We start from the raw sequence: 112,067 nt of genomic DNA, 5'->3' as shown, positions 1-112,067 counted from the left end.
TCGCACACGAAGTACGTCGAAGGCCGCAAGGAGCACTGGTTCAAGGCCTTCGCGGCCGAGCGCGGCGGCACGTTCCACAGCGGGGTCGCCGGCGAGCCCGCCCCGGCGCCGACGTTCGGGGTGATCCACTCGACCGGCCGCCCGCTGGCGGAAAGCACCCACACGTCCTGGGTCGAGTTCCGCCACCGCGACCGGCCGGTGATCGCCGTCGACACCCAGGAGCCGTACCGGCACTTCGACGACCACACGTACTTCCGCGACGTCCACATCACGCAGGTGCGGGTGCCGCCGTGCCCGGAGCTGCGGATCGCGCCGGGGAAGGCGCCGTCGATGCCGACGCTGCCTCCGGACTCTCCGCTCGAGGGCGAGCTGACCCGGTGGCTGGCCGCGAACCCCCACTTCGCCCAGCGAGACGTCGTCGTGGCGCACGGCTCGGCGCGGACTTGGGCGCAGGGGTGCGCGACCCGGCAGAACATCGTCGCCGAGGCGGGCTACCTCGCCGACCTGGCCGATCGGTTGCCTGCCGCGCTGTGGAGCGTCAACGACGGCGCGTCGTGAGGTGCGTCAAGCCCGCCGACAGCGCGAACACCAGGCCCAGGCCCACGATGTAGGGCCCGGCCAGCAGGGCGAACCCCGCGCCGATGTTGGCGTCGGCCTGCTCGTCGGACCGGAAGCCGATCGCCCCCACCGACAGCAGGATCGCTCCCACCGTGATCAGCAGGACGGCCACCACTGTCAGGCGCTTCGTGATCGTCGTCATACCTTCATGGTGCCCGGGGCCCGGCCAATTCGCTGGACAGCGGCCCCAGGATGAGGACGTGAACTGGAAGATCACCCAGATCGACGTCGCTCACGCGGACGCCGTCGCGATCATGCGCGAGTACATGGACGAAGTCGCTTCGCGCTACTACGGGCGCCCGATCACCGAGGCCGAACTCACGCAGTACGTCGCCGAGGAACCCGGGATCGACCTGGTGCCGCCCACCGGGGCGTTCCTCGTCGGCTACCGCGACGGCGACGTCGCGGGCTGCGCCGGCACCCGCGTCGTCGCGCCGGGGGTCAGCGAGCTGACGAAGGTGTTCGTCAAGCCGGCCCACCGCGGCTCGGGGATCGCGCCCGAGCTGGTGGCGGCCGCCGAGGACGCCGCCCGGCAGCTCGGGTCGGACCTCATGCGGCTCGACACCCGCCACGACCTCGTCGAGGCACGCGCTCTCTACGCGAAGATCGGTTACGCCGAAGTAGAGCCCTTCAACGACGGGCAGTTCGCCGAGCACTGGTTCGCGAAGACCCTCAGCTGACGCAAGCGGCGACCTCGCCCGGCGCCGAATGCTGCGTCTTCACCACCCGGCCGCCTACGGAGACGCGGCATTCGACCGCGCCACTCCCCTGCCCGAGCAGCTGGATCGACCCGGCCGCCGGCCACGAGAGCACTTTCCGCCACGGCAAGGCGACATCGAGCTCCTCGTGGACCAGGCCGAGACCGTTCGAGTCGTAGACGACCGTCGCGGTGCCGGTGCCGGCCAGCTCGTACGTCACCTGGTACCCGGACGGCGCCGGCGGGGTCGAGGTGTACGTCGCCGTCGCCATGATCGTGCGCGGCGGCACCGACGACAGCGACGGCTCCCCCACCACCGCGACCGACGGCGAAGGAGGCGGCGAACCGTTGTCGCCCAGGATGAAGATGCCGGCGGTGACCGCCGCGATGGCGATCACCGCGATGCCGAGCCTGCCGACGAGCTGCCGGTTCATGGGGACTCCCGAGGAAACGGCGGCCCGTCGGGCGAGGGGCCGCCGGAGGGTCAGAAGGAGGGCAGGAGCTTGCCCGGAACGCCGTTGACCGACTGGATCAGGCCGAGCACCGGGACGCCGAGCGGCGCGAACGTCCAGATGTTGTCGAGGCCGCTGGTGTCCGGCTCGTCGACCACGACGACACCGGGGGCGTCGGCCGCGAGAGCCGGCGCGGCCGCGCCGAACAGGGCGGCGCCGGCGAGGACCGCGGCACCGGCCGTGCGAGCGAGGTTCTTCTTCATCGTTTCTCTGCCTTTCAGGAAACCGCGGTGATCAGGTCGAAGACGGGGGCGAGCAGGTCGACCGGCTGGCCGAGCGGGCCGAGGACACTGCCGAGGTCGACGCCGGGCACGAGCCAGACGGAACCGTCGGTCGGGTCGGCGGACGCCACACCGGCGGCCAGGCCAGTGAACGCCGTCGCCGCGACGAGCGGCAGCAGCACGCGGGCAGCAAGACGCTTCATGCTTTTCCTTTCGTAGCCGGGGGTTTCAGCGGAGAACCGACGTGATGGGCACGATGGTTCCGTCGGGGACCCACTGGCCCGCGTAGTCGCGGTCCATCACCATTCCGGTGGCGTGGGGTTCGGTGGGGTACATCGGCATGGCGTTGACCTGGGCGGCGGCGAAGATCTGCACATCGCCCGCCGAGCGGTCGGCGCCCAGCCAGCTCCGGAAACCGCCGAGTGTCGGGCTTTCGCCGCCGAAGCGGTCGCCGACCGCGACGGCGTACCCGACCGCGGTCGCTTCCCGCGGGTCGAACCGCAGCGGCAGCGACGCGCTCGCGACCGCGTTGACGATCGGCCCGTTCAGCAGCCACGGCGCCAGGTAGAGCCCGTACTGGTGGGTGGGCTCGAGGCGCTGCAGCTCGGCGGCCCGCGTCATCGCCGTGTACCCGGCCGCCCAGCCGGAGACGACGACGAGCGCGGTGTCGGGCCCGGGATCCGGCCGCACGGCCAATCCGGCGCGCGCGGCGGTGTCCCGCACCAGTCTCGCGGCCGCGACCCCGCGCGGGGAGTCGTCCTCGACCAGCGTGATCGCGGACGGCTTCCGCCCGGCGAGGAACTCGACGAGCTTGACCAGCGCCCCGGCGTCCTCCGGTGTCAGGGCGTCGGACGGGCACGCCGTCAGGACGTCGGAGCGGCCCGCGACCAGCCCGCCGAGGGCCGCCGACGCGCATTCCGGCGCATCGGCTTCGGTGATCGACGGGCCGGGTGCGCTGCCCGCGTCGACCTCGACGACCGTCGTCGTGCCGCCGCGGCGGATCTCCAGGTCGCTGCGGCCGGGCGGCAGGTCGACGTCGGCCCAGGTGCCCTCGGCGCCGGGCCGGGCGACGGCCTTCGTGATGATCCCGCCACGGACGTCGGCGGAGAGGTCGTCGCCCGCGCTCGGCGGGAAGTGGACGATGTTGTGCCCCGGCCGTTGGGGGCTGACCAGCACCGGGAACCCCGGCGCGTCGGCCAGCAGCGGCACGCCGGGAACGGGCAGCGGCGGCGGTGCCGGGATCGCGCCCAGCGCGCTCCAGGCGAGGAACGCGACGGCGACTCCGGCCGCGCCGAAGCGGTAGGCGCGGGCCCGCAGCACCGCCGCGAGCCCGCTGACCAAGAGCGGGACCACCACGACCGCCAGCACCGCGAGGCCGCCGAGCGTGCCGACGAGCCGCCGGTCGAACCCCAGGCCGGAGAGGCCGAACCGCACCGCACCGGCCAGGACCAGCAGGCCCCCGAGGGTGATCGCCAGCGGTCCGGGCCGCACCGCTGCCGTCTCCGGCACCGCCGGGCCGAGCAGCGCGAAGCCGAACCACACCGCGGCGCCGGCGACGAACACCGTGCCGACCGCGAACTCGGCCCCGGCACCACCGATCGCGGTCTCCAGCACCAGCAGCGCCAGCAGCGCGACCGACGCCCAGCGAGCGGCCGACGGCCACCGCAGCAGCACCGGCACGGCCACCGCGAGCACGACGTGCGCGGCCAACGCGACGACGTCGACGTCGGCCGCGAACGCCGAAACCACGGCGAGCAGGGCGGAACACCCGCCGAGGGCGGACAGGGTGAGCTTCGTCCGGCGCGGCACCTCGGTCACCAGCGGGAGCAGCAGGCCGCCGCCCGCGAGCAACGCCGTGGCGAGGAGCAGCGCCAGCCGGATGCCCAGGGCCAGCGCGTCCATTGTGGACGAACCGGTGGATGGCGTGTCGTGGTGGTCCATCGGCCCTACCTGATGTCCGCGTCCGCGACCACGAACAGCTCGGAGTGCGGCTTGGCGTTGCCGAAGTCCCCGTGCGGCCACGACTTGCGGTTGAAGTTGATGCCGACCTGCCCGGTGAACTCGTCCCGGAAGTTCTGGTCGACCGCGACCTTCCCGTCCGGCCCGAGGTTCAGCAGGTTGACCTTGTGGTCACCGTCCAAACCGGACCGCGCGACGAAGTAGTTCGACACCGCGAGGTGCTGCGGCGACGTCGTTTCGTGGTAGAAGCCGTCGCTGCCGAGCGCCCAGTTGTCGTAGGCGCCCCAGTGCGGGCCCGCGCCCGGCGTGCCGGGGTTGATCGGGGCCGCGCCGACGACGGCCGGCAGGTCGCCGCCCCCGCCCTGCTGCGCCTTCGCCTTGGTGTCGACCCGGCCCTGGATGTCCTCGATCCGGTCGCCGGCGTTGACGAGCTTCTGGATGTCGAGGACGTAGACGCCGCCGGTGGTGCCGGGGTCGTCGGCCGAGAGGGTGCCCTTCTGCCGCCCGACGATCGCGCGGTAGAGGTACTTGTCGTCCGGGCTGGTCTGGATCCAGCCGCCGTTGGAGCTGGCACCGTTCGAGTCGTTGTTGGCGTAGATGGACTTGTTGGCGGCGCCGTCGTCGAACACCTCGATCCAGTGCGGCTCGGCCGCGGTGATGTCCGGCGTGTAGAACACCGCGCCGCCCTGCATGGTCTGGGCGAACGCGCCCTTGTGACCGGGCAGGTTCGTCACCGTGGTCTCCATGACCGCGCGGCTCTCGGCGTGCAGCGGGTCGGCGGGATCGGCGCGCGGGCCGTCCTGCAGGTACGACACCGACTTCAGCTTCGGGTGGTTGCGGTCGGAGATGTCCCAGGTCCGCACGGTCGGCCGCCGCAGGTACGGCGACGGCTGCTTCACCGGGTCGAGGATGATGTTGCGCGGCTCGGCGTAGTCGCTGGTGACGAGCGTGTCGAGGTCCTCGCGGGCCTGGATGCCGTGCGGGTTGGCGCAGGTCGGCTTGCCCAGCTGCGGCAGGTTGTCGCAGAGCTTCTGGTTGTCGCCCTGCGGGGTGGCCGCCGGGGACTCCGACAGGACTTCGGCGTTCTGTCCGAAGTGGACGACCTCGCCGGGGCTGCCCGCGAAGCCGTTGCCGATCTGGGTGGAGCCGTCGGCGTAGGAGTGCGGGCCGGGCACGACCGGGCCGCCCATGTACGTGCCGTACGCGGTGCCGTCCTTCAGGACCCAGTAGGCATCCGGGACGCTCCCGCCCAGCGTGTTCGTCGGCAGGCTGACGCCCTTGAGCTTCAGCTGCGGCAGCGCGCTGACGTCGAAGGCGTACGTCGCCGCGGCGAACAGCGCGCCCGCGTAGATGGTGTCGCCCCGGTGCCACACGTACTGCATGTGGTGCGGCTCGTTCTCGACCAGCGGGCCGACGGTGGCGGTGTTGACGACCTTGCCGTAGGCCGGCGAACCCTGCGTCGCGTCGATCACGGCGAGGAAGTCCGGGCCCGGCAAGGCGTTCTTGATCTTGTTGAGCCCACCGCCGAGGGTGCCCGGCAGGTTCTTGACGTCCTTGACGAGCGTGTCGGCGATGTTCTCGTCACCGGCCCAGACGAGCAGCCACTTCTTCGGCGTGCCGCTCACGGAACGGGCGAGATCCTTGGACACCAGGTGGTTCTGCACCCAGTACTGCTTGCCGTCGGACGCCGTCTTCGCGTCGGTGACGGTCTGGACGTCGGCGTAGGCGCCGGTGGACGAGCCGGTGTACGTGACGGCGCCGGCCGCGAGAGCGAGCGCGGCGGCGCCGGTCACCACCTTTCGCCACCGGCCTGGGCGCGACGGGGTTGAGCGCATGGTTCTCCCTGTTCTTTCTCACAGACGAAACCGTTGGCGTGCAACGGAAAGAGGACGTCAGCTGACTCGAACGGGATATTCGCGCCAAGCGGGCAAAGGGTCCAGCCGTGATCAAAGAATGAGAACCGACCCGAACGGGTCAATCTCTCACCAAGTGGGCCGATTTGACGTGGCCCGTTGCGCCGAATGGGTGAGTACTATTGCTAGACCAACCGGCGGTGTCACGGTTGGTCATAATGACGCAGCCCCGGCGCCTGAACGCCGGGGCTGCGAGTTACGTATTCGTTATGAAGTGGCGGGAACTCCGGTCAGAGTTTGCTGCCGCAGTCCGAGCAGAACAGCGCGCCGGGCTTGTTGCTCTCGCTTCCGCAGCCGCCGCAGCGGACCTTGAGCGCCAGCGACGTCCCGCACGAGGAGCAGAACTTCCCGCCCTCGGCCTTCAGGCCGCAGCCCGGGCAGGTGACCTTGGCGCGGGTGCCGAGGTCCAGGTCGGACGTCCAGTCCTTCTCGCGGGCCTTGTCCCAGATCTGGTCGCGCTGCGCCGACGCCTGCGCGCGCGAGATCTCCTCGGCGACGCTCGGCGAGCAGCGCAGGCACTGGCCGATCTCCTCGTTCCAGCACTGGTCGTGGCACATCCAGTCGCCGCAGCCGCGGCACTGGCGGAAGCTCGGGGTGATCTCCTTGACCGCCGCCGTCAGCGCGCGGTCCTTCGCGGGCGAGTTGGTCGCGCGGTCGTAGCGCCACTGGTCGGCCGAGTTGCTCAGGTCCCGCAGCGTCCCGCCGAAGAACGAGCCGACCGTGCGAAGCACGCTTCGCCCGGTTTCCATGGTGTCGCGCTGGAACGCGGAGCGGAAACCGTTCCCGCAGCGTTCGCAGCGGAACTCGAACTGGTACCCCTGCGTGTTGGAGAGGTCCGAGAAGTTGTCCGTGAAGGGCACAGAGTCAGCCACGGCCCATCTTCGCCAGCGCACCGCCGCCGTGGCGACGAGAGATTTGCCGACAACGACGCGGCTACCGGCCGTCACGGGATGCCAGCAGGGCCAACGGAAGCAGCGCCAGCACGCCGCCGACGACCGCGACGAGCGCGTAGCCGCCGCCGGCAAACAGCTGTCCTGACCCCAAACCGGCCAAAGCGGACGCGGACCAGACCACGGCGTCCACGGTGCCCTGCACCCGGCTGCGCGTCTCCGGCGCGAGGTCACGGCTCAGCTGCGCGCTGCCGCCGACGAACACCAGGTTCCAGCCGTACCCCAGCAGGAACAACGCGACCGGCAGGCCGGACGTGTGCGCGGTCGGCGCCGCGAGCGCGGTCGCCGACGCCAGCGCCAGGACCCCGAGCCCCGCGTTGATCGTGACGCGCGGGCCCCAGCGGTCGGCGATCCGGCCGGATAGCGGCGCCAGCGCGAACATGCCGAACAGGTGCGCGCTCAGCACCCACCCGACGACGTCGAGACCGTGGCCGTGGTTCTCCAGCTGCAGCGGCGTCATGGTCATCACCGCGACCATCGTCAGCTGGGCGGCGACCATCGCGACCAGCGGCCGCACGACGCCGGCCGCCCGCACCGGGGCGACCGCGGTCACCGGCTTTTCCCGCGGCAGCGGGACGTGCCGCGGGAGGAACGCGGCCGCGAGCGCGGCACCCGCCGTGGCCAGTACCGCGACCGCGACCGGCCCGGACAGCGACGGCCAGCCGAACCCGGTGGCGACGTCCGCCGCCGGGGCCATCAGCGCCGGCCCGGCGAGCGCGCCGACCGTCCCGGCCCACACGACGTTCGACAGCGCGCGGCCCCGGCGTTCCTCCGGGTAGAGGTCCGCGGCCAGGTAGCGCGACAGCTGCGCGCCGCCGTTGCCGAGGCCGACCAGCAGGATGCCGAGCAGGAGCGGCACCAGCGACGTCGTCAGCGCGCCGGCGAACGCGATCAGCGCACCCGCCGCGGCGACGCCGTAGCCGACGGCCAGCACCCGGCGGCGGCCGTGCGCCGGCAGCAGCAGCCCCGCGCCGAACGCGCCGGCGGCGGTGCCGAGCACGTTCGCGACGCTCGGCAACCCGCTCCAGCCCGGCCCGCTGCCCGCGGCGACGATCAGCGTCGCCGCGGTGCTCAGGCCGACCGTGGCCGTGTTGAGCAGTGCCACGCCGGCGAACAGCGCACCCATCGACCGAGCCCGGCCGGTCACCGTCAAAGTCCCCATGACCAGCAACTTTAGGAACTCTCGGCGCACTTTCGAAGGGACGATCAACGGCAAATCCGTCGCCACGCCCGCTCTTCGGAAGGAAGATGGGGGTCATGACCTTCCGTTCGGAAAAGCCCCTGGACGACGTCGACTGGCGGCTGCTGGAGCTGCTGCAGGCCGACGGGAGACTGTCGTTCAAGGAGCTGGGCCGGCGCATCAACCTCTCGGCGCCGGCGGTGGCCGAGCGGGTGCGGCGGCTGGAGGAGACCGGGGTGATCACCGGCTACCGCGCGCAGGTCGACGCGCGGCGCGCGGGCCAGCCGCTGCAGGCGTTCGTCGAGATGCGGTGCGCGCTGAGCAGCTGCCTGCTGAAGACGTCGAAGGCCGAGGACTACCCGGAGGTCGTCGAGATCCATCGCCTGTCCGGCGACCACTGCACGATGCTGAAGATCCGCGCGGCCTCGCTCGAGCACTTCGAGGGTCTGCTGGAGCGGCTCGGCAAGCACGGTGAGCTGCGGTCGACGGTGGTGCTGTCGACGCAGTTCGAGGGACGGCCGGTGCGGCCGCCGACGGAGGACTTCCTGCGCGCGACGACGTCGGAAGGCTGGGTTTCCCCCTGAGCGGCGGCTGATCGCGCAGCGGTTACCTGCTAGAGGAAAGGGATGCCGATTCTCCGTCGCGCGCTCGCCGTCCTCCTCGCCGTCTTCGTCGGGGTCACCGTGCCCGGCACGGCCCAGGCGACCGCCGCACCCCGTGACTTCGTGGCGCTGTCCGACGTCGCGCCGTCGATTCTCCAAGACATCCGCTACGCCACCCGGCACAACTTCGTCGGCCGGCGCATCGACGGCTACCTCGAGCCGACCTGCATCCTGACCCGGCAGGCCGCCGAAGGCTTGCGCCAGGTTCAGGCCCGGTTGCGGAAGCAGGGCTACACCCTCAAGGTCTACGACTGCTACCGCCCGCAGCGCGCGGTCGACCACTTCGTGCGGTGGGCGAAGGACCTCGCCGACGAGAAGATGAAGGCCGAGTTCTACCCGAACGTCGCCAAGGACCGGCTGTTCGCGGAGGGGTACATCGCCGAGAAGTCCGGCCACAGCCGCGGCAGCACCATGGACCTGACCGTCGTGAAGCTCCCGCCGCGGTTCCAGCGCCCGTACTTCCCCGGCGAGCCGCTCGAGCCGTGCTTCGCGCCGCGGAACCAGCGCTTCCCCGACAACACGGTCGATATGGGCACCGGCTACGACTGCTTCGAACCGCTCGCCCACACCGACAACCCGGCGATCACCGGCGTCGCGCGGCAGAACCGCGACCTGCTGCGGGACACCATGATCGCGGCGGGTTTCCACAACCTGCCCGAGGAGTGGTGGCACTACACCCTCGACAACGAGCCGTTCCCGGACACCTACTTCGACTTCCCGGTGTCGCGCCGCAGCCTCCGCTGACCCGAAAGCGCCCCGGTCCACTGTGGACCGGGGCGCTGCCCGTCACCGCGCGCAGTCCGCGGGGTCGACCGGCACCTCAGGCTGCGGCGCGACCCCCTCTTCGGCGGCGATCTGGTACGCGTAGTGGTTCTCCGGCGGACCCTGGACCTCGATCCCGGTCGGGTTCCCGTACTTCGTCTTCCAGCCTGACGGCGTCAGGAAGTACAGCTGGTAGGCGGGCCCGGGAGCCACGTCCTCGAAGAGGAAGTGCCCGTTCTCGTCACTGGTGCGCCGGCCGGTGACCGGGCAGTGGCGGTCGGACACCAGCACGACCTCGGTTCCGGCCAGCCCCCGCGTCACCTCGCCCCGGTCGTCGATGACTCCGATGCTGCCTTCGACGACAGCCTTGGCGCCCGGCACCGCGGCTTCGACGCGAACTTCCGCATGGTGCTCGATGTCCACTTCGCTGTACCCGAAGTCGCAGGCGGCCACGACCTTGCCGCGGTTGAGGGACGCCTGCGGCACCGTCTCGGACACGTCGAAGGTGCGCGTTTCGCCCGCGGCGATCGTCACGCCACGGTTCCACACGAGATCGCCCCAGCCGGGGCCGATCCCGTCCAGCAGGTAGCCGTCACCGATGCGGTTGCACGCGGCCACGATGCCGGTGAGCGGGGTGGAGCCCGAGTTGGCCAGCGTCACCGTGAGGTGCGCCAGGTCGCCCGGCTGGTAGCTGTCCTGCGTGAACGCCACCTGCGCGGTCAGCGCGCCGTTCAACGGCGGCGCGCCGCGGATGAGCAGGTCCGGGGTGTCCGGGTCGATCCGGACGGCCTGCCAGCGAACCAGCCAGCCGTCGACGACCTCGCCACCGAGGGTGTAGTCGCCCGCCGGGACGTCGAAGGTGAACTTGCCTTCGGCGTCGCTCGTGGCCGTGTACGTCCTGCTGCCGTGGACGTACCGCAGGGTGAACTCGGCGCCGGCGAGCGGTTCACCGCCGTCGAGGACACCGTCGCCGTTCCGGTCCGCGTAAAAGACACCCGTCGCGCGGCCGGGCACCCGCGTGATCGGCACCCGGGAGTCGAACGACCCGACTCCGAACCCGGTCTCGTCGAACACCCGGCCCCGCACCGCGGCGGTCGTCTGCTCGGGATCGCGAACGTGCCCGGAAACGGCCAGCTCGACGGTCTCACCGGGCTCGACCGTCAGCCCCGGCCGGTTCTGGAGCGCGCCCCACCCGCCGTAGGGAACGGACAGGTCGATCGGGTCGAAGTCCTGGAAGACCGTGAGCCCGGCCGCCCGCCCCGAGCCGTTGTTCGTCAGCTTGAACGTGAAGTGCACTTCGTCGCCGGTCCCGTAGGACGGCTTGTCGAAGGTGACCGAAACGCCGATCCGGTCCGAGGCCGCCCCCGCCGGAGCGGCGAACACGCCGGTCAACGCCGCCATCGCCGTGACGAGCACGGCGAGCAAGACCGCCGCTCTTCGCCCGGCCGAACGCATGACAAATGAAGTGGCCAAAGCAGTTCTCCCCCTGCTACCCGCTGGAACGCGCAAAGCCCCCGAATCGCGCAGAACCGCCTCACTGTAACCAGAGCGGGTAAAAGAGGAACAGCCTCCGCGGCCGATTGGCCGCTTCCGGACAGACGGGAAAGGCCCCCGCCGGAAACCCGGCAGGGGCCTTTCTCGTGACTCAGCTTCAGCGGAAGTCGCGGCCGAAGTCGTAGTCGTCCAGCGGAACCGCGGCACCGGTGCCCGTACCGAACACGTCCGGGGTGTAGTAGCCGTCGTCGTAGGACGGGATCGCGTACGCCGCGACCCGGGCCTCTTCCGTCGGCTGCACCTGGATGTTGCGGTACTTGTTGATGCCCGTACCGGCCGGGATCAGCTTACCGATGATCACGTTCTCCTTGAGGCCCACGAGCCGGTCCGAGCGGCCGTTGATGGCCGCGTCGGTCAGTACGCGCGTGGTCTCCTGGAACGACGCCGCCGACAGCCACGAGTCCGTGGTGAGCGACGCCTTCGTGATCCCCATCAGCACCGGACGACCCGAAGCCGGCTCGCCGCCCTCGGCGACCGACGCGCGGTTCGTCGCCTCGAACTTCGTCCGCTCGGGCAGCTCGCCCGGCAGGAAGTCCGTGCCACCGGAGTCGATGACCGTCACCCGGCGCAGCATCTGCCGGACGATGACCTCGATGTGCTTGTCGTGGATCGACACACCCTGCGCCCGGTACACCTTCTGGACCTCGTCCGTCAGGTGCATCTGCGCCTCGCGCGGCCCCATGACCCGCAGGACCTCGTGCGGGTCCGGCGTGCCCTCGAGCAGCTGCTGGCCGACGTTGACGTGGTCGCCGTCGCCCAGCGGGCCGTTCGGGGTGTTCGCGAGCCGCTGACGCTTGGACAGCTTGTCGAAGACGATCTCTTCGCCGCCGTCGTCCGGGATCAGCGTGATCTTCCAGAACCGCTCGCTCTCCTCGATGCGCACGCGGCCATCGACGTCGGCGATCGGCGCCTTGCCCTTCGGGACACGAGCTTCGAAGAGCTCCTGCACACGGGGCAGACCGGTCGTGATGTCGTCACCGGCGACACCACCCTGGTGGAACGTACGCATCGTCAGCTGGGTACCCGGCTCACCGATCGACTGGGCCGCGACGATACCCACGGCCTCGCCGACGTCGACGAGCTGACCGGTCGCCATCGAGCGGCCGTAGCAGGTCGCGCAGATGCCGACGGCCGACTCGCAGGTCAGCACCGAGCGGACCTTGACCTTCGAGATGCCGCTCGAGAGCAGCTTGTCGATGGCCGGGTCGCCGATGTCGTCGCCCGCGTTCAGCACGACGTTGCCCTTGGCGTCCACCGCGTCCGTCGCGAGGTTCCGCGCGTACACGGAGGTCTCGACGTGCTGGTCGCGCAGGACCTTGCCGTCGCCGATGTCCTCGCCGATCGGCATCATGATGCCGCGGGTGGTGCCGCAGTCGACCTCGCGGACGATGACGTCCTGCGAGACGTCCACCAGACGCCGGGTCAGGTAACCCGAGTCGGCGGTCCGCAGCGCCGTGTCCGCCAGGCCCTTCCGGGCGCCGTGCGTCGCGATGAAGTACTCCGCCACCGACAGGCCCTCACGGAAGTTGGCCTTGATCGGACGCGGGATGTACTCACCCTTCGGGTTCGACACCAGGCCACGCATCCCGGCCAGCGACCGGACCTGCGTCATGTTGCCCGCCGCGCCCGACTTCACGATCATGGCGATCGGGTTGTCGTCCGGCAGCGCCGTCTCCATGATCTTGTGGACCTCTTCGGTGGCCTGCGTCCACACCTTGACGAGCTCGTTGTTGCGCTCGGTGTGCGACAGCTGACCACGCTGGTAGCGCTTCTCCACCTGGGAGGCCTTGCCCTCGTACTCGTCGAGGATGGCGGCCTTGCCCACCGGGGTGAGCACGTCCGAGATGGCGACGGTGACGCCCGAGCGGGTCGCCCAGTAGAACCCGGCGTCCTTCAGGCGGTCCAGGGTCTGCGCGACCTGGGTCATCGAGTACCGCTCGGCGAGGTCGTTCACGATCGCGGCCTGACGCTTCTTCGGCATCGGCTCGTTGATGAACGGGTAGTCCGCCGGCAGCAGCTCGTTGAACAGCACGCGGCCCAGGGTCGTCTCGGCCAGCCACGCCTTGCCCGGCTCCCAGCCCTTCTCCGCGAGCGCCGCTTCGTCGGCCTTGGCCGGCTGGCGGTCGGTGATGCGGATCTTGACCGGGGCGTGCAGGCTCAGCGCCTTGAGGTCGAAGGCCATGATGGCCTCGGCCGTCGACGAGTACGCGTTGCCCGCGCCCGCGGCGTTTTCGGTGAGGCGGGTCAGGTGGAACAGACCCGTCACCATGTCCAGCCGCGGCATGGCGAGCGGACGGCCCGACGCCGGCGACAGGATGTTGTTCGCCGACAGCATCAGGATCCGGGCCTCGGCCTGCGCCTCGGCCGACAGCGGCAGGTGCACCGCCATCTGGTCACCGTCGAAGTCCGCGTTGAACGCCTCGCAGACCAGCGGGTGCAGCTGGATGGCCTTGCCCTCGACCAGCTGCGGCTCGAAGGCCTGGATGCCGAGGCGGTGCAGCGTCGGCGCGCGGTTCAGCATCACCGGGTGACCGGTGATGACCTCTTCCAGCACGTCCCACACCTGCGGCCGCGAGCGCTCCACCATCCGCTTGGCGGACTTGATGTTCTGCGCGTGGTTCAGGTCGACCAGCCGCTTCATGACGAACGGCTTGAACAGCTCGAGCGCCATGTCCTTCGGCAGGCCGCACTGGTGCAGCTTCAGCTGCGGGCCGACGATGATGACCGAACGGCCCGAGTAGTCGACGCGCTTGCCGAGCAGGTTCTGGCGGAACCGGCCCTGCTTGCCCTTGAGGAGGTCGGACAGCGACTTCAGCGGCCGGTTGCCCGGGCCGGTGACCGGACGCCCGCGGCGGCCGTTGTCGAACAGCGCGTCGACGGCCTCCTGCAGCATCCGCTTCTCGTTGTTGACGATGATCTCGGGCGCGCCGAGGTCGATCAGCCGCTTGAGGCGGTTGTTCCGGTTGATCACCCGGCGGTACAGGTCGTTCAGGTCGGAGGTCGCGAAGCGGCCACCGTCCAGCTGCACCATCGGGCGCAGGTCCGGCGGGATGACCGGGACGGCGTCCAGCACCATGCCGCGCGGGTCGTTGCCGGTGGCCTGGAACGCCGCGACGACCTTGAGCCGCTTCAGCGCGCGGAGCTTCTTCTGCCCCTTGCCGTTGCGGATCGTGTCGCGCAGGTTGTCGGCCTCGGCCGCGACGTCGAACTCGGTGGCCAGCTTCTGGATGGCCTCCGCGCCCATGCCGCCGGTGAAGTACTCGCCGTAGCGGTCGACCAGCTCGCGGTAGAGCAGCTCGTCGGCGATCAGCTGGCGGGTGTCGAGCTTCGTGAAGGTCGTCCAGACCTCCTCGAGGCGGTCCAGCTCGCGACCGGCGCGGTCACGCAGCTGGCGCATCTCGCGCTCGCCGCCCTCCTTGACCTTGCGGCGGACGTCGGACTTGGCGCCCTCCGCCTCCAGCTCGGCCAGGTCGGCTTCCAGCTTCTGCGCGCGAGCCTCGATGTCCGCGTCACGCTTGGTCTCGAGGTTCTTGCGCTCGACGCCGATCTCGTTCTCGAGGGTCGGCAGGTCGTTGTGGCGCAGCTCCGTGTTCACGCCCGTGATGACGTAAGCAGCGAAGTAGATGATCTTCTCGAGGTCCTTCGGCGCCAGGTCCAGCAGGTAGCCGAGGCGCGAGGGAACACCCTTGAAGTACCAGATGTGGGTGACCGGGGCGGCCAGCTCGATGTGGCCCATCCGCTCGCGGCGCACCTTCGCGCGGGTCACCTCGACGCCGCAGCGCTCACAGATGATGCCCTTGAAGCGAACGCGCTTGTACTTGCCGCAGTAGCACTCCCAGTCCCGGGTCGGACCGAAGATCTTCTCGCAGAAGAGGCCGTCCTTCTCGGGCTTGAGCGTCCGGTAGTTGATGGTCTCCGGCTTCTTGACCTCGCCGTACGACCACTGACGGATGTCGTCGGCCGTGGCGAGACCAATGCGGAGCTCATCGAAGAAGTTGACGTCCAGCACGTCTAGATCCCCTTGGGGTTGTTTCGGCTAGAGGGGTTGGCGGGCGAGCGAGGGGGGCCCTGCGGGAGGCCGGTCCCCCCTCGCTCAGCTCGCGATCAGTGCACGACGTCGTCCACCGAGGGCGACTCGTTGCGGGACAGGTTGATGCCGAGGTTCGCCGCGGCGCGCTCGAGGTCCTCGTCGTCGGAGTCGCGCATCTCGATCGAGGAGCCGTCGCTGGAGAGCACCTCGACGTTGAGGCACAGCGACTGGAGCTCCTTGAGGAGCACCTTGAACGACTCCGGGATGCCCGGCTCGGGGATGTTCTCCCCCTTGACGATGGCCTCGTACACCTTGACGCGGCCGACCACGTCGTCCGACTTGATCGTCAGCAGCTCCTGCAGCGTGTAGGCAGCGCCGTACGCCTGCATCGCCCAGCACTCCATCTCACCGAAGCGCTGGCCACCGAACTGCGCCTTACCACCCAGCGGCTGCTGCGTGATCATCGAGTACGGGCCGGTGGAGCGGGCGTGGATCTTGTCGTCGACCAGGTGGTGCAGCTTCAGGATGTACATGTAGCCGACGGCGACCGGGTACGGGTACGGCTCGCCGGAGCGGCCGTCGAGCAGCGTGGCCTTGCCGTTCTCCTTGACCATGCGCTCGCCGTCGCGGTTCGGCTTGGTCGCCCCGAGCAGCCCGGTGAGCTCCTCTTCCTTCGCGCCGTCGAACACCGGGGTCGCGGTGTTCGTGCCGGGCGCGACGTCGTAGAGCTCCTCGTTGAGGTTCTTCGCCCAGTCCGGGTTGCCTTCGATCGTCCAGCCCTGCGACGCCAGCCAGCCCAGGTGCAGCTCGAGGATCTGGCCGATGTTCATCCGTCGCGGCACACCGTGCGTGTTCAGGATGATGTCGACGGGCGTGCCGTCCTCCATGAACGGCATGTCCTCGACCGGCAGGATCTTGCCGATGACACCCTTGTTGCCGTGCCGGCCGGCGAGCTTGTCGCCCGGCTGGATCTTGCGCTTCTGGGCCACGTAGACGCGGACCAGCTCGTTGACGCCCGGGGGCAGCTCGTCGTCGTCCTCGCGCGAGAACACGCGGATGCCGATGACCTTGCCGGTCTCGCCGTGCGGCACCTTCAGCGAGGTGTCGCGGACTTCGCGGGCCTTCTCGCCGAAGATCGCGCGGAGCAGGCGCTCTTCCGGCGTCAGCTCGGTCTCGCCCTTCGGCGTGACCTTGCCGACCAGGATGTCGCCGTCGCGGACCTCGGCACCGATGCGGATGATGCCTCGTTCGTCCAGGTCCGCCAGCACTTCTTCGGAGACGTTCGGGATGTCCCTGGTGATCTCCTCGGCGCCCAGCTTCGTGTCGCGGGCGTCGATCTCGTGCTCCTCGATGTGGATCGACGTCAAGACGTCGTCCTGCACCAGGCGCTCCGAGAGGATGATCGCGTCCTCGTAGTTGTGGCCCTCCCACGGCATGACCGCGACGAGCAGGTTCTTGCCGAGCGCCATCTCACCGTTCTCGGTGGACGGGCCGTCGGCGATGACCTGGCCCTGCTCGACCCGGTCGCCCTCGTTGACGATCGGGCGGTGGTTGAAGCAGGTGCCGTGGTTCGAGCGGCGGAACTTGTACAGTCCGTAGCTCTTCCGCGTGCCGTCGTCGTGCATGATCGTGATCAGGTCGGCCGAGAGCTCCTCGACGACACCGGCCTGCTCGGCGACGAGCACGTCACCGGCGTCGACCGCGGCGCGCAGCTCCACACCCGTGCCCACGTACGGGGCCTGGTTGCGCAGCAGCGGCACGGCCTGGCGCTGCATGTTCGCACCCATCAGGGCGCGGTTCGCGTCGTCGTGCTCGAGGAACGGGATCATCGCCGTCGCGACCGAGACCATCTGCCGCGGCGAGACGTCCATGTAGTCGATGTCGAGCGGGTCGATCAGCTCGACCTCGCCGCCCTTGCGGCGGGCCATGACCCGGTCTTCGACGAAGGTGCCGTCGTCCGAGATCGGCGCGTTGGCCTGGGCCTTGACGTACCGGTCCTCTTCGTCCGCGGTCAGGTAGTCGACCTGGTCGGTGACCCGGCCTTCGACGACCTTGCGGTACGGCGTCTCGATGAAGCCGAACGGGTTGACCCGCGCGTAGGAGCAGAGCGAGCCGATCAGGCCGATGTTCGGGCCTTCCGGCGTCTCGATCGGGCACATCCGGCCGTAGTGCGACGGGTGGACGTCCCGGACCTCCATGCCGGCGCGCTCACGGGACAGACCACCCGGGCCGAGGGCCGACAGACGACGCTTGTGCGTCAGGCCCGACAGCGGGTTGTTCTGGTCCATGAACTGCGACAGCTGCGAGGTGCCGAAGAACTCCTTGATCGCCGCGCCGATCGGGCGGATGTTGATCAGGGTCTGCGGCGTGATCGCCTCGACGTCCTGCGTGGTCATGCGCTCACGCACGACGCGCTCGGTGCGGGACAGGCCGACCCGGATCTGGTTCTGGATCAGCTCGCCGACCGTGCGCAGGCGCCGGTTGCCGAAGTGGTCGATGTCGTCGGTCTCGACCGGGATCTCGGTGCCGTTCGCCGCGACCACCTTGTCCTCGCCGGCGTGCAGCCGGACCAGGTACTCGATGGTGGTGACGATGTCCTCTTCGGTCAGCGTCCCGGTGTCGTACGGCGTGTCGAGGCCCAGCTTCTTGTTGACCTTGTACCGGCCGACCTTGGCCAGGTCGTAGCGCTTCGCCTTGAAGAACAGGTTCTCCAGCAGGGTCTGCGCGCTCTCCTTCGTGGGCGGCTCGCCCGGGCGCAGCTTGCGGTAGATGTCGAGCAGCGCCTCGTCGGTGCCGGCCGTGTGGTCCTTCTCGAGGGTCGCCAGCAGCGTCTCCGAGAAGGAGAAGCGCTCGCGGATCGCCTCGGTGGTCCAGCCCAGGGCCTTCAGCAGCACGGTGACCGGCTGGCGGCGCTTGCGGTCGATGCGGACGCCGACGGTGTCGCGCTTGTCGACGTCGAACTCGAGCCACGCGCCGCGGCTCGGGATCACGCGGACGCTGAAGACGTCCTTGTCGGTCGTCTTGTCGACGTCCTTCGAGTAGTAGACGCCGGGCGAGCGGACCAGCTGGGACACGACGACACGCTCGGTGCCGTTGATGATGAACGTGCCCTTGTCGGTCATGACCGGGAAGTCGCCCAGGAAGACCGTCTGGCTCTTGATCTCGCCGGTGTTGTTGTTGACGAACTCGGCCGTGACGAACAGCGGCGCGGCGTACGTCATGTCCTTGTCCTTGCACTCCTCGATCGAGGCCTTGACCTCGTCGAAGCGCGGAGCGGAGAAGGACAGGGACATCGAACCGGAGAAGTCCTCGATCGGGGAGATCTCGTTCAGGACCTCTTCGAGGCCGCCGACCGGGTTTTCTTCACCTTCTTCGACACGGCGTTCGAACCACGCTTCGTCCCCGGTGAACCACTGGAACGACTGGATCTGGACGTCGAGCAGGTTGGGAGTGTTGAGCGGTTCGCGAATCTTTGCGAAGGAAACCCGCTTGGGCGCGCCGGGGATTCCCGTGGACTCCGAGCGAGATTCAGCCGAGGTGGTCGCAGCAGTGGCCTGGTTCGCGGGAGAGACTGCCAAGATGCGTCCTTCCGGGGACAATGAGCGGTGACGGCCGCCATAGCAACAGCTATGAGCGACTGTCAAGGGTGCCGTGTGCCCACTATCCTAACTACCGGCTCCGGGCAGCCTGAAAGAGGGCAGCGCAAAGAGGCAGTCTAGCCCGAACGGCGCGGTCTGTCCAGGGGGCGCTCCCGATGGGGCCCAGCCTGCCTCGCGACGTCTTCAGGTATGCCTCCAGGCGAGCCGGTTGTCCCTCCCGCAAGGGCCGCCGGTTTCGCCGTTCGGGAGTAAGCGTGAACCCACCGGGCCCGAGAGTCAAGATGCCACACGGGGGTCCCGCCGGTTGGCGCAGCGTTGAAGAAGGTCAGCGGAGCGTGAGCGGCCGAATAGTGTTCCAGCTACTGGCCGGTAGCGCCAGTAGCAGGGGGTGGACCTGGGTGTTTACCCTGTTTCGACCCCGCCGGGAGGTGTGCTCCAGGCCACTTCGGACGGCACCGGTTCGGCCGTTGGCGGCGTGTCGCGGAGGTTTTCGGTAACCGGCCAGGGCGGGCTTCGGGGGTGTCACACGGGCATCAGGCGTCGCAGGCGTACCGCGCCCGGTAGGGCCGCCGCTGGCGCTGGGCGGGCCCGCTGGAGGGAGCTGCCGGGCCACGCCGCTCGCGCGGGCGCGAGAGGGGGCTTGGGTCCCGCGGAGGAGCCCGTCCGCGGGGCGATGCCGGCGTACCTCCGCCGGACGCGGAGCGCCGATGGGGATCCGTCGGGCCTCCGCCGGACGTGGAGCGCTGCGGGCCCGCGTGAGCGGACCGGACGAACCGGTCAGGCGAGGTCGCCACTCACGCTCCGAACGCAGTGAATGACCCATTCATGTCCTGCAACGCCGTGAATGACTCATTCACGGCATCGCCGCCGGACGCGATCGTGGCCCGCGACCCCGGATCGAGGGCGGCGGGCCACGGTCGGCAGAGCTTTACTTCGTCGGCGAGGGGGACGCCGGCGGGGCCGAGGACGCCGGTGCCTGGGTGGCCGCCGGGACCTTGGGCGCGTTGTACGTGTCCATGTCCGTGATCTTCCACTTGTCGCCCTGGAGCTGGGCGTTCAGGTGGAGCTGGGCGGTGCCCGCGGTCGTCTTCTTCGTGTCCGTGCGGGTCGAGGTCTGGTCGACGAAGACCATCACCTTCGCCAGGTCGCCGTTGAGCATGATGACCGCCGCGCGCGTCACCTTGCACGTCACGATCATCTTCTGCGCCGGCGCGAGCCGCTTCACCTCGCCCATCAGCGAGTTGTACTTGTTCTTGACGTCGTCGTTGGCGAGCAGGTCGTTCGCCGCGTCCTCGGTCTTCTTGATGTTGTTGAAGTCGTAGGAGAACAGCGCCTCGGCCGCCTTCGAGACGGCGTCCTTGACCTGGGCCGTCTTCGCGACGTCCAGCAGCGCGGTGTTGCTGGTCGCCTGCGACACGGCGACCTCCTCGGACTTGAACCAGAACGCCAGGCCGCCCAGGACCAGCGCGACGAGCACCAGCGCGCCCGCGACCACGTACGGCTTCTGGACCTGCGCGACAGCGGGCTTCGACGGTTCCGCCGAAGCCACCGGGACCTCGGACTCGTCCGTCGGCTTCGCGATGCCCGTGTCGCGCTTCTTCCGTCGCGGGGCCGGCTTCGCCGGGGCCTCTTCGTCGACCGGCTCGGCTTCGGGCTCCCCGGTGAGCGCGTCGACCTTCGGCTCGTCCTCGACCGCTGCGAACACCTGAGTGTCCTCGGCGGACGACGCGGACGACCCGGACGACCCGGACGGCGCCGTGTCGAGCTGCCCGCTCGCGGCTTCGAACGACTCGGCGGGCTTGGCGACCGGCCGCGGCATCGGACGCGGTGCCGGGCGGGGCCGCGGCTTGGCCGGGACCGCGGGGAGCCGGCCGGTCCGCTCGGCGGCGGACTCGTCCGCCGGAGGCTTGCGCAGACCGGCCACGCGGGGCCGGCGCGACGGCGGAGTGGGCGGCTGGCGGCGGGAGGGGGGCACTACGAGCTCCTTCTCGGTGACGCTACTGGCCGGCCGCGACGAGCGGGACGCTGTCGATGCCGGACAGCTTCCAGTCTTCGCCCACGCGGGTCATCGACACCTCGAGGCGCAGCGGCTTCGCGCTGCTCTTGTCCCCCTGGGTGACGGTCGTGGCGATGGCGGCGAGGAAGCTGGCCTTGCCTTCGTGGTCGTCCAGCTCCTCGACGGCGATGTCCTGGACGTCCGTGGCGACCTTCGTCTTGGCGTCGGCGAGCGCCTTGCGGAACGTCGGCGCCGACTGGTCGATCTGCTGCGACATCTTGTCGTCGGACACGGACTTCTGCCGGGCGAAGAAGCCGTCGAGGTCGGTGTAGTCGACCTCGGTGTAGGCCTTCAGCGCGTTCGTGCCCGCCTTGACCACGGCCTCGCGCGACGCCGCCAGGTCGGCGTTGTCGTCGTTCGCCGCCATCCACCACTGGACGCCGAAGATCGCCGCCGCGATCAGCGCGGCCAGGGCCAGCGCCGCGGCGCCGAGCACCAGGATCCGCGAGGACGGCTCCTTCGGCAGCGTCCCGCCGGCCGCAGGCGCCGCTTCGGGCTCCTTGACCGCCACGTCGGCCGGCTCGTCCGAACTCATAGCACTCCAGGGTAGGTAACGGTCATCAAATTCACGTCAGGCCAGGCCGAGCAGCGAACCCAGGCTGGTCAGGCTGACGCCCGGGCTGCCGACGATGCCCGGCACACCCCGGGTGTCGCGCTCCTCGGCCAGCTCCTCCGCCGGCCGGTTCGCGTTGGCCGACACGTCGGCGCCGGACGGCGCGACCGGCACCCCGCCGTACGGCGCGTTCTGCGCGCCGCGGACGCTGATCGGGCTGCCCTTCGGTTCGGCACAGTACGCGTCCTCCTTCGCCGGCCTCGGCGAAGTCTCGGCCCCGGTGCGGAACTGCGAGTACGGGATGTAGCCCTTCGTGCAGGACGGCGGGTTGAACAGGTTGAGCACCAGGCCGAGGTGCGCGGTGCCGTCGCCCGGCGCGACGCTGCTGACCGCGCCGGCCAGCGCCGGGTAGGTCACCAGGCCCTGCTCGATGCCGTCCAGCCGGGTCACGGTCAGGTTGGCCGTGGTGAGCAGGTTCGCCGTCAGCGCGCCGAGGCCCGGGCCGGACTCCCGCAGCACCTGGCTGATCTGCGTCGCCACCTGCGGCGTGATGCCGATGAGCTTGCGCAGGTCGCCGTCGGAGTTCTTCAGGGTGCCGGTGAGCTCGTTGAGGCTCTTGCTGAACGACGCGAAGTTCGCCGCCTGGTCGTTCTGCGTGTCCAGCACCATGCCGCCCTGCTCCAGCAGCTGGATGGTCTGCGGCAGGTACTCCTGCGCGGTCGTGGTGAAGCTGCGCGCGGTGTCGAGCAGCTTCTGCAGGTCGCCGCCGGTCCCGCGGAAAGCGTCGTAGGACTCGTCGACGACCGTGCGCAGCGAGTCGACCGGGACCGACGCGGCGAGCGAGTCGAGGTCGCCGATCAGCCGGTCGGTGCTGACCGGGGTGGTCGTCTTCGCCGCCGGGATGACCGAGCCGCCCGCCAGGTACGGGCCCTTGTCGGCCTTCGGCTTGAGGTCGACGTACTGCTCGCCGACCGCCGACCGGTTGGCGACGACCGCGTCGAGGTCCGCGGGCACCTGCGGCGCCGACGGGTCGATGTTCAGGTCGGCTTCGAGCCCGGTCGGGGTCAGCCGCATCTCCCCCACCCGGCCGATGTTGTAGCCGCGGTAGGTGACTTCGGCGTTGGTGAAGATGCCGCCCGACTCGTTGAGCTGCAGCTTCACCGTGTAGCCGTCGTTGCCGAACACGGTGCCGAGCCCGGCGAACCGGATCAGCGCGTAGACGATCGCGACGACGGAAATGATCGCGAAGGCGATCAACTGGATCTTCGTCCGGCGAACCAGCATCAGCCCGCACCTCCCGACAGGAGCCCGAAGAGGTTACCGAGCCCCGGCTTCGACTGCCCGGACCGCGGCTGGCCGCTCTCCCCGGGGATCGGCAGCGGCGGGTTGCCCGCCGCGCCCTCGGTGCCGCCGGTCAGCCCGGCCAGCGGCAGCTGCCCGGACAGGATGTTCTGGCGGCTGTTGCCCAGGTTCTCGACGACGGTCTTCAGGTTCAGGTCCACCTTCGCGTACAGGTTGAAGTAGTCGCCCTTGACGCCGTTGACGGCCTGGTCGCTGAACGGGAACGTCAGCAGGAGCTGCAGGGCCTTCGGCAGGTCGTTGCCCGCCTCGCCCAGTTTCTGCAGCGTCGGGGTCAGCGCCTTCAGGTCGGCGACGAGGTCCTTCTGCGACCGGTTGACCGTGTCGGTGGCGACGCCGGAGAGGTTGTCCAGCGCCTGCAGCATGGTGACCAGCTGGCCGCGCTGCTGTTCGAGCACGCCGAGGCCGGGCCCGAGGTTGTCGACCGCGCCGACCAGCTTGTCCTTCTGGCCGTTCAGCGTCGAGGACAGCCGGTTGAGCCCGTCGATGGCCCGGGTGATGTTCCGCGACTGCTGGTCGAGGTTCGTGACCAGCTGGTTCGCGTTGTCCAGCAGCGCCTTGATGTCCGGCTCGCGGCCGGACGTGGCGTTGTTGAGCTCCTTGGTGATGGTGTTGAGCTGGTCGACCCCACCGCCGTTGAGCAGCAGCGACAGCGCGCCCAGCAGCTCTTCGACCTCGACGCTGCGGTTGGTCCGGGCCAGCGGGATGGTCGCGTTGTCGGCGAGCTTGCCCTGGGCCTGGTCGTCGCCGGGCGAGGCCAGCTCGACGTACTTCTCGCCGAGCAGGCTCGACTGCTTCACGTTGGCGATCGCGTTGGCCGGCAGCTTGATGTCGCCGTTGACCCGCAGCGTGACCAGCGCGTGCCAGCCGTCCTTGGTGAGCCCGACGTTCTCGACGCGGCCGACCGGCACCTCGTCGACCTTCACCCCGGCCTGCGGGGTCAGGTCGAGCACGTCGCGGAACTCGACGTTCACCGTGTACGGGTGGTCGCCGAGGTCGGCGCCACCGGGCAGCGGCAGGTCGTAGATGCCGTTGAAGGCGCAGCCGGACAGTGTCAGCGCGGACACCGTCACGAGCGCTCCCACGCTCAGCAGCTTCCTCACCGGCCACCTCCGTAGAGCTGCCCGGCGATGGGCAGCGGCAGCGGCGGCAGCTGGCCCGCCTGCAGCGCCTGGACCGTCTGCGCCAGGGACGGCAGCGGGACGATCCCGTCGACGACACCGGCGATGCCCTCACAGGCGTTGCCGAGCACGTCCGGGATGCCCTTGCCGGCCTGCTTGAGCAGCCGGCAGATCATCACCAGCGGCGGCTGGGTCAGCTCGTTGAGGTTCGGCCGGGCGTCGAGCGTGCCGGCCGAGCCGTTGTAGGTGTTGACCAGGTTGCTCAGGCCGACCGGCGCGACGTCGAGGATCTCGGCGAGCGAGCTGCGCTGGTCGACGAGCACCTTGGTGATGCCGGCCAGCTTGTCCACGTTGGACTTGAGCCGGTCGTGGTTCTGGTCGATGAACGCCTGCACCGAGGTGAGCGTGGTGCCCAGCTGCTGCACGGTCGCGGCGAGGTTGTCCTTTTCGGACGCCAGGTAGCCGCTGACGTCGGCGAGCTGGCTCTCGAAGCTGCGGACCTGCTTGTCGCTGTCGGCCAGCGTCTGCGAGAACTTGCCGAGGTTCTCCACGGTGGAGAACAGATCGTCCTTGTTGCCCGACAGCGTCCCGGCCGCCTGGCCGAGCTTGGTGATCGTGTCGTGCAGGGCCTGGCCGTTGCCGTCGACGTTGGCCGCCGCGGTGGTCAGCAGGTTCGACAGCGACCCGTTCTTGTTGGCGCCGTTCGGGCCGAGGGTCTCGCTGACCCGGGTCAGGCTGGCCGCCAGCTGGTCGACCTCGAGGGGCACCTCGGTGCGGTCGAGGCCGATGACCGCGCCGTCGGAGATCCGCGGGCCGCCGGTGTAGGCGGGGGCGAGCTGGACGTAGCGGTCCGACACCAGCGACGGCGCCACGATGAGCGCCTTGGCGTCGGCCGGGACGGCGACCGAGCGGTCGTACTCGACCTCGACCTTCACCTGGTTGCCCATGGGCTGGATCTTGGTGACCGTGCCCATGTCGACGCCGAGCATCCGCACGCTGTTGCCCTCGTACAGGCCGACAGCGCCGGCGAAGTACGCGGTGAGGTGGTTGCGGCCGGCGTCCTTGAGGGTCCACCAGATCCCGCCGGCGACGACGAGCGCGAGGACGATCGCGATGGTGAAGCCCCGGGTCAGGGCCGTTCCGAAGCGGGTGTCACTCATTTCGTGTAGCACCCCTCTTCGTTGATCGGGCCGAACGACGGCAGCACCAGGCCGCAGATGTAGTTGTCGAACCAGCGGCCGTTGCCGATGGTGTTGGTGAAGACGCGGATGAACGGCGCGAACTTCGCGATGCCCTGGGCGAGCGAGTCCTGGTTGCGCTGCAGCATCGACGTCAGCTGGTCCAGGGACGTGAGCACCGGGTCGAGCTGCTTGCCGTTGTCGTCGATCAGGCCCTGCAGCTGCGTCGCCAGCTCGCGGGAGCCGTTCAGCAGCGACGTGATCGCGTCTTCGCGCTTCGAGAGCTCGTCGAGCAGCTTGTTGCCGTCGGTGAGCAGCTTCTGCACCTCGGCGTCGCGGTCGACCAGCGTCTGCGACACCTCGCGCGTGTTGGCCAGCAGGTTCGACAGCTGCGTGTCACGCGAAGCGATCGTGTCCGACAGCTTCGACAGCCCGGACAGCGCGCCCCGCACGTCTTCGGGCGTGTTGGCGAAGGTCTGCGAGATCGTGTCGAAGCTCTGCGCCAGCTGCTTGGTGTCGATGTCGTCGACAGTCTGCGACAGCCCGCGGAACGCGTCGAGCACGTCGTAGGGGGCCATCGTGCGGTCCCGGGGGATCGCGTTCCCCGGGTTCAGCGAGCCCTGGCCCTGCGGGTCCAGCGCCAGGTACTTCTGGCCGAGCAGCGTCTTGATCTTGATCGCGGCGCTGGTCCGGTCGCCCAGCCAGGCGTCCTTGACCCTGAATGACACCTTGACCGACGCGCCGTCGAGCTCGATGTCGCTGACCTTGCCGACCTTGACGCCGGCGACCCGGACGTCGTTGTCCACCTGCAGGCCGGAGGCCTCGCTGAACTCGGCGGAGTAGGTCGTGCCGCCGCCGATCACCGGCAGGTCCTCGGAGTTCAGCGCGGCGATGAACCCGAGGGCCAGGACGGCGATGCCGACCAGCGCGATCGGGACGGGGTTGCGCTTCTGGAAGGACTTCATCCCGTGCACCTCTCCCGGTTGACCGGGATCAACGGGAGCGCGACGTCGTTGATCAGTGGCGGCAAGCTGACGCTCCCGGAGAACTCGCAGGCGTAGAAGTTGAACCAGGAGCCGTAGTCCGCGGTGCGGGTCAGCGTGCTCACCTTGGTCGGCAGGAACTGGATGAAGTGCTCCAGCTCCGGTTCGTTCTTGTTGAGCTGGTTCGTGAGGTTCCCGAGGGCGCTGATGTCGTTCTTGAGCGGCTCCCGGACGTCACCCAGCAGGCCGGACGTCGTCTCGGCCAGGTTGCCGAGGCTCTCGATCGCGTCGCCGATCGGCTTGCGGTCGGCGGCCAGCCCGGACACCAGCTGCTGCAGCTTGACGATCAGGTCGTTGAGCTGCGGGGTGTGCGCGTTGACCGTGTCGAGCACCGAGTTGAGGTTGTCGATGACCTGGCCGATCACCTGGTCCTTGGCGGCGATCGTGGTGGCCAGCGATGCCGTGTGCGACAGCAGGCTCTCGACGGTGCCGCCCTCGCCCTGCAGGACCTGAATGACCTCGTAGGACAGCTTGTTGACGTCGTCCGGGTTGAGCGCGGTGAACAGCGGCTTGAAGCCGTTGAACAGCTCGGTCAGGTCCAGCGCCGGGGTGGTGCGGTCCAGCGGGATCGTGCCGCCGGGCTGCAGGGTCTTGCCGGTGCTGTCGTCGCCTTCGCCGAGCGAGACGTAGCGCTGGCCGACCAGGTTGCGGAACTTGATCTGCGCGGTCACCCCGGCGGGCAGCGTCCGCCCGGCGTCGACCTCGAACTCGACCTCGGCCTGGCGCTTGTCGACGATCTTGACGTCCTTGACCTGCCCGACGCGGACGCCGGCGATGCGGACGTCGTCGTTGGGCAGCAGCAGCGTCGCGTCGGTGAAGCGCGCCTTGTAGGCGTTGGTGCTGGTGGTGTTGATGTTGGCGATGCTGATCCCGAGGATCGTCGTGAACAGCACGGTGACGACCACGAAGATGCCGAGCTTGATCAGCGGTGCGAGCAGTCCCCTCACTTCACCGTCACCTCCGCCCCGCGGTAGAGCGGTCCGACGAGCAGCGAGCTCCAGCCCGGGACGTCGGCGGAGTTCATGCCCAGCTGCGGGCCGAGGAGGTCGGCCAGGAAGCCCTGCTCCGCGGGCGAGTAAGCCAGTTGATCAGCGCTGTCGCCGCCTCCGCTGCCACCACCGGCCGCGTCGGCCTTGAACTTGGCCGGGTTGAGGCCGTCGCCGACGGTCTTCGGCGCGGTCTGGTGCTTCGTGCCGTCCTGGAACGCGCCGTCCGGCGGCTCCGACGGGAACGGCTTCGGGAGGTCCTTCATGTCGTAGCACCGCGGGCCGCGCTTGTCGTCGAACCGCGGCTCTTCCTTGCCCGCCTGGTACGGCGCCCGCGGCACGATGATCTCGATCGTGGCGTGCAGGCCGGGCTGGTTGGTGCCCTTGCCCAGCGCCTGGTCGATCAGCGGCACGTTGTCGGCCATCTGGGAGATCACGCAGGGGTACTCCGGCGCGTACTTCGCCAGCAGCTCGGCCGTCGGCCGGGCGGTGTCGGCGAGGGAGATGATGTTCTCCTTGTTGTTCTGCAGGAACGTCTGCAGGTCCACCGAGGCCTGGGTCAGGCTGCCGTAGAGGTTCGACAGGTTCTGCTGCTGGTCGACGACGGTCCGGGTCGTCGTGCTCAGGTTGTCGAGGCTCTGCACCAGGTCCGGCGCGGCGTCCTTCAGGTGGTCGGAGAACTCCGCGAGCGCCTTGAGGTTGTGCTGCAGCTCCGGCTCGTGCGGGTTCAGCTCGCCGATGTAGGTGCCCAGCTGCGTCAGCGTGTCGCCGAGCTGGTCGCCGCGGCCCTGCAGCGCGGTCGAGATCGCGGTGAGCGTCGCCGACAGCTTCTGCGGCTGCACCGCCTGCAGCACCGGCATCAGGTGCTCGAACGCCTGGTCCAGCTCGATGGCGCTCGACGTGCGGTCCTGCGGGATGACGTCGCCGCTGGCCAGCGTCTTCGCCGATGGGTCCTTCGGGATCTCCAGCGAGACGAACCGCTCGCCGAAGAGGGTCTTCGGCAGGAACCGCGCCGAGACGTTCGCCGGGATCAGCTTCGCCGACTCCGGCTTGAGCGCGAGGGTCAGCTCCGCGCCGTGGTCGGTGGCGACGATGTCCTGCACCGAGCCGACGATCAGCCCGCGCACCTTGACGTCGGACTGCTTGATCAGCTGGTTGCCGATCTTGTCGGCCTGGAGCTTGACCGTGACGACGGGCGTGAAGGCCTTGTCGTAGAGCGCGATGGACAGCGCCACCCCGCCGACCATCACGGCGATGAGCAGCAGGCCGAGCAGCCTGCGTCGGAGCGTCCTCATCCCGCGATCCTTACCGTGACGTCGGTTCCCCAGATGGCGAACCCGATGAAGAAGTTCATGATCGACACCGTGACGATGGACAGGCGCACGGCCTTGCCGACCGCGACGCCGACGCCGGCCGGGCCGCCGGTCGCCCGGTACCCGAAGTAGCAGTGCGACAGGATGATCAAGACGCTGAAGATCAGCACCTTGATGAACGAATAGAGCACGTCCTGCGGTGGTAAGAACAGGTCGAAGTAGTGGTCGTAGGTACCGGCCGACTGGTTGTAGATGTAGATCACGACCAGTCGTGACGCGAGGTACGAGCTCAGCAGGCCGATGATGTAGAGCGGGATGACCGCGACGAACCCGGCGATGATCCGCGTGGTCACCAGGTACGGCAGGCTCGGCACGCCCATGACTTCCAGCGCGTCGATCTCCTCGGAGATCCGCATCGCGCCGAGCTGCGCGGTGAACCCGGCGCCGACGGTGGCGCTCAGGGCGAGGCCGGCGACCAGCGGGGCGATCTCGCGCGTGTTGAAGAACGCCGTCAGGAAGCCGGTGAAGGCCGACGTCCCGATCGAGTTCAGCGCCGAGTAGCCCTGGAGGCCGACGAGGACACCGGTGAACAGCGTCAGGCCGACCATCACCCCGACCGTGCCGCCGATGACGGCGAGCGAGCCGGACCCGAAGCTCACCTCGGCCAGCAGCCGGAGGACTTCCTTCGTGTAGCGGCGCAGCGTCCGCGGCGTCCACAGCAGAGCGCGGCCGTAGAACGACATCTGGTCGCCCAGCGTGTCCAGCGTCTGGAGGGGTCGGTTGGCGACGCGCTTGGCGCCCTGGAGGAACGTCATGGCGCTAGTCCAGCTTTCCGGGCACGATCTGCAGGTAGATCAGGGTGATCACGAAGTTCACGACGAACAGCATGAGGAACGTGATGACCACCGACTGGTTCACCGCGTCCCCGACGCCCTTCGGGCCGCCGGAGGGGTTGAGCCCCCGGTAGGACGCGACGACGGCGGCGATGAACCCGAAGATCAGCGCCTTGAGCTCACCGACCCACAGGTCGGGCAGCTGCGCGAGGGCGGAGAAGCTCGCCAGGTACGCCCCCGGCGTCCCGCCCTGCAGCACGACGTTGAAGAAGTAGCCGCCCAGCACGCCGATGACGCTGACCATGCCGTTGAGCAGCAGCGCGACCAGCATCATCGCGAGCGTGCGCGGCACGATCAGCCGCTGCACCGCGGAGACGCCGAGCACCTCCATCGCGGCGATCTCCTCGCGGATGGTCCGCGCGCCGATGTCGGCGCAGACGGCGGAGCCGCCCGCGCCCGCCACCAGCAGCGCGGTGACCAGCGGGCTGGCCTGCTGCACGGTGGCGAGCACGGAGCCCGCGCCGGTGTAGGACTGCGCGCCCAGCTGACGGGCGAGCGAGCCGAACTGCAGCGAGATGACCGCGCCGAACGGGATCGCCACGAGGGCCGTCGGCAGGATGGTCACGCTCGCGATGAACCACGACTGCTGGATGAACTCCCGCAGCTGGAACGGGCGCTGGAAGATGCCACGAACGATGTCGAGGCCGAGGGCGAACAGGTTCCCGGTTTCGCGGAGCATGCCGATCCCGGGGATCTTCGCCTGTGAAGCGGGAGAGCTCACCGGCCACCTGGCCCGTTGTTCGGCGGCGGTGGCATCCGGTGCGCGCCCGGTCTCGGCGGCTGGCCGCCGGGGATGCGCGCGACCTGGTCGGCGGGCAGCTGGCCGTGGTGCTGGTTCGGGACGCCGTCACCCTGCCGGGCGCCCGCCGGGACCTGCTGCTGTTGCTGCTGCTGGGCCTGCGCGACCAGCCGCGGGCTGACGCCGTAGTGGCGCTGCTCTTCCGGGCTCAGCGAAGCGATGATGCTCTCCTGCGCGGCCTGCGGCAGCCGGTGCATGATCTCCATGACGCGGTCCTTGCGGCGGACCGCGCCCATCCGCGTCGGCACTCCCGGCGTCGTCTGCATCTGCGGCGGCACCCCGGTGACGTCCTCGACCCCGCCCGCGTGGTGGCCGGCGTCGAACATCGCCTGCTCGGCGGCCATCTGGGCGTGGTCCTTCTCCTCGGACATGCCGATCGGGCCCTGCATCTTGCCGTTGAGGAACTGCTTGACGACCGGCTCCTCGCTGGTCAGCAGCACCTCGCGCGGGCCGAACATGACCAGTTCCTTGCGGAAGAGCATGCCCAGGTTGTCCGGCACCGTGCGGGCCAGGTTGATGTTGTGCGTGACGATCAGGAACGTCGCGTCGATCTGCGCGTTGACGTCGAGGAACAGCTGCGAGATGTAGGTGGTGCGGACGGGGTCGAGGCCCGAGTCCGGCTCGTCGACCAGGATGATCTCCGGGTCCAGCACCAGGGCGCGGGCGAGGCCGGCGCGCTTGCGCATACCGCCGGAGATCTCGCCCGGCAGCTTCTTGTCGGCGCCGTTCAGACCGGTCATGTCGAGCTTCTCGAGGACGATCCGGCGGATTTCCGTCTCGGACTTCTTCGTGTGCTCGCGCAGCGGGAAGGCGACGTTGTCGTAGAGGTTCATCGAGCCGAACAGCGCGCCGTCCTGGAAGAGGACGCCGAAGAGCTTCCGGATCTCGTACAGCTTGTGCTCGGAGCAGGTGACGATGTCCACCCCGTTGATCACGCAGCGGCCGCGGTCGGGCTTGAGCAGGCCGATCATCGACTTGAGGAACACCGACTTGCCGGTTCCGGACGGACCGAGCATCGCCGACACTTCGCCCGGGGGCAGCGTCAGCGTGACGTCCCGCCAGATGGCCTGCTTACCGAAGGACTTCGTCAGACCTTCGATGACCACCTCGGCACCCATCGCACCTCCAGGAGCTGTTCCGCGTCATTGCGCCCGCTGCCACACCCATGCCACCCACGTCGGCGGCGGGTGCGGGTTCGGCGCCCCGAGAACCCGCGTCAACCAGGTGCAACGAGCTGAGTGCGAACAGGTTACTCACCAGTTTTCTTTTCTGGCCAGCCCTGGTTCCATCGTCACCCCGCCGTGATCGGCAACTGCAGGCACGGTAGTCCATTCGGGGCAACGACGCAGAACTCCCGAGCCCCGAAACCGCGATTTAGGGACCCGGGGCCAATCGGACACCGCTCCTAGGGGATCACCGCGAAAAGCGGCGTTGACCAGCGGAGACGCATCGAGTGCTCCGACACAACGGAAGGGGCGGGCATCCGCGTGGATGCCCGCCCCTTCTCGAGGTGGTGCACAGGCGCTCACGCGCCCGGAATCACTTGATGGAGATCTTGGCGCCCGCAGCCTCGAGCTTCTCCTTGGCGGCCTCGGCGGCCTCCTTGTCGACCTTCTCCAGGAGGGCCTTGGGAGCGGCCTCGACCAGCTCCTTGGCCTCCTTCAGGCCCAGACCGGAGACGACCTCGCGGACGACCTTGATGACCTGGATCTTCTTGTCGCCGGCGCCCTCGAGGACGACGTCGAACTCGTCCTGCTCCTCGGCGACCGGGGCAGCGGCGCCGGCCGGGCCGGCGGCGGCGACGGCGACCGGCGCGGCGGCGGTCACGTCGAAGACCTCTTCGAACTCCTTCACGAACTCGGACAGCTCGAGGAGGGTCAGCTCCTTGAAGGCGTCGATTAGCTCGGCGGTGCTCAGCTTCGCCATGATGGCTTCCTCTCAGAAAAACGAACTAGACGTTCGGGGTGGGGGGTGTTCAGCTCTCGGCGGGTGCTTCGGCTGCTTCGGTACCGGTGGCGTTGCGCTGCTTCTCCTCCAGCGCGGCAGCCAGGCGGGCGACCTGGGACGCCGGCGCCTGGAACAGCGCGGCGGCCTGGGACAGCTTCGCCTTGAACGCGCCCGCCGCCTTGGCGAGCAGGACCTCACGGCTGTCGAGATCGGCGATCCGGTTGATCTCGTCCACGGACAGCGCTTTGCCGTCCATGTAGCCGCCCTTGATCACAAGCGCGTTGTTGTCCTTCGCGAAGTCGCGAAGCGCCTTGGCGGCGTCGACAGCCTCACCCTCGACGAAGGCGATGGCGGTCGCGCCGACGAACAGGTCCTCGAGCCCCGTGACGCCCGCGTCTTCGGCGGCGCGCTTGACGAGGGTGTTCTTCGCGACCCGGTACTTGGCACTGGTGCCGAGAGCGCGGCGCAGCTGGGACAGCTGGGACACGGAGAGGCCGGTGTACTGGGTAACGACGGTGGCCGAGCTGGTGCGGAAGCTCTCCGCGATCTCGGCGACGGCCGCCACCTTGTCGGGCTTCGCCATGGTCGCCTCCTCTCTTGGCTAGTGTTTCCACTGGCACCGAGGGGCCCCCGAAACGACGAAACGCCCTCGCGCAAGCAGGCGCGGGGCGTCATCCCGGCACACATGCCGGGGCCTCGTTCCTCCTGCGCGGGCCGCCCGGCGAGTGCGGGACCTTCGTTCCCCGTTGAGGCGGGGAAAACCAGCGGTCTTCGGTAGAACGAGGACAACTATACCCGGCTGGTTCTCGAGGCTTCCCCGGGCCCCCGTCCTGACCTGCGTTTAGGGCAGCTGGGGGTTCCGCGGTGAGCCCGGGAGGGCATCATGGTCACGTGGCGGAGCAGCGCGATGACGGAAAGCCGGGCTCGGACATCGAACCGGCGGGCTCGAACCCGCCCGCTGCACAGCCGCCGGTGGATCCGGCGCAGCTGGAGCAGTTCAGGCAGTTCCAGCAGTTCCAGGACTACTTGAAGTTCACACAGTCCCAGCAGGGCAACCAGCCGGCTCCCCCACCGGACGCCGGGATGGTCCAGGCTCCGCCGTCCCAACCGGCCACGCAGAACTCCGGCGCGGGCCAGCCGCCGGTCGTTCCCCCGGGTTACCAGCTGGTCCCGACCGAGCGCCGCCGGGCGCCGAAGTGGCTCAGCTGGCTGGGCAAGAAGGTGATCGCGTGGGCGCTGGCGATCGTGATCCTCGGCTTGGCGGGTACCTGGCTGTACAACCACTTCTTCCCGAACGACGCCGGCAAGACGTCGGCTCAGCTGGCACAGGAGGGCGGCGGGAAGTACCAGACCAACCACATCCTCTCGACCAGCCCGTACGAGGCCGTGCGCGAGGTCTACGACGCCGTCGCGCAGAACCTGGTCCCGCAGGCCTGCGGGCGGATGGACGAGCCGATCCAGCAGAAGTTCGCCCAGGACCTCGGGTACGCCGACTGCCAGGTCGCGGTGCACGAGCTGAACCGCAAGGTCACCAGCAAGAACGACTACGCCGAGTCGATGCCGTCGTACGTGTCGGAGCCGCTCCCGGGTGACCGGTTCACGATCAGCTCGTGCCGGTTCGGGATCAAGGGCGGCCCCGCGCTCGGCGCGTTCACCGTGCAGAAGGTCGAGAAGAGCCAGTGGCTGATCGTCGCGCACACGAACGAATCGACGCCGTGTCCGGCGGCACCGCCGACCAGCTGACTCAGCGGGGCTGCGGAGCCGTCAAGAAGGTCACCAGCGCCTCCGAGAACGACGGTGACATCACCGCTGTCATGTGGTCGCCCGGGATGCGCACCAACCGCGCCCCCGCGATGGCTGCCGCCAGGCGCTCCGGCTCGGCCGCCAGCAGGTCCTGATCTCCCGCCAGGACCAGCGTCGGCACGCCGATCGACGACAGGTCGAGGTGGCCCTCCTGGGAGGCCAGCGCCACCGCCGCCAGTGCCTGGCGGTCGCCGCCGGTCGCGTCGGCCAGCAACCTGAACGGCACCCCGGACGGCGGGACCGTCGACGGGTCCTCGGCCAGCAAGGCCGCGGCGATCTCCGACGGCTTCACCACCCGCAGATCGACGCCGCCGAAGTCGACGATGCCCGAACCCACGCCGCCCGTGGCCAGGCAGCGGATGCGCTTGTCCGTCGCCGTGGCCGCCAGGGCGATGATCGCGCCCATCGAATAGCCGACCAGGGAGACCTCGTCCAGGCGCAGCTCGTCGAGCAGGGCCGAAATGTCCCGGGCCATGCTGTCGCCCGTGTAGCGGCACTCGTCGTGGGGCTTCTCCGAACGGCCGTGGCCGCGGGCGTCCAGCGAGATCACCGTCAGGCCGGCTGCGCGCAGCGCCGCGACCACGCCGGTCGAGATCCAGTTCGCGTTCGTGTCGGCCGCGAAGCCGTGTTGGAGCAGCACCGGGTGGTGGGCGGCGGCGCCCTCCCACACGGTGTAGTTCAACCGGAGCCCGTCGAACGACGCGAAAGTCGGCATGACTCCCATGAGACACGAAGAAAGGGCGCCCCCGCAGCAAGCGGGGACGCCCTTTCTGGTGATGTCCGACTCAGGCGTTCGCGTCCTCGGAAAGGAGGTTGCGGGTGCGCAGCGGGTCGACCGGGATGCCCGGGCCCATCGTCGTGGTGAAGGTGACCTTCTTGAGGTAGCGGCCCTTCGCCGAGGACGGCTTGGCGCGGAGGATCTCGTCCAGCGCGGCGGCGTAGTTCTCGACCAGCTTCTCCGTGTCGAAGGAAGCCTTGCCGATCACCAGGTGCAGGTTGGCCTGCTTGTCGACGCGGAAGTTGATCTTGCCGCCCTTGATGTCCTTCACGGCCTTCTCGACCGCGGGGGTCACCGTGCCGGTCTTCGGGTTCGGCATCAGGCCACGCGGGCCGAGGATGCGGGCGATGCGGCCCACCTTGGCCATCTGGTCCGGCGTCGCGATCGCGGCGTCGAAGTCGAGCCAGCCACCCTGGATGCGCTCGATCAGTTCGTCGGTGCCGACCGCGTCCGCGCCGGCGGCTTCGGCCTCGGCGGCCTTGTCGCCGACGGCGAAGACGATGACGCGGGCGGTCTTACCGGTGCCGTGCGGCAGGTTCACGGTGCCGCGGACCATCTGGTCGGCCTTGCGGGGGTCCACACCGAGACGCATCGCGACCTCGACGGTCGCGTCCATCTTGGTCTTGGAGGTCTCCTTCGCCAGCTTCGCGGCATCGAGCGGCGCGTAGAGGCGCTCCTTGTCGATGAGCTCCGCAGCCTGGCGGTAAGCCTTGCTGTGCTTGGTCATGCTTCTGTCCTCAATTCAGTGGATCAGTGTGGTCGGAGCCAGCACTGGCTCTCCCACGTACTTCTGGTGCTGCAGACGTCAGGCGTCGACGACCGTGATGCCCATCGACCGAGCAGTGCCGGCGATGATCTTCGCCGCCTGGTCGATGTCGTGCGCGTTGAGGTCGGTCTCCTTGGTCTTGGCGATCTCGCGGACCTGGTCCCAGGTGACCTTGGCGACCTTGGTCTTGTGCGGCTCGCCGGAGCCCTTCTCGACACCAGCGGCCTTGAGCAGCAGGCGCGCGGCCGGCGGCGTCTTCAGCTTGAAGTCGAACGACCGGTCCTCGTACACGGAGATCTCGACCGGGACGACGTCCCCACGCTGCGACTCGGTCGCGGCGTTGTAGGCCTTGCAGAACTCCATGATGTTGACGCCGTGCTGACCCAGAGCCGGGCCGACCGGCGGCGCGGGGTTGGCCGCACCCGCCTTGATCTGCAGCTTGATGATCGCCGCAAGCTTCTTCTTCTTGGGTGGCATTTCTTTTCCTGTCCTGTACTACGTTCCCCGCGTACCTGCCGTGGACGCGGGGACTGCGGCCGAACGGGCGGCCGTCAGATCTTGGAGACCTGGTTGAACGACAGCTCGACCGGGGTCTCCCGGCCGAAGATCGACACCAGGACCTTCAGCTTCTGCCCGTCGACGTTGACCTCGGAGATCGTCGCCGGCAGCGTGGCGAACGGGCCGTCCATGACCGTGACCGACTCGCCGATTTCGAAGTCGACCTCGACGGCCGGGCCGCCGAGCGGGGCCGCGGTCGCGGTGGACTCGCCCTTGCCGCCCTTCGCCGGGGCTTCGTTCTCGACCTTCGGGGCGAGGAACTTCAGCACCTCGTCCACGGTCAGCGGCGACGGCCGCGAGGTGGCGCCGACGAACCCGGTCACGCCCGGCGTGTTGCGCACCGCGCTCCACGAGGCGTCGTTCAGGTCCATCCGGACCAGGATGTAGCCGGGCAGCACCTTGCGCTGCACCTGCTTGCGCTGGCCGTTCTTGATCTCGGTGACCTCTTCGGTCGGGACCTCGATCTGGAAGATGTAGTCCTCGACGTCCAGGGTCGTGGTCCGGGTCTCGAGGTTGGTCTTCACCTTGTTCTCGTACCCGGCGTAGGAGTGCACGACGTACCACTCGCCGGGCGCGGCGACCAGCTCGGCGCGCAGCTTGGCGACCGGGTCCTCGTCGTCCGCTTCGGGCTCGGCTTCGTCGGACGCGGCCTCGGCCACATCGTCGGTGCTGTCCTCGGCGCCATCTTCGTCGGAAGCGGCTTCGTCGACCTCGTCGGACACCTCGACGGGCTCGAGGTGCGCGGATTCCTCGTCACCGAGTGCCGCGTGCACCTGCTCGTCGGAAAGCTCGGTCAGGTCGTGACCGGCTGATGTGCCGTTGTCGGAGGTCACGTTCCGTCCTCTCAGTTGATCATTGCCGGGGTCAGGCCGGGACCTGAGCCCCAATCGGCGCGCGCCGAGGCGCGTCAGCCGAAGATCTTGCCGATGCCCCACTTGAATGCCAGATCGAGCACGCTGACGAGGGCCACCATGAACACCACGAAGGCCAGCACGACGGCGGTGTAGGTGACCATCTGCTTGCGGTTCGGCCAGATGACCTTGCGCAGCTCCGCCCACACCTCGCGGATGAAGCGCACCAGCCGCGCGAACACCGACGCCTTCTTCGGCTTCTGGTCCCGCTTGGGAGTCGGAGCGCCCTTCGCGTCGGGGGCGGCCTTCTCCCCCGACTTCCCGGCTGGCCGGGACTTGTCGTCCGCACGTGCCGCGGACTTGCCCGCCGGGCGAGCGGTCGCACGGCGCTCACGCCTGGCAGCGGCTGTGACGGGACGGGACGGGCTGTCGGGCTTCCGCCCGGTGCCGTCCTGCTCCTGCTCGCCGCCGCTGGCGTCGCTGTCGCTCACGACCACTCCTCTGCTCCACCAGTTCCGTTACGCAGGGGTGACAGGACTTGAACCTGCAACCTGCGGTTTTGGAGACCGCTGCTCTGCCAATTGAGCTACACCCCTGTGGAGCCCCGATCGCTCGGAGCCCCGGAGGACGCATTCCATCATCCCCACCATCCAGGCGGGGATGACCGTAGTGCGTTCCAAGTCCCGAAGTCTACGGCAAGCCTCACGAGAGCCCGCAACCGCGCCCCCCGATCGACCGCCGCACCCCGGCCGGCCAGCGGAAAACTCCCCGCCGACCACCTGATCATGCCAGGATGTCCGCCATGACGAGCAACCCGGAGTCCCGCTCACCGGCGAGCGGGACTCGGCTCGGCCTGGCGCTGCCCCAGTACGGCGCCCTCGCCGACCCCGCCGCCGTCGCGCGCTTCGCGACCGCCGCGGAGGACCTCGGCTTCGGCTCGCTGTGGGTCGGCGACCGGATCCTGACGCCGCGCGAGCCGTCCGACCTGTACCCGGGCGGCGGAACGCCGGAGCACCCGTACCCCCGCGAGTTCGAGACGTTCGCGGACCCGTTCACGACGCTCGCGACCGCGGCCGCCGTGACCCGCACGGCCCGCCTCGGGATGAGCGCGCTGACCGGCCCGGTCTATTCCCCGGTGCTGCTCGCCCGGGCCCTGACCTCGCTCGACCTCGCCAGCGGCGGCCGGCTGGACGTCGGCCTCGGGCTCGGCTGGCTGCGCGAGGAGTACTTCGCGACCGGGGTGCCGTGGGAGCACCGCGGCAAGCGGCTCGACGCGGTGCTCGACGCGCTCGAAGCGATCTGGACCGGCGACCCGGTGGCGCACGAGGGCCCGCAGTGGCGGATCGCGCCGTCGACGGTCGGCCTCCGCCCGGCGCAGGACCCGCGGCCGCCGGTGCTGCTCGGCGGGTTCTCCCCGCCGGCGCTGGCCCGCATCGGGCGGCGGGCCGACGGCTGGCTGGCCGGCTGGATGCCGAAGCAGTACCTGAACGGCCTCTGGTCGGTGGCGCTCGAGGCGGCGGAGAAGGCCGGGCGCGACCCCGGCGCCCTGCGGCGCGTGCTGCGGATCAACCCGCGCGCGGGCACCGGGGTCGAAACGGTCGCTGACGTGGCGCCGTGCCTGGACGTGGCCCGCGAAGAGGGCATCACGGAGGTGCTGGTCGACCTGCACTACGTCGCCAAGGACGTCGACCACGCCCTGGAGCTCGCGGCCGAGCTCGTCAACTCCCGGTAGCGATCCTGGAGTTTTCCCCAATCACCCGGATCGCCGCAGTAATCAAGGGCCTACTTTCGGTACAAACGAAGGGTGGCGAAGAACAGCGGGGGCGGCTGCCTCGTCGTGGTGCTCGTGGTCGGGCTCCTGGCGTTCGGGTACTACAAGTGGGACCACGGCTCGTCGTCCGCACCGCCCGCCGGCGCCGCCACCGGGGACGGCACCGGCCGCTACGTCGCGCTGGGTGACTCCTACACGGCCTCGCCGCGCACCGGGAAGAACGTCGGGACCCCGCCCGGCTGCGACCGGTCCGACGACAACTACCCCCGGCTCGTCTCCGCGGACCTGAAACCGGCCGAGTTCGACGACGTCAGCTGCAGCGGCGCGACGACCGCCAATTTGACCGCGGCGCAGAAGACGGGGAACGGTTCCAATCCGCCGCAGCTGGACGCGGTGACCGCGAAGACGACGTTGGTGACCCTCGGGATCGGGGGCAATGACGTCGGGTTCCTGTCGCTCGCGTCGTCCTGTGCGACTGCGCACCGGTCCTCGTCGCCGTGCAAGGACCGGCTGACCGCCGGCGGGCGTGATCAGCTGGCTGAACGGATCGACGCCACCGCTCCGAAGGTGGGGGCCGTGCTGGATCGGATCCACAAGCAGGCTCCGAAGGCGAAGGTCGTCGTTGTCGGGTATCCGTCCGTGCTGCCTGATGGGGATGGGTGCTGGCCGGTGCTTCCGCTTGGCGCGGGGGATGTTGCTTACTTTCGCGGGGCTTTGGGGAAGCTGAACAAGATGCTCGAGGACCAGGCGGATGCTCATTCGGCGGGGTATGCCGATACCGCTACGCCCGGGAAGGGGCATGACGTTTGCACTGGTTCGGAGACTCGGTGGGTGGAGGGTGTTGTTGCCGGCCTGCACTCCACTCCGCTGCATCCCAATGCTCGGGGGGAGCAGGGGATGGCTGATGCCGTGCTGGGGGTTCTGAAGCTGTTCTAGACGTGGTGTCGATCGTGCTTGCTGCCGGCACCCCGAAGCTTGATCGTGACTACGGCCGACGTCACCGCGTCAAGGCGGGAAAGATGCCTTGACCCGGTGGCGTCGGCCGTGTTCTGGCTTCGGATCGGGGTGCGGGGGGGCGGGCTGGGTCCGCGGTGCCCCGCTTTCGATGCCGTCCTGCGTTCAGACGCGCACAAGCGCCTGGGGCTTGCCCAGGACCGTCTTGCCGTCGAACTTGACCACCAGGTCGATGCGCGCCGTGCCTTCGTCGTTCACGTTGGCGACCTTGCCGGTGATCTCCACCAGGGCGCCCTCCGGTGTGTTGGGGACCACCACCGGGCGGGTGAAGCGGGCGCTGAAGTCGATCAGGCGGCCCGGGTCGCCCAGCCAGTCCGTCACCACTCGGCCCGCCACCGCCATCGTGAGCATGCCGTGCGCGATCACGTCGGGGAGGCCGACCTCCTTGGCGAACTGCTCGTTCCAGTGGATCGGGTTGAAGTCCAGTGCCGCGCCCGCGTAGCGGACCAGCTGGTCGCGGGTGATGCGGACCTCGAGGGCGGGGAGTTCGTCTCCGGTGTTCACGCGTCCTCCCCCCGCACCACGAGCTGGGCCTTCGTGGTGGCGATGTGCGCGCCGTCGGCGTCGGTGATCTCGGCGCGCAAGTTGATGAAGTCGTTGCCCGCCCGGGCCATGATGCGGTCGATGTGCGTCGTCAGCAGCAGTTCGTCGCCCGCGTGGGCCGGGCGGCTGTACGTGAACTGCTGGTCGCCGTGGACCATGCGGGAGTAGTCGAGGCCCAGCTCGGGGTCGGACACGATCGAGTTGATCGATGCCAGGTTGATGATCGTGAGGAACGTCGGGGGCGCGATCACGTCCGGGTAGCCGGCCGCGCGGGCCGCCTCCGGGTCGCGGTAGAGCGGGTTCTGGTCGCCGATCGCGTCGGCGAACTCCCGGATCTTCTCCCGGCTCACTTCGTAGCTGGTCTGCGGCGGGTACACCCGCCCGGTGAACGACTCGTCCAAGGGCACCGGGAGAGGCTACCAACAGCAAAGAGCCGCCCTGGTGGTCCAGGGCGGCTCTTCGAAGCTGATGAGAACGCGCTACGTCAGCGGGTTTCCTTGTGCGTCCGGTGCGTACCGCAGTTCGGGCAGAACTTCTTCATCTCCAGGCGATCCGGGTTGTTGCGCCGGTTCTTCTTGGTGATGTAGTTGCGGTGCTTGCACTCTTCGCACGCCAGCGTGATCTTGGGTCGCACGTCGGTGGCAGCCACAGCGTTTCCTTCTCTCTCAGGTCCCGGGGGCCAGCCCCAGTCGTTACCGCGTAGCGGTGGCCGGACTTGAACCGGCGACACAGCGATTATGAGCCGCTTGCTCTGCCAACTGAGCTACACCGCCCTTACATGACCCAAGCCGCGACACGCAGGCGTGACGCGGCTGAGGTCGTGAGCCCCTTTACGGAATCGAACCGTAGACCTTCTCCTTACCATGGAGACGCTCTGCCGACTGAGCTAAAGGGGCCTGGCCTCTCGCGAGGACTTCGAAAGATTACCAACCCCCGTCACCCGGCCGTGCAACCGGGGTCCTCAAAGAGCAAAACCTCAGGTCAGCAGGGTCAGCACGGTCTCGGAGTGGCGTCCCGGCGAGCGCGCCGTGCGGGCCTGCAGCCACGCCTCCAGGCGGTCCTCCGGCAGCGGCCGCGAGATCAGGTAGCCCTGGGCGACGTCACAGCCCATCGCCTCGAGCTGGTCGCGCGCCACGTCCTCCTCGACGCCCTCGGCGACCACCGTCAGCCCCAGGGAATGCCCCAGCTCGACGATCGACCGCACCACCGCGAGGTCGCCGAGGTCGGTGCCCATGCCGAGGACGAAGCTCTTGTCGATCTTGACCTGGTCGACCGGCAGCTGCCGCAGGTAGGCCAGCGACGAGTACCCCGTGCCGAAGTCGTCCACGGCGAGGGTGATGCCCAGCGAGTGCAGCTCGCGCAGGATCGGCAGTGCCTTCTGCGGGTCCGACATCACGCCGGACTCGGTCAGCTCGAACGTCAGCAGCTCCGGCGGGATACCGACGCGCTCCAGCTCGCGGGCCACCTTGTTCGGGAAGTCCTCGTCGGCGAGGTTGCGCACCGACAGGTTGACCGCCACCGAGATCCGCAGGCCCTCGTCCAGCCACTTGCGGCAGCGCTTCAGCGCCTCGCCGAGCACGAACGACGTCAGCACGCCGATCAGGCCCGCCGCCTCGATGGCCGGGACGAACTCGTCCGGGCCGAGCCTGCCGAACTCCGGGTGCACCCAGCGGACCAGTGCCTCGACGCCCGCCACCTGCCGGTTCGGCAGGGTGATCTTCGGCTGGTAGTGGACGCTGACCTGGCCGTCTTCGAGGGACTGCCGGAACTGCGTGACCATCTGGAAGCGGCGCAGGAAGATCTGGCCCATGCTCGGCACGTACCCGCGGACCTCTTCGCCGCCCTTGGTGGCGCGAACGGCCACGTCGGCGCGCTGGAGCAGACCCTCGATGTCGACGACGTCGCCCGGTTCCTCGGCGGTCGTCGTCGCGTAGCCGATCATCGCGTTGGCCTCGACCGAAAGCCGGTCCACCGGGTACGGCGCGGAAAGCTCTTCGCGCAGCCGTTCCGCCGCCGCGTGGGCGTCTTCGGGCGGGCAGCCGACGAGCAGCGCTGCGAACGACGCGCCTTCGAGGCGGGCGAGCGGGACGTCGGGGCCGAGCGCGTCGCGGATGCGGCGGCCGGCGGCGATCACCATCCGGTCGGCCCAGGCGTAGCCCAGCGCGTCGCTGACCGTCGAAAAGACGTCGAGGTCGATCCGCAGCACCACCGCGTTCGCGAAGTCCCGCAACGGTTCCTTCGCCACCTGCCGGAAGCCCGGCCGGTTGAGGTGCCCGGTGAGCGGGTCGTGGTAGGCGTCGTGGCGCAGGGTCGCGAGCAGCCGCCGGTTGTCCAGCGACGTCGCGAGATGGCTGGCCATCGTGCCGAGCAGCTGGACGTCGTACTTGCCGAAGCCGCGCCAGCGAGACAGCCGGTCGTGCGCCTCGACGACGCCGAGCAGCTGGTTCGCGCTGCGCAGCGGGACGACGAGCGCCTCCTGCGCGCCGCGGTCGAGCAGCGCCGCGCGGACGTCGGGGTTGGCCTCGGTGATCCGGAAGTGCCGGACGTGCGCGCCGGGCAGGCGCAGCAGCGGGTCGTCGGCGGCCGGGTCGGCGGGCGGCAGGTCGTCGCCGGCGACGACGACGCGCATGGTGTCCTTCGGTTCGAGCCGCAGCCTCAGCACGACGCGGCCCGCGGCGAGCTGGTCCTTGATGCGCTCGGCGATCGTGGCCCACTCGCGGACGTCGACCCCGCCGACGAGCTCGTCCGCGCGGCTGGCCGGGCGCGCCGCCGCCTGCTGGCCCGAGCGGGCCACCATCAGGCTGACGTCGGAGAGCGCCTCCATGTCCCGCTGCTCGCGCAGCAGGTCGGAGTAGGCCCAGTACAGCGCGGTCAGGCCGAGGAACACGGCGAGCACCAGCGGCCACGCCTTGGGCGTGTTGGAGATGACGAGGTAGCCGGACAGGCCGACCGACGCGTTGACGAACCCGACGACCAGGATCCGCGCGGTCAGCCGGACCGCGGTGCTGACCCGCATCCGGCGCCGCAGGACGCGGACCGCGGCCAGCGCGAGCAGCGTGCTCACCAGCGGCGCGGTGAGCGTGCCGGCCAGCGCGGCGACCCACGGGATCTTGTCGCCGACCCCGGCGCCGACGGCGTACTTGACGAGCCCGGCGACCGCGAAGGCGCCGGTGATCTCGAGCAGGAACGCGCCCGCGTTGTAGAGGACGCGGCCGGCGACCTTGCGCGCGAGCAGCGTGCCGATGCCGGCGACCAGGTGCGCGGCCAGCACGACTTCGAACGGCGCGACGAAGAACCCGATGACGAGCGGGATCTCGGTGAAGGAGATGGTCCACGAGATGCCGCTGCGGACGTCGACGTTGATGCCGAGCTGCTCGGCGAGCAGGAACGCGACCGCGAGCACCGGGCCGATCCACAGCAGCCGGCTGTCCCAGTGGAACGGCAGCCAGGACCCGACGGCGAACGCGGCGACGAGCCCGATGCTCAGGACGGCGAAGGTGTACGCGCGGAACCGGCGCTCGTCGGTGCGGGCTTCGGCGGATACGGGCGGTGTCCCGGAAGCGGCTCCCGGCCCGGGCTGCGCCTGTGCGACGGCGTCGCCGTGGGCGTTCGTGTCCGGCATCCGACCTTCCCTCCCGGCTTGTCCACCGGCACTGATCCGTGACTTCGGGTGTGGACAAGGGCCATACCGTACCCCGTAGGGCGTACCCGCGTCCCTTTCGAGACAGTAGGAGATCACCCCAGGGTTAACAATGCCTCGATGGCGCTGACCTGCGTGGACCAAGGGGTGAAACTCTGCGACAACCGGGGCTCCGCCCCGAGCCGGGGGCTTCGCCACCCGGACCCCCGGACGTGGGGTGCACGAAGCAGGGGTGGCTCCGTACGCACGCCAGTCCGAGTCGCGCTTCAATGTGCCCATGCACAGCGACGTGATTGCCACCGAACACGCGGCACGGCTCGCGGCGGTGGATCCCCTGCTCCCCGGTTCTCTTCCCTTCGAGGCGGCCGAAGGCGCCGTGGTGCTGGAGGTGGCGACCGCCGGCTCGGCCGCGTCCGGCCTCGCCTCGCGCATCCAGGTCGACCAGGACGCCCCCAACGCGCCGTGGCGGGCGCTGACCGAGCACCGGCTCGACCTCCAGCTCGCCGGCCCGCAGCCCGCGGCGGCCCTCGACGCCCTCCTCACCCGATGGGATGAACATTTGCGTGCGGTCGCCGAGCGTGGCGACACCGAGACCGCCGCGATCGTCCCGCGCGCCAGCCGGGACGCCGCCGGCACGCGGGAAATGCTGCACCACGGGTTCGCGCCGCTGCGGGTGATCGCGGTCCGCCCGGCCGACCGGACGGACCCGCCGGGCCCGCGTGGCACGCCCGGCGTCAAGATCCGCCGCGCCGAGCCCGGCGACCTCGAAACCGTCGTCTCGCTGGGGCTCGAGCTGCACTCCTTCGACGCGCAGTACGGCACGGTCAACCTGCGCCACGGCGTCGAGGACATCATGGCCAAGGACCTGGCCGAACAGCTGAACCGCCCGGAACCGCCGCTCTGGATCGCCGAGCTGTACGGGCGTCCGCTCGGCATGGTGAACGTCCAGCACCCCGGCGAGACCGGCTGGATCAGCGACCGGGTCGCGGCGGGCCGCGTCGGCTACCTGTCGTCGCTGGCCGTCGCGAAGGAGGCGCGGTCGTCCGGTGTCGGTACGGCGCTGGCCACCCACGCCCACCACGTCCTCGACGAAGAGGGCGCGGACGTCGTCCTCCTGCACCACGCGGCGGCGAACCCGCTGTCGACACCGTTCTGGTACGCGCAGGGGTACCGCCCGCTGTGGACGTACTGGCAGCGTCGCCCGGCCGTTCGGTGAACCACTGGCGGATTACCCCAGGTCGCCCGTCCTTATAGGGTGGTTCCCGGAGCAGTGAGGGGAGCCGGAAGTGACCGATCAGCGGGATTCCGCGCCGAGAGCACCCGAAGGCGTCGACACCGAGAAGCCGTCCGCGGCCCGGATCTACGACTGGTACCTGGGCGGCACGCAGAACTGGGCCGTGGACCGCGAGTTCGGCCGGCGCATGGAACAGCAGTGGCCGCTGGTGCGTCCCGGGTCGAAGCAGAACCGCGAGTTCATGAACCGCGCGGTGCGGGCGGCGCTGCGGGCCGGGATCCGGCAGTTCGTCGACCTCGGCTCCGGCGTCCCGACGGCCGGGAACGTGCACGAGGTCGTCGAGGCCGAGCTGCCCGAGGACCACGACGCGACGGTCGTGTACGTCGACTACGAGCCGGTCGCGGTCGCGCACGCGACGCTGATCCTCGAAGAGGAGGCGGCGACGGACTGGGCGGGCATCGTCCAGGCCGACATGCGGGACGCGAAGGCCGTGCTGCGCGCCGAAGAGACGCAGCGGCTCATCGACTTCTCGAAGCCCGTCTGCCTGATGATGATGGCGGTGCTGCACTTCGTCGGGCCGGACGACGACCCCATCGGCCTCCTCAAGGCCTACCGGGACAAGCTCGCACCCGGGAGCTGGCTGGCGATCTCGCAGATGAGCGAGGGCGACGGGACCGGCGAGTCGCTCGCGGGGCTGCGCTGGTTCGTCGAGCAGTACCGCAAGACCAGCAACCCGGTGTGGCTGCGCGACCGCGAGGAGATCGAGCCGCTGTTCGGCGACTGGCCGCTGCTCGAACCGGGCATCGTGCACCTGCCGGACTGGCGGCCGGACCGGAAGCTCAACGCGCTGGAAGCGGAAGCCCGCCCGTACGCGTGGTGCGGCATCGCGGAGAAGCCCGGCGGATGACCCCCGAGAACACAGCGCCGATCGCCCCGGCCGGGGTCGACACCGACAAGCCGTCCGCGGCCCGGGTGTACGACTGGTACCTCGGCGGGAACCACCACTGGGCGGTCGACCGCGAGTTCGGCCGGCGCGTGGAGAAGGTGTGGCCGCTGATCCGGCCGATCTCGCGGCAGAACCGGGCGTTCATGAACCGCGTGGTCTCGGCCGCGATGGACGTCGGTGTCCGCCAGTTCGTCGACCTGGGCTCCGGTGTGCCGACCGCGGGGAACGTGCACGAGATCGTCCGGGACCTGCTTCCCGAGGGTGAACGCGCGTCGGTCGTCTACGTCGACTACGAGCCGGTCGCGGCCGCGCATTCGCGGCTGATCCTGGAGAAGGAAGGCGCGACGGGCTGGGCGGGCCTGGTCGAGCGGGACATCCGGCGGCCGGAGGAGATCTTCGCCGACGACGTCGTGCAGGAGCTGATCGACTGGTCGCGGCCGGTGTGCCTGCTGATGATCACGGTGATGCACTTCGTCGGGCCGTCCGACGATCCCGAGGGCCTGATGGCGACGTACCGCTCGAAGCTCGCGCCGGGCAGCTGGCTGGCGCTGACGCACGGGACGTGCCGCGACGACGCGCCGCCCGAGCGCGCCGCGGAGGTGAAGCGGTTCATCGACGCCTACCGCGACACGTCGAACCCGGCGTGGCTGCGCTCGGCCGAGGAGCTGCTCCCCTGGTTCGGCGGCTGGCCGCTGCTTCCGCCGGGGATGACATCGTTGCCGGACTGGCGTCCCGAGGAGCCTCCGAACGTCATCGATCTCGAGACGCGGCCGTTCGCCTGGTGCGCCGTCGCGCGCCGACCAAGCCTCTGACCTGGACTTTCTTCCTTCGCTGTGGGCGAACGCACTCTCGGAAACAAACACACCCATCGGAGAGTTGAGCTAGGCAGACTCAACTACACGAGGAGTGCACATGTCCGACACCCGCCTCCTGCCCGTGCTCCCGCTCGATGACGACGTCGTGCTGCCGGGCATGGTCGTCCCGCTCGACCTCACCGACAGCGAGACGCGGGCCGCGGTGGAGTCCGCCCAGTCCAACACCCCCAGCCAGGCTTCGTTCCCCGGCATCCGGTCGACCGGCGCCACCAAGGCCGAAGTCCTGATCGTGCCGCGCGTCCACGGCGAGTACGCCGAGTTCGGCACCGTCGCCACGGTCGAGCGCATCGGCCGCGTGCCCGGTGGCAAGGCGGCCGTCCTGCTGCGCGGCACCGCCCGCGCGCTCGTCGGCCGGATGGCCGACGGCCCCGGCGCCGCCCGCTGGGTGCACGCCGAGGACGCCCCCGAGACCACGAACGACCGGACCGCGCAGCTCGCGGCCGAGTACAAGGCCGTCGTCATCTCGATCCTCCAGCAGCGCGGCGGCTGGCAGCTGATCGACGCCGTCCAGCAGGTCGAGGACGGATCCGCGATCGCCGACCTGTCCGGCAACGCGCCGTACCTCGACACCGAGCAGAAGCTCGAGCTGCTGACCACGCTCGACGTCAGCGCACGCCTGGAGAAGGCGCTCGAGTGGAGCAAGGAGCACCTCGCCGAGCTCGAGGTGACCGACACGATCCGCAAGGACGTCGCCGAGGGCATGGAGAAGCAGCAGAAGGAGTTCCTGCTGCGCCGCCAGCTCGAGGCCATCCGCAAGGAGCTCGGGGAGCTCGACGGCACCGCGCAGGACGACGACTACCGCGCCCGCGTCGAAGGCGCCGAACTGCCCGACGCCGTGAAGAAGGCCGCGCTGGCCGAGGTGGACAAGCTGGACCGTACGTCCGAGCAGTCCCCCGAGGGCGGCTGGATCCGCACCTGGCTGGACACCGTCCTGGAGCTGCCCTGGAACGAGCGCACCGAGGACAGCTACGACATCGCCGCCGCGCGAGCGGTTTTGGATGCCGACCACGCGGGCCTCGACGACGTCAAGGAACGCATCATCGAGTACTTGGCCGTGCGGAAGCGCCGCGCCGAGGCACTCTTTACCGCCGAGGCGCCATTCAACACAGCGGAATCGGGTCTCGGCCCAATCAACGGTCGGCGTTCCGGCGCGGTGCTCGCCCTCGCGGGCCCTCCCGGGGTCGGCAAGACGTCGCTGGGTGAGTCCGTCGCGAAGGCCATGGGCCGCAAGTTCGTCCGCGTGGCGCTGGGCGGCATCCGCGACGAGGCGGAGATCCGCGGCCACCGCCGCACCTACGTCGGCGCGCTGCCCGGCCGGATCGTCCGCGCCATCAAGGAAGCCGGCTCGATGAACCCGGTCGTGCTGCTCGACGAGATCGACAAGGTCGGCGCCGACTACCGCGGCGACCCGACCGCGGCGCTGCTCGAAGTGCTGGACCCGGAGCAGAACCACACGTTCCGCGACCACTACCTCGAGGTCGAGCTCGACCTGTCCGACGTCGTGTTCCTGGCGACGGCGAACGCGCTCGAGACCATCCCCGGCCCGCTGCTGGACCGCATGGAGCTCGTCACGCTGGACGGCTACACCGAGCACGAGAAGGTCACCATCGCCCGCGACCACCTGCTCCCCCGCGAGCTGGAACGCGCCGGCCTGGGCACGGCCGACGTCAGCCTGACCGACGCCGCGTTCAGCCGGATCGCCGCCGAGTACACCCGCGAGGCGGGCGTCCGCGACGCGAACCGCACGATCGCGAAGGTCCTGCGCAAGATCGCGACCAAGGTGGCCCTCGACGAGGTTTCGCTGCCGCTGACCGTGGACGCCGCGGATCTTCCCGATTACCTGGGCCGCCCGCGGCACATCCCGGAGTCGTCGCTGCCCGCGTCGACCCAGCGGACCGCGACCCCGGGTGTGGCCACCGGCTTGGCGGTCACCGGCGCCGGCGGTGACGTCCTCTACATCGAGGCGTCGCTGGCGGACCAGGAGTCCGGCGCGTCCGGGCTCCAGCTGACCGGCCAGCTCGGCGACGTGATGAAGGAGTCCGTCCAGATCGCGCTGTCCTACCTGCGGTCGCACGGCGCGGAGCTGGAGCTGCCGGTGGGTGACCTGCGCGAGCGCGGCATCCACGTCCACGTCCCGGCGGGCGCGGTCCCGAAGGACGGGCCGTCGGCGGGCGTCACGATGACGACGGCGCTGGCCTCGCTGCTCTCGGGCCGCGTGGTCCGGCCGGACGTCGCGATGACGGGCGAGGTGTCCCTCACGGGCCGCGTCCTCCCGATCGGCGGCGTGAAGCAGAAGCTGCTGGCGGCCCACCGGGCGGGGATGAAGACGGTGATCATCCCGCAGCGCAACGAGCCGGACCTGGACGACGTCCCGGCCGAGGTGCTGTCCCAGCTGGACGTCCACGCGGTGGCGAACGTCCGCGAGGTCCTGGAGCTCGCTTTGACCCCGGCTTCGACGCCGGTTCCCCAGGCGGCGTAACCCCGAACGCCGCCACCGAAGGCCCCCATTCTCCCGCGAATGGGGGCCTTCACCTTGTCCGAGCGGCTAAAGATCGCGCAGTCCGGCCGGCAACGCGGAAAGGTCAGCTGCGAGGCCCGCGAATTCGATTTCGAACCCACTTACGGGGACCGCGGCCGTGCAAGACACCGTGGCTCCGTGAAGGAATTGCACGGGCTGATTGCCGAACACAAAGACCCCGCAACCTGATCGAGGTTACGGGGTCTTGATGTGGCGGGTGAGGGATTCGAACCCCCGTAGGCGTAAGCCAACTGGTTTACAGCCAGTCCCCTTTGGCCACTCGGGTAACCCGCCTGGGGCCGGACGCGCCGACCGGGTAGAAGCTTACCCAACAGGTTCGAGCGGGGGTCAACCGGGATGCCCCTCCTCCGGTGGGGACTAGGCTGGGTGGCCCCTGACAAGCGAGTACGAGGTGTGAGGACACGTGGCGGATCCCTCTTTCGACGTCGTGAGCAAGGTCGACCGCCAGGAGGTGGACAACGCGCTGAACCAGGCAAGCAAGGAGCTCGGCACGCGCTTCGACTTCCGCGGCACCGGCACGACGATCAACTGGTCCGGCGAGGAGGCGATCGTGATCGAGTCCGAGACGGAGGAGCGCGCGCTGGCCGCGGTCGAGGTGTTCAAGGAGAAGCTGATCAAGCGCAGCATCTCCCTGAAGGCCTTCGAAGCCGACGAGCCGGCCCTGTCGGGCAAGATCTACAAGGTTTCGGGCAAGATCATCCAGGGCATCGCATCGGACAAGGCGAAGCAGATCGCGAAGTTCATCCGCGACGAGGGCCCGAAGGGCGTGCAGGCCCAGATCCAGGGCGACCAGCTGCGGGTGTCGGGCAAGAAGAAGGACCAGCTGCAGGACGTGATCGCGTTGCTGAAGGGCAAGGACTTCGAGATCGCGCTGCAGTTCACGAATTACCGGTGACACACCTTCGTTGACCTGCGGGTATCTGGTTTCAGGTGCCCGTGGGTACAACGTCGGTACAACCGAGCGCGCAGTCGGTCGTCCAGCAGGGGAGCGCGATCAACGGAAGCCACCGGCGTGATGGTCACCGATGCCGGGATGTTCGGGCTGTGGTCCCCGGCGTCGTCCGGCGACATCGTCGACTACGACACGTGGGAACCGGCACTGCTGGAAGAACGCCAATATCTCCTCGTGTCCTCGGAGCCGTACCTGTTCGTCACCCCCGGCGACGCCGTGATCAGCGGTATCGAGCATGTCGGGGCAGGGGGCGAGGCCGGCTTGCGCATCCCTCTGCCGCCGGGCCGGTGGAGCGTGACGATCGCCTTGATCGAATGGGACGCAGAACCTGGGCAGAGGGACATCAACGGACAGCCCGCACCGACCGCGCTGCCCGACTTCGCGCTGCTGATCAACCCAGAACAGGGCACCGGACGCCACCGGACCGAACTCCGGACGTTCGAACCATGAGCATCCCAGACGACGTCCTCGGACGTCGGTCTTCGCGACGCGCACGGTCTTGCGCGACGAACGCGGGCACCCGGGCGCCCGCTCAGGACGGCGTCACCGTCCAGCTCGCTTCGTACCCGTCCACCCGCAGATAAGCCGGACCTCGGACCTCCCGGTCCACGTCGACGTCGCCGATCTCGTTGACCAGCAGGTCGCCGTCCTCCTCCGAGTGCACCCACAGGGCGATGTTGCCGCGGGTCTTCGCCGAAAGCTTCACGTGCGTAACCCCCGCCGGCACGCGCAACACCGCGTCGCCCTTGCCTGACGTCGGTGCGCCCGGGGCCACCACCGGCAAGCTCCGGTAGTCCGCGATCGTTGCCGTCCAGGCCGCGTTCGCGTGGACCGTCACCTTTGTCGTCGGGCGGTCCGGTTCCGTGTTCAGCCACGTCGTGCCCTGGTACTTGCCGATCGCGTTGACCAGGCCGTACTCGCCGCCGTCCGTGTCGATCATCACGTTCGACGAGCACTTCGGGCAGTCGAACGTGAAGAAACCCAGCTGGTCCGCCGGCCACGTCGTCGCGAACTCGCCTTCGCCCTTGCCCGTGTGCGTCTCGGCAGGCACGTCGCGAAGCGCCGGAGCCGCTGATGTCGTGGGTGCGGGAACCGGGACCGGCTCCGAAGAAGTCTCGATCGTGCCGAACCCCGTCGTCGGCCCGCACGCCGACGTCAACGCCACCGCCGCCACAACGCAGGCAAGCCGGAATCTCATCGTCCCCCCTCGGAACCGTCTGGTGATCTTTCGGCGCGCAAGACCACGGCGTTACCGTCGCCGTGCGTGAGCGATCACCCGGACGGGCAGAGCAAACCGCTCGAAAGCGCGAATGCCCGCGTGACTGTCCACGAAGGATCCGGACCGCGTGCTGTAATCGCGCGGTCACCATGTGGAGAGGGTCAGGATGCGCCGCTTGCTCGCCTTCGTGCTGTCACTCACCGTGATCGGCGCGACACTGACCCCGGCGAGCGCCGCCGAGCGCAAGCTGCTGCTGCCCGGCCTCGGCTCCTACGCGCGCCTCGTCCGGCTCGACCACTCGATCTTCGGCCGCGGGCACATCATCGCGGCGCTGACCAGCGAAGACGCCGGGGGCAAGTTCACGCCCGTCATGGAGAGCACCGACGAGGGCGAGACGTTCCACCAGCTCGGCGCCATCCACGACCCCGACGGCCGGTACGGCATGTGCTGCGGCACGCTCTACGAACTGCCGCAGCGGGTCGGCCGGCTCCGCGCGGGCACCCTGCTCTGGGCCGCTTCCTACCGGCAGGACGCCGGCGCGCAGCGGCGCGTCGGGATCAAGGTCTGGGCCAGCAAGGACGGCGGCCGTTCGTGGAGCTTCCTGGCCGAGCCCGCCCGCTCGCACAACATCGACGGCATCTGGGAGCCCGAGTTCACCGTCGACGCCGGCGGCACGCTCTGGCTCCACTTCGCCGACGAGACGCAGGCACCGAAGTACGCGCAGGTCCTCAACCGCGTCGCCTCGACCGACGGCGTGCACTGGGGCACCAAGCAGCTCACCCTGGCCATCCCGCCGGACCGGGTCCGGCCCGGGATGCCGATCATCCGCAGGCTGCCCGACGGCCGCTACTACTTCGCCTACGAAATCTGCAACTTCCGCGACCGCTACTGCGACCCGTACTTCAAGATCTCCCCCGATGGCGCCAACTGGGGCAGCCCCACCGATCCCGGCACTCGCGTCGAAACCGCGAACGGCAACTACTTCCAGCACGCGCAGACGATCACGCTCTTCCCCGGCGGCCCGAACGGCGTGCGGATCGTCATGGTCGGGCAGATCTACACCAACGCGAAGGGCCAGCCGCAGCCGAAGAACGGCCAGGTGCTGCTGGCGAACGACAACTTCGGCGCCGGCAACTGGTACGAGCTGCCCGCCCCGGTGCACATCACCGGCATCTACAACAACTTCTGCCCGAACTACTCCTCGACGCTGCTGCCGGTCGACGACGGGAAGAACGTGCTCGAGATCGCCACCGAGTACAACCTCGGCTGCAAGGCCTACTTCGGCAAGGGACCGGCTTTCTGATCCCGCCCGGCCCGTAGGGTGGGGCCGACGCCGGACTCGAGGAGGCAGTTCATGAAGGGCATCGTGCTGGCCGGAGGCAGCGGGACACGCCTGCACCCGATCACCCAGGCGGTGTCGAAGCAGCTGCTGCCGGTCTACGACAAACCGATGGTCTACTACCCGATCTCGGTGCTGATGCTGGCCGGGATCCGCGAGATCCTCGTCATCTCCACCCCCGCCGACCTGCCGATGTTCCGCAAGCTGCTCGGCAACGGCGACCAGTTCGGCCTCGCGTTCTCCTACGCCGAGCAGCCCAGCCCGAACGGCCTGGCCGAGGCCTTCGTGATCGGCGCGGACTTCATCGGCGACGACGACGTGGCGCTCGTGCTCGGCGACAACATCTTCTACGGCCAGGGCTTCTCCGGCCGCCTGCAGCAGGCCGTGCGCGAGCTCGACGGCTGCGTCCTGTTCGGCTACCCGGTGAAGGACCCCGAGCGCTACGGCGTCGGCGAGGTCGACGCGGGCGGCAAGCTGGTGTCCATCGAAGAAAAGCCCGCCAAGCCGCGCTCGAACAAGGCGATCACCGGGCTGTACATCTACGACAACGAGGTCGTCGACATCGCCCGCGCACTCACGCCGTCGGCGCGCGGTGAGCTCGAGATCACCGACGTCAACCTCACGTACGTGCGCCAGGACCGGGCGTCACTGGTCGACCTCGGCCGCGGCTTCGCCTGGCTCGACACCGGCACGCACGACTCGCTGCTCGAAGCCGGCCAGTTCGTGCAGGTGCTGGAGCACCGCACCGGCGTGCGCATCGCGTGCCTCGAGGAGATCGCGCTGCGGATGGGCTTCATCGACGCCGACGAGTGCTACGCGCTGGGCGAGAAGCTCGCGAAGTCCGGCTACGGCGACTACGTCAAGGCAGTCGCCGTAGCGGCGGGAGCTTCGGCCTAGAAGAGCTGCTCGCGCAGCGTCGTCCCGGCGTACTCGGTCCGGAACACCCCGCGCTCCTGCAGGAGCGGCACGACCTTGTCGGCGAACTCGTCGAGCCCGCCCGGCGTCAGGTGCGGCACGAGGACGAACCCGTCGGCCGCGTCGGACTGGACGTACTCGTCGATCGTCGAAGCGACGGTCGACGGCGTGCCGACGAACTGCTGGCGCGCGGTGGCCTCGATCACCAGCTCGCGGATCGAGAGTTTCTTCTCCTCCGCGAGCGCCCGCCACTTGCGCGCGAGCGCGAGCTGGTCCTTTTCGTGCCGGACGCGGCCCCAGGTCAGCGGCTCGGCGTCCGGGTCGGGGTCGACCTCCGGCAGCGGCCCGTCGACGTCGTAGCCCGACAGGTCGCGGTTCCACACCTGCTCGAGGAACTGGATCGCGGTGGCCGGCCGCACCTGCTGGAGCCGGATCTCGCGCGCGTGCTCCTCGGCTTCGGCGTCGGTGTCGCCGAGGACGAACGTCGCGGCCGGCATGATCAGCAGCTCGCCGTACTCGCGGCCGTACGCGGCCAGCCGCCGCTTGACGTCGTGGAAGAACGCCTGGCCGTCCTCGAGGGTGCCGTGCCGGCTGAAGATGACGTCGGCGGTCTTCGCGGCGAACTCGCGGCCTTCGTCGGAGTCGCCGGCCTGGATGACGATCGGCTGCCCCTGCGGGGTCCGCGGCAGCGTGAACTCGCCGTGGATGTCGAACTGCTGTCCACTGTGGACGAACTTGCCCGGGTCGCGCGCGAAGACGCCGTTCTCCTTGTCCCCCACCAGGGTGCCGGGCTGCCAGCTGTCCCACAGCTCGCGCACGGTGGCCAGGAACTCCTCGGCGCGCGCGTACCGGTCCTCGCGCTTGAGGAAGCCGCCGCGGCGGAAGTTCTGGCCGGTGAACGCGTCCGGCGACGTCACGACGTTCCACGCCGCGCGTCCGCCGGAGAGGTGGTCGATGCTCGCGACCTGGCGGGCGACCTCGTAGGGCTCGTTGAACGTCGAGGACAGCGTCCCGGCCAGGCCGAGGTACGTGGTGACGGCGGAGAGCGCGGCCAGCACGGTGGTCGTGTTGGGCCGGCCGACGACGTCGGAGTCGAGGATCTTGCCCGCGTGCTCGCGCAGCCGCAGTCCCTCGGCGAGGAAGAGGAAGTCGAACTTGCCGCGCTCGGCCGTGCGGGCGAGGTGCTCGAAGGAGGCGAAGTCGATCTGGCTGCCCGACGCCGGGTCGCTCCACACCGTCGTGTTGTTGACGCCGGGGAAGTGCGCGGCGAGCTTGATCTGCTTGGTCATCTCAGGCTCCCGGGGTGACGGCGTAGGCGTTGACGGCCCGGCCGAGGCCGAGGTGGTCGCGCAGGGTCGCGCCGCGGTAGCCGTCCCGGAACGCGCCGGCCGCCCGCAGCGCCGGGACGACCTCGCCGGCGAGCAGGTCGAGGTCGTCGGGCAGGACGGCGGGCCGCAGGTGGAACCCGGCAACACCGGTCTCGGCCGCCCAGCGGGGCAGCTCGGCCGCCAGTTGCGCGGGCGTGCCGACGAACGACAGGCCGACGGGCTCGAACGGAACCAGGGCGTCCAGCTCGTGCTGCCGGTCGCGGGCGCCCTGCTCGGTCTCGGCGAGCACGATCGACACCGTCGCGAGGACCTTGGCGCCGGGGAACCGGGCGGCCGCGGCGCGCACGGCGTCGAGGTGGTCCGCGCGGGTGATGACCAGGTCGGCGCCGACCGCGTGCGGGGAGTCGCCGTAGACCGCGGTCACCGGGTGGCCCTGCGGCGGGCGCGGGGTGATCGACGGGCCCTTCACGCTGAAGAAGCGGCCCTCGAAGTCGACGTAGTGCAGCTTCTCGCGGTCGATGAACCGGCCGGTGGCGGCGTCGCGGATGATCGCGTCGTCCTCCCAGCTGTCCCAGAGCCGGGTGATGACGTCGAGGACCTCGGCGGTCTCGGCCTCCCCGTCCTGCGGTGAGGGGGCCGGGCGGCGGCCGAAGTGCGCGGCTTCGGCGTCGGTCAGGGACGGTACCGCGAGCACGCCGGCGCGGCCGCGGCTCGCGTAGTCCAGCGTCGCGACCGACGTCGAGATGTGGAACGGCTCGGTGTGGGTCGTGGTGACCGTCGGGACCAGGCCGACCCGGCTGGTCGCCGGGGCGATGGCCGACAGCGTGAGCAGCGCGTCGAGGCGGCCGCGCACGACTCCCTCGCCGCCGGACTGCAGCGCCAGCGAGTCGTCGAGGGTGACGAAGTCGAGCGAAGCGGCCTCGGCCTGCTTCGCGTACTTCAGGTAGTGGCCGGAGGTGAACAGCGCGGCGGGCTCGGCCGCGGATACCCGCCAGGCGGCCGGGTGGAACCCGGCCCCGTCGATGGCGACGCCCAGGTGCAGCTCTGCGGAGACCATGCCTGCGCAACTTCGCGGGCCGGACCGAGATTCCCGCTCCCATCAGTTGGGAAAGCGCACTTTCACGTGAAAGTGCCCACCTGGGGGGCGCACTTTCACGTGAAAGTGCGGCTGGGTCAGAAGCGGTGGCGGGCCATTTCCTCGAGGCGCGCGATGCGGTCGGCGATCGGCGGGTGCGTCGAGAACAGCTTGCTCAGGCCCTCACCGGGGCGGAACGGGTTCGCGATCATCAGGTGCGACTGCGACACCAGCTGCGGCTCGGCGACCAGCGGCCGCGCCCGCGTCCCGGCCTCCAGCTTCCGCAGCGCCGAGGCCAGGCCCAGCGGGTCGCCGGTGAGCTCCGCGCCGGACGCGTCGGCCTGGTATTCCCGCGACCGGCTGACACCCATCCGGATGACCGCCGCCGCGATCGGCCCGACGAAGATCAGCATCAGGCTGACCAGCGGGCTGCCGTCGCGGTTGTTGCCGCCGAAGAACAGCGCGATGTTCGCGAGCACGCTGATCACGCTGGCCAGCGCGCCGGCGACGCACGAGATGAGGATGTCGCGGTTGTAGACGTGGGACAGCTCGTGGCCGAGCACCGCCCGCAGCTCCCGCTCGTCCAGCAGGTCGAGGATGCCGGTGGTGCAGCAGACGGCCGCGTGACGCGGGCTGCGGCCGGTCGCGAACGCGTTGGGCGCGACGGTCGGGCTCAGGTAGAGCTGCGGCATCGGCTGGCGGGCGACGTGCGCGAGCTCGCGCACGATCCGGTACATCGCGGGCTGCTCGACCTCCGACACCGGCCGGGCGTGCATCGCGCGCAGCGCCAGCTTGTCCGAGTTGAAGTACGCGAAGGCGTTCATCCCGAGGGCGATGACCAGGCCGATGACCAGGGCGCCACGGCCGAACAGGCCGCTGATCGCGATGATGATCGCCGACAGCAGGCCGAGCAGCATCGCCGTCTTCAACCCGTTCTGGTGCCCGTGCACGCGCGCTCGCCTCCGTCCGCTCCATTCCCCGTGGTTACCCAGTGGAAACAACGCGATCGGGGGACGCGAAGTTCCTTCACGTGAGGATCGCGCGGGTTAGGCTCGGCGAGCGAGTTGATCACGAGCGGAGGCGCCGATGCGAGGTCGCCCGATAGGCCGCAGGACGCTGTTCACCCTGGTCACGGCCGGTGCGGGGGCCTTGGTCCTGCCCGGGGCCGCCCGGGCGGAGGACGTCCGGTCGGTCGAGCTCGGCGGGGCGCCGACGGCGGTCACGGTGAACCCCGTCACGGGCCTCGCGTACGTCACGGATCCCGAGGCCGGGACGCTCACGGTCATCGACCCGCGCCGCGCCGCGGCCGCCGACGTGATCCGCGTCGGCGGCGCTCCGGACGACGTCGCGGTCGACCCGAAGGCCAACCGGATCTACGTCGCGAACCCGCCCGCCGGCACCGTCGTGGTGCTGGATTGCCGCACCCACGACCTGGTGAGCGTGATCGGCGCGGGCGCCGGCGCGTCCGCGCTGGCCGTGGACGAGCGGGCCGACCGCGTCTACGCGGCCAGCGGCGCCACCGGCACGCTCGCCGTGCTCGACGGCGTCAGCTGCACGCTCGCCGCGCTCGTACCGGGCCCGAAGCCGAGCTTCGGCGGGATCGCGGTCGACCCCGGCCGCAAGCTGGCCTACTGCGCCAGCACCGGCACGGACTCCCTGGAAGTGTTCTCGATCGACAGCGGGAAGTTCGTCGCCAGCGTGCCGGTCGGGGCGCGGCCGACCGCCGTCGCGGTCCACGTCGAGAGCGGTTCGGTGTACGTGGCCAACTCCGGCATCCACCACATGTCCATTGTGGACGCCGCGACGCACACCGAGCGCAAGACCGTGTTGCTGCGCAGCGAGGCGTCCGCGCTGGCCGTGCACCAGGGCACGAACACGGTGTACACCAACGGCGGCCAGAACGGCCTGAGCCGGGTCGACGGCGCGAGCGGGACGCTGACCGGCGAGCTGTCGCTGGGCATCAACCCGGGCGACGTCGCGGTCGACGAGCGCACGCGCACGGTGTTCGTCACGGATCCCTTGCACGGCAGGGTTTCCCTCGTCCGGAACTTCTGAACACCCAGCTGGGGTAACTCCAGGTATACGGTCGGAGACTATGAAACTCGGACTGCAGATCCCCGACTTCACCTGGCCGAACGGGGCGTCCGCGCTGGGCGCCGAACTGGCCGCCGTCGTCCGCACCGCCGACAACGCGGGCTTCGACTCCATCGCCGTGATGGACCACTTCTTCCAGATCGGCGGGGTCGGCCCCGTCGAGAACGACATGCTCGAGGCGTACACCACCCTCGGCTTCATCGCCGCGCACACCGAGCGCGCCAAGCTGCTGACCGTCGTCACCGGCGTCCTGTACCGGCACCCGGGCCTGCTGGCCAAGGCGATCACGACGCTGGACGTCCTGTCCGGCGGCCGCGCGATCCTCGGCATCGGGGCGGGCTGGAACGAGGACGAGTCCCGCGGGCTCGGCTTCCCGTTCCCGCCGGTCGCGGAGCGCTTCGAGCTGCTGGAGGAGAACCTCCGGTACGTGCTGCAGATGTGGGCCGACGGCGACGAGCCGTTCAAGAGCAAGCACTTCGACGCGTCGCGGCTGCTGAACGTGCCGCAGGCGCTGTCGGACCCGCGCCCGCCGATCATGATCGGCGGCGGTGGCGAGAAGAAGACGCTGCGGCTGGTGGCCAAGTACGCCGACCAGTGCAACCTCTTCAACAGCCCCGAGCTGGAGCACAAGCTCGACGTCCTCAAGCAGCACTGCGAGAACGAGGGCCGCGACTACGACACGATCACCAAGACCGTCTACCACATCCTCGACATCGGCGAGGACGGCTCGAAGACGGGCCCGCTGCTGAAGGAGCTGGAGCGGTTGCACGGGCTCGGCATCGACGTGGCCCTCGGCATGGTCCCGCACGTCCACAACCCGGCGGTGCTGGAGAAGTTCGGCACGGACGTCATCCCGGCCGCCGCGAAGATCGGCTGAGCAAATCGCTGTCGGCAACTTGCCGGAGCCCTCTGCGCCGAGTGCGCGGAGGGCTCCGGTGCGTTCAGCCGTCCTTGGCGACGGCGCGGGTCAGCGCCGCGACGCCGATGCCGGCTACCGCCAGCACGATCCCCGAGATCACCCAGCCGACGAGCACGAGCACCACGCCGGTCGCCGCGAACAGGGCGAACTCCACCAGGAAGCGGGCCGGTTCCGGCAGCCGGCGGTGGGCTCGCGGGGCGATGAACAGGCCCCAGATCGCGGCGGCCACCAGCGGCAGCAGGACGGCGTCGACGATCGCCAGCACCACGCCGCTGCCGAGCTGGGTGCCGGCCAGGGCCAGACCGCCCAGCAGGGCCAGCTCCGTCAGGAAGCGGACCGTCAGCACCACGCCCGCGACCCCGCTCAGGCGGGGGCCCGTTTCCGAAGTCATCGGGCCAGCCTAGGACCCCCGTCCACTGTGGACGTTACGGGTACGGACCGGCACCGTCGGTGATCTCTGCCACATTCCCACCGTCCAGGTTGCGGTTCCGAATCGGTCCACCAGGCCGCCACGCGTCGCTGTAACGACGATCCACCCCTGCTCGACGTGTTAAGCGCAGATCGCGACCGCGAGCCAAGGAGCCTGGTAGATGACCACATGTCGACTCTGCGGTTCGACAAACACGGCCAGCGTGGTGGATCTCGGGGCCACTCCCCCGTGTGAGCGATTCTTGACGGCCGAACAGCTCGACGAGCCGGAAGCCACCTTCCCGCTGCACCTCATCGTGTGCACCGAGTGCTGGCTGGCCCAGATCCCGCCGCTGATCGACCCCGGCGACACATTCACCGAGTACGCCTACTTCTCGTCGTTCTCGACCTCCTGGGTCGAGCACGCGAAGCGGTTCGTCGACAGCTCCGTCGAGCGCCTGGGCCTGGACGAGAAGTCCTTCGTCGTCGAGGTCGCCAGCAACGACGGCTACCTGCTCAAGCACGTCGTCGGGCACGGCATCCGGTGTCTGGGCGTCGAACCTTCGGTGAACGTCGGGCAGGCGGCGCGCGACGCCGGCGTGCCCACCCTGACCGCGTTCCTCTCCGAGGAAACCGGCCAGAAGGTGCGCGAGGAGCACGGGCCCGCGGACCTCGTGGCCGCGAACAACGTCTACGCGCACATCCCCGACGTGATCGGCTTCACCAGGGGCCTGCGCGCCCTGGTCGCCGACGACGGCTGGGTCTCCATCGAGGTCCAGCACCTGCTCACGCTGATCGAGAAGAACCAGTACGACACGATCTACCACGAGCACTTCCAGTACTACACCGTCGAATCCGCGCGCCGGGCCCTCGCGACCGGCGGCCTGACCGTGGTCGACGTCGAGCTCGTGCCGACGCACGGCGGTTCGATCCGGCTCTGGGCGCGCCCCGACGCGGTCGCGGGCGAGCCCAGCGAGCGGATGACCGACGTCCTGGAGCGGGAGAAGGCGGCCGGACTGCACGAGCTGTCCGGGTACACCGAGTTCGCCGAGCGCGTCACCCGCGTGCGGCTGGACCTGCTGAAGTTCCTCATCGAGGCCCGCAACGACGGCAAGACCGTCGTCGGCTACGGCGCCCCGGGCAAGGGCAACACCCTGCTGAACCACTGCGGCATCCGGACGGACCTGCTGCAGTACACGGTCGATCGCAACCCGTACAAGCACGGCCGGTTCACCCCGGGCACCCGGATCCCGGTGCTGCCCCCGGAGCGGATCGAAGCCGATCGGCCCGACTACGTGCTCGTCCTCCCGTGGAACCTCCGGGAGGAACTGACCGGACAGCTGTCGTTCGTGGGTGCCTGGGGCGGCCAGCTCGTGTTCCCCATCCCCCGCCTGGAAATCGTCGAGGTGCAGTGAAGTGAAGGTCGTCCTCTTCTGCGGTGGCTACGGGATGCGGATGCGCAACGGCGCGGCCGACGACGTCCCCAAGCCGATGGCGATGGTCGGTCCGAGACCGCTCATCTGGCACGTCATGCGCTACTACGCGCACTTCGGCCACACGGATTTCATCCTGTGCCTGGGCTACGGCGCGGCGCACATCAAGAACTTCTTCCTGAACTACCAGGAAACCATTTCCAACGATTTCATCCTGCGCAACGGGCAGCCCGAACTGCTGTCGACCGACATCGCCGACTGGACGATCACCTTCGTGCAGACCGGCATCGAGTCGCCGATCGGTGAGCGCCTGCGCCGCGTGCGCGACTACCTCGACGGCGACGAGATGTTCCTCGCGAACTACGCCGACGTCCTGTCCGACGTCCCGCTGCCCGACATGATCGAGCGGTTCTCGAACACCGACGCGGGCGCGTCGATGATGGTCGTGCCGCCGCAGTCGTCGTTCCACTGCGTCGAAATGGACGAGGGCGGCAAGGTCGGCTCGATCACCGCGGTCAGCGAAATGCCGCTGTGGGAGAACGGCGGGTACTTCGTGCTGCGGCAGGAAGTGTTCGACCACATCCCGGAGAACGGCGACCTGGTCGCCGACGGCTGCGGCGAGCTGGCCAAGCGCGGCCGGCTCCTGGCCTACCCGTACCGCGGGTTCTGGAAGCCGACCGACACGGTCAAGGAGCGCGCGGCACTCGACGACGCGTACACGCACGGCAAGAGGCCCTGGGCGCTCTGGGAGCAGCCCGCCGCGAGCATCGCGTGATCGGGCTGCGGCCGGGACAGCTCGGCGGTGTCGTCGCCCTCGGCGCGCACTGCGACGACATCGCGATCGGCGCCGGCGGCACCCTGTTGACCCTCTGTTCCGGGCGCCCCGGCCTGCGGGTCGACGCGCTGGTCCTCTCCGGCGGCGGCACGCCCCGCGAGGACGAGGAGCGCGCGGCGCTCGCGGCGTTCTGCCCGGGCGCGCAGGTCGACGTCACGGTGCTGAAGATGCCGGACGGGCGCTTCCCGGCGCACTGGGAAGAGGCCAAGAACGCGCTGGAGGAGCTGCGGCGGCGGACCGACCCGGACGTCGTCCTGGCGCCCCGGACCGACGACGCCCACCAGGACCACCGCGGGCTCGCGAAGCTCGTGCCGACGGCGTTCCGCGACCACTTGGCGCTGGGCTACGAGATCGTCAAGTGGGACGGCGACCTCGGCGCCCCCGCGGTCTACCAGCCGCTCGACGACGACGTCGCGGAAGAGAAGGTCCGGCTGCTGCAGGAGCACTACGCGTCGCAGCGGCACCGGCCCTGGTACGACCGCGAGGCGTTCCTCGGCCTGGCGCGGATCCGCGGGATCGAAGCGGCCGCGAAGTACGCCGAGGCGTTTTTCGTCAAGAAACTCACTCTCGACCTGAAGGGCTGATCCGATGCGGGTGTTGCTGACGGGGCACAAGGGCTACCTGGGGACGGTGATGGCCCCGGTGCTCGCCGCCGCCGGTCACGAGGTCGTCGGCCTGGACTCGGGGCTGTTCGAGGACTGCCTGCTCGGGCCCAAGCCGGCCGACCCGGCCGGGGTGGCCGTCGACCTGCGCGACGTCACCGTTTCGCACGTCGAGGGCTTCGACGCCGTCATCCACCTCGCCGCGCTGTCGAACGACCCGCTGGGCTCGCTCGCGCCGGACCTGACCTACGACATCAACCACCACGCGTCGGTGAAGCTCGCGAAGCTGGCGAAGGAGGCCGGCGTCGGGCGGTACCTCTACGCGTCGACCTGCTCGGTGTACGGCGCGGGCGGCGACAAGCTCGTCGACGAGGACGCCCCGCTGAAGCCGGTGACGCCGTACGCCGAGTCGAAGGTGCGCGTCGAGGCCGACGTCCACGAGCTCGCCGACGACGACTTCACCCCGGTCTACATGCGCAACGCGACCGCGTTCGGCTACTCCCCCCGGCTGCGCGGCGACATCGTGCTGAACAACCTGACCGCGCACGCGCACCTGTCCGGCGAGGTGCTCGTGCTCTCCGACGGCACGCCGTGGCGGCCGCTGGTGCACGCCCAGGACATCGCGCGCGCGTTCACCGCCGCGCTGACGGCGCCCAAGGAGGCCGTGCACAACAAGGCCTTCAACATCGGCACCGAAGACAACAACGTCACCGTCGCCGAGATCGCCCAGGAGGTCGTCGAGGCCGTGCCGGGCTCGACGCTGAACATCACCGGTGAGGCCGGCTCCGACCCGCGCTCGTACCGGGTCGACTTCTCGCGCTTCCGGTCGGCGATCCCCGGCTTCACCTGCGAGTGGTCGGTCAAGGACGGCGCCGTCGAGCTCATCGAGGCCTACCGCAAGTTCGGGCTGACCCGCGAGTCGTTCGAGAAGCTGTTCACCCGGTTGGCCTGGCTGCGCAGCGAGGGCGAAGCCGGCCGCGTCGACAACACCCTGCGGCGGCACTAGTGGCGGGCGCGCAGCTGCGGACCGGGGCGGAGCTGCACGCCCTGGTCGAGCGGCTGTACCCGATCTGCCGCAGCATCACCGGCGACGGCGTGCGGCAGACCCTGGACATCATCGGCGAGCACATCGCGCTCGAGCGGCACGAGGTCCCGACCGGCACCCAGGTGCTGGACTGGACGATCCCGCAGGAGTGGAACATCCGGGACGCGTACGTCGCCTCTCCCGACGGCTCGCGCGTCATCGACTTCCGGGAGTCGAACCTGCACGTCGTCGGGTACAGCGTCCCGGTGAACGAGCGGTTGCCGCTGAGCGAGCTGCGGGAGCACCTGCACACGCTGCCGGACCAGCCGTCGTGGGTGCCCTACCGGACCAGCTACTACGCCCCGGCCTGGGGTTTCTGCCTCGCGCAGGAGAAGCTCGACGCGCTGCCCGACGGCGAGTACGACGTCGTCATCGACTCGACCCTGACCGACGGTTCGCTGACCTACGGCGAGCACGTCGTCCCGGGCCGCGTCACCGACGAGGTCATCGTGTCGTGCCACGTGTGCCACCCGTCGCTGGCCAACGACAACCTGGCCGGCATCGCGGTGGCGGTGTCGCTGGCGCAGCAGCTGGCCGAGTCGCAGCCGCACTACACGTACCGGTTCCTGTTCATGCCGGGGACGATCGGCTCGATCACGTGGCTGGCGCGCAACGCCTCACGGATCGAGAAGGTCCGTCACGGCCTGGTGCTGGCCTGCGCGGGTGACCCGGGATCGTTGACGTACAAGAAGTCCCGCCGTGACGACGCCGAGATCGACCGCGTCATGCAGCACGTGCTGCGGTCGCGCGAACACCGCGTCGTCGACTTCTCGCCGTACGGCTACGACGAACGCCAGTTCTGCTCACCGGGCTTCAACCTCGGCGTCGGCTCGCTGACGCGGACGCCGTACGCGGGTTACCCCGAGTACCACACCTCGGCGGACAACCCGGGGTTCGTCTCGCCGGCGGCCATGGAGGACACGCTCGGCGCTCTGCGCGACGCGTTCGGCGTCCTCGACCGCAACCGCCGGTACGTCAACCTCAGCCCGTACGGCGAGCCGCAGCTCGGCAAGCGCGGGCTGTACGACTCGCTCGGCGGCCGCAGCGACGCCAAGCAGGCCCAGATGGCCATGCTGTGGGTGCTCAACCTCTCCGACGGCGAGCACAGCCTCCTGGACATCGCCGAGCGGGCCGGGCTGCCCTTCGACATCGTCGACGTCGCCGCCCGCGCCCTGCACGACGCCGGTTTGGTCAAGGAGTGAACGTGGCCAACCATCGCCGGGCCCCGCGCTCGCTGCTCCGGAACGGCGCCGTGCGCGCCATGGCCGGGCGGCTGAGCTGGGGCCTCGGCGACCAGGCGGTGTCCAGCCTGACGAACTTCGCGGTCGGGCTGTACGTGGCCCGCTCGCTGGGCACGTTCGCGTTCGGCATCTTCAGCCTCGCCTGGGTCACCTACGGCGTCGTCTTGAACGTTTCCCGGGGCCTGGCCACCGACCCGCTGATGGTGCGGTTCAGCGCGGTGCCGGAGGACCGCTGGCGCCTGGGGGTCGCCAGCGCTTCCGGCACCGCCATCGGCGTCGGCTGCGTGACCGGGCTGATCAGCCTGGTCGCCGGGCTGGCGGCGGGCGGCCCGCTCGGCAACGCGTTCGTCGCGCTCGCCGTCGTCCTGCCGGGCCTGCTGCTGCAGGACGCCTGGCGGTTCGCCTTCTTCGCGCGCGGCGCGGGCAAGAAGGCGTTCATCAATGACTGCGTGTGGGGCGTCGCGCTCCTCCCGGCGTTGTACATCGCCGCCCAGGTCCACACCGTGGTCGCGTTCGTGCTGGCCTGGGGCCTCTCCGGCGCGGTCGCGGCGATCTTCGGCTGGTTCCAGACCGGCGTCCTCCCGCACCCGCGCGAGGTGCTCGGCTGGTTCCGGACCCAGCGCGACCTGAGCGTCCGGTACCTGGTCGAGAACGTCAGCAACAGCGGCGCGTCCCAGCTGCGCGCGTACGGCCTCGGCGCCATCGCCGGGATCACCGCCGTCGGCGCGGTCCGCGGTGCCGAGCAGCTGCTCGGACCGTTCCTCGCCCTGCTCATGGGGCTGTCCCTGGTCACGGTCGCCGAGGGCGCACGGGTGCTCAAGCGGGCACCGCACCGGCTCAAGCACTTCTGCATGATCCTCGGCGGCGGACAGGCCGCCGCCGCGCTGTGCTGGGGTCTCGGCCTGCTGGTCCTGCTCCCCGACTCCGCCGGCCGCTGGGTGATGGGCTCGGTGTGGGACTCGTCGTCCCCGCTGATCCTCCCGGTCACCCTCGCCGTGGTCGGCGCGAGCTTCGCCACCGGCGCGGCCGCCGGGCTCCGGGCCCTGGGCGCCGCACCGCGGAGCCTGCGTTCGCAGCTGATCGCCTCCCTGTTCTACGTCACGTTCGGCATCACCGGCGCCTTCCTCGGCGGCGCGGCCGGGTCCGCGTGGGGCGTCGCGATCGCGACGCTCACCGGATCGGTCGTCTGGTGGTGGCAACTGCGGCTCGGCCTGCGGGAGTACGTGCCACCGGCCGTGGACGACGCCGGGGCCAACGAGACCACCATCGTCTTCGCGCCGATCGGGATGAACGAAACCACCGTGGTCTTCGAGCCGATCACACTGCCGATCAAGGAATGAGGACTCCATGACCACCGTCCCGCGGCTGAGCCTCGGCCTCCCGGTGTACAACGGCGAGGAGTACCTCGCCGAGTCGCTGGACGCCCTGCTCGGCCAGACCTACGAAGACTTCGAGCTGATCATCTCGGACAACGCCTCCACGGACGGCACCGACGAGATCTGCCGCCGCTACGCCGAGAAGGACTCCCGGATCCGCTACGTCCGGCAGCCGAAGAACATCGGTGCGACCCCGAACCACAACTACGTGTTCGACGTGTCCCGCACCGAGCTCTTCAAGTGGGTCTCCCACGACGACCTCTACGCCCGCGACCTGCTCAAGCGGTGCGTCGAGGCCCTCGACGAGCGCCCGGACGTCATCCTCGCCCACTGCGACCAGGCGATCATCGACGGCGACGGCCGTATCGTCCAGCCGCTCGAGTACACGCTGAACACCGCCTCCCCGCACGCCCCGGACCGCTTCCGCAGCATCCTGTTCGAGCCCGGCGGCGACGACTTCTACGGCGTCATCCGCGCCGACGTCCTCCGCCGCGTCAAGCCGCTCGACAGCTACCACCACGCCGACCGGACCTACTCCGCCGAGATGGCCCTGCACGGCGCGTTCCACCAGGTGCCCGAGCTGCTCTACTTCCGCCGCGACCACCCGGGCCGCGCGGAGCGGGCCAACCCGACCATCCGGAGCCGGTGCGCGAACCTGGACCCGCGGCGCGCGAACCGGCTCCGGAACCCCACCGTCCGCCTGCTCGGCGAGTACGTCTTCGGGTTCGCGGACCTGATCCGCCGCGCGCCGATCTCGGCCGCCGACAAGCGCGAGTGCTTCGGGCACCTCGGCGCCTGGCTGACCAACCGGGCTCGCTCCGGCCACGGCGAGCGCGTCGAGGACCGCGCGCCGACCGCCTCCGACGTCACCACGGTCAACGAGATCGTGGCCGGCCGGGAAGGCAGGCTCGCGTGAAGCGTGCCCCGCGCGTCGGCGTGTTCGGCCTGCTCGGCTCGGGGAACCTCGGCAACGACGGTTCCCTCGAAGCCGTGCTCGGCTACCTGCGCGCCGAACACCCTGACGCCGTCCTGACCGGCTTGGTGGGCGGCCCGGACGTGGTCCGCGAGCGGTACGGCGTCGACACGACGCCCCTGCACTGGAACCAGGCCGAGTACGAAACGGCGTCCGGCCTGCGCTCGATCGTCCTCAAGGGACTCGGCAAGCTGGTGGACGTCGGCCGCACGGCCGCCTGGGTCCGCAAGCAGGACGTCGTCATCGTGCCCGGCATGGGCGTGCTCGAAGCGACGCTTCCCCTGCGTCCGTGGGGTTTCCCGTATTCGCTCTTCCTCCTTTCCGCCGCCGGGCGGCTCTTCGGCACGAAGGTCGCGCTGGTCAGCGTCGGCGCCGACGAGATCAGCGCACGGGCCACGCGGACGCTCGTCCGCTGGTCCGGCCGGCTCGCCGCGTACCGCTCCTACCGCGACGACATCTCCCGCGACGCCCTGCGCGCCATGGGCGTCGACACCAGCCGTGACGAGGTCTACCCCGACCTCGCGTTCTCCCTCCCCGCTCCGGCCGCCGGCGGCGAGCCGGGAACCGTCGGCGTCGGCGTGATGGCCTACTACGGCGGCAACGACGACCGCGCCGAAGGCGACCGGATCTACCGCCACTACGTGGACACGATGAACCGGTTCGTCGCGTGGCTCGTGGACCAGGGCAGGCCGGTCCGGCTGTTCATCGGTGACCGGATCGACCGGCAGGTCGTCGACGAGATCGTCGAGAAGACCGCTTCCCCGCTGGTGACGGCGGCTTCGGCGGAGACCCTGGGCGAGCTGATGCACGAGATGGCGGCGGTGGACAGCGTGGTGGCCACGCGCTACCACAACGTGCTCTGCGCTCTGAAGGTCGCGAAACCGACCGTCGCGATCGGATACGCGCCGAAGAACGAGGTGCTCATGGCGGAGATGGGCCTCGGCGGCTTCACCCAGCGGGCGAAGACCGTCGAATTCGACCGGCTCGTCGAGCAGTTCACCGAACTCGAAAACCGTTCGCCGGAACTGCGCCAGATCCTGGCGGAACGGAACGAGAACAACGCCCAGCGACTCAAAGACCAGTTCGCCGCCCTTTCGGCGGCCCTCTTCGGGGGTGCGCGATGAAGGCCATTCCGGTGCCCGAGATCGAGGGCGTGTACCTGTTCGAACCGACCCCCCACGCCGACGAGCGCGGCTTCTTCAGCCGGACGTTCGACCGCGAGGTCGTCGCGTCCGTGGGGATCGACCCGGACGGCTTCGCCCAGGACAGCCTTTCCCGTTCCCGCAAGGGAGTCGTCCGCGGCATGCACCTGCGTGGCGGAGCCGGCGAGGCGAAACTGGTGCGCTGCTCGCACGGCGCGATCTTCGACGTCGTCGTGGACCTCCGACCGGATTCGCCCACATTCCGCAATGTCAAAACGTTCGAACTTTCCGGTGATACGCAGGTTTCCGTGTACATCCCGGCGGGCTGCGCGCACGGATTCCAGTCACTCACCGATATCTCGGACGTTTCGTACCGTATCGATCGGCCCCACGACCCGGCCGAAGACATCACAATTTCGTACAAAGACCCAGAATTGGACATTTCGTGGCCACTGTCGGTCACAATGGTCAGTGACCGGGATGAGCGCGCGCCGTCTCTCGGAGAGGCGTTGAAACCAACGAGGTGACCCACATGGGAACGAACTTGCCCCGCTCCACGGAGGCGAACGAGCGGCTGCACCGGGTCATCCCGGGAGGTGCGCACACTTACGCCAAGGGCTCGGACCAGTATCCCGAAGGGATGGCTCCGGTCATCTCGCACGGCCTCGGCGGCCACGTCTGGGACGTCGACGGCAACGAGTACATCGAATACGGCGCCGGGCTGAGGGCCGTCAGCCTCGGCCACGCCCACCCGCGGATCCTGGACGCGGTCCGCGGCGAGCTCGGCAAGGGCAGCAACTTCATCCGCCCGTCGATCATCGAAGCCGAGGCGGCCGAGCGGTTCCTGGAGAACGTGCCGACGGCCGACATGGTGAAGTTCACCAAGAACGGCTCGGACGCCACCACCGCCGCGGTCCGGTTGGCCCGCGCCGCCACCGGCCGCCGGCTGGTCGCCAAGTGCGCCGACCACGCCTTCTTCTCGACCGACGACTGGTTCATCGGCAGCACGGCGATGAACGCGGGGATCCCGGACGAGACGACCGAAGCGGTCGTGTCCTTTCCGTACGGCGACCTGCAGGCCACGGAGGAGCTGCTGCAGCGCCACGAGGGCGAAATCGCGTGCATGATCCTGGAGCCGGCGGCCGCGGTCGGCCCGCCGCCGGGGTACCTGCAGGGCCTGCGGGAGCTCGCCACGCGCCACGGCGTGGTGCTGATCTTCGACGAGATGATCACCGGGTTCCGCTGGTCCGCCCACGGCGCCCAGGGCCTCTACGGTGTCACCCCGGACCTCTCGACGTTCGGCAAAGCGCTCGGCAACGGCTTCGCCGTCTCCGCGCTGGCCGGCAAGCGGGAGCTGATGGAGATCGGCGGGCTGCACACCGACCGGGAACGGGTGTTCCTGCTCTCGACCACCCACGGCGCCGAGACGCACTCCCTCGCCGCCGCGATCGCGGTGATGGACGTCTACCGCGACGAAGACGTCATCGCGCGGCTGCACGCCCTCGGTGACCGGCTCGCCGCCGGTGTCCGCGAAGTGGCGGCCGGGATCGGCGTCGGGGACCACGTGGTCGTCCGCGGACGTTCCAGCAACCTGGTCTTCGGCACCCTGGACGAGCAGCTCGAGCCGTCCCAGCCGTACCGCACGCTGTTCCTGCGCGAGCTGGTGAGCGGCGGGGTGCTCGGGCCGTCCTTCGTGGTCAGCGCCGCGCTCACCGAGGCGGACATCGACAAGACCATCGACGTGGTCGCCCAGGCCTGCACGGTGTACCGGAAGGCCCTCGACGCGAACGACCCCACGCCGTGGATGGGCGGCCGCCCGGTGCAGCCGGTGTTCCGCAAGTTCGCCTGACCCGGGATCGACGCCGGCCGGCCGGGGAGTTCGCTCCGGCCGGCTTTCGCCGTCTTCCCGCCCCACCGACGAGCCGGATTCACCCTCTGGGTCCGATGAGGACACTTGAGGGTGACTGTCTTCCGGCCCGTTCGTGCGTAACTTCCGTCCATGGGCAGATCTCGTGCGGTTCTCGTCGCTGCTTGCTCGCTCCTCATCGCCGTGGCCTGCCCGGCGATCGCGCGGGGCACCGACGGGCCCGGACCGGTGTGCGACCACCAGCCCGCGGAGCACGAAGAGGCGCCTCCCGGGGCCGTCCCCGTCGATCCGGGCGTCGACGGTGACCTCTCGGCCAAGACGGCGGCGAACCCGCCCGGCACGACGTTCTGGCTCCGCCCCGGCACCCACACGCTCGGCACCGACCGGTTCGGCCAGGTCGCCCCGAAGGACGGCGACGTGTACCTCGGGGCGCCGGGCGCGGTCGTCGACGGCCGCGGCGTCAACCAGGCGGCCTTCACCCAGCGGGCCCGCGACGTCGAGCTCCACGGGCTCACGATCCGCGGGTTCGCCGCGCTCCAGGACCAGGGCGTGGTGAACCACGACTCCGGTGACGGCTGGCTCATCGAGAACACGACCATCGAGGACAACGCCGGCGCGGGGCTGATGGCCGGGGCGCGCCAGGTCGTCCGGCACAGTTGCCTGCGCGACAACGGCCAGTACGGCCTCAACGCCTACCAGGCCGGCGACGGCATCACCGGGCTCGTGCTGGAGGGCAACGAGATCACCGGCAACAACACCGGTGACTGGGAAGCCAAGGTGCCGGGCTGCGGGTGCAGCGGCGGCGCCAAGTTCTGGGCCGTGAACGGCGCCGACATCAGCGGCAACTGGGTCCACGGCAACCACGGCGCCGGTCTGTGGGCGGACACGGGCAACAACGACTTCCTCGTCGAGGGGAACCTGTTCGAGGCCAACGACGCCGAGGCACTGTTCTACGAGACCAGCTACAACCTCGTGCTGCGCGGCAACACGTTCCGCGGCAACACGCTGGTGCAGGGCCGCGCGTTCGCGGCGCGCGGCGACAACTTCCCGGCCGCGACGGTGTACCTGTCGGAGTCGGGCGGCGAGCCGCGCGTGCCGGCGCGGACGTCGGCCGTCGACATCAGCGGGAACACGTTCGAGGACAACTGGGCCGGGATCACGTTGTGGGAGAACGCCGACCGCTTCTGCAGCAGCCCGGCGAACACGTCTTCGGGTTACTGCACCAAGGTGGCTGCGCAGTCTTCGTGCGTGGCGGGAAAGATCGAGAAACCACCGGCGTACGACGACTGCCGCTGGAAGACCCAGCGAGTGGAGGTTCACGGGAACACCTTCCGGTTCGACCCTGGACGGGTGGGCTGCACGAGCCTCTGCGGGCGGATGGCGCTGCTGTCGAACTACGGGACCTTCCCGGACTGGTCTCCCTACAAGGGAACCGTCGTGGAAGAGGCGATCACCTTCCAGCAGGGCAACCGCTGGCACGACAACTCCTACGCCGGGCCGTGGACCTTCGTCGTGCATGACACCTCCAGGACGGTCGACGCTGCGGGCTGGCGGGCGTTGCCCTACTCGCAGGACGAGTGCTCTTCGTTCGACGGCGGGACCGCCGGCTGCTGATCGGGAGCTTGCCGAGGGGGTCCGACACTTTTCGCCACAACCTCGGTCCTTGACCCCTCTTTTGCTTGCTACCAAAGGAAAAAATCGCGAACGGAGAATTCCGGACAGCCCGCACTTCACCCATTTCAGCGATGGCGTTCGCACGGGTGTTCGGTACCGTCGAAGACATGTCCGCCATCCCCGCACCCCTCGACCGCGACGCGATCGACGTCGTCCTGTTCGACGCGATGGGCGTCCTCTACTCCTCCGCCGACGACGTCGGCGACTTGCTCGTGCCCTACCTCCGCAGCCACGGCAGCGTGCCGCACCGGGAGGAAATCGCCCAGCTGTACCAGGAATGCAGCCTCGGCAAGATGTCCTCCGCCGACTTCTGGGCGAACGCCGGCGCGTCCGGCGCATCGGACGAGGAGTACTGCCGGAACCACCGCCTGACCGAAGGCGTGGTCACGGTCCTCGCCGAACTCGACGCGACCGGAGTGCGGCTCGGCTGCCTGAGCAACGACGTCAGCGAGTGGTCGAAGCTCTTGCGTGAGCGGTTCGGCCTCGGCGAGTACCTGACCGACTGGTTCGTCAGCGGCGACACCGGAGTACGCAAACCCGCCCCCGAAGCGTTCACCGGCGCGTGCCGCCGCCTCGACGTGGCGCCGAACCGGATCCTGCTCATCGACGACCGCGCGGAGAACGTCTCGGCCGCACGCGCCGCCGGCCTGCAAGCGCTGCGGTACGGCACCGCCCCACTGTCCACAATGGAAGAATTGCGGAAGGAGCTCAGACCGTGGTGAAGCGCGCGCTCGGCTCGCCCCGAAGACGTCCCACCGGCAGGCGCCGGTTGCAGAGCACCAGCAGCAGGTCCTGGGCCAGGCCGGTGACCGGGGTCCCGCTGCCGTACGACCAATCGAGATCGTCGGCACGCAGGCAAACGCCGGTGAGATCGGTGCCGAAGTACTTCACCTGCTTCGGCTTGACTCCGGCGAGCACTACTTCCAGCCGGTCCAGCGGCACGCGACGATCCAGCCCGAGGGCGGTCGTGATGTCGAGGCCGTGGATCACATCGTGGCTCAGAGCACCCTCCGGCCCGCCACCGGGTGGCTGCCACGGGTGGCCGGCGTTGTCCCGCAGCGAGGCGACGAGAACGTCCCGCGAAAGCTCGGCGGCCTCCTGGCGAGCCACGCGATCGGCCATCCGGTTGAAGCGCCCCGCGGACTTCACCATCTCGCGCACGAACCGCCCGGCCGAGAACCGGAAGGGCATGGTCATGTGGGCGATAACCTCCGCAACCCGCCACCCGGCGCACAAGGTCGCGGAGCCCCACTCGGCCGGCGTCAGAGCACCGAGCACGGCGGCCAGCTCCCGCCGCTCGGCGGCGATCATGTCTTGGATCATCGGTCTCTCCTTCGCGGGTAGGTCACCCCACCGACGAACGAGAGCGGCCCAGGCCGACAGTCGGATTCCGCATCGGAGCCCGCTCAATCCGCCCGCCACCCCGCGGCCAGGCTGAGCCAGGCTCCGCGGGCCGCGCATGGAACATGCCAATCACCAAGGCGGCAGGTCGGGGATCCCTTCACCGGCTGCGGGCCGTGCTTCACCCGCAGCTCGGCGGACCACGCTCAGCCGCAACAGAAGCCGACGTTGGCCTCGGGCGTCACAGCCGTTCGGCTGCGCGGTCCACCACCCACGCCGTCGCCGGGACCGCCGCCAACGCGGCACAGAACCCACCCACCGCATCCGTCGGGTAGTGCGCTCCCAACGCCACCTCGGCCCAGCCCATCGCCACCCCGGCGACCAACGCCAGCCCCAGCACCAAGACCACCCCCGGCGCCCGGCCCAACCCCAGCCGATCCGCCACCAGCAGCGCGATCACCACCGCCAGCGCCGTGGCCAACGCCGTGTGCCCGCTCGGATACGAAAGGAACTCGCCATGAATCGTGCGTCCGATGATCGGCTTCAGCGACGTCGTCACCGCCACCGTGACCGCCACGCCGAGCACCGTCAGCACCGCCGCCCGGATGCGGTGGGCCAGGAAGCACACCAGCGCGAGCAGCGCGACCAGGATCGCGGCCCCCACCGGCTCGCCGCCGAAGTCGATGACCAGGGCCACGTATCGCCACGGCGGCCGGACGCCGTCGATCGACGGGAGGACCGCCGCGTCGATGCCCGTCAACCCCGAGTCGTGGAAGTGGAGGATGCCGAGCGCGACCAGCACCGCCGTCGCGAGGGCAGCCGTCATGGCCAAGGGGGCGCGCAACGCGGCCGGTACGGCCGCGGGCGCCTCACGGACCAGCTGCCTCACCCGTGCGCCTCGATGGCCGCCTCGTACCCGGCGATCAACCGGTCCAAGCCGACCGCCGGGGTGAAGTCCTTCTCGTACCGGACCCGGGCCGCGTCGCCCATCTCGCGGTTGCGGTCGCCGGCCACCTTCCTCAGCTGGTCTGCCAGCGAGGCCGGGTCGTTCGGGGCGTGCAGGAGACCGGTGACGCCGTCGTCCACCAGTTCCGGGAACGCGCCGTGGGATGCCGCCACCGTCGGGACGCCCGCGGCCATCGCCTCGACGACCACCAGACCGAACGCCTCCAGCCACGTCGACGGCGCCACCACCGCCACCGCGTCGGCCGTCAGGGCACGGCACTCCGCCTTGTTCCGCAGACCCACGTACGACACGTCCGCGCGGCCGGCCGCCCAGGTCGCGACCTCGTCCTGCATCGGGCCCGTACCGGCGATGACCAGCGGCACGCCCAGGGCTCCGCCGAGGCGGTCCCAAGCCCGCATCAGCAGGCCCACCCCCTTCTCCTCGGTGACGCGGCCGAGGAACAGCACGTGCTTGCCGTCGCCGGTGCGGCGGACGCCGGGGTCGGTGACGAAGTTGTGCTTCACCGCCATCCGCTCGCCGGGCATCCCGGCCGACACCAGGAGGTCACGTTGGGCCGCCGAAATGCAGAAGAACCGGGCGATGCCCGTCCACCACCGGCGCCGGTTCGCGGCCGTGCTCGCCGCCATCGGCAGCGTCGCCACGCGCGAACCGCGGTAGCAGCCGTGCTTCACCGCCGGCAGCGGTGCGCCGCCGACGCACTCGGTGCAGATGCGGCCGTCGCGGTGGAGTGTGCCGGGTGGGCAGACCATCCCGTAGTTGTGCAGCGTCGCGACCGCGGGCACCCCCGCGTCCGCGCAGGCCGCGACCACCGACGGCGACAGCAGCGGAAACGTGTTGTGGATGTGCACGACGTCCGGGCGGGACGCGCGCAGCCGGGCGGCGAGCTCCTTCCGCACCGCCGGGTTCCACGGCACCGTCAACGGAACCGCGGCCTTGCGGGGCAGCGACATCGACCCGATGTCGTCGCTGCGGCGTTCGAACAGCGACACCTGGTGCCCGCCCTCGGCGAGCAGCGTCACTTCGGCGTCGACGACGTTGTTCTCGCCGCTCGGCTGCTCGGACCGGTACCGGTTGTGCACCACGAGCACCTTCACGCGACTGACCCCTTCGCCGGAATGAATGCTTGTTCGTCGGACTGCGGCACCCCGCGGACCAGCAGCGACGCGGCCAGGGCCAGGTGCAGCAGGTACGGCGACGCGTCGCCGAGGCCGGCTTCGGTGTAGGAGGCCGAAAGGCAGTAGGTGATCAGGAAGATCGCGCACGCGCGAGCCAGGGACGGCGGCCGCAGCACGGCCACCACGACCAACGTGAGGAGGAACCCCGCCACCAGCGCGATCCCGACGAAGCCCTGCTCGTGGTAGATCGCGAGCCAGCTGTTGTCGATCGGCAGGCCGTCGTAGGACTTGTCCGTCAGCCCGACCCCGAAGATGTACTCCGACGTCGTCCGCGGGGCCTCCAGCAGCGCGTCCCACACCTTCGCGCGGCCGGTCAGGCTGGAGAAGTTGTCCGCGCTCTGCCCGCGGAGGAACCACGCCTGCAGCGCGCCCGCCAGCACGACGCCGGCAACCCCGCCCACGCCGACCGTCCAGGCGAACACCTTCCGCGCGCGGGCGCTGGTCAGCAGCATCGACAGGAAGGCCACGGCCAGCCCGGCGACCAGGCCGAGCGTCGCCGTGCGGGTGTGCGTGAGGAGCAGCAGCCCCAGCGCCGGCACCACGATGTACAGCGCGCCGCGCCACGTCGTCCGGCGCCCGAACCAGAGCAGGAGCGTGAGCCCGGAAATGACCGCCGCGTACTGGCCGATCTGCGGCGGGGTCAGCGGCCAGATCGCGCCCGAGAGCCGGCCGCCGTACTCCTCCGGCATCGCGTTGCCGGGCGAGACCACGAGGCCGACCGCCACCGACGCGAGCACGAGGGCGTACGTGCGGATGTGGGCGCGGACGAACGTGAACCCGCCGTCCCACCAGCGGGTCAGCAACCAGAGCGTGGAGACGAACACCGTGAGCCGGAAGCACCGGAACAGCGCGCCGGCGCCCTCCTGCAGGTCGGCGCTGGACAGGATGCTCGACACCAGCAGCAGAGTCAGCAGCAGCAGGTACGCGCTCGGCCGGATCCGCAGGTGCTTGTTCAGCACCAGCGCGATCACGAACGCCGTCATCAGCGCGCCCATGGTGACCAGCTGGCTGACCGAGCGCGGCAGCGGGATGACCGTCTTCGCACCGGTCGAGCCGAGCGTGTTGACGATCAGCAGGGCCCACGCCAGGGCCGCCCACTTCGGTGTCGCCGACGCGGGTTCGATCGCGGCGTCGCCGCGGATGCCCGCGATGCCGGTGTGCGCCGCCATGTCAGCCCCCGCCCTGTGCGGTGTACGTGCTGCCGGTGTCCTGCGAGTACGGCGAGCCTTCCCACTCGCCGACCTCGAGGATGCGGTCGGTCGTGTACGCGATGAAGGTCCACGGGCCGGCGTAGCTGTTGTCGTGCCAGCGGTTGTCCTGCTTGTACGTGATCGCTTCCTGGACGACGTCGCCCTTGTACGGCGACCAGTCGGGGTAGGTGCCGAAGTTGGAGAGCAGCCCCATCCGGCCGCACGACGCCTGGCAGCCGACGACGGCCGGGTCCAGGACGAACTTGTTGTCGTGGATGTCGACGTGCTGGGTCTTCCAGCGGCAGTCGCTCAGCAGCGGCCCGCTCGTGATGGCCGGGTCCGCGCACGTCTTGACGTCCGGCACCAGCCGGGTGCAGTCGCCGGAGCTGGTGTTGGCCGGGCTGTTGCAGTAGCGGTCGGCGTTCTCCCACAGCGTGATCCCGGACCAGTTGTTCTCCAGGTAGTTGCGGGAGATCTCGATCTTCGCCGTCCGCGCCTTGACCCGCGGCTCGCCGCCGGACTCGGAGATGTAGATCGCCGGGGTCGGGAAGTTGTCGCCCTTGTCGGCGTACCTGCGGCCGTCGACCCAGTTGTTCTTGCGGATCGTGTTGTCGCGGATGACCGCGTTGTAGCTGATCTCGTAGATCAGCGCGGCGCTGTCGTTGTTCTCGATGAGGTTGCCCTCGATGAGGAAGTCGTTGTTGTTAGTGTCGGCCCACAGCCCGGTGCCGTGGTTGTCGTGCACCCAGTTGCCGCGCACGTCGGCGCCGTTGACGTCCCAGAACTTGACGCCGCCGGTGCAGCCGCAGCCGTCGACCTTCGCTTCCCAGTCGCCGGTGTTGTTGCCGGCGATCTCGTTGCCCTCGACGACCAGCGCGGTGATCGGGGTGGTGCCGGAGAAGGCGTTCATCCCGTACTGGCCGTTGCGGCGCAGGCAGTTGCCGCGCACCTGCTGGCGCGCGCCCGCCATCAGGCCGGCGCCGTCGTTGTCCTGGATGGTCGAGTGCTCGATCACCCAGCCGTCGCCGGAGTCGTGGTTGACCACGCCTTCGTCGCGGGGCGCGGCGAAGCCCTGGACGGTCAGGTAGGTCAGCTTGACGTTCGTCCCGTGGCCGGTGAACGCGTACTGGTTGATCTTCCGGCCGTCGACGACCGCGCCGGGGGCACCGATGTAGACGTCGCCGTCCTTGGGCGTGACCTGGTCGTACTTGTCGTCCCCGAGGATGTGCTTGCCCGGCTTGAGCCAGAACGTCGTGCCGGGGCCGGCCGCGCGCGTCTTCGCGGCGAGGTCGCCCGGCACCGCCGGGTCGACGGCGACCGCGCCCGCCGGTGCGCTCACCGGGCCGGCCGGCTCCTTGTCGCAGACCGCCGCGACCGACCCGCTGGGAGCGGGGGTCGCCTGCGCCGGACCGGTGGAGTCCGGGCCGCTCGAGCACGCCGCGACCGTGAGGAGGACACCGAGCAGCGGAGCGGCACGGCGGAGTCGGGAACGGCGGGCTGTCACGGGCGGGTCCTAACTGAAGCGGAGCAGGGTGGCGAGGTGTTGTCCGGGGGTGCCGGAGCCGACGAGGGTGGTCGAAGGTTCCTTGCGGCCGAAGCCCGCGGAGTACCAGCCGAGGGGTGGGTCGAGCTCACCGCGATGGGCCGCCCACGACAGCTCGGGCGGCAGTTCCATGACGGCGGTGTGCACCGGGGCCACGGAGCCGGCGGCGGTGCCCGGCCAGCGCAGGTGGGCGACGTTCCCCTCGAGCCGGACGGTGACCGCCGGGCCCAGGTGGAACGTCAGGCGCGCGGGCGGGCGGGTGTCGCCGAGCACTTCGTCGACGATCTTCAGCACGTCGCCGTCGAGATCGACCGTGCGACGGTGGACCGCGGGTGCGTAGCCGTCGTGAGCCGCCGTCCAGCGGGACGGGCCCTCGTCGGGGGTGCGCACGTCGAGCACCTTCGTGACCGCGTGCCGCGTCCACAAGAACGGCCCGCCGGACACCGACTGGTCGGTCCCGGCGAGTTCGAGGGTGTTGTGGCCGAGCGTCGACCGGAAGTACGACCGCCACCGCGGCTCGCCGTGGTAGCAGAAGGTGCCCGGGTCGGCCAGGACGTCGACGCCGTCGTGGCGGACCTCCACCGACAGCGCGTCGGCGTGGGCGTGCGCGGCGATCGACAGGAAGCCGTGGGGGCCGCCGTCGCAGCGGGCCCAGATCCGGCCCGACCGCAGGATCGTCATGCCCGCGTCCCGCAGGTGCGCGGGACGGCGGGCGGCGCGGACGCTCGAAGCACGAGGAGTCCGGGACGCCAACGAAGCCAGCAGCGGCGTGCGGACGTCTTCGCCCGGGATCGGCGGCCACCAGCCGAGGCGGCCGAACAGCGCCTCGCCGGTCGCCAGCAGCGACGCCCAGCGGTCCGTCTCGAGACCGTCGACGATCAGGCCGAAGCCGTCGTCGGCGTCGCCCTGCCGCGGCGGCCGGAGCCGGTTGTCCACAATGGACGCCAGGGCGTCGGTCATCCGGAGCAGGACGTTCCACGTCGAGTCGGGCACCGGCGTGCCCGCCGCGTCGGCTTCCACCGCCGCCGCGAGCCCGAGTTCCAGGACCAGGCCGTGGTACTCGGACGCCAGTTCGGCGTTCAGCCCCGAAGCGAAGGTGTTGCGGCCCAGCTGGACGTCCAGCGAGCGCATCGCCTCGGTCCGCCAGCGCGGCGACTCCGGGAACCAGCCGAACGCGCACGCCGCGGCCAGTAGCCCGGCGTCCTCGGCGATGACGTGGTTGTTCGCCGACGAGCCGTGGCTGCGCAGCGTCGAAAGCCAGTTCTGGTGGTGCCACAGCTGCAGCTGGAAGTCCGGGTTGTCTTCGAACAGCTCTCCGGCGCCGGCCCAGCCGTCGAGCAGGCGGCGCGTCCAGACCCACGACAGCAGCCGGATGCCCAGCTCGATGCCGCTCACCCAGTGCGGCCCCCGCAGCGGCGGGTTCTCGGCCCACCACGAGCGCAGGTGGGCGGCCACGCGCGCGGCGTAGCCCGAATCACCGGTCAGGGCGTACGCCGCGGCCAGCACGGTGAGGTGCTGGTGGCGCGACGGTTCCCAGATCTGCTTGATGTCGCCGACCGTGTCCTCCGACCGGTACGGCACGTCGAAGGCGTACACGTCCGAAGGCGCGCGGCGGCCGGTCTTCGGGTCGACGAACCAGTCCGGCGACTCCAGGTCGGCGCGGACCACGCCGAAGTACTCGGCGCGGCCGGCCATCAGCTCGTCGGCGGTGGCCAGCAGCCGCTTGACGGCGTCGCCGGGCACCTTGCCCAGTACGCCTTCCGGCAGCGCGGCGGTGAACCGCGGGTGCGCCGGCCAGTCGGGCGGCGTGGGCAGCACCGTTCGCCACTGCCGCTGGACGACGGCATGCCGGGCACGGCCGACGACCTCGGCCGGCCCCATCCGGGACAGCCGGCGCAGGTACCAGCCGGGACCCATCATGTTCCGGCACCTGCCTTCCGCGGCAGCTCCGGCCAGAACGGCGCCACGCCCGTCATGCCCATGCCCATGCCCTTCCGCGGCAGCTGCGACCAGAACGGCGCCACGCCCGTTATGCCAGTGCCGCTGCCCTTCCGCGGCAGCTCCGGCCAGAACGGCACCGCGCCGGGGCGCCCGCCTGCGCCGGCAGCCCGATCCGGGCCGGTGCCACACTCGTCGCGCCGGGTCGGCTCGAGCCGGATCCGTACCGCGCTCGTCATGCCGGGCCACCCGCCTTCGACGGCAGCTCGAGTCCGTCCCGCGCCACGCACGTCACGCCTGGACACCCGCCTTGCTCGGCAGCTCGATGCGGACCGGCGCCGCGTTCGAGACGCTTGCCTGTGCCGCGAGCGTGGCCAACGTCGTCGCGGCCAGCGAAGTGACCGGGATCGGCATCGGGCCGCCCGTTCGCACCGCCGTCAGGAACGCGTCGACCTCGGCGGCCTGGCCCTTGTCGCGGCCCTTCGGGATCCGGGAGCTGGCCCACTTCTTGCGCGAGTACACCGATGCGCGCACGAAGTCGTCGAACTTCAGGACCTTGCCGTCGGCCGTGAGGTCGAGGGTCTCCTTCGGGAAGCCGGACGAGCCGGTCTCCGCGTAGGTGATGACGGCCGTCGAGCCGTCCGGGTAGCCGAGAGTCACCTGGAGGTCGCCGGTGGCGTACACCGACACCGGGTCGGCGTCGAGCAGCCAGCTCACCGTGTCGATGAAGTGGCCGCCCTCGCCGGCGAAGCGGGAGCCCTCGGTGGCGGTCTGGTTGTACCAGCTGCCGTGGTCGAGGCGGCCCGCGTTGACCAGGTACCGGACCGTCGCCGGGCCGACGCGCGGGCCGAACTGGCCGCGGGCCTCGTGCAGCAGCGGCGCGAACCGGCGGTTGAAGCCGACCTGCAGGCGGTCGTTGCCGGACTCCTCGATCGCGTCGAGGACCTTCTGCAGCTCGGCGGCGGACAACGCCAGCGGCTTCTCGACGAACACCGACTTGCCCGCCAGCAGCGCCTGGCGGGTCAGCTCGGCGTGCGAGCTGTGCCGCGTCACGACGAAGACGGCGTCGATGGACGAGTCGCCGAGGACGTTGTCGATGTCCGTCGACGCCGAAGCGAACCCGAACTTGCGCTTCGCGTTGGCGCCCGAAAGGGCCGACGTCGTCGCCACGTGCTCGAGCTGCACATCCGCACGCTCGGTGAGGTGCGGCAGCAGCATCGACGACGCGTAGTTGCCGGCGCCGATGAAGCCCAGCCGCACGGGCTGCCCGGCCGGCAGCGGGGCGGCCTTGTGCTCGACCAGCCCGACCCGGGCCGAGGTGACCACGGGCTCCGTACGAGCGACCGCGTCCGGGTAGCGGAACAGCACCGCCACCGCCTTGAGCGACCCCTCGTTCAGCGCCTGGTACGTCGAAACCGCGTCGGAGAAGTCCGAGACGTGCGTGATCAGCGGCTCGACGTCGAGGCGGTCGCGCGCGATCAGGTCGAGCACGCACTCGAGGTTGCGGCGCTCGGTCCAGCGGACCTGGCCGATCGGGTAGTCGCGGCCTTCGAGCTCGTACGACGGGTCGTAGCGGCCCGGGCCGTACGAGCGGGAGAACCGGACGTCCAGTTCCTTCTCGTAGTAGGCGTTCCACGGCAGGTCGAGCTTGCACTTGCCGATGTCGATGACCCGGCCGCGGTCGCGCGACAGCTTCGCGGCCAGCTCGACCGGGTCGTTCGTGTTGCCGCCGGCGGCGAGGTAGGTCTGGTCGACGCCCGCGCCGTGGGTCAGCTCGTCCACGGCGGTGTCGACGATGCCGGACGCCGGGTGCGCGCAGGTCAGCGCGCCGAGGCTCTCGGCGAGCTTGCAGCGTTCCGGGTCGGGGTCGACGCCGACGACGCGCACGCCGGACGACGTCAGCAGCTGCACCACGAGCTGCCCGATCAGGCCGAGCCCGATGACCAGGGCGACGTCGCCGATCTGCGGCTCGCCGCGGCGGACGCCCTGCATGGCGATCGACCCGACGGTGCCGAAAGCCGCGTGCCGGGGGTCGACGCCGGCCGGGACGCGCGAGTAGAGGTTCTTGGGGACCCAGTTCAGCTCGGAGTGCAGCGCGTGCTCGTTGCCCGCGCAGGCGACGAGGTCGCCGACCGCGACGTCGGTGATGCCGTCGCCGACCTGCTCGACGATGCCGCACAGCGAGTAGCCGAGCGGGGTGTAGGAGTCCAGTTTGGACGTCACCTTGCGGTAGGTCGCCGAGAGGCCGTTGGTGGCGACGCTCTGCATGACCTTCGCGACCTGGTCGGGCCGGGCCTTCGCCTTGCCCACCAGGGACAGGCTCGCTTCGGACACCTTCATCATCTCGGTGCCGGTAGAGATCAGCGAGTAAACCGTCCGCACCAGCACGCCGCCGGGCTTGCAGGCGGGCTCGGGGACCTCGAGGAGCGCCAGTTCCCCGCTCTTGTAGTTCTGGACTACCTGCTTCACTTCGCTCCCGCTCCAGACATCGCGTTCCGGTACCAATACTCAAGAGTCAAGACGTGCCAGAGGTGCTTGCCGCGGTCCTCCTGGCCGGCGGCGTCCTCGGCGACCATGCGCTGCAGCGCCTCACGCTGCAGGAAGCCGGATTCGACGAGCACGCCTTCGTTGACGACTTCGCGCACGAGCGGCGCCAGGTCGCGGCTCATCCACGCCCGCAGCGGCGCGCTGAACAGGCCCTTCGGCCGGTGCACGATCTCGCTGGGCAGGATGTTCAGCGCCGCGTTCTTCAGCGCGACCTTGCCCGCGCGGCCGACGATCTTCTTGCTGCCCGGGATCTTGAAGGCGGCGCGCACGACCTCGACGTCGACGAACGGCGTCCGCACCTCGGTGGACGCCGCCATCGTCGAACGGTCGGTGTAGGTCAGGTTCAGGCCGGGCAGGAACATCCGCGAGTCGGCCAGGCACATGCGGTTGACGAAGTCGTCGAGCGCCTGGTCGTTGTACGTGTCCGCGTGCTCGGTCAGGACGTCTTCGACCTCGGGCGCGAAGTCCGGGTTCACCAGCGAAAGCAGCTCGGCCTGGTCGTACATCGTGTAGCTGCGCCGGAACGCCGTCTCCTCGGGCAGGCCCGCGAACGACAGGAACCGCTTGGCGAACCGCACCGACCGGTACCCGCGCTTGGCCGACGCCACCGGCAGTCGGTCCACAATGGACTCGACCGGACGCCGGACCGCGCCGGGCACCTTGTGGTAGCGCAGCGCGATGAGGTTCGCGAGGTGCTTGCGGTAGCCGGCGAACAGCTCGTCGGCCCCCATCCCGGACAGCATCACCTTGACGCCCGCCTCGCGGGCGGCCGAGCAGATCAGGAAGGAGTTGATCGCCGCCGGGTCGCCGATCGGCTCGTCGAGGTGGTGGATCATCTTCGGCAGCAGGTCGAGCACCTGCGGCGCGATCTCGATCTCGTGCAGGTCGACGCCGAACTTCTGCGCCACGATCCGGGCGTACTTGAGGTCGTCCGGCATCGCCTCGAACTTCGCGTCCTCGGCGCGGAACCCGATGGTGTAGGCGGAGATGCCGGGCTGCGAGCGCGCGGCCAGCGCCGTCAGGTAGCTGGAGTCCAGCCCACCCGAGAGGAACGTCGCGACCGGGACGTCGGAGAGCAGGTGCTTGGCGGTCGACTCCGAGATCACCTCGTGCAGGTCTACTTCGCCGTCGAAGGCCGCGCCCTCCTCGGCGACCTCCCGCAGCGACCAGAACCGGCCTCGGTCGAGCTGGCCGTCCGGGCGGCAGCGCAGCCACGTACCCGGCTGCAGCTTCTCCGCGCCCTGGTAGGCGCAGCGGCTGTCCGGCACCCAGTAGTAGAGCAGCGACGCGATGAGCGCGGCGTTGTCGACCTGCAGCGACCCGCCCAGCTCACCGGCCAGTGCCTTCAGCTCGGAGGCGAAGGCGACCCCGCCGGCCCGCGGCACGAAGAACAGCGGCTTGATGCCGAGCTGGTCGCGGACCAGGAACAGCTCGCCGGTGCCTTCTTCGAAGATCGCGAAGGCGAACATCCCGCGCAGCTTCGGCAGGCAGTCCGTGCCCCAGCGCCGCCACGCCTGCAGCAGCACCTCGGTGTCGGACGTCCCGCGGAACCGGACGCCGGCCGCGGAAAGCTCGGCCCGCAGCTCCGGGGCGTTGTACAGCTCGCCGTTGTAGCTCAGCGCCAGACCGTCGAGGACCATCGGCTGAGCGCCGGTCTCGGACAGGTCGATGATCGACAGTCGCCGGTGCCCCAGGTGGACCGAGCCCGCACCGACGGCGTGGTCGTAGCGGCCGGAGCCGTCCGGTCCGCGGTGGGCCAGGGTCTTGGTCAGCCGGTCGGTGAGCGGCCCGCCGTCCGGCCAGAGGTAGGTGCCTGCGATGCCGCACATCTCGAGTAAGTCCCCTTCGGTAACCGCGCGGAGGTCAGGAGACCTCCGCGCTCTTCTCTGGCTCGAGCTCGGCGTTCAGTTCGCCTTTGTGCGCCGGTTCGCCGTGGTCGCGCTTGAACGGCGTCGGCCGCTTCGGCGGCTTGACCGGGGCGAACTTCTTGGTCGGCGCGTCCAGGTGGTCCGGGACGCTGACCTTGCCGGGTTCCGGCAGCGGTGCGGGGGGCTTGGCCAGTGGGGGCGGGACGACCGGCCGCACCGGCGCGATCCGCCGCGTCGGCGGCTCCGCGACCGCGACGCGCTCGGCGATGCGAGCGGCCAGTTCGTCGATGTGGTCCTCGTTTTCGACCACCGAGACGCGGTGGACCGCGGGCGCCTTGGCGCGGCCGCGCAACGCTGTGTGCAGGCCGTCCCACAGCGTGCCGTCGGTCTTGTCGCGCGGGTCCGGGTCGACCAGCACCACGCCGACGATCGGGATCTGCTGGTCGGCGAGCTGGCGCGCCACGGTGTGCAGCCACAGCGTGTTCGCGTGCCCGGCCTTGACGACCAGCACGGTCTCCTGGCCGAGGTGCTCCAGGTCGGTCCACGCCGTGCCCGGGGAGACCGAGCCGACGCCGATCCGGCGCTCCCCCGGCTTGGCGGCGGGCGCGGCGGCCGAGATCACGGTCACGTCGTGGGCTTCGCCGGCCAGCGTACTGACAGCGGCGCCCGGCAGATCGTCGATGACGCTCACCTCGCCGTCCGCCCCCAGCTCACGGGCGATGTCGACGGCCAGTGCCGCCGCGACCTGCGGTGCGCCGAGCTCCAGCAGCGAGACCTCGCGACGGTCCTTCTTGATCGCGCGGACCAGTGTCGTGGCGACGCGCTTGCGCTCGGTGACCGCCCGCGAACGGGACCAGAGCCGCGCCGGGCCCCGGCGCTTCGACGCGAGCTGGGCGATGACGGACGCGCCGAGATGCGTGGAGATCTCGCGACGCAGCACCGGCCGGTCGCGCGAGACCGCGCCGACGGCGGCGAACGCGAGGCCCAGCACCAAGCCGAGCGCGAACCCGATGCCGGCGTTGGTCGCGGTGGTCTTGAGGAACGCCTTCGGCAGCGCGCGGGGCGTGTCGACGATCTGGGTGCCCGCGGCGACCTGCGGGCTGCCGATGCCGGCCTGCTGGGCGCGGGAGTCGAAGTCGGAGACCTGCGACGCGAGCGCCGCGCGGCGGCCGTAGAGGCCTTCGAGGGTGCTGGCGTTGGCGTTGCGGCCCTTGCCGGTCTCGTCGGCGATCTGCTCGTCGACCTTGGCCAGCTCGTCCTGGGCGTTCTTCCGCTGGTCGAGGATGGCCTTGGACTGCGCGGCCGCCGCAGCCTGGCTGCGCTCGACGTGGTCGGCGATGAAGGTGTCGGCCAGCGCCTGCGCCTGCGCCACGGCCTCGTCGGCGGTCTTCGCCTTGACGGTGATCTGCATGACGTTGTTCGTCACGGGCAGCCCCGAGTAGTTCTTCATGAACTCTTCGGGCGACTCGGTGCTGTTGAGCTTCTTCAGCGCGCCTTCGGCGATCCGGGTCGTCGACAGCACGGCGACGTCGGTGCGCATCAGCGTGCCGCTGTCGGTCGGCGAGTCGTCCTGGTGGACCACGATCACCTTGGTGACCGCGGTCGGCGGCGCGGGCAGCACGATCGCCACCAGCGCGCCGGCGATCAGCCCGAGCAGCCCGGTGGCCAGCCAGAGCCGCTTGCGGCGGCGGATCGCGACGAAGAGCCGCTGGAGGTCGAGCAGCGGGGCGGTTTCCGTGGGTGTGCTCACGCCGAACCTGCCAGGGCTTTCTCGGGGGCGTCTTCCGCCACGGGTTCGGCTTCCGGCCCGGACGGCCGGACGGGATGGGTGAGGACGGCGCCGACGATCTCCTGGCTTGCGTCGGCGCAGGCCTCGGCGAGCCGGACGAGCTCCCACGCGGTGCGGGAGCCGGCGCTGAGCACCACCAGGACACCGGCGTCGGGGCCGGCGTCCGGCACCGTCGGCCGGCCGGGCGCGAACTCGAAGATCCGCAGCGGCAAGGACAGCCGGTCGGCCAGCTCGGCGAGCTGCCCGGCGGCCAGCTTGCCGGTTTCGTCGTCGTCGGCCACCAGCAGCAGGACGTCGGCGGGGCCGGTGGCCAGCCGGGCCAGCACGCGGCGGTAGCGGATGTCGCGGTTGACCGCGTCGGCCGAGGTGGCGAAGGGCGGCAGCACCCACGGCCGGTCGCCGCCGAGCAGCCGCCGCAGCTTGCCGTAGAGGCCGGTCGCCGGGAGGCGGTCGCCCTGCGGCGTCGTGACGTCGACGCCGGCCAGGATCGGCGAGCCGAGCGCCGAGGCGATCTCCGGTTCGCCCCGCAGCCGCCGGTCGGCGCGCGCGGCGAACAGGTGGCCGAACACGCCGATGAGGAAGAAGAGGACCGCGCCCCCGGCGGCGAGCTGCAGCAGCGTCGGAGCGGCCGGCCCGGTCGGGCGCTCGGACGACCCCAGCACCACGGTGTTGCCGACGCCGGTCGCGAGGTCGGCCTGGTTCAGGTCGTTGATGGCCTGCTCCAGCGACGACCGCAGGCCTTCGAGCTGGGTGCGGACCTGGACGCTCTCCACGGTCAGGTCACCGCCGACCGTCTTGGCGATGTCGCTGATCTTCTCCGTGGTCAGCTTGACCTGCGTGCGCAGCGTCTCGCGCTGCTCCTGGGCCAGCTGCACCGACGCGTCCGCGGAGTTGCTGGCCAGCTGCCCGGAGTACTTGACGAACTGCTGCGCGACCTGGTCGGCGAGCTGCTGGGCGTGCTCGGCGGTGTCGGCCGAGACGGTGATCGTCACGACGTTGCCGTTCGTCACCGACGTCGTGACCTGCTTCTTCAGGTCCGCGCCGCTCGGGCGCCAGGCCAGCACGGCCGCGGCGCGGTCGAGGACGACCGAGCTGGTCGCGACCTCGGCCTGGGTGAGCAGCTCGTCCGCCTGACGCGGTCCTTGGAGCAGCACGCTCGACGAGGTCTGGTAGCCGGGCGAGAACAGCGCCGACGCGCCGGCACCGACCGCCGCACCCAGCACGGCGAGAGCGACCAGCAGCCGCCAGCGCCTTCTGAGGACCTGCCCGATCAGGGCCAGGCGCACCGTGTCGTCAGTCAACGGCGGTATCTCCATTCCTGAGACGGGTACGCCGAACAGAGTCAGTCGATCGGCCGGTTATCCGATCCGTCGTCGAGCCGGGAGCTTTGGTTACACGTCCGGTGAGTTCTTGACCGAACGGCGATCAAGACTTCACGGCGTGCTCATACGCGGCGAGCAGGTTCTTCGCCGAGTTCGCCCACGAGAGCGCGCCGGCCACCCGGGCCTGGCCGAGCTTGCCCATCCGAACCCGCTCCTCGGGGTCGTCGAGCAGCTGCGAGACGAGCTTCGCGAACGCCGACTCGTCGTTCGCCGGGGCGTAGACCGCCGCGTCGCCCGCCGACACCCGCGCTTCGCGCAGTTCGAACGAGACGATCGGCTTGCTCATCGCCATGTACTCCATGACCTTGTTCATCGTGGAGACGTCGTTGAGCGGGTTGAGCGGGTCCGGCGACAGGCAGACGTCGGCGGTGGAGAGGTAGCGGACCAGGTCCTCGTCGGGGATCCGGCCGGTGAACTCGACCTGGTTGGCCAGCCCGAGCTTGGCCGAGAGCGCGACCATGTCGTCGAAGGCGTCGCCGGAGCCGACGAACACCGCGTGCCAGTCGGTGCGCCCGATCTCGTCGCGCAGCTTCGCGAGCGCGCGCAGCGCGTAGTCGACGCCGTCCTGCGGGCCCATCACGCCGAGGTAGGCGAGCAGGTGCGGCTTGCCCTTCTTCAGCTCGGGCTCGACGGGCACCTCGTGGAACCGCTCGACGACCGGGGCGCTGCGCACCACGAAGACGTCCTCGGGCTTCTTGCCGCCGCGGATCCGCGCGACCTGCTTGTAGCTCTCGTTCGTCGAGATCACGACGTCGGCGGCGCGGTAGGTGGCCCGTTCGAGCGCGCAGACCCCGCGGTACAGGAGGTCCTGCCCGCGGTCGAACCGCGAGAGGTACAGCTCCGGGCAGAGGTCGTGCTGGTCGAAGATGAACCGCGCGCCCTGGCGCTTCAGCACCTTCGCGACCAGGTACAGCAGGTCCGGCGGGTTGCAGGCGTGCACGACGTCGACCGGCCCGATCTTGCGCGCCAGCCGCAGCGTGTGCCACAGCGCGGTGCCGTACTCCTGCAGGTAGCCGGCGGGCCCGCCGGTCGCCGCCTTCAGCGGGTATCGGTGGATGTGGACGCCGTCGACGACGGCTTCGGCCTCGGTGTCGCGCTTGGTGCCCTGCGGGCAGATCACGTGGACTTCCCAGCCGGCGTCGCGCAGGGTCGTGGACTCCTGCCAGACCCGCCGGTCGAAGGGAACGGACAGGTTTTCGACGAGGATGAGCGCTTTACCAGGCAAGGCCGGCGTATCCCTCTTCAAGGCGACGCGTCTCGGCGTCGGGCAGGCGGACGAGGTCGACGATCACGCGGTCGTGCGGCAGGGCCGCCAGCACGTCCGGGTCCTTGGTGCCGACGAGCAGGACGTCGGCGTGGTCCATGACTTCTTCGACGGACGCGGCGAGCAGCTGGCCGAGGTGCGGCAGCCGGCTCTCGATGTATTCGCGGTTGGCGCCCATCAGCCGCGACAGGCTGACGTTGGCGTCGTAGATCTTGAGGTCGAAGCCCTTGCCGAGCAGCTTCTCGGCCAGCTCGACCAGCGGGGACTCGCGCAGGTCGTCGGTGCCCGGCTTGAACGACAGCCCGAACAGCCCGACCTTGCGCTTGCCGGTGCGCGCGACGAGGTCGAACGCGCGCTGCAGGTGGTCGGCGTTGGACGCGAGCACGTGCGACAGGATCGGCACGCTGACGTCGGCGCGGTGCGCGGCGTAGACCAGCCCGCGCAGGTCCTTCGGCAGGCAGGAGCCACCGAACGCGAAGCCGGGCTTGAGGTAGGCCGGGCTGATGTTGAGCTTGGTGTCGGCAAGGAAGACGTCGATCACCTGGTGCGAGTCGAGGCCGAGCGCCCGGCAGACCGCGCCGAGCTCGTTCGCGAACCCGATTTTCAGACCGTGGAAGGAGTTGTCGGCGTACTTCGTCATCTCCGCCACCGGGATCGGCACGCGGAAGACGGGACCGGGCAGGCCTTCGTACAGCGCCGCGACGGTGTCGCCGCTGACCGCGTCGATCTCGCCGATCACGGTCTTCGGCGGGTCGAAGAAGTCGCGGACGCTGGTACCCTCGCGCAGGAACTCGGGGTTCACCGCGACGCCGAAGTCGACGCCGGCCGTGCGGCCCGAAGCCTTCTCCAAGATCGGGACCAGCAGGTCCAGGCAGGTGCCGGGCAGCATCGTGCTGCGGAAGACGACGGTGTGCCGCTCGCTCTTGTTCGCGATCGCTTCGCCGATCTCCTCGGCGACGCGCTCGAGGAAGACGGTCGAGAGGCTGCCGTTCGACGCCGACGGCGTGCCGACGCAAACCAGCGAAATCTCGCTGTCCGCGACGGCTTCCGCGACGTCGGTCGTGGCTCTCAGCGCGCCACTCGCGACGACTTCGGCGGTCAGCTCGCCGATCCGTTCCTCGACCACCGGAGCCTTGCCCTGGGTGATGAGGTCGATCTTCACCGGGTTGACGTCCACGCCGACCACCCGGTGTCCTTGCCCCGCCAGGCACGCGGCGGAGACACAACCGACGTAACCGAGCCCGAAGACACTGATCCTCACGCCAAACCTCCGCTTTTCCCACGCGACCCATGAGTTGGTCGGCGGGCCCCCCTGGATCGTTACCGTGGGGGCGGCGAACGGGGTAATGCGTGAGACGGCCGTCAGGCGTAACGGTTTCCCGGTAAAAAGAAGGTCTCGGATGTGCATGTTGCAGTGGATGGGCAACGCGGTCGGCGCGGTTCCGGTCAGCGGGTCTCGAACAGGCGTTTCCGTTCCGGCATGTAAGTCCCCAGCACAGCAGCCGGGGCCGACCCCGTCACATGCGGATCGGCCCCGGAACGGCTAATTCAGTTGTTGTTCACGAAGGTGGTGGCGAGGCTTTCGCCCTTGCTCGTCGCGGCGGAGTGGTTCTCGATCGGCGAGACCGTCGAGTTCTTGAAGCAGATGTACGTCACCCCGGAGTCGGTGCCGCCGTTGGACGGGTCGGGGTTGATGCCGAGGTCCTTCGCGGTGGCGTAGGAGGCTTCCCCGATGATCTGGCTCGGCCCGGTGTCGCCGATGACCGCGTACTCGACCTTGCCGTTGTAGATCACCGCGCAGGAGCCGCCGCCCTTCAGCTGCGACGACGAGTACTTCCAGATGCTGCTGGAGCTCGGCACGACGATGTAGGGCAGCTTCGCGGCGTTGAGCGGTTTGCCGTCGGACTGGTGGAACGCCGTGTCGTCCTGGTAGCAGCAGTCGGTGTCCTCGTTGCACTGCGTGGAGCGCTGGCCGTCGCAGTCGATGTCCATGTCGGCTTTCCAGAACACGGCGCCGTTGGCGTCGCAGACGGCGACGGTCTTGCTCGAAACGTCTTCGTCGGTCTTGTACTTGCCGTTGGAGACCTGCTTGCAGCTGTTCGTCTTGGCGAGCAGCTGGGCCGCGGTCGGGGCGGCCGCGGTGGTGGCCGGCGTCGCGGCCGGGGCCGGCGCCGCTGACGCGAGGGCCGAGGGCACCACAGCCGCGGCGAGCGCCATGGTCGCGAGCAGGATCAGTTTCCGCATTGGTGCTCCCTTTAGTTAGGAAACTTTCCTTACGGCGGCGAGGCGACCAGGATGCACCCCGGACGAAGGCGCGGACAAGACCTGACGGTGCGGGAATTTCCCATCATGCGGAGCCGGTTGACGAAAACGCTGCTCACCGGGAGGCGGCCCCCGAAATCGGTTTCGGTCCTGTGCCGATCACCGGGAAGACGCCTGCCCCGGCGAAAGCCGGCACGGCGTCAGCGAACGGGGCGCCGGAACAGCCGGCTCACCCAGTTCCCGTCCCGCCGGCGCCCGGCGACGAGCACGTCGTCCAGCCATTCGCCGTCGACGTCGTGCCGGAGCTCCGTGCGCGCCTGCAGCCATCCGTCGTGGCTCGCCGCGCCGCCGTCGCTCGTGTACACCCGCGTCGCGCCCGCCTGCCGCAGCCGGGTCAGCACCTGCCGGTCGTACGCACCGAACGGCAGCGAAAACCGGCGCACCGGGCGGCCGCACAGAGCGCCGAGGAGCTTCGGCGCCTCCGTCAGCTCGCGACGGGCGTGGCGGTCGTCGAGGCGGCGCCAGTCGCGCGGCTCCCAGCCGTGCGAGCCGATCTCCATGCCCGCGCGCGCCAGCTCGCGCACGCCGGCGCGATCGAGGTAGCCGCGCTGGCCGAGGCGGCCGGCGAGCGGGAAGAACTCCGCCGTCAGCCCGCGGTCGACCAGCCGCGGCAGGGCGACCTCGACGTCGGACTCGTTGCCGTCGTCGAAGGTCAGGTGGACGTCGTCGCGCTCGGCGACGACCTCCAGCACCTGCTCGAACTGCTCGACCGTCACCCAGCGTTCGTCCTCGCCGGGGTCGAGCTGCCGAGCCGGCCGCCCGATCCCGTGCAGGGCGAGGTTCACCGTCACCGCTCCCACCGCCTGCCACCGCGAGTAGTCGATTTGTTACTTCGATTAATCGCCATGGCAAACGGGTGAGTTACAGGTTTTCCGGAAAATCAGCCCTTCCGGATTTCCAGCGTGCAGCACTTCGGGCCGCCGCCGGCTTTTCGCAGCTCAGAGATGTCGACGTACACCGGCTCGTACCCCCGATCGGCGAGGAGTTCACCCAACCGGGTGGCCTCGACGGGGAGGACGACATTGCGGCCATCGGACACGCCGTTGAGGCCGAAGCACTCGGCGTCTTCCCGCGTCGCGAGCACGGCGTCCGGGAAGAGCCGCTCCAGCACGCGGCGCGACCCGGCCGAGAACGCCTCCGGGTAGTAGACGATCTGCGCGCGTGTCGTGTCCGTCGCTTCGGCGAGCACGAACAACGCCGTGTCGAGGTGGTAGTAGCGCGGGTCGATCAGGTGCAGCGAGACGACCGGGACGCCGAGGACCTCCTGCGCCTCGGCGTGCGCGGCCGGGTCGGTGCGGAAGCCGGTGCCGGCCAGCAGCAGCGTGCCGGTCCAGGCGAAGTCGCCCTCGGCCTCGTTGATCTTCTCCGGCATGGTGATGTCGCGGTAGCCGTGCTCGACGAACCAGCGGCGGAAGTGCTCGGCCTCGGCGGCCCGCTGCGGCGCGCGGAACCGCGAGCCGAGGACGCGGCCGTCGACGACGGTGCCGGAGTTCGCGGCGAAGACCATGTCGGGCAGGCCGGGCTGGGGATCGATCTCCTCGACGGTGTGACCGAGGCGGCGGTAGGTGTCACGCAGCTCGGTCCACTGCGCGACGGCGACGTCGGCGCTGACCGGCTGGGTCGGGTCCATCCAGGGGTTGATCACGTAGTCCACCGCGAAGTGACGCGGGGGGCACATCAGGTATCGACGGGTGGTCGGTACGCGCATCGCCTGCATGATTGCAGGGTAAGGCGCGCCTAAACTCGCAATCAATCGCTGTTCGCTGCGCATATCTGTGCTAAGTGTTGCGTGTGAACACCATCGACCAGCGAATCGTTTCGTGCCTCGTGGCCAACGCGCGCTCGAGCTACGCGGAGATCGGCAAAGTGGTCGGCCTGTCCGCCCCGGCGGTGAAGCGACGGGTCGACCGGCTGCTGGAAACGGGCATCCTGCGCGGGTTCACGGCGGTGGTCGACCCGGAGGCACTGGGCTGGGGAACGGAGGCGTTCGTCGAGGTCACGTGCCAGGGCAACATCACCCCGGCCCGCATCCGCGCGCGGCTGGAGCCATTGCCGGAGGTGGTGGCGGCGTACACGGTGTCGGGGGCAGCGGACGCGATCGTCCACCTGCGGGCGGCGGACATCCACCACCTGGAGACGGCGCTGGAGCGGCTGCGCGGGCTGGAGATCGTGGACCGGACGGTGTCGACGGTGGTGCTCTCGCGGCTGCTGGAGCGGCCGCCGACGCCGGAGGAGTGACGCCTCCGCCCCCCGTCTTCCAGCGTATCGGCGGGGACCGACGGCTTCGGCCGGGTGCGGGGAGTTGTCCACAGGCCCGGGGCAGCTGTGCACAGGTACCGGGCATTTGTCCACAGGGTCGGAGCGTCTGTGTACAGGTCCACGAGCGCCAGCCCGCGAGATCGCAAAACTGTCGGCCCCCGCCGATACGCTGGACACCGGGGGCCGGAGGCCCGCCCTCAGCTCCAGATGCCCCCTCACGAACGCCCGCCGCAGCTCACGAACGCCCGCAGCACCAGCAGCGCTCCGTCCGGACGCCCGCCGCAGGGAACGTCACCGCCTGCCGGTCGACCGCAGCGCGCCGGCGACGTCCGCCGGACAGCTCGAGCAGATCCAGCGCCGCCAGGACCGTGCCCCTCACGCACCACCAATACCCTGGCCGGATGACCGACAGCATCGTCAGCGAGCACGCCGGCGGCATCGCGCTGCTGACCGTCGACGCCCCCGGCAGCCGCAACGCGCTCACCCTCGACCTCTCCGCCCAGCTCGCCGCCGCCGTCGAAGCCGCGGAACAGGACGAAGACGTCCACGCCGTCGTCGTCACCGGCACGCCGCCCGCGTTCTGCGCCGGAGCCGACCTGACCGCGCTCGGCAGCGCCGACGAAACCGGCCTGCGTGCCATCTACGAGGGCTTCCTCGCCGTCGCGCGGTGCGCGCTGCCGACCATCGCCGCGGTCGGGGGCGCCGCCGTCGGGGCCGGGCTGAACCTCGCCCTCGCCGCCGACGTCCGCATCGCCGGGCCGCGCGCGAAGTTCGTCGCCCGGTTCCTCGAGCTCGGGCTGCACCCCGGCGGCGGCATGACCTGGATGACGCAGCGGCTGGCCGGCCCGCAGCAGGCCGCCGCGATGACCTTGTTCGGGCAGCCGCTCGACGCCGAAGCCGCCGTACGCGCCGGGCTGGCACTCAAGGTGGTCGAAGGCGACCTCGTCGCCGCCGCGAAGGAGCTCGCCGCCCCGGCGGTCGCCGCGCCGCGCGAGGCGCTCCTGGCCACCAAGCGCAGCCTCCGGGCCACCGCCTCGCTGGCCGCGCACGCCGACGCCGTCGACGTCGAGATCGAGCCGCAGCTCGCGTCGCTGGCCTCGCCGGAGTTCGCCGAGCGGCTCGAGGCCATGCGGGCGCGGATCCGGTCCCGTTCCTGATCCCAGCACGTGGACACCCCTAGGCGAGACCCGGGTCACAGCGAGGACAGGGGTTTACCCGTTACCATCGGTCACACGTATTTGTCGGACCAGCACAGAAGAAGCGGTAGCGCAGTAATGAGGTCGTTCCGGACGGCGGGAGTCTAGGAACATCGTGGTCGGACGCGAGCTAACCTCGTGGTAGGGCCTGGTGATCCGCCTGTCACGACACCGGGCAGGTGACCGATGGCCGCAACGTCGGGAGAGAGGGAATCCCTGACCCATGAGCACGAGTGCGAACGGCAACGGCGCTGGTCACGGCTCGCTCGCCGCGACCAGGCACACCGAGATCAGCAAGCTCGACCGGGTCGTGATCCGGTTCGCGGGCGACTCGGGTGACGGTATGCAGCTGACCGGCGACCGCTTCACTTCCGAGGCCGCCGCGTTCGGCAACGACCTGTCGACGATGCCGAACTTCCCCGCCGAGATCCGTGCCCCGCAGGGCACCATTCCCGGTGTATCGAGCTTCCAGGTCCACTTCGCCGACTACGACATCCTCACCCCCGGCGACCGCCCGGACGTGCTGGTCGCGATGAACCCGGCCGCGCTCAAGGCGAACCTCGGCGACGTCCCGCACGGCGGGACGATCATCCTCAACACCGACGACTTCATCAAGCGCAACCTGACGAAGGTCGGCTACGCGGCCGACCCGCTGGAAGACGACACGCTCGCGGCCTATCAGGTCCACCGGGTCGCCATGTCGACCCTGACCCAGGGCGCGCTCGCCGAGACCGGCCTCGGCAAGAAGGACGCCGAGCGCTGCAAGAACATGTTCGCGCTCGGCCTGCTGTCGTGGATGTACCACCGGCCCACCGACGGCACCGAGCAGTTCCTGCGCGAGAAGTTCGCCAAGAAGCCGGACATCGCCGAGGCCAACATCCTGGCCTTCCGGGCGGGGTGGAACTACGGCGAGACGACCGAGTCGTTCGCGACGACGTTCCAGGTCGCGCCGGCGAAGCTGAAGCAGGGCACCTACCGCCAGATCACCGGCAACACCGCGCTCGCCTACGGGCTCGTGGCCGCCGGGCAGCGCTCGGGCCTGCAGATCCTGCTCGGGACGTACCCGATCACGCCGGCGTCGGACATCCTCCACGAGCTGTCCAAGCACAAGAACTTCGGCATCATCACCTTCCAGGCCGAGGACGAGATCGCCGGCATCGGCGCCGCCCTCGGCGCGTCCTACGGCGGCGCGCTCGGCGTCACCTCGACGTCCGGGCCGGGCGTCGCGCTGAAGTCGGAGGCCGTCGGCCTCGGCGTGATGGTGGAACTGCCGCTGGTCGTCATCGACGTCCAGCGCGGTGGCCCGTCCACCGGCCTGCCGACCAAGACCGAGCAGGCCGACCTGCTGCAGGCGATGTTCGGCCGCAACGGCGAGTCGCCGGTCCCGATCGTCGCGCCGCTGTCCCCCGCGGACTGCTTCGACGCGGCCGTCGAGGCCACCCGGATCGCCCTGAAGTACCGCACCCCGGTGCTGCTGCTCTCCGACGGCGCGATTGCCAACGGCTCCGAGCCGTGGCTGATCCCGGACGTCGAGACGCTGCCCGACCTGCACGTCGAGTTCGCGTCCGAGCCGAACGCCGACAACGACTCCGGCGAGTTCTGGCCGTACGTGCGCGACCCCGAGACGCTCGCCCGCGCGTGGGCCGTCCCGGGCACGCCGGGGTTGCAGCACCGCATCGGCGGGCTGGAGAAGGCCGACAAGACCGGCCACATCTCCTACGACCCGGACAACCACGACAAGATGGTCCGGCTCCGGCAGGCGAAGATCGACGGCATCGACGTCCCCGACCTGGTCGTCGACGACCCGAGCGGCGGCAAGGCCCGCGTGCTCGCCCTGGGCTGGGGCAGCTCGTTCGGCCCGATCGGCGCGGCGTGCCGCCGGGTGCGCAAGCTCGGGATGCCGATCGCGCAGGCCCACCTGCGCCACCTCAACCCGCTGTCGGCCAACCTCGGCGACATCCTGCGCAGCTACGACAAGGTCGTGGTCCCGGAGATGAACCTGGGCCAGCTGTCGCTGCTGCTGCGCGCGAAGTACCTCGTGGACGTCCACTCGCACACGAAGGTCGCCGGGATGGCGTTCAAGGCCGAAGAGCTGCAGAACCTGTTCTCGGAGATCATCACCGGCGTTACTACGGAGGCGGCGAAATGACCACCGCCGACGTTCTCTTCACCGCGGAGGCGGCATGACTACTGTCGACATCGGGCTCCCCACTCTCGGCGGCCTGGACCTTGTGCCCACCACCGAAGAGCCGCAGAAGGCCAAGGACTACAAGTCGGACCAGGAAGTCCGCTGGTGCCCCGGATGCGGCGACTACGTCGTGCTGAACGCGGTCCAGTCCTTCTTGCCCACGCTCGGCCTCAAGCGCGAGAACATCGTCTTCATTTCGGGCATCGGCTGCTCGTCGCGCTTCCCGTACTACCTCAACACCTACGGCATGCACTCGATCCACGGCCGCGCGCCGTCGATCGCGACCGGGCTCGCCACCACGCGCCCGGACCTGTCGGTGTGGGTCGTCACCGGTGACGGCGACGCGCTGTCCATCGGCGGCAACCACCTGATCCACGCGTTGCGGCGCAACGTGAACATCAAGATCCTGCTGTTCAACAACCGGATCTACGGGCTGACCAAGGGCCAGTACTCCCCGACGTCGGGCCAGGGCATGGTCACGAAGTCAACGCCGATGGGGTCGGTGGACACGCCGTTCAACCCGCTGTCGCTGGCGATCGGCGCGGAGGCGTCGTTCGTGGGCCGGGCGATGGACTCCGACCGCAAGGGCCTCACCGAGGTCCTGCAGGCGGCGGCGCAGCACCGCGGGTCGGCGCTGGTGGAGATCTACCAGAACTGCCCGATCTTCAACGACGGCGCGTTCGACGTCCTCAAGGACGCCGACGAGGCCGCCGCCCGGCTGATCCCGCTGCAAGCGGGCGAGCCGATCCGCTTCGGCCCCAACCAGGAGTTCGGCGTCAAGCGCGGCGACTGGGGCGGCTTGGACGTCGCGAAGGTCGCGGACATCGGCGAGGACAACGTCGTGGTGCACGACCCGTCGATCGTCGACACGTCGTACGCGTTCGCGCTGTCGCGCCTCGGCGACCAGAGCCTCAACCACGTCCCGACGGGCATCCTCCGCCAGGTCGAGCGCCCGACGTACGACGACGGCGCCCGCGCCCAGGTCGAGCAGGCCCGCGCGGCCCGCACCCCCGACCTGCAGGCCCTGCTGCGCGGCAAGGACACCTGGACGGTCGCGTAACCGCTTTCCAAGGTCCGTGAAGGCCTCCTTACCGGCTCAAGATGCCGGGAAGGAGGCCTTCACGGCTTTCGGGGGTTGCGGGACTTGGGACGCGTGTCCTAAATTTTGGGTCATGCGACCTTTTGTGTTCTTCGATGTCCGGACGTCCGATGTGGACGGCACCAAGCGGTTCTTCGGTGAGCTGCTGGGCTGGGAGTCCGCCGGGCCCCTGTTCACCGCGGACGGCACGCCGTGGGGCGGCCTCACCGAACTGGCCCCGGACGACGACCGCGCGCCGCAGTGGCTGCCCTACGCGCCGGTGTCCGATGTGGACGCCGCGGCGGCGAAGGCGGTGGCACTGGGCGGAACCCTCGTGCGCGAGCGCACGGACCTGCCCGTCGGCTCCCTGGTGGTGGTCACCGACCCCGGCGGCGCGGCCATGGTCCTGTTCGAGCCGGCCAAAAAGCCGTGAATGTCGCATTGAGGGACTTCAAGTCCCTCAATGCGACATTCACGGCTTCGAACTCAGCTGAGCGGCCGGAACCCGACTCGCTCGGCGTCCTCGGCGGTCCGGAACCACACCTCGGCCACCATCTTCGGGAACTGCGCCGATTCCTCGGTGCAGTAACGCAAGGCCGTCACGCTTGCCTTCACCTCGAACCCGTCGCCGGGCCGCCCGCCGCCGGGCCGCGGCATCGCCGAGCCGGGGCCGAACGGGCCGGGCGGGACCGCGTCGCCGGCCACCTGCCGCGCGGGCGGCGGCTCGGGGGCGGCCGGCGCCGCCTGGTTCGGCTGCACCGACGGCTCGAACAGCGAGCCGCTGTGCGCGCCGGAGAGGTCGGTCTCGCGCCGCTCGACGGTGCGCATCGACGGCTCGATCGGTTGCGGCGCCTCGAATCCGCCGCGCAGCGCCTCCCGCGGCTGCCGCTTCGGCAGCACCTGCGTCGCCTCGGCCGGGGTCTCCGGCGGCACGTCGAGCCGGCCGAGGGCCCCGGTGTCGTCACCGGCGAACGCGTACTGCGGCGCCTCCTCCGGCTCGGCCTCTTCGGCCTGCCCGACCTGGTCGCCGCCGACCGACAGGTAGCGCGTGCGCTCCATCGGCTCCTCGAACGCCGACCGCTCGGACGGCGGCTCGTGGTCGAACCAGTCCGGCGCCGGCGCGGGCGTCTCCTCCGCCGGGGGCCGGAACAGCGAACCGGCAGCGGGTTCCGGATCGAGCTGCTGCTCGAGCCGCGAAAGCGCCGGCGTGGCGGGCTCGGGCTCGTCCTCGGGCGCCAGGTAGTCGCTCGCGGCGCTGCGGTACGGGTCGTCGTCCTCCGGCTCGGCGACCGGGGTCAGGAACTGCGTCTCCGAGGCCCGGTCTTCGGGCTCGGGCTGCGGCCGGAAGGCGTCGTCGGGGTCCGGGTGCGACCCCGGCGGCACCTGCGAGTCCAGCTCGGCGAAGTCCTCGTCGATGTCGTCGTGGACGTCGTCGCGGTTGAGCGGCGCCGGGGCGACCAGCGTGCCCGGGTACGACGTCTCCTGCCGCGACGGCGCCTGTTCGGGCCGCGGCTCGGGCCGCCGCTCCGGCCGGGCGAAGACCTCGGTGCCCGGCGTGGCCAGCCCCGCGGCGTTCGCCGGGGTGCGCGCGGCGTCGGCGTGGGCCTGCGCCAGCGAACTCTCCAGCTTGCGAACGCTCTTCCGGAGCGGCAGCACCAGCACCAGCCAGGTGAGGAGGACTCCGACGAAGAACGCGGCGAGGCTCCACAGCCAAACCTGTCCGAATATGGACATCTATCCCTGCCCCTGTTTAGTGCGTGCGCGCGACCAGGTAGTCGGCGACCGACTCGCACGCGTCCCGGGCGGGTGACGCGGGCAACGCCGCAAGCTCGGCTCGCGCGCGCTGAGCGTAGTCGGAAAGGGTGACGCGTGCGCGTTCGAGTCCACTACTCGCCCGCAGCAGCTCCAGGGCCTCCTGGACGACGGCGTCGTCGGCGATCGGCCCCGAAAGCAGCTCGGTGAGCCGCGGATCCGTGTCCGGGTCGGCCAGCGCGTACAGCATCGGCAACGTCCGGACGCCTTCGCGCAGGTCGGTGCCCTGGGCCTTGCCGAGCTCGTCGGACGGCGACGCGATGTCGATGATGTCGTCGGAGATCTGGAACGCCGTGCCGATGATGTCGCCGAACCGGCGCAGCGCCTGGATGTGCTCCTCGGCGGCGCCGGACATCATCCCGCCGAAGCGGCCGGCCGTCGCGATCAGCGAGCCGGTCTTCTGCGCGATCACGGTGAGGTAGTGCGCGACGGCGTCGTCACCCGCCCCGGGGCCGACGGTTTCGCGCATCTGGCCGGTGACCAGCTCGCCGAAGGTCTCGGCGATGATCCGCGCCGCGTCCGTGCCGAGGTCGGCGACCAGGCGCGAGGCGTGGGCGAAGAGGAAATCGCCGGTGAGGATGGCGATGGTGTTGTCCCAGCGCGCGTTGACGCTCTCGGCGCCGCGCCGCATGTCCGCCTCGTCCATGACGTCGTCGTGGTAGAGCGTGGCGAGGTGCACCAGCTCGACCGCGGCGGCGGCGATCACGACGTGGTCGTCCTGCTTGGGGCCGAACTGCGAGGACAGCAGGGTGAACAGGGGACGGAAGCGTTTGCCCCCCGCCTCGACCAGGTGCAGCGCGGCGTCGTTGACGGCTTGGACGTCGCTGCGGACGACCTCGCGAAGCAGCTTCTCGACGTCGGCCAGCCCGGTAGCGATCGCGCGCAGCAGGGTCTCGTCGGCGATCTGCAGGCCGACCGACGCGCGCAGGTCCTCGAGGGCGCCACCCGGCGCAGCGGGGAGGGATCCCGCCCCGGGGGCTGGGGAAGGCACAGACACGTCGGCTCCGCTCTACTCGTGCACCGGTCGGGTTATGCCTTGAGCGTAGTGGCTACCCCGCGCGGTCGTTTACCCGCTGTCCTGCGGAAACGGTGACGAACATGACACCTCAGCGGCGCTTGATCCGGATGTCGTCCATGCACGTCGAGCTGACGGTCAGGTCGCGGTGGGGATAGCCCTCCTGCTCCAGCAGTTCCATGGCCATCAGCTCGGCTTGGTCGTGGGCCCGCTGCGTGGCGTCGTCACCGGCAGCGACGTCGAGGGCGACCCGGAAGCCGAAGCCGCCGAGGTGGTGACTGTAGGTGAGCGTGCCGTCCGGGCTGAAGAGCTGCCCGCCGAGGTCGTCGCCGTGGCCGGGGGCGCTCAGCAGCTTCTCGCGAGTGGCCTGGGTGGGCCGGTCGAACTTGCCCCGGACGAGGACGCGGTAGGTCGGCATGCGCGCGAATATACAGAGCTGTATCCGGATACCGAAGGGATTATCCGACGGGTGGTTCATGATCCACGAAGGGGTGATCAGCGGTTTCGGGCGCAACGGACGTCCCGGGCGGGCGGATATTCAGCTCGAGGAAGAGCGTCGCTCTCCCCGGTCGGCAAGGAGGACGCGACATGCGCAACACCATCGCGAGGCGGGGTGCGCTCGCCGGGACACTGATCTTGGCCGGACTCGCCGTCACCGCGGCGCCGGCGCAGGCCGCACCACAACCGGGCGTGGCCCAGATCGGCTCGGCCGAGTTCACCAAGGGTGACGTGGCGATCAAGGTGCCGGTCCAGGGCAAGTGCTCGGTGGACGGCCCGACGAGCGCAACGGCCCAGAAGGTGACGAAGACGGGCATCACCTTCGGCGGCGGCACCTCGTCGTGCACGACGACGGTGACGGACCCGGAAACGGACGCGACGACGACCAAGTCCACGGCGACGGGCAAGGACTTCGAGCTGTCGGCACTGGTGAGCGCGGGCGGGCCGCGGATCAAGCTGTCGACGTACACGGTGACCTGCACGGCGACGCACACGCAGACGAACGCGAACTGGGGCTACGGCGGCATGTCGGGCATCCCGAACCCGCCGAGCCCGGTCCCGGTGGGTTACACGGCGCCGCTCAAGAAGTCCAACGGCACGGTGCTGGCGAACGCGGTGTTCAACATCCAGAACCTCCCGGGCGACGGCAGCATCGGGTTGACGATGCTGCGGATCACCTTCCTCCCGGCGTCGGGCATCAGCGGCCAGGTCGTCCTGGGCCACACATCCTGCTCACCGACCCCGTAAGAGCCATCGAGGGCCGCGGCCGAGGGGGCCGCGGCCCTCGTTCTTCGCCGGCTTTCGGGGTGTGGGAACCCTGGTAGTCTGTGCGCCGTCGGATACGCAGGGTGCCCGGGGTGGAGCACACTGCAAGCTAGGGGAGAGCTGATGACGACGGGGTTGAGTGATGCCTGAGGGTCCGGTTTACGACCCGGGGACCCGGCGAGCGCCTGCGCAGCCGGCCATCCCGGGGGCGGGGTCGTACGGGGGCGGGGCGAGTGGGTCGGGTTTCCAGTACGACGAGGCGACGCTTCGTGAGTTGATGCACGAGTGGAACGACTTGGCGGACGATTTCAGGCGTGACCAGGAGCAGGCTGCGACCATTGCTCGCACCAAGGGACCCGGCCTCGAGTACGCGAGTGGCGGCAACGCCGAAAGCATCCAACAATCAGGCCATGCCCTGCTGGCAACTCTGGGAGCCAGAGAAGAGTACTGCCGCAATATGGCAAATAAAATCAAAGCCGCACTGGGAAAATACGCGGACACCGAAGGCGACCACGCGACAGAAATCAAGCAGACCGGAGGCAGTCTCTGATGCGCCGCACTGTCCCCATGTTCAGCGCATTGTTGCTGACCGTCGTCGCGTGCTCGCCAACCAACCCAGGGAAGCCGTCGGTTCCCAGTACAGGTTCGAACGCAGAGTCCCCGCCTGGAACTAACAAAACTGTTCCCGGCCCGGGTGTACCGAAAGTAGAGCATCCGATCGATGTAGTGCACTTCAAAAAAAGTCCGTGCGACGCATTGAGCGAAACGCAGGTAGAGGCACTCCTCGGATCCGATGCGTCAAGCAAACCCGACTTGCAAGCACCGGCCGGTCCGACTTGCGACTGGGATTCTGCCGGCGTCTCTCAAGCCGGAGTTGGAGTGATCTTCGTGACCGCAGACAGATTCGGATTAACTAGTGTCTATGAGGCAAAAGGAAAGCAGTACCAATTCGTCGAACCACTAGATGCCATCGACGGGTTTCCGACCGCAGCCTATGGCGTTAACGACGAGCGGACGACCCGAGGCAGGTGCGCCATCGCGCTTGGCGTGAGCGACACGCAAACAGTTGACGTACACGTCGCCCAATCTGAGCTCAACATCGGCAAGACGGATCCTTGCGCCGCAGCACATGATGTTGCCGCACAGGTCTTGAGCAACCTTCGGAAGGCGAATTGATGGCCACCGAAGGACCTCTGACGGCGGCACAGATCTACGAACAGATCACAGGTGGCGAAGGCGCCGGTTCACTGGCCGATGCACACGACGGCGCCAATCAGTTGACCACTCGGATGGTTGAGCGGGCTCAGCGGATCAGCGCGCTCCGGGCCAAGACCATGTCCGGGTGGCAAGGGGCTGCCGGGAACTCTGCTGCTGACGCCACCCTCCCCCTTGTTCAAGCCGCTGCTGATGATGCTGTTCATCTCAAGACTGCGCAGACTGCTGTTGGTGCCCAGATGGATGCCTTCGGGACCGCCAAGAACTCCGTCAAACCCGTTGCTCCGCAGCCTCCCGACGTCACCATCGACGATGTTCTTCATGCCATGAACGGCGACGGCACCGGGCCCTACAAGACCAAGGTCGCCGGCTGGCAGGCTGACAGCCAGGCCAATATCGACGCCTTCAGTGCCTATCACTCCGCCAGTGGCACCAATGGTCAGCAGATGCCCGCCCAATACGCGCAGCTCGCCGATTCCGGTGCGCCCATCGGCATGACCACCTCTCATGGTGACACGAGCCGCACGGTCGGCCCCACCGATACCGGTGAGTGGGCCCGGAAGCCGCGAGTTCCCGCGCAGCAGAGCCGGCAGACCGTCCAACCCGGACAGAACCAAACTCGGAACCAGGTTGGAAACCAAGTCCAGAACCAACACCAAACCCAGAGCCAATTCCAGAACCAGGTTCAGCAACCCGGCACCAACGACCCGGGCACCACCCACGCCAACAGCTACGTCCCCACGCCCATCGCTCCTCCCGCCGCTCAGGGTGGGTATCAGTTCGGGCCCACCGGACAGCCCGGTGGCAACTTCGGCGGGAACAACGCCTACGCCCCCTTCGGGCCCGGCACCGGTGGCTACGGAACCACCACGGGAACCGGCGGGTACGGAAGCGGAACGAACACCGGAACCGGCACGGGGTACCGGCCAGGAACAGGCCCCGGCGCTAACCCGGGGACAGGGACAGGGACAGGCGCAGGCACCCGAACCCCCGGCCCGAGCACCGGCGCCCGCCTGCCCGAAGAACGACTCCCCAACGGCACGACCCGAGGCACCCCCGGCGCCCGCGGTGCCAACGGCATGCCCATGGGCTCCCCCGCCGGCGGACGCGGGGGCAAAGAAGAAAACAAAGAAAAGAAATCCGCTGCCTACCTGCGCAATCCCGACCCGGACGAAACCTTCGGCGGGTTCACCGAAAAGCCGATGCCTCCGGTGATCGGCGAGAACCGGCCCAAGAACTAGACCCATGCTCACCGCCGAACTCACCCTGACCACCCTGCTCACCGCCCTGCGCAACGTCGGCGGCGGCGACCCGCACCCGATCTTCGCCCAGGGACTCAGGTATATCCCGCCCTCAGCGAAGACCACCGTCAACCGCGAAGCCTTCGAGGAACTCAGCCGCTACGGCTTCACCCAAGGCGATGGCTTCACGCCTGAGTTCGAAGACGTCCTGCACCTCATCAACCGCCCGGCGAACGAGTTCTCCGCCTACGCGCGCGACACCGAGCGCCAGATCGGCATCCTCGTTGTGGCACGCAACCGCACCGTCGTCAGCGTTGTCTGCCGGGGCGAAACCGTCGAGCTCACCGGCGTCTCCCCCGACACCCACCCCGCCGACGCTCTCGTCTCAAAGCTGCCGCCGTACCAGCCCGCGCCGATCAAGCCCTTCTCGCTTCCCCAGGACGAGTTCAAGCCTCAGGAAGAAAGCGACATCTTCGACGACGCCCCCGCGCGGAGCCGGGAAGCGCAGGAACTCGACGCCTTCTTCCGGGAACCCCACTTCGGCATCGGACAGCTCTACGCCGGGGACACGACCGTCAACTACCTGGACCTCGACGCAGGGCGCGTCGGGATCGCGCTCGCCGACGGCTACATCAGCGTCCTGCCCGGCGATCCGAAACAACTGAGCCACAAACTGAAGGCCGCCACCCCCGAATAAAGGGAGTGGCGGCCTGAAGAACCCAACTCAGGAAGCGAACCCGCCCGCGCCGGCCCAGCTCAGGGCGAAGGCCGGAACCAGGCCGAGGATCAGCGTCACCGCCGTGCCCAGGAAGATCGCCGTTCCCGTGCCGAAGCCCGGGATCGTCACCGTCGGGCCGTCGGCCGCCGGCTCGGAGAAGTACATCAGCACGATCACCCGCAGGTAGAAGAACGCCGCCACCGCGCTGAACACCAGGGCCACCACCACCAGCGGGGCCATTCCGTCCGACAGCGCCGCGGAGAACACCACGAACTTGCCCACGAACCCGGACGTCAGCGGGATCCCCGCCAACGCCAGCAGCAAGAACGTGAAGACCCCGGCCACCAGCGGCGACCGCTTCGCCAGCCCGGCCCACGCCGAGAGGTGCGTTGCCTCGCCCGAAGAGTCCCGCACCAGGCTGATCACGCCGAACGCCGCCAGCGTCGTGAAGCCGTACGCCAGCAGGTAGAACAGCGTGCTCGACAAGCCGTCGCGGGTCATCGCGATCGCGCCCACCAGCAGGAAGCCCGCGTGCGCGATCGACGAGTACGCCACCATGCGCTTGACGTCCGTCTGGGTCAGGCCCAGCACCGCGCCGATCACCATCGAGATGATCGCGACGCCCCACAGGACGCCGCGCCACTCCCAGCTGGTCGAGCCGAACGCCACCGACAGCACGCGCAGGATCCCGCCGAACGCCGCGACCTTCGTGCACGCCGCCATGAACGCCGTCACCGGCGTCGGCGCTCCCTGGTACACGTCGGGGGTCCACGTGTGGAACGGGCCGACCGAACCCTTGAACAGCAGGCCGACCACCAGCAGGCCGAGGCCCGCGAACAGCAGCGTGTCCGAGCGGTCCGAACCGGCCGCCGCCGCCGCGATGTCGCCCAGCTTCACGGAGTTCGCGTAGCCGTACAGCAGCGCGAGTCCATAGAGGAAGAACGCCGAGGAGAACGCGCCGAGCAGGAAGTACTTGACCGCCGCTTCCTGCGACAGCAGCCGACGGCGCCGGGCCAGGCCGCACATCAGGTACAGCGGCAGGGAAAGCACTTCCAGCGCGATGAACATCGTCAGCAGGTCGTTCGACGCGCAGAACGCCATCATGCCGCCGAGGGCGAACAGCGTCAGCGGGAACACCTCGGTCTGCATGACCGTCGCCGTCTGGGCGCGGTCCTGGACCGTGCCCGGGCGGATGCCGGCCTGCGCGACCAGCGCGCCGCCCGGCTCGACCACGCGGTCGGAGATCAGCAGCACCGCGCCGACCGCCAGCGCCAGCAGCGTGCCCCAGAGGAACAGCGCCGGCTTGTCGATCGAGATCGCGCCGCTGAACGTCTTCACGCCGCCCGCGGGCGCGTCGCCCGTGGCGTAGACGAACAGGCTGACGCCGGCCGCGACGATCGCCGCCAGGCTCAGCCCGACCTGCAGGCCGAAGCGTGAGCGCTTCGCGGCGAACGCCTCGACCAGGACGCTGACGCACGCCGCGCCGAAGACGATCAGCATCGGCAGGACCGCCGGGTAGTCCACCGACGGCACCTGCACCGGCGGCTCCGGTGCCTGGGTCAGGAGGATGTCGAGCACGGTTACTTGCCTCCCTGGACCGCGGACAGCGTCTGCTGCACCGTCGGGGTGACTGTGTCGAGCACCGGCTTCGGGTAGAAGCCGAGGAAGAGGACCAGGACGACCAGCGGCGCCACGATCGCGATCTCGCGGCCGCTCAGGTCCGTGATCGCCTTCTTCGCGCCCAGCTCCGGCGCGATGGCCGTGCCCGGCCCGCCGCCGACGCCGATCAGGGCGTCACCGCGGACGGGGCCCTGCATGACGCGCTGGTAGAGCCAGAGCACGTACGCCGCGGCCAGGACCATGCCCACCGTGGCGAGGATCGTGTACACCGGCTGGTCCACGAACGCCCCGATCAGCACCAGGAACTCGGAGACGAACGAGTTGGTGCCCGGCAGGGACAACGTGGACAGGCCGGCGAGCAGGAACAGGCCCGCCAGCAACGGCGTCACCTTGGCCATGCCGCCGTAGTCCGAGATGCGGGACGACCCGCCGCGCGCGATCACCAGGCCGATCACCACGATCAGCATGCCGGTCGCGATGCTGTGGTTCAGCATGTACGTCGCCGAGCCGACCATCGCCTGCTCGTTGAAGGCGAAGATGCCGAGCGAGATGAAGCCGAAGTGCGCGATGGACACGTAGGCGATGAACCGCTTCATGTCCCGCTGGCCCGCCGCGAGGATCGATCCATAAAGGACGCCGATCACCGAGAGCACCAGCACCAGCGGCGCCAGTGCCTTGCTCGCGTCGGGGAACATCGGCAGGCAGTAGCGCAGGAACCCGAACGTGCCGACCTTGTCCAGCACGCCGACCAGCAGGACGGCGACGCCGATCGGCGCCTCCCCCGCCGCGTCCGGCAGCCAGGTGTGGAACGGCACCAGCGGCGCCTTGATCGCGAACGCCAGGAAGAACCCGAGGAACAGCCAGATCTGCGTGGACAGCGGCGCGTCGCGGACGACCGTGACGAGCGTGGCCCAGTCGAAGGTGCCGTGCCCGAGCTTGTCCTTCGCCAGCGAGTACGCCCCGATCGCCGACGCCAGCATGATCAGGCCGCCGAGGAACGAGTAGAGGAAGAACTTCACCGCCGCGTACTGCCGGTTCCCGCCGCCGTAGCCGCCGATCAGGAAGTACATCGGGATCAGCATGATCTCGAACAGCACGTAGAACAGGAAGACGTCGGTCGCGGCGAAGACGCCGATCGTGAGCGCTTCCTGCAGCAGGATCAGCGAGAGGAACCCGCCCGCGCTGCGGCCCGGCGGCAGCTTGTCCAGCGTGCCGAGCCCGCCGACGACGATCGGCACCAGCAGCGCGATCACCGCGATCATGATCAGCGAGATGCCGTCGGTGCCGAACGCGATGTGCACGCCGAAGCTGGGGATCCAGTCGAAGCTCGACGTCTGCTGCAGCCGCGCGCCCGACGGCGAGTAGCTCGCCCAGAACGGGATCACGAGCACGAGCTCGAGGATCGAGAACCCCAGCGCGGCCAGCACCGCGGCGCGGTCGTTCCCCTTGAGGAACGCCAGCACCAGGGAACCGGCGAGCGGCACCAGGATCAGGATGAGCAACCAGGTCATCAGGAGAACCTCACCAGCAGGAGAGCCGCCAGAAGCAGGAACGCGCCGCCCAGCATCGAGAGCGCGTAGGACCGGACGAACCCGGTCTGGAGCCGCCTCAGCCGGCCGGAGCCACCGCCGAGGGAAGCGGCCAGACCGTTGACCGCGCCGTCGACGCCGCGGTTGTCGACGAACACCAGTGCCCTCGAGAGCCAGGTGCCCGGGCGGGCGACCAGCGTCTCGTTGAGGGCGTTGCCGTAGAGGTCCTTGCGCGCGGCGCGGGTGACGAACGAGACGCGCTGCGGCTGCTCGACCGGGATGTCACGGCGGAAGATCAGGGCCGCGATCACCACACCCAGCACGGAGAACGCGATCGCGGCGATGGAGATGACCCAGGCGTCGAACGGCGCGTGGTGCGCTTCCTCCAGCTTCCCGACCGACGGAGTCAGCCACTGGGTGAAGCGGTCACCCTGCCAGAAGAAGAAGCCGGCGCCGACCGAGCCGACCGCCAGGACGGCCATCGGGATCCACATGAGCGGCTTGGACTCGTGCGGGTGGAAGTCACGGCCGTCGCTGGACTTGATGTCCTTCCAGCGCTCCTTGCCGAAGAACGTCATCATCATCAGGCGGGTCATGTAGAACGCGGTGAGCCCCGCGCCCAGCAGCGCGGCGCCGCCCATCACCCAGCCGCGCCAGCCGCCCTGGCCGAACGCCGCTTCGATGATCGCGTCCTTGGTGAAGAAGCCCGACAGCGGCGGGATGCCGATCAGGGCCAGGTAGCCGAGGCCGAACGTGATGAAGGTGATCGGCATCTTCTTGCGCAGGCCGCCGAACTTCCGCATGTCGACCTCGTCGTTCATGCCGTGCATGACCGACCCGGCCCCGAGGAAGAGCCCGGCCTTGAAGAAGCCGTGCGCGACCAGGTGCATGATGCCGAGCGCGTACGCGATGGGCCCGAGCCCGACCGCCAGCATCATGTAGCCGATCTGGCTGACCGTGGAGTACGCGAGAACCTTCTTGATGTCGTCGTACGCGCAGCCGATGATGCACCCGAGCAGCAGGGTCACCGTGCCGACGAGCGTGACGATCAGCCTGCCGTCCTCGGTGGCGTTGAAGATGTCCTTCGAGCGGGCCACCAGGTAGACCCCGGCCGTGACCATCGTCGCCGCGTGGATGAGGGCCGACACCGGGGTCGGGCCCTCCATCGCGTCCGGGAGCCAGGCCTGCAGCGGGAACTGACCGGACTTGCCGCAGGCGCCCAGCAGGAGCAGGATCGCCATCGCGGTGATCGCGCCCGGCGAGAACTTGCCGTCGCCGACTGCCTGGAACACCTGCGCGTAGCCGGTCGAGCCCGCGTACTTGAACATGATGAAGATCGCCAGCGCGAGCCCGACGTCACCGACGCGGTTCATCAGGAACGCCTTCTTCGCCGCGGTCGCGGCGGACGGGCGGCCCTGGTACCAGCCGATGAGCAGGTAGGACGCGAGACCCACGCCCTCCCAGCCGAGGTACAGCGTCACGAAGCTGTTGCCCAGCACCAGGATCAGCATCGACGCGACGAAGAGGTTCAGGTACGCGAAGAAGCGGTACCGGCCCTCGTCGTCGGCCATGTAGCCGATCGAGTAGTAGTGGATCAGCATGCCGACGCCGGTGATGAGCAGCACGAACGTCAGCGACAGCGCGTCGATCCGCAGCCCGAAGTCCACCTGCAGCTGGCCGACCGGGATCCACGAGTACACCTTGGTGTCGGTCGTGGTGCCGGTGTCGGCGGTGAAGAACAGGATCAGGCCGTAGACGAAGGCCAGCGTGACGGTGGCACAGCCGAGCAGATGCCCCCACGCCTTCGCGCGCTTACCCGCCAGAAGCAGGATCAAGGCGCCGAGAGCCGGAAGGGCCACCAGCAGCCACGATGATGCGGTCACTCGGGGGTCTCCTAGTACTTCAGCAGGTTGGTGTCGTCGACCGAAGCCGAGCGCCGGGTGCGGAAGATGGCCATGATGATCGCCAGGCCGACCACGACCTCGGCGGCCGCGACGACCATGACGAAGAACGCCATGACCTGGCCGTCGAGCCCGCCGTTGATCCGGGCGAACGTGACCAGCGACAGGTTCACGGCGTTGAGCATCAGCTCGATGCACATGAACACGACGATGGCGTTGCGCCGCACCAGCACGCCGACCGCGCCGAGCGCGAACAGCAGCGCCGACAGCAGCAGGTAGTACGTCGGGGTCATGCCTTCTCCCCCTGGGTTTCCGAAGAGTCCGGGCCGACCAGCGCGTGCGCGTCGGGGTGCGGCTTGTCGTCCGCCACCAGCTTGCGTTCCCTCGCCAGCTCGATCGCCGACGTGGACTCGATGATCGCCGAGAGCGACTCCGGGGCGACCGAACCGTCCGGCAGCAGCGCCGGCGTCGCGACCGAGTTGGCGGTGGCGAAGACACCCGGGCCGGGCAGCGGCGAGGGCCGGTCGTGCTCACCGCGGAAGCGGGCGACGACCAGTTCCTTCTGCGTCTGCTTGCCGCCCTTGCCGTGCCGGTCGGTGAAGGCCAGCACCATCGCGCCGACCGCGGCGGTGATGAGCAGCGCCGACGTCAGCTCGAACGGGAACAGGTAGTCGGTGAAGATCAGCCGGCCCAGGCCCTTCGGCCCGCCGCCCGCCGACGTCGTCGAGTCGAGCGGCGTGGCCGGGGTGACGTTGGCCAGCGCCCGGTAGACGCCGGTGGCCAGCAGCGCGGCCATCGCGATGCCGAGGACGGTGGCGGCGAGCCGCTGTCCACGGAGGACTTCGACGACCGAGTCGGAGCTCTCGCGGCCGACCAGCATCAGCACGAACAGGAACAGCATCATGATCGCGCCGGTGTAGACGATGATCTGCGTGAAGCCCAGGAACGGCGCCGACTGGATCATGTACAGCGCGCCCAGGCTCAGCATGGTGAGCACCAGCCACAGCGCCGAGTGGACGGCGTTGCGCGAGAAGATCATGCCGAGCCCGCCGAGCAGGCAGAGCGGGCCCAGGATCCAGAACGCGATGGCCTCGCCGGTGGTGACGCCGGCCGCGGCACCCGTCGGGGCCTGGGTCAGGAGGGCGGTGATCACTTCGCCGCCTCCCCGCCGCGCGCCAGTTCGGGGCCGTTCACGTAGTAGTCCTGCTCGTTCTCGCCGAGCCGCATCGGGTGCGGCGGCTGCTCCATGCCGGGCAGGAGCGGCGCGAGGAGGTCTTCCTTCGTGTAGATCAGCCGCTGGCGGTCGTCGTCGGCCAGCTCGTAGAAGTTGATCATCGTCAGCGACCGCGTCGGGCAGGCCTCGATGCAGAGGCCGCAGCCGATGCAGCGCAGGTAGTTGATCTGGTAGTCCGCGCCGTACCGCTCGCCCGGGGAGAACCGGGCTTCCTCGGTGTTGTCACCACCCTCGACGAAGATCGCGTCCGCCGGGCACGCCCACGCGCACAGCTCGCAGCCGACGCACTTCTCGAGGCCGTCCGGGTGGCGGTTCAGCTGGTGCCGGCCGTGGTACCGCGGGGCGGCGGGCGCGCCGGCCTCGGGGTACTCCTCGGTGGCGACCTTCTTGAACATCATCCCGAAGGTGACGCCGAAGCCCTTGACGGGATCAAGAAACCCCATCTTGCGCTCCTTCCTTTGCGGTACCGACGGCTGCCGGCTTGCGCCGGGCCGCCTTCGCCTCGGCCTTGGCCAAAGCCTTCTGACGCGGGGTGGTCTGCGGGACCTTGAGGTCCAGCGGCGGGACCGGGAAACCGCCGCCGGTCACCGGGATGGTCTCGCTCTCCTCTTCGCGGCCCGACGCGCGGACGTAGAAGAACAGGGCGATGACGATGAAGATCGCGACCGCGGCGATGATGATCGACGCGGTGTTCCAGGCGATGACCTTCGCGAAGGTCACCATGACGATCCACACCAGGTTCAGCGGGACCAGGACCTTCCAGCCCAGGCGCA

Annotated in this window: 104 protein-coding genes and 4 tRNA genes (1 of these 108 cut by a window edge); 39 read left to right on the top strand and 69 right to left on the bottom strand. The window is 69.8% G+C overall.

All coding sequences use genetic code 11. The features are described from left to right. Nucleotides 1-558, top strand: a 558-nt coding sequence (locus ACZ4TR_RS38455; protein ID WP_465293087.1) for a hypothetical protein, incomplete at its 5' end; no start/stop codon positions are given. Here ACZ4TR_RS38455 and ACZ4TR_RS38450 read toward each other — a convergent pair. Next, on the bottom strand, nucleotides 539-760 hold the full coding sequence (locus ACZ4TR_RS38450) for a hypothetical protein (RefSeq protein ID WP_284745377.1): 222 nt from the start codon (nucleotides 758-760) through the stop codon (nucleotides 539-541). The two genes, ACZ4TR_RS38455 and ACZ4TR_RS38450, sit on opposite strands and share 20 nt — an antisense overlap. A gap of 58 nt (nucleotides 761-818) precedes the next feature. Here ACZ4TR_RS38450 and ACZ4TR_RS38445 point away from each other — a divergent pair, with 58 nt between their 5' ends. After that, nucleotides 819-1,298 (top strand): GNAT family N-acetyltransferase, encoded by a 480-nt coding sequence (locus tag ACZ4TR_RS38445; RefSeq protein ID WP_465293085.1) that lies wholly within the window; start codon nucleotides 819-821, stop codon nucleotides 1,296-1,298. Here the strand turns inward: ACZ4TR_RS38445 and ACZ4TR_RS38440 are convergent. From ACZ4TR_RS38440 to ACZ4TR_RS38410, 7 genes are all read right to left on the bottom strand, one after another. Then, nucleotides 1,291-1,749 (bottom strand): hypothetical protein, encoded by a 459-nt coding sequence (locus ACZ4TR_RS38440; RefSeq protein WP_465293083.1) that lies wholly within the window; start codon nucleotides 1,747-1,749, stop codon nucleotides 1,291-1,293. The two genes, ACZ4TR_RS38445 and ACZ4TR_RS38440, sit on opposite strands and share 8 nt — an antisense overlap. Nucleotides 1,750-1,799: 50 nt before the next feature. Further along, nucleotides 1,800-2,030: a hypothetical protein gene (locus tag ACZ4TR_RS38435; RefSeq protein ID WP_465293081.1), complete on the bottom strand. Its 231-nt coding sequence runs from the start codon at nucleotides 2,028-2,030 to the stop codon at nucleotides 1,800-1,802. A gap of 14 nt (nucleotides 2,031-2,044) precedes the next feature. Then, nucleotides 2,045-2,251, bottom strand: coding sequence for a hypothetical protein (locus tag ACZ4TR_RS38430; RefSeq protein WP_360768190.1), 207 nt, complete (start codon nucleotides 2,249-2,251; stop codon nucleotides 2,045-2,047). A gap of 25 nt (nucleotides 2,252-2,276) precedes the next feature. Continuing rightward, nucleotides 2,277-3,989, bottom strand: a complete 1,713-nt coding sequence (locus tag ACZ4TR_RS38425) for a hypothetical protein (RefSeq protein ID WP_465293080.1) — start codon at nucleotides 3,987-3,989, stop codon at nucleotides 2,277-2,279. Between the two features lie 5 nt (nucleotides 3,990-3,994). Next, on the bottom strand, nucleotides 3,995-5,842 hold the full coding sequence (locus ACZ4TR_RS38420) for a hypothetical protein (RefSeq protein ID WP_465293078.1): 1,848 nt from the start codon (nucleotides 5,840-5,842) through the stop codon (nucleotides 3,995-3,997). 308 nt (nucleotides 5,843-6,150) lie between these two features. Next, nucleotides 6,151-6,792, bottom strand: a complete 642-nt coding sequence (locus tag ACZ4TR_RS38415; protein WP_364514427.1) for a zinc ribbon domain-containing protein — start codon at nucleotides 6,790-6,792, stop codon at nucleotides 6,151-6,153. Nucleotides 6,793-6,853: 61 nt separating this feature from the next. After that, nucleotides 6,854-8,032: an MFS transporter gene (locus ACZ4TR_RS38410; RefSeq protein WP_465293077.1), complete on the bottom strand. Its 1,179-nt coding sequence runs from the start codon at nucleotides 8,030-8,032 to the stop codon at nucleotides 6,854-6,856. Between the two features lie 95 nt (nucleotides 8,033-8,127). On the opposite strand from ACZ4TR_RS38410, the gene ACZ4TR_RS38405 reads away from it, so the two are divergent. Further along, a complete protein-coding gene (locus tag ACZ4TR_RS38405) occupies nucleotides 8,128-8,634 on the top strand; it encodes an Lrp/AsnC family transcriptional regulator (protein WP_465293075.1) in 507 nt (168 codons plus the stop codon). A 42-nt stretch (nucleotides 8,635-8,676) separates the two neighbouring features. Then, nucleotides 8,677-9,456 carry a M15 family metallopeptidase gene (locus tag ACZ4TR_RS38400; protein ID WP_465293073.1) on the top strand — a complete coding sequence of 260 codons (780 nt, stop codon included), beginning with the start codon at nucleotides 8,677-8,679 and terminating at the stop codon, nucleotides 9,454-9,456. A 42-nt stretch (nucleotides 9,457-9,498) separates the two neighbouring features. On the opposite strand, the gene ACZ4TR_RS38395 is transcribed toward ACZ4TR_RS38400, so the two are convergent. The 16 genes from ACZ4TR_RS38395 to rplJ form a co-directional block, all read right to left on the bottom strand. Then, nucleotides 9,499-10,890, bottom strand: a complete 1,392-nt coding sequence (locus ACZ4TR_RS38395) for a SpaA isopeptide-forming pilin-related protein (RefSeq protein ID WP_465293114.1) — start codon at nucleotides 10,888-10,890, stop codon at nucleotides 9,499-9,501. A gap of 235 nt (nucleotides 10,891-11,125) precedes the next feature. Further along, on the bottom strand, nucleotides 11,126-15,037 hold the full coding sequence (locus ACZ4TR_RS38390; protein WP_364514415.1) for a DNA-directed RNA polymerase subunit beta': 3,912 nt from the start codon (nucleotides 15,035-15,037) through the stop codon (nucleotides 11,126-11,128). A 95-nt stretch (nucleotides 15,038-15,132) separates the two neighbouring features. Beyond that, nucleotides 15,133-18,636: a DNA-directed RNA polymerase subunit beta gene (gene rpoB / locus ACZ4TR_RS38385; protein WP_364514413.1), complete on the bottom strand. Its 3,504-nt coding sequence runs from the start codon at nucleotides 18,634-18,636 to the stop codon at nucleotides 15,133-15,135. A 949-nt stretch (nucleotides 18,637-19,585) separates the two neighbouring features. Beyond that, on the bottom strand, nucleotides 19,586-20,581 hold the full coding sequence (locus tag ACZ4TR_RS38380; RefSeq protein ID WP_465293113.1) for a hypothetical protein: 996 nt from the start codon (nucleotides 20,579-20,581) through the stop codon (nucleotides 19,586-19,588). Between the two features lie 73 nt (nucleotides 20,582-20,654). Next, complete coding sequence (locus tag ACZ4TR_RS38375; protein WP_465293072.1) at nucleotides 20,655-21,248, bottom strand: hypothetical protein; 594 nt, start codon at nucleotides 21,246-21,248, stop codon at nucleotides 20,655-20,657. Nucleotides 21,249-21,284: 36 nt separating this feature from the next. After that, nucleotides 21,285-22,550: an MCE family protein gene (locus ACZ4TR_RS38370; RefSeq protein WP_465293070.1), complete on the bottom strand. Its 1,266-nt coding sequence runs from the start codon at nucleotides 22,548-22,550 to the stop codon at nucleotides 21,285-21,287. Beyond that, nucleotides 22,550-23,728, bottom strand: coding sequence for an MCE family protein (locus ACZ4TR_RS38365; protein WP_364514406.1), 1,179 nt, complete (start codon nucleotides 23,726-23,728; stop codon nucleotides 22,550-22,552). The genes ACZ4TR_RS38370 and ACZ4TR_RS38365 overlap by 1 nt, the downstream gene beginning before the upstream one ends. After that, nucleotides 23,725-24,906, bottom strand: coding sequence for an MCE family protein (locus ACZ4TR_RS38360; protein WP_465293069.1), 1,182 nt, complete (start codon nucleotides 24,904-24,906; stop codon nucleotides 23,725-23,727). Before ACZ4TR_RS38360 ends, ACZ4TR_RS38365 begins: the two co-directional genes overlap by 4 nt. After that, nucleotides 24,903-25,889, bottom strand: coding sequence for an MCE family protein (locus ACZ4TR_RS38355; protein ID WP_465293067.1), 987 nt, complete (start codon nucleotides 25,887-25,889; stop codon nucleotides 24,903-24,905). Before ACZ4TR_RS38355 ends, ACZ4TR_RS38360 begins: the two co-directional genes overlap by 4 nt. Beyond that, the gene (locus tag ACZ4TR_RS38350; protein ID WP_465293065.1) at nucleotides 25,886-26,914 is read right to left on the bottom strand and encodes an MCE family protein; all 1,029 of its coding nucleotides are present in this window, start codon (nucleotides 26,912-26,914) and stop codon (nucleotides 25,886-25,888) included. Before ACZ4TR_RS38350 ends, ACZ4TR_RS38355 begins: the two co-directional genes overlap by 4 nt. Continuing rightward, nucleotides 26,911-28,248: an MCE family protein gene (locus ACZ4TR_RS38345; RefSeq protein WP_465293064.1), complete on the bottom strand. Its 1,338-nt coding sequence runs from the start codon at nucleotides 28,246-28,248 to the stop codon at nucleotides 26,911-26,913. Before ACZ4TR_RS38345 ends, ACZ4TR_RS38350 begins: the two co-directional genes overlap by 4 nt. Next, nucleotides 28,245-29,081, bottom strand: a complete 837-nt coding sequence (locus ACZ4TR_RS38340) for an MlaE family ABC transporter permease (RefSeq protein WP_284747835.1) — start codon at nucleotides 29,079-29,081, stop codon at nucleotides 28,245-28,247. Before ACZ4TR_RS38340 ends, ACZ4TR_RS38345 begins: the two co-directional genes overlap by 4 nt. A gap of 4 nt (nucleotides 29,082-29,085) precedes the next feature. Then, complete coding sequence (locus tag ACZ4TR_RS38335; RefSeq protein WP_364514573.1) at nucleotides 29,086-29,838, bottom strand: MlaE family ABC transporter permease; 753 nt, start codon at nucleotides 29,836-29,838, stop codon at nucleotides 29,086-29,088. Nucleotides 29,839-29,876: 38 nt separating this feature from the next. Then, nucleotides 29,877-31,076, bottom strand: a complete 1,200-nt coding sequence (locus tag ACZ4TR_RS38330) for an ABC transporter ATP-binding protein (RefSeq protein ID WP_465293062.1) — start codon at nucleotides 31,074-31,076, stop codon at nucleotides 29,877-29,879. Nucleotides 31,077-31,497: 421 nt separating this feature from the next. Next, a complete protein-coding gene (gene rplL / locus ACZ4TR_RS38325) occupies nucleotides 31,498-31,884 on the bottom strand; it encodes a 50S ribosomal protein L7/L12 (RefSeq protein ID WP_364370873.1) in 387 nt (128 codons plus the stop codon). Nucleotides 31,885-31,933: 49 nt separating this feature from the next. Then, nucleotides 31,934-32,488 carry a 50S ribosomal protein L10 gene (rplJ, locus tag ACZ4TR_RS38320; RefSeq protein WP_257921889.1) on the bottom strand — a complete coding sequence of 185 codons (555 nt, stop codon included), beginning with the start codon at nucleotides 32,486-32,488 and terminating at the stop codon, nucleotides 31,934-31,936. Nucleotides 32,489-32,796: 308 nt separating this feature from the next. On the opposite strand from rplJ, the gene ACZ4TR_RS38315 reads away from it, so the two are divergent. Then, nucleotides 32,797-33,648, top strand: coding sequence for a hypothetical protein (locus ACZ4TR_RS38315; protein ID WP_465293060.1), 852 nt, complete (start codon nucleotides 32,797-32,799; stop codon nucleotides 33,646-33,648). 1 nt (nucleotide 33,649) lies between these two features. On the opposite strand, the gene ACZ4TR_RS38310 is transcribed toward ACZ4TR_RS38315, so the two are convergent. From ACZ4TR_RS38310 to ACZ4TR_RS38285, 6 genes are all read right to left on the bottom strand, one after another. Then, nucleotides 33,650-34,423 carry an alpha/beta fold hydrolase gene (locus ACZ4TR_RS38310; RefSeq protein WP_364514385.1) on the bottom strand — a complete coding sequence of 258 codons (774 nt, stop codon included), beginning with the start codon at nucleotides 34,421-34,423 and terminating at the stop codon, nucleotides 33,650-33,652. A 70-nt stretch (nucleotides 34,424-34,493) separates the two neighbouring features. Further along, on the bottom strand, nucleotides 34,494-35,213 hold the full coding sequence (rplA, locus tag ACZ4TR_RS38305; RefSeq protein WP_364514383.1) for a 50S ribosomal protein L1: 720 nt from the start codon (nucleotides 35,211-35,213) through the stop codon (nucleotides 34,494-34,496). A 78-nt stretch (nucleotides 35,214-35,291) separates the two neighbouring features. Further along, on the bottom strand, nucleotides 35,292-35,729 hold the full coding sequence (gene rplK / locus ACZ4TR_RS38300; RefSeq protein WP_003079266.1) for a 50S ribosomal protein L11: 438 nt from the start codon (nucleotides 35,727-35,729) through the stop codon (nucleotides 35,292-35,294). Nucleotides 35,730-35,803: 74 nt separating this feature from the next. Continuing rightward, entirely contained in the window at nucleotides 35,804-36,643 is an 840-nt protein-coding gene (gene nusG, locus ACZ4TR_RS38295; RefSeq protein WP_364514380.1) for a transcription termination/antitermination protein NusG, read from the bottom strand. A 74-nt stretch (nucleotides 36,644-36,717) separates the two neighbouring features. After that, nucleotides 36,718-37,158: a preprotein translocase subunit SecE gene (secE, locus tag ACZ4TR_RS38290; protein WP_465293058.1), complete on the bottom strand. Its 441-nt coding sequence runs from the start codon at nucleotides 37,156-37,158 to the stop codon at nucleotides 36,718-36,720. A gap of 26 nt (nucleotides 37,159-37,184) precedes the next feature. Beyond that, nucleotides 37,185-37,257 (bottom strand) — tRNA-Trp (locus ACZ4TR_RS38285). 206 nt (nucleotides 37,258-37,463) lie between these two features. Between ACZ4TR_RS38285 and ACZ4TR_RS38280 the strand changes: the two genes are divergently transcribed. Together ACZ4TR_RS38280 and ACZ4TR_RS38275 are read left to right on the top strand one after the other, a co-directional pair. After that, nucleotides 37,464-38,393 (top strand): TIGR03619 family F420-dependent LLM class oxidoreductase, encoded by a 930-nt coding sequence (locus ACZ4TR_RS38280; RefSeq protein ID WP_465293056.1) that lies wholly within the window; start codon nucleotides 37,464-37,466, stop codon nucleotides 38,391-38,393. Nucleotides 38,394-38,465: 72 nt separating this feature from the next. Beyond that, nucleotides 38,466-39,368, top strand: a complete 903-nt coding sequence (locus tag ACZ4TR_RS38275; protein WP_465293054.1) for an SGNH/GDSL hydrolase family protein — start codon at nucleotides 38,466-38,468, stop codon at nucleotides 39,366-39,368. Between the two features lie 183 nt (nucleotides 39,369-39,551). Here ACZ4TR_RS38275 and ACZ4TR_RS38270 read toward each other — a convergent pair whose 3' ends face one another. From ACZ4TR_RS38270 to ACZ4TR_RS38245, 6 genes are all read right to left on the bottom strand, one after another. Then, complete coding sequence (locus ACZ4TR_RS38270; RefSeq protein WP_465293052.1) at nucleotides 39,552-39,950, bottom strand: MaoC family dehydratase; 399 nt, start codon at nucleotides 39,948-39,950, stop codon at nucleotides 39,552-39,554. Beyond that, a complete protein-coding gene (locus ACZ4TR_RS38265; protein ID WP_465293051.1) occupies nucleotides 39,947-40,396 on the bottom strand; it encodes a MaoC family dehydratase N-terminal domain-containing protein in 450 nt (149 codons plus the stop codon). The genes ACZ4TR_RS38270 and ACZ4TR_RS38265 overlap by 4 nt, the downstream gene beginning before the upstream one ends. A 77-nt stretch (nucleotides 40,397-40,473) precedes the next feature. Beyond that, nucleotides 40,474-40,638, bottom strand: coding sequence for a 50S ribosomal protein L33 (rpmG, locus tag ACZ4TR_RS38260; RefSeq protein ID WP_005152047.1), 165 nt, complete (start codon nucleotides 40,636-40,638; stop codon nucleotides 40,474-40,476). Nucleotides 40,639-40,689: 51 nt separating this feature from the next. Further along, nucleotides 40,690-40,762, bottom strand: a tRNA-Met gene (locus tag ACZ4TR_RS38255). Nucleotides 40,763-40,812: 50 nt separating this feature from the next. Then, nucleotides 40,813-40,885: transfer RNA gene (locus ACZ4TR_RS38250), tRNA-Thr, on the bottom strand. 80 nt (nucleotides 40,886-40,965) lie between these two features. Further along, the gene (locus ACZ4TR_RS38245) at nucleotides 40,966-43,611 is read right to left on the bottom strand and encodes a putative bifunctional diguanylate cyclase/phosphodiesterase (RefSeq protein ID WP_465293049.1); all 2,646 of its coding nucleotides are present in this window, start codon (nucleotides 43,609-43,611) and stop codon (nucleotides 40,966-40,968) included. A gap of 295 nt (nucleotides 43,612-43,906) precedes the next feature. Between ACZ4TR_RS38245 and ACZ4TR_RS38240 the strand changes: the two genes are divergently transcribed. From ACZ4TR_RS38240 to lon, 4 genes are all read left to right on the top strand, one after another. Beyond that, a complete protein-coding gene (locus tag ACZ4TR_RS38240; RefSeq protein WP_465293048.1) occupies nucleotides 43,907-44,845 on the top strand; it encodes a GNAT family N-acetyltransferase in 939 nt (312 codons plus the stop codon). 70 nt (nucleotides 44,846-44,915) lie between these two features. Beyond that, complete coding sequence (locus tag ACZ4TR_RS38235; RefSeq protein WP_465293047.1) at nucleotides 44,916-45,770, top strand: SAM-dependent methyltransferase; 855 nt, start codon at nucleotides 44,916-44,918, stop codon at nucleotides 45,768-45,770. Further along, on the top strand, nucleotides 45,767-46,621 hold the full coding sequence (locus tag ACZ4TR_RS38230) for an SAM-dependent methyltransferase (protein WP_465293046.1): 855 nt from the start codon (nucleotides 45,767-45,769) through the stop codon (nucleotides 46,619-46,621). Before ACZ4TR_RS38235 ends, ACZ4TR_RS38230 begins: the two co-directional genes overlap by 4 nt. Nucleotides 46,622-46,721: 100 nt before the next feature. Beyond that, the gene (gene lon, locus ACZ4TR_RS38225) at nucleotides 46,722-49,163 is read left to right on the top strand and encodes an endopeptidase La (RefSeq protein ID WP_465293045.1); all 2,442 of its coding nucleotides are present in this window, start codon (nucleotides 46,722-46,724) and stop codon (nucleotides 49,161-49,163) included. A 250-nt stretch (nucleotides 49,164-49,413) separates the two neighbouring features. On the opposite strand, the gene ACZ4TR_RS38220 is transcribed toward lon, so the two are convergent. Then, nucleotides 49,414-49,496, bottom strand: a tRNA-Tyr gene (locus ACZ4TR_RS38220). A gap of 130 nt (nucleotides 49,497-49,626) precedes the next feature. Here ACZ4TR_RS38220 and ACZ4TR_RS38215 point away from each other — a divergent pair. Together ACZ4TR_RS38215 and ACZ4TR_RS38210 are read left to right on the top strand one after the other, a co-directional pair. After that, complete coding sequence (locus ACZ4TR_RS38215) at nucleotides 49,627-50,118, top strand: YajQ family cyclic di-GMP-binding protein (protein WP_465293043.1); 492 nt, start codon at nucleotides 49,627-49,629, stop codon at nucleotides 50,116-50,118. Between the two features lie 117 nt (nucleotides 50,119-50,235). Then, nucleotides 50,236-50,625, top strand: a complete 390-nt coding sequence (locus tag ACZ4TR_RS38210; RefSeq protein ID WP_465293041.1) for a hypothetical protein — start codon at nucleotides 50,236-50,238, stop codon at nucleotides 50,623-50,625. Nucleotides 50,626-50,707: 82 nt separating this feature from the next. Here the strand turns inward: ACZ4TR_RS38210 and ACZ4TR_RS38205 are convergent, their stop codons facing one another. Further along, nucleotides 50,708-51,373 (bottom strand): hypothetical protein, encoded by a 666-nt coding sequence (locus ACZ4TR_RS38205; RefSeq protein ID WP_465293039.1) that lies wholly within the window; start codon nucleotides 51,371-51,373, stop codon nucleotides 50,708-50,710. A gap of 187 nt (nucleotides 51,374-51,560) precedes the next feature. Between ACZ4TR_RS38205 and ACZ4TR_RS38200 the strand changes: the two genes are divergently transcribed. Further along, on the top strand, nucleotides 51,561-52,697 hold the full coding sequence (locus ACZ4TR_RS38200) for a sialidase family protein (protein ID WP_465293037.1): 1,137 nt from the start codon (nucleotides 51,561-51,563) through the stop codon (nucleotides 52,695-52,697). Between the two features lie 51 nt (nucleotides 52,698-52,748). Then, nucleotides 52,749-53,630 (top strand): glucose-1-phosphate thymidylyltransferase RfbA, encoded by an 882-nt coding sequence (gene rfbA / locus ACZ4TR_RS38195; RefSeq protein ID WP_364514341.1) that lies wholly within the window; start codon nucleotides 52,749-52,751, stop codon nucleotides 53,628-53,630. Here rfbA and ACZ4TR_RS38190 read toward each other — a convergent pair. From ACZ4TR_RS38190 to htpX, 3 genes are all read right to left on the bottom strand, one after another. Further along, nucleotides 53,627-54,937, bottom strand: a complete 1,311-nt coding sequence (locus tag ACZ4TR_RS38190) for an NtaA/DmoA family FMN-dependent monooxygenase (RefSeq protein ID WP_465293035.1) — start codon at nucleotides 54,935-54,937, stop codon at nucleotides 53,627-53,629. The two genes, rfbA and ACZ4TR_RS38190, sit on opposite strands and share 4 nt — an antisense overlap. Before the next feature lies 1 nt (nucleotide 54,938). Further along, nucleotides 54,939-56,033, bottom strand: coding sequence for an LLM class flavin-dependent oxidoreductase (locus ACZ4TR_RS38185; RefSeq protein WP_465293033.1), 1,095 nt, complete (start codon nucleotides 56,031-56,033; stop codon nucleotides 54,939-54,941). A gap of 116 nt (nucleotides 56,034-56,149) precedes the next feature. Next, entirely contained in the window at nucleotides 56,150-57,001 is an 852-nt protein-coding gene (gene htpX / locus ACZ4TR_RS38180; protein ID WP_364514334.1) for a zinc metalloprotease HtpX, read from the bottom strand. 136 nt (nucleotides 57,002-57,137) lie between these two features. Here htpX and ACZ4TR_RS38175 point away from each other — a divergent pair, with 136 nt between their 5' ends. Together ACZ4TR_RS38175 and ACZ4TR_RS38170 are read left to right on the top strand one after the other, a co-directional pair. Next, complete coding sequence (locus tag ACZ4TR_RS38175) at nucleotides 57,138-58,106, top strand: YncE family protein (protein ID WP_465293032.1); 969 nt, start codon at nucleotides 57,138-57,140, stop codon at nucleotides 58,104-58,106. Between the two features lie 40 nt (nucleotides 58,107-58,146). Next, on the top strand, nucleotides 58,147-59,022 hold the full coding sequence (locus ACZ4TR_RS38170) for an LLM class F420-dependent oxidoreductase (protein WP_465293031.1): 876 nt from the start codon (nucleotides 58,147-58,149) through the stop codon (nucleotides 59,020-59,022). Between the two features lie 64 nt (nucleotides 59,023-59,086). Here the strand turns inward: ACZ4TR_RS38170 and ACZ4TR_RS38165 are convergent, their stop codons facing one another. Then, on the bottom strand, nucleotides 59,087-59,455 hold the full coding sequence (locus tag ACZ4TR_RS38165; RefSeq protein ID WP_465293029.1) for a YrdB family protein: 369 nt from the start codon (nucleotides 59,453-59,455) through the stop codon (nucleotides 59,087-59,089). Between the two features lie 199 nt (nucleotides 59,456-59,654). Between ACZ4TR_RS38165 and ACZ4TR_RS38160 the strand changes: the two genes are divergently transcribed. The 12 genes from ACZ4TR_RS38160 to ACZ4TR_RS38105 all read left to right on the top strand — a co-directional run bounded on the left by ACZ4TR_RS38160 (nucleotide 59,655) and on the right by ACZ4TR_RS38105 (nucleotide 72,421). Continuing rightward, nucleotides 59,655-60,887, top strand: a complete 1,233-nt coding sequence (locus tag ACZ4TR_RS38160; protein ID WP_465293027.1) for a class I SAM-dependent methyltransferase — start codon at nucleotides 59,655-59,657, stop codon at nucleotides 60,885-60,887. Between the two features lies 1 nt (nucleotide 60,888). Continuing rightward, on the top strand, nucleotides 60,889-61,680 hold the full coding sequence (locus ACZ4TR_RS38155) for a sugar phosphate nucleotidyltransferase (RefSeq protein ID WP_465293025.1): 792 nt from the start codon (nucleotides 60,889-60,891) through the stop codon (nucleotides 61,678-61,680). Continuing rightward, nucleotides 61,677-62,324: a PIG-L deacetylase family protein gene (locus ACZ4TR_RS38150; protein ID WP_465293023.1), complete on the top strand. Its 648-nt coding sequence runs from the start codon at nucleotides 61,677-61,679 to the stop codon at nucleotides 62,322-62,324. Before ACZ4TR_RS38155 ends, ACZ4TR_RS38150 begins: the two co-directional genes overlap by 4 nt. Nucleotides 62,325-62,328: 4 nt before the next feature. Further along, nucleotides 62,329-63,348 (top strand): NAD-dependent epimerase/dehydratase family protein, encoded by a 1,020-nt coding sequence (locus ACZ4TR_RS38145; RefSeq protein WP_364514317.1) that lies wholly within the window; start codon nucleotides 62,329-62,331, stop codon nucleotides 63,346-63,348. After that, on the top strand, nucleotides 63,348-64,628 hold the full coding sequence (locus tag ACZ4TR_RS38140; RefSeq protein WP_465293022.1) for a DUF4910 domain-containing protein: 1,281 nt from the start codon (nucleotides 63,348-63,350) through the stop codon (nucleotides 64,626-64,628). Before ACZ4TR_RS38145 ends, ACZ4TR_RS38140 begins: the two co-directional genes overlap by 1 nt. Before the next feature lie 2 nt (nucleotides 64,629-64,630). Continuing rightward, nucleotides 64,631-66,007 carry an MATE family efflux transporter gene (locus ACZ4TR_RS38135; protein ID WP_364514312.1) on the top strand — a complete coding sequence of 459 codons (1,377 nt, stop codon included), beginning with the start codon at nucleotides 64,631-64,633 and terminating at the stop codon, nucleotides 66,005-66,007. A gap of 7 nt (nucleotides 66,008-66,014) precedes the next feature. Beyond that, nucleotides 66,015-66,959 (top strand): glycosyltransferase family 2 protein, encoded by a 945-nt coding sequence (locus ACZ4TR_RS38130; protein WP_465293020.1) that lies wholly within the window; start codon nucleotides 66,015-66,017, stop codon nucleotides 66,957-66,959. After that, nucleotides 66,956-68,140, top strand: a complete 1,185-nt coding sequence (locus ACZ4TR_RS38125) for a polysaccharide pyruvyl transferase family protein (RefSeq protein ID WP_465293019.1) — start codon at nucleotides 66,956-66,958, stop codon at nucleotides 68,138-68,140. The genes ACZ4TR_RS38130 and ACZ4TR_RS38125 overlap by 4 nt, the downstream gene beginning before the upstream one ends. Next, entirely contained in the window at nucleotides 68,137-68,685 is a 549-nt protein-coding gene (locus ACZ4TR_RS38120; protein ID WP_465293017.1) for a dTDP-4-dehydrorhamnose 3,5-epimerase family protein, read from the top strand. The genes ACZ4TR_RS38125 and ACZ4TR_RS38120 overlap by 4 nt, the downstream gene beginning before the upstream one ends. A gap of 5 nt (nucleotides 68,686-68,690) precedes the next feature. Next, complete coding sequence (locus ACZ4TR_RS38115) at nucleotides 68,691-70,007, top strand: glutamate-1-semialdehyde 2,1-aminomutase (RefSeq protein WP_465293015.1); 1,317 nt, start codon at nucleotides 68,691-68,693, stop codon at nucleotides 70,005-70,007. 150 nt (nucleotides 70,008-70,157) lie between these two features. After that, nucleotides 70,158-71,639, top strand: coding sequence for a right-handed parallel beta-helix repeat-containing protein (locus ACZ4TR_RS38110; RefSeq protein ID WP_465293013.1), 1,482 nt, complete (start codon nucleotides 70,158-70,160; stop codon nucleotides 71,637-71,639). Nucleotides 71,640-71,806: 167 nt separating this feature from the next. Next, on the top strand, nucleotides 71,807-72,421 hold the full coding sequence (locus ACZ4TR_RS38105) for an HAD family hydrolase (protein WP_465293012.1): 615 nt from the start codon (nucleotides 71,807-71,809) through the stop codon (nucleotides 72,419-72,421). On the opposite strand, the gene ACZ4TR_RS38100 is transcribed toward ACZ4TR_RS38105, so the two are convergent. The 16 genes from ACZ4TR_RS38100 to ddaH all read right to left on the bottom strand — a co-directional run bounded on the left by ACZ4TR_RS38100 (nucleotide 72,408) and on the right by ddaH (nucleotide 92,742). Continuing rightward, nucleotides 72,408-73,022 (bottom strand): maleylpyruvate isomerase family mycothiol-dependent enzyme, encoded by a 615-nt coding sequence (locus ACZ4TR_RS38100; protein ID WP_465293010.1) that lies wholly within the window; start codon nucleotides 73,020-73,022, stop codon nucleotides 72,408-72,410. The genes ACZ4TR_RS38105 and ACZ4TR_RS38100 overlap by 14 nt on opposite strands. Before the next feature lie 259 nt (nucleotides 73,023-73,281). Beyond that, on the bottom strand, nucleotides 73,282-73,929 hold the full coding sequence (locus ACZ4TR_RS38095; protein WP_465293008.1) for a phosphatase PAP2 family protein: 648 nt from the start codon (nucleotides 73,927-73,929) through the stop codon (nucleotides 73,282-73,284). Beyond that, nucleotides 73,926-75,101, bottom strand: a complete 1,176-nt coding sequence (locus ACZ4TR_RS38090) for a glycosyltransferase family 4 protein (RefSeq protein ID WP_465293006.1) — start codon at nucleotides 75,099-75,101, stop codon at nucleotides 73,926-73,928. The genes ACZ4TR_RS38095 and ACZ4TR_RS38090 overlap by 4 nt, the downstream gene beginning before the upstream one ends. After that, entirely contained in the window at nucleotides 75,098-76,351 is a 1,254-nt protein-coding gene (locus ACZ4TR_RS38085) for an O-antigen ligase domain-containing protein (protein ID WP_465293004.1), read from the bottom strand. The genes ACZ4TR_RS38090 and ACZ4TR_RS38085 overlap by 4 nt, the downstream gene beginning before the upstream one ends. Before the next feature lies 1 nt (nucleotide 76,352). After that, nucleotides 76,353-77,876, bottom strand: a complete 1,524-nt coding sequence (locus ACZ4TR_RS38080; RefSeq protein WP_465293002.1) for a right-handed parallel beta-helix repeat-containing protein — start codon at nucleotides 77,874-77,876, stop codon at nucleotides 76,353-76,355. A gap of 9 nt (nucleotides 77,877-77,885) precedes the next feature. Next, nucleotides 77,886-79,835, bottom strand: a complete 1,950-nt coding sequence (locus ACZ4TR_RS38075) for a heparinase II/III family protein (protein ID WP_465293001.1) — start codon at nucleotides 79,833-79,835, stop codon at nucleotides 77,886-77,888. Continuing rightward, entirely contained in the window at nucleotides 79,832-80,092 is a 261-nt protein-coding gene (locus tag ACZ4TR_RS38070) for a hypothetical protein (protein WP_465292999.1), read from the bottom strand. Before ACZ4TR_RS38070 ends, ACZ4TR_RS38075 begins: the two co-directional genes overlap by 4 nt. A 52-nt stretch (nucleotides 80,093-80,144) precedes the next feature. After that, on the bottom strand, nucleotides 80,145-82,322 hold the full coding sequence (locus ACZ4TR_RS38065; RefSeq protein WP_465292997.1) for a bi-domain-containing oxidoreductase: 2,178 nt from the start codon (nucleotides 82,320-82,322) through the stop codon (nucleotides 80,145-80,147). Beyond that, nucleotides 82,319-84,229: an asparagine synthase (glutamine-hydrolyzing) gene (gene asnB, locus ACZ4TR_RS38060; protein WP_465292995.1), complete on the bottom strand. Its 1,911-nt coding sequence runs from the start codon at nucleotides 84,227-84,229 to the stop codon at nucleotides 82,319-82,321. Before asnB ends, ACZ4TR_RS38065 begins: the two co-directional genes overlap by 4 nt. A gap of 34 nt (nucleotides 84,230-84,263) precedes the next feature. Then, nucleotides 84,264-86,018, bottom strand: a complete 1,755-nt coding sequence (locus ACZ4TR_RS38055; RefSeq protein ID WP_465292993.1) for a Wzz/FepE/Etk N-terminal domain-containing protein — start codon at nucleotides 86,016-86,018, stop codon at nucleotides 84,264-84,266. Next, a complete protein-coding gene (locus ACZ4TR_RS38050) occupies nucleotides 86,015-87,373 on the bottom strand; it encodes a YveK family protein (RefSeq protein WP_465292991.1) in 1,359 nt (452 codons plus the stop codon). Before ACZ4TR_RS38050 ends, ACZ4TR_RS38055 begins: the two co-directional genes overlap by 4 nt. Nucleotides 87,374-87,482: 109 nt before the next feature. Continuing rightward, nucleotides 87,483-88,664 (bottom strand): glycosyltransferase family 4 protein, encoded by a 1,182-nt coding sequence (locus ACZ4TR_RS38045; RefSeq protein WP_465292989.1) that lies wholly within the window; start codon nucleotides 88,662-88,664, stop codon nucleotides 87,483-87,485. Further along, nucleotides 88,654-89,964 (bottom strand): nucleotide sugar dehydrogenase, encoded by a 1,311-nt coding sequence (locus ACZ4TR_RS38040; RefSeq protein WP_465292987.1) that lies wholly within the window; start codon nucleotides 89,962-89,964, stop codon nucleotides 88,654-88,656. The genes ACZ4TR_RS38045 and ACZ4TR_RS38040 overlap by 11 nt, the downstream gene beginning before the upstream one ends. Before the next feature lie 287 nt (nucleotides 89,965-90,251). Then, entirely contained in the window at nucleotides 90,252-90,947 is a 696-nt protein-coding gene (locus ACZ4TR_RS38035) for a glycoside hydrolase family 75 protein (protein WP_465292985.1), read from the bottom strand. 218 nt (nucleotides 90,948-91,165) lie between these two features. Continuing rightward, complete coding sequence (locus ACZ4TR_RS38030; RefSeq protein ID WP_465292983.1) at nucleotides 91,166-91,825, bottom strand: polysaccharide deacetylase family protein; 660 nt, start codon at nucleotides 91,823-91,825, stop codon at nucleotides 91,166-91,168. Nucleotides 91,826-91,905: 80 nt separating this feature from the next. Then, nucleotides 91,906-92,742, bottom strand: coding sequence for a dimethylargininase (gene ddaH / locus ACZ4TR_RS38025; RefSeq protein WP_364514255.1), 837 nt, complete (start codon nucleotides 92,740-92,742; stop codon nucleotides 91,906-91,908). A 74-nt stretch (nucleotides 92,743-92,816) separates the two neighbouring features. Here ddaH and ACZ4TR_RS38020 point away from each other — a divergent pair, with 74 nt between their 5' ends. Beyond that, nucleotides 92,817-93,263 carry an Lrp/AsnC family transcriptional regulator gene (locus ACZ4TR_RS38020; RefSeq protein ID WP_026468878.1) on the top strand — a complete coding sequence of 149 codons (447 nt, stop codon included), beginning with the start codon at nucleotides 92,817-92,819 and terminating at the stop codon, nucleotides 93,261-93,263. A gap of 256 nt (nucleotides 93,264-93,519) precedes the next feature. Here the strand turns inward: ACZ4TR_RS38020 and ACZ4TR_RS38015 are convergent, their stop codons facing one another. After that, nucleotides 93,520-93,663 carry a hypothetical protein gene (locus tag ACZ4TR_RS38015; RefSeq protein WP_465292981.1) on the bottom strand — a complete coding sequence of 48 codons (144 nt, stop codon included), beginning with the start codon at nucleotides 93,661-93,663 and terminating at the stop codon, nucleotides 93,520-93,522. 22 nt (nucleotides 93,664-93,685) lie between these two features. Between ACZ4TR_RS38015 and ACZ4TR_RS38010 the strand changes: the two genes are divergently transcribed. The 4 genes from ACZ4TR_RS38010 (at nucleotide 93,686) to ACZ4TR_RS37995 (ending at nucleotide 98,179) form a co-directional block, all read left to right on the top strand. Further along, entirely contained in the window at nucleotides 93,686-94,441 is a 756-nt protein-coding gene (locus ACZ4TR_RS38010) for an enoyl-CoA hydratase (RefSeq protein WP_465292979.1), read from the top strand. A 262-nt stretch (nucleotides 94,442-94,703) separates the two neighbouring features. After that, entirely contained in the window at nucleotides 94,704-96,629 is a 1,926-nt protein-coding gene (locus ACZ4TR_RS38005) for a 2-oxoacid:acceptor oxidoreductase subunit alpha (RefSeq protein ID WP_465292977.1), read from the top strand. Nucleotides 96,630-96,663: 34 nt separating this feature from the next. Continuing rightward, nucleotides 96,664-97,728 (top strand): 2-oxoacid:ferredoxin oxidoreductase subunit beta, encoded by a 1,065-nt coding sequence (locus ACZ4TR_RS38000; RefSeq protein ID WP_465292975.1) that lies wholly within the window; start codon nucleotides 96,664-96,666, stop codon nucleotides 97,726-97,728. 112 nt (nucleotides 97,729-97,840) lie between these two features. Then, nucleotides 97,841-98,179: a VOC family protein gene (locus tag ACZ4TR_RS37995; RefSeq protein ID WP_465292974.1), complete on the top strand. Its 339-nt coding sequence runs from the start codon at nucleotides 97,841-97,843 to the stop codon at nucleotides 98,177-98,179. A gap of 53 nt (nucleotides 98,180-98,232) precedes the next feature. Here the strand turns inward: ACZ4TR_RS37995 and ACZ4TR_RS37990 are convergent, their stop codons facing one another. From ACZ4TR_RS37990 to ACZ4TR_RS37980, 3 genes are all read right to left on the bottom strand, one after another. After that, a complete protein-coding gene (locus ACZ4TR_RS37990; RefSeq protein WP_465292973.1) occupies nucleotides 98,233-99,480 on the bottom strand; it encodes a sunset domain-containing protein in 1,248 nt (415 codons plus the stop codon). Nucleotides 99,481-99,496: 16 nt separating this feature from the next. Next, nucleotides 99,497-100,549 carry a polyprenyl synthetase family protein gene (locus tag ACZ4TR_RS37985; protein WP_465293112.1) on the bottom strand — a complete coding sequence of 351 codons (1,053 nt, stop codon included), beginning with the start codon at nucleotides 100,547-100,549 and terminating at the stop codon, nucleotides 99,497-99,499. A gap of 115 nt (nucleotides 100,550-100,664) precedes the next feature. Continuing rightward, complete coding sequence (locus ACZ4TR_RS37980) at nucleotides 100,665-100,991, bottom strand: DUF6204 family protein (protein ID WP_465292971.1); 327 nt, start codon at nucleotides 100,989-100,991, stop codon at nucleotides 100,665-100,667. A gap of 170 nt (nucleotides 100,992-101,161) precedes the next feature. On the opposite strand from ACZ4TR_RS37980, the gene ACZ4TR_RS37975 reads away from it, so the two are divergent. The 5 genes from ACZ4TR_RS37975 (at nucleotide 101,162) to ACZ4TR_RS37955 (ending at nucleotide 104,989) form a co-directional block, all read left to right on the top strand. Further along, entirely contained in the window at nucleotides 101,162-101,818 is a 657-nt protein-coding gene (locus ACZ4TR_RS37975; protein WP_465292970.1) for a hypothetical protein, read from the top strand. A 295-nt stretch (nucleotides 101,819-102,113) separates the two neighbouring features. Continuing rightward, nucleotides 102,114-102,386 carry a hypothetical protein gene (locus ACZ4TR_RS37970; RefSeq protein ID WP_465292968.1) on the top strand — a complete coding sequence of 91 codons (273 nt, stop codon included), beginning with the start codon at nucleotides 102,114-102,116 and terminating at the stop codon, nucleotides 102,384-102,386. Beyond that, complete coding sequence (locus tag ACZ4TR_RS37965) at nucleotides 102,386-103,012, top strand: DUF3558 domain-containing protein (protein WP_465292966.1); 627 nt, start codon at nucleotides 102,386-102,388, stop codon at nucleotides 103,010-103,012. Before ACZ4TR_RS37970 ends, ACZ4TR_RS37965 begins: the two co-directional genes overlap by 1 nt. Beyond that, complete coding sequence (locus tag ACZ4TR_RS37960; RefSeq protein WP_465292964.1) at nucleotides 103,012-104,292, top strand: PPE domain-containing protein; 1,281 nt, start codon at nucleotides 103,012-103,014, stop codon at nucleotides 104,290-104,292. The genes ACZ4TR_RS37965 and ACZ4TR_RS37960 overlap by 1 nt, the downstream gene beginning before the upstream one ends. Before the next feature lie 4 nt (nucleotides 104,293-104,296). After that, entirely contained in the window at nucleotides 104,297-104,989 is a 693-nt protein-coding gene (locus ACZ4TR_RS37955) for an ESX secretion-associated protein EspG (RefSeq protein ID WP_465292963.1), read from the top strand. Nucleotides 104,990-105,016: 27 nt separating this feature from the next. On the opposite strand, the gene nuoN is transcribed toward ACZ4TR_RS37955, so the two are convergent. The 7 genes in view from nuoN to nuoH are tightly spaced (at most 11 nt apart) and all read right to left on the bottom strand, a layout consistent with a single transcriptional unit that may run on beyond the window. Next, a complete protein-coding gene (gene nuoN, locus ACZ4TR_RS37950; protein WP_465292961.1) occupies nucleotides 105,017-106,588 on the bottom strand; it encodes an NADH-quinone oxidoreductase subunit NuoN in 1,572 nt (523 codons plus the stop codon). Between the two features lie 2 nt (nucleotides 106,589-106,590). Next, the gene (locus tag ACZ4TR_RS37945; protein ID WP_465292959.1) at nucleotides 106,591-108,141 is read right to left on the bottom strand and encodes an NADH-quinone oxidoreductase subunit M; all 1,551 of its coding nucleotides are present in this window, start codon (nucleotides 108,139-108,141) and stop codon (nucleotides 106,591-106,593) included. Next, the gene (gene nuoL / locus ACZ4TR_RS37940) at nucleotides 108,141-110,042 is read right to left on the bottom strand and encodes an NADH-quinone oxidoreductase subunit L (RefSeq protein WP_465292957.1); all 1,902 of its coding nucleotides are present in this window, start codon (nucleotides 110,040-110,042) and stop codon (nucleotides 108,141-108,143) included. Before nuoL ends, ACZ4TR_RS37945 begins: the two co-directional genes overlap by 1 nt. Before the next feature lie 11 nt (nucleotides 110,043-110,053). Continuing rightward, entirely contained in the window at nucleotides 110,054-110,353 is a 300-nt protein-coding gene (gene nuoK / locus ACZ4TR_RS37935; protein ID WP_091303926.1) for an NADH-quinone oxidoreductase subunit NuoK, read from the bottom strand. Then, nucleotides 110,350-111,213, bottom strand: a complete 864-nt coding sequence (locus ACZ4TR_RS37930; protein ID WP_465292956.1) for an NADH-quinone oxidoreductase subunit J — start codon at nucleotides 111,211-111,213, stop codon at nucleotides 110,350-110,352. Before ACZ4TR_RS37930 ends, nuoK begins: the two co-directional genes overlap by 4 nt. Beyond that, nucleotides 111,210-111,737 (bottom strand): NADH-quinone oxidoreductase subunit NuoI, encoded by a 528-nt coding sequence (gene nuoI / locus ACZ4TR_RS37925; protein WP_360263514.1) that lies wholly within the window; start codon nucleotides 111,735-111,737, stop codon nucleotides 111,210-111,212. The genes ACZ4TR_RS37930 and nuoI overlap by 4 nt, the downstream gene beginning before the upstream one ends. Then, nucleotides 111,724-112,067: the final stretch of an NADH-quinone oxidoreductase subunit NuoH gene (nuoH, locus tag ACZ4TR_RS37920; RefSeq protein WP_465292954.1), read on the bottom strand. 1,006 nt of this gene lie beyond the right edge of the window; 344 of the gene's 1,350 nt are visible here — the last part of the coding sequence; its start codon lies beyond the right edge, outside the window — the gene reads right to left on this strand; it ends in the stop codon at nucleotides 111,724-111,726. Before nuoH ends, nuoI begins: the two co-directional genes overlap by 14 nt.

This window comes from Amycolatopsis sp. NPDC028719, assembly GCF_055565395.1.
This window is presented reverse-complemented; position numbering and strand designations above follow the sequence as displayed.

Bases quoted from the DNA above. Each gene is read 5' to 3' on its own strand.
- ACZ4TR_RS38450 (WP_284745377.1), bottom strand. From the start codon at position 760: ATGACGACGATCACGAAGCGCCTGACAGTGGTGGCCGTCCTGCTGATC.
- ACZ4TR_RS38440 (WP_465293083.1), bottom strand. From the start codon at position 1,749: ATGAACCGGCAGCTCGTCGGCAGGCTCGGCATCGCGGTGATCGCCATC.
- ACZ4TR_RS38435 (WP_465293081.1), bottom strand. From the start codon at position 2,030: ATGAAGAAGAACCTCGCTCGCACGGCCGGTGCCGCGGTCCTCGCCGGC.
- ACZ4TR_RS38430 (WP_360768190.1), bottom strand. From the start codon at position 2,251: ATGAAGCGTCTTGCTGCCCGCGTGCTGCTGCCGCTCGTCGCGGCGACG.
- ACZ4TR_RS38425 (WP_465293080.1), bottom strand. From the start codon at position 3,989: ATGGACCACCACGACACGCCATCCACCGGTTCGTCCACAATGGACGCG.
- ACZ4TR_RS38420 (WP_465293078.1), bottom strand. From the start codon at position 5,842: ATGCGCTCAACCCCGTCGCGCCCAGGCCGGTGGCGAAAGGTGGTGACC.
- ACZ4TR_RS38410 (WP_465293077.1), bottom strand. From the start codon at position 8,032: ATGGGGACTTTGACGGTGACCGGCCGGGCTCGGTCGATGGGTGCGCTG.
- ACZ4TR_RS38405 (WP_465293075.1), top strand. From the start codon at position 8,128: ATGACCTTCCGTTCGGAAAAGCCCCTGGACGACGTCGACTGGCGGCTG.
- ACZ4TR_RS38400 (WP_465293073.1), top strand. From the start codon at position 8,677: ATGCCGATTCTCCGTCGCGCGCTCGCCGTCCTCCTCGCCGTCTTCGTC.
- ACZ4TR_RS38375 (WP_465293072.1), bottom strand. From the start codon at position 21,248: ATGAGTTCGGACGAGCCGGCCGACGTGGCGGTCAAGGAGCCCGAAGCG.
- ACZ4TR_RS38370 (WP_465293070.1), bottom strand. From the start codon at position 22,550: ATGCTGGTTCGCCGGACGAAGATCCAGTTGATCGCCTTCGCGATCATT.
- ACZ4TR_RS38360 (WP_465293069.1), bottom strand. From the start codon at position 24,906: ATGAGTGACACCCGCTTCGGAACGGCCCTGACCCGGGGCTTCACCATC.
- ACZ4TR_RS38355 (WP_465293067.1), bottom strand. From the start codon at position 25,889: ATGAAGTCCTTCCAGAAGCGCAACCCCGTCCCGATCGCGCTGGTCGGC.
- ACZ4TR_RS38345 (WP_465293064.1), bottom strand. From the start codon at position 28,248: ATGAGGACGCTCCGACGCAGGCTGCTCGGCCTGCTGCTCATCGCCGTG.
- ACZ4TR_RS38340 (WP_284747835.1), bottom strand. From the start codon at position 29,081: ATGACGTTCCTCCAGGGCGCCAAGCGCGTCGCCAACCGACCCCTCCAG.
- ACZ4TR_RS38335 (WP_364514573.1), bottom strand. From the start codon at position 29,838: ATGCTCCGCGAAACCGGGAACCTGTTCGCCCTCGGCCTCGACATCGTT.
- ACZ4TR_RS38330 (WP_465293062.1), bottom strand. From the start codon at position 31,076: ATGGGTGCCGAGGTGGTCATCGAAGGTCTGACGAAGTCCTTCGGTAAG.
- rplL (WP_364370873.1), bottom strand. From the start codon at position 31,884: ATGGCGAAGCTGAGCACCGCCGAGCTAATCGACGCCTTCAAGGAGCTG.
- rplJ (WP_257921889.1), bottom strand. From the start codon at position 32,488: ATGGCGAAGCCCGACAAGGTGGCGGCCGTCGCCGAGATCGCGGAGAGC.
- ACZ4TR_RS38310 (WP_364514385.1), bottom strand. From the start codon at position 34,423: ATGCCGACTTTCGCGTCGTTCGACGGGCTCCGGTTGAACTACACCGTG.
- rplA (WP_364514383.1), bottom strand. From the start codon at position 35,213: ATGACCAAGCACAGCAAGGCTTACCGCCAGGCTGCGGAGCTCATCGAC.
- rplK (WP_003079266.1), bottom strand. From the start codon at position 35,729: ATGCCACCCAAGAAGAAGAAGCTTGCGGCGATCATCAAGCTGCAGATC.
- ACZ4TR_RS38280 (WP_465293056.1), top strand. From the start codon at position 37,464: ATGACGAGCAACCCGGAGTCCCGCTCACCGGCGAGCGGGACTCGGCTC.
- ACZ4TR_RS38245 (WP_465293049.1), bottom strand. From the start codon at position 43,611: ATGCCGGACACGAACGCCCACGGCGACGCCGTCGCACAGGCGCAGCCC.
- ACZ4TR_RS38240 (WP_465293048.1), top strand. From the start codon at position 43,907: ATGCACAGCGACGTGATTGCCACCGAACACGCGGCACGGCTCGCGGCG.
- ACZ4TR_RS38230 (WP_465293046.1), top strand. From the start codon at position 45,767: ATGACCCCCGAGAACACAGCGCCGATCGCCCCGGCCGGGGTCGACACC.
- lon (WP_465293045.1), top strand. From the start codon at position 46,722: ATGTCCGACACCCGCCTCCTGCCCGTGCTCCCGCTCGATGACGACGTC.
- ACZ4TR_RS38205 (WP_465293039.1), bottom strand. From the start codon at position 51,373: ATGAGATTCCGGCTTGCCTGCGTTGTGGCGGCGGTGGCGTTGACGTCG.
- ACZ4TR_RS38200 (WP_465293037.1), top strand. From the start codon at position 51,561: ATGCGCCGCTTGCTCGCCTTCGTGCTGTCACTCACCGTGATCGGCGCG.
- rfbA (WP_364514341.1), top strand. From the start codon at position 52,749: ATGAAGGGCATCGTGCTGGCCGGAGGCAGCGGGACACGCCTGCACCCG.
- ACZ4TR_RS38190 (WP_465293035.1), bottom strand. From the start codon at position 54,937: ATGACCAAGCAGATCAAGCTCGCCGCGCACTTCCCCGGCGTCAACAAC.
- ACZ4TR_RS38185 (WP_465293033.1), bottom strand. From the start codon at position 56,033: ATGGTCTCCGCAGAGCTGCACCTGGGCGTCGCCATCGACGGGGCCGGG.
- ACZ4TR_RS38175 (WP_465293032.1), top strand. From the start codon at position 57,138: ATGCGAGGTCGCCCGATAGGCCGCAGGACGCTGTTCACCCTGGTCACG.
- ACZ4TR_RS38170 (WP_465293031.1), top strand. From the start codon at position 58,147: ATGAAACTCGGACTGCAGATCCCCGACTTCACCTGGCCGAACGGGGCG.
- ACZ4TR_RS38165 (WP_465293029.1), bottom strand. From the start codon at position 59,455: ATGACTTCGGAAACGGGCCCCCGCCTGAGCGGGGTCGCGGGCGTGGTG.
- ACZ4TR_RS38160 (WP_465293027.1), top strand. From the start codon at position 59,655: ATGACCACATGTCGACTCTGCGGTTCGACAAACACGGCCAGCGTGGTG.
- ACZ4TR_RS38145 (WP_364514317.1), top strand. From the start codon at position 62,329: ATGCGGGTGTTGCTGACGGGGCACAAGGGCTACCTGGGGACGGTGATG.
- ACZ4TR_RS38130 (WP_465293020.1), top strand. From the start codon at position 66,015: ATGACCACCGTCCCGCGGCTGAGCCTCGGCCTCCCGGTGTACAACGGC.
- ACZ4TR_RS38120 (WP_465293017.1), top strand. From the start codon at position 68,137: ATGAAGGCCATTCCGGTGCCCGAGATCGAGGGCGTGTACCTGTTCGAA.
- ACZ4TR_RS38115 (WP_465293015.1), top strand. From the start codon at position 68,691: ATGGGAACGAACTTGCCCCGCTCCACGGAGGCGAACGAGCGGCTGCAC.
- ACZ4TR_RS38110 (WP_465293013.1), top strand. From the start codon at position 70,158: ATGGGCAGATCTCGTGCGGTTCTCGTCGCTGCTTGCTCGCTCCTCATC.
- ACZ4TR_RS38105 (WP_465293012.1), top strand. From the start codon at position 71,807: ATGTCCGCCATCCCCGCACCCCTCGACCGCGACGCGATCGACGTCGTC.
- ACZ4TR_RS38100 (WP_465293010.1), bottom strand. From the start codon at position 73,022: ATGATCCAAGACATGATCGCCGCCGAGCGGCGGGAGCTGGCCGCCGTG.
- ACZ4TR_RS38085 (WP_465293004.1), bottom strand. From the start codon at position 76,351: ATGGCGGCGCACACCGGCATCGCGGGCATCCGCGGCGACGCCGCGATC.
- ACZ4TR_RS38075 (WP_465293001.1), bottom strand. From the start codon at position 79,835: ATGATGGGTCCCGGCTGGTACCTGCGCCGGCTGTCCCGGATGGGGCCG.
- ACZ4TR_RS38070 (WP_465292999.1), bottom strand. From the start codon at position 80,092: ATGACGAGCGCGGTACGGATCCGGCTCGAGCCGACCCGGCGCGACGAG.
- asnB (WP_465292995.1), bottom strand. From the start codon at position 84,229: ATGTGCGGCATCGCAGGCACCTACCTCTGGCCGGACGGCGGGCCGCTC.
- ACZ4TR_RS38050 (WP_465292991.1), bottom strand. From the start codon at position 87,373: ATGGAGATACCGCCGTTGACTGACGACACGGTGCGCCTGGCCCTGATC.
- ACZ4TR_RS38035 (WP_465292985.1), bottom strand. From the start codon at position 90,947: ATGCGGAAACTGATCCTGCTCGCGACCATGGCGCTCGCCGCGGCTGTG.
- ddaH (WP_364514255.1), bottom strand. From the start codon at position 92,742: ATGCAGGCGATGCGCGTACCGACCACCCGTCGATACCTGATGTGCCCC.
- ACZ4TR_RS38010 (WP_465292979.1), top strand. From the start codon at position 93,686: ATGACCGACAGCATCGTCAGCGAGCACGCCGGCGGCATCGCGCTGCTG.
- ACZ4TR_RS38005 (WP_465292977.1), top strand. From the start codon at position 94,704: ATGAGCACGAGTGCGAACGGCAACGGCGCTGGTCACGGCTCGCTCGCC.
- ACZ4TR_RS38000 (WP_465292975.1), top strand. From the start codon at position 96,664: ATGACTACTGTCGACATCGGGCTCCCCACTCTCGGCGGCCTGGACCTT.
- ACZ4TR_RS37995 (WP_465292974.1), top strand. From the start codon at position 97,841: ATGCGACCTTTTGTGTTCTTCGATGTCCGGACGTCCGATGTGGACGGC.
- ACZ4TR_RS37990 (WP_465292973.1), bottom strand. From the start codon at position 99,480: ATGTCCATATTCGGACAGGTTTGGCTGTGGAGCCTCGCCGCGTTCTTC.
- ACZ4TR_RS37980 (WP_465292971.1), bottom strand. From the start codon at position 100,991: ATGCCGACCTACCGCGTCCTCGTCCGGGGCAAGTTCGACCGGCCCACC.
- ACZ4TR_RS37975 (WP_465292970.1), top strand. From the start codon at position 101,162: ATGCGCAACACCATCGCGAGGCGGGGTGCGCTCGCCGGGACACTGATC.
- ACZ4TR_RS37970 (WP_465292968.1), top strand. From the start codon at position 102,114: ATGCACGAGTGGAACGACTTGGCGGACGATTTCAGGCGTGACCAGGAG.
- ACZ4TR_RS37965 (WP_465292966.1), top strand. From the start codon at position 102,386: ATGCGCCGCACTGTCCCCATGTTCAGCGCATTGTTGCTGACCGTCGTC.
- ACZ4TR_RS37960 (WP_465292964.1), top strand. From the start codon at position 103,012: ATGGCCACCGAAGGACCTCTGACGGCGGCACAGATCTACGAACAGATC.
- ACZ4TR_RS37955 (WP_465292963.1), top strand. From the start codon at position 104,297: ATGCTCACCGCCGAACTCACCCTGACCACCCTGCTCACCGCCCTGCGC.
- ACZ4TR_RS37945 (WP_465292959.1), bottom strand. From the start codon at position 108,141: ATGACCTGGTTGCTCATCCTGATCCTGGTGCCGCTCGCCGGTTCCCTG.
- nuoK (WP_091303926.1), bottom strand. From the start codon at position 110,353: ATGACCCCGACGTACTACCTGCTGCTGTCGGCGCTGCTGTTCGCGCTC.
- nuoI (WP_360263514.1), bottom strand. From the start codon at position 111,737: ATGGGGTTTCTTGATCCCGTCAAGGGCTTCGGCGTCACCTTCGGGATG.